General features: G+C 64.9%; 94 protein-coding genes, 1 other RNA gene and 3 pseudogenes (2 of these 98 running past the window's edge). 45 read left to right on the plus strand and 53 right to left on the minus strand.

Annotated elements, in window-relative coordinates; genetic code table 11:
* Positions 1-394, minus strand: partial view of a PA4780 family RIO1-like protein kinase gene (locus BVH03_RS18160; RefSeq protein WP_075962469.1) — the 5' end (the start) only. 494 nt of this gene lie to the left of the window's left edge; only the first 394 of its 888 coding nucleotides appear in the window; the start codon lies at positions 392-394; its stop codon lies beyond the left edge, outside the window.
* 173 nt (positions 395-567) lie between these two features.
* On the opposite strand from BVH03_RS18160, the gene ada reads away from it, so the two are divergent.
* Positions 568-1,608: a bifunctional DNA-binding transcriptional regulator/O6-methylguanine-DNA methyltransferase Ada gene (gene ada, locus BVH03_RS18165; protein ID WP_075962470.1), complete on the plus strand. Its 1,041-nt coding sequence runs from the start codon at positions 568-570 to the stop codon at positions 1,606-1,608.
* Between the two features lie 94 nt (positions 1,609-1,702).
* Here ada and BVH03_RS18170 read toward each other — a convergent pair whose 3' ends face one another.
* Positions 1,703-2,980 carry an acetyl-CoA C-acetyltransferase gene (locus tag BVH03_RS18170; RefSeq protein ID WP_075962471.1) on the minus strand — a complete coding sequence of 426 codons (1,278 nt, stop codon included), beginning with the start codon at positions 2,978-2,980 and terminating at the stop codon, positions 1,703-1,705.
* Positions 2,981-3,272: 292 nt separating this feature from the next.
* On the opposite strand from BVH03_RS18170, the gene BVH03_RS18175 reads away from it, so the two are divergent.
* Positions 3,273-4,625, plus strand: a complete 1,353-nt coding sequence (locus BVH03_RS18175) for a 3-oxoacyl-ACP reductase (protein WP_075962472.1) — start codon at positions 3,273-3,275, stop codon at positions 4,623-4,625.
* Here the strand turns inward: BVH03_RS18175 and BVH03_RS18180 are convergent.
* A pseudogene (locus BVH03_RS18180) lies at positions 4,626-4,955 on the minus strand (helix-turn-helix transcriptional regulator); the annotation flags it as partial.
* 277 nt (positions 4,956-5,232) lie between these two features.
* Here BVH03_RS18180 and BVH03_RS18185 point away from each other — a divergent pair.
* From BVH03_RS18185 to BVH03_RS18205, 5 genes are read left to right on the plus strand one after another with little or no spacing between them, the layout of a single operon-like run.
* Positions 5,233-6,084, plus strand: coding sequence for a MaoC family dehydratase (locus BVH03_RS18185; RefSeq protein WP_075962473.1), 852 nt, complete (start codon positions 5,233-5,235; stop codon positions 6,082-6,084).
* A gap of 41 nt (positions 6,085-6,125) precedes the next feature.
* Positions 6,126-6,428, plus strand: a complete 303-nt coding sequence (locus BVH03_RS18190) for a MazG-like family protein (protein WP_075962474.1) — start codon at positions 6,126-6,128, stop codon at positions 6,426-6,428.
* Positions 6,428-7,177, plus strand: a complete 750-nt coding sequence (locus tag BVH03_RS18195) for a methyltransferase domain-containing protein (protein ID WP_075962475.1) — start codon at positions 6,428-6,430, stop codon at positions 7,175-7,177. Before BVH03_RS18190 ends, BVH03_RS18195 begins: the two co-directional genes overlap by 1 nt.
* Before the next feature lie 25 nt (positions 7,178-7,202).
* Positions 7,203-7,820, plus strand: coding sequence for a DUF4136 domain-containing protein (locus tag BVH03_RS18200; RefSeq protein ID WP_075962476.1), 618 nt, complete (start codon positions 7,203-7,205; stop codon positions 7,818-7,820).
* A 32-nt stretch (positions 7,821-7,852) separates the two neighbouring features.
* Positions 7,853-8,416 (plus strand): DUF4136 domain-containing protein, encoded by a 564-nt coding sequence (locus tag BVH03_RS18205; protein ID WP_075962477.1) that lies wholly within the window; start codon positions 7,853-7,855, stop codon positions 8,414-8,416.
* Positions 8,417-8,677: 261 nt separating this feature from the next.
* Here BVH03_RS18205 and BVH03_RS18210 read toward each other — a convergent pair whose 3' ends face one another.
* Positions 8,678-9,613 (minus strand): SdiA-regulated domain-containing protein, encoded by a 936-nt coding sequence (locus tag BVH03_RS18210; protein ID WP_075962478.1) that lies wholly within the window; start codon positions 9,611-9,613, stop codon positions 8,678-8,680.
* Between the two features lie 261 nt (positions 9,614-9,874).
* On the opposite strand from BVH03_RS18210, the gene BVH03_RS18215 reads away from it, so the two are divergent.
* The 6 genes from BVH03_RS18215 to BVH03_RS18240 all read left to right on the plus strand — a co-directional run bounded on the left by BVH03_RS18215 (position 9,875) and on the right by BVH03_RS18240 (position 19,078).
* Positions 9,875-12,166 carry an ATP-binding protein gene (locus tag BVH03_RS18215; protein WP_075962479.1) on the plus strand — a complete coding sequence of 764 codons (2,292 nt, stop codon included), beginning with the start codon at positions 9,875-9,877 and terminating at the stop codon, positions 12,164-12,166.
* A 16-nt stretch (positions 12,167-12,182) separates the two neighbouring features.
* Positions 12,183-12,665, plus strand: coding sequence for a response regulator (locus BVH03_RS18220; protein WP_075962480.1), 483 nt, complete (start codon positions 12,183-12,185; stop codon positions 12,663-12,665).
* 61 nt (positions 12,666-12,726) lie between these two features.
* A complete protein-coding gene (locus BVH03_RS18225; RefSeq protein WP_075962580.1) occupies positions 12,727-15,123 on the plus strand; it encodes a response regulator in 2,397 nt (798 codons plus the stop codon).
* A 67-nt stretch (positions 15,124-15,190) separates the two neighbouring features.
* A complete protein-coding gene (locus BVH03_RS18230; protein ID WP_168175646.1) occupies positions 15,191-17,320 on the plus strand; it encodes an ATP-binding protein in 2,130 nt (709 codons plus the stop codon).
* 110 nt (positions 17,321-17,430) lie between these two features.
* A complete protein-coding gene (locus tag BVH03_RS18235) occupies positions 17,431-17,724 on the plus strand; it encodes a hypothetical protein (RefSeq protein ID WP_073262661.1) in 294 nt (97 codons plus the stop codon).
* A gap of 112 nt (positions 17,725-17,836) precedes the next feature.
* Entirely contained in the window at positions 17,837-19,078 is a 1,242-nt protein-coding gene (locus tag BVH03_RS18240) for an MFS transporter (protein ID WP_075962481.1), read from the plus strand.
* Between the two features lie 32 nt (positions 19,079-19,110).
* Here BVH03_RS18240 and BVH03_RS18245 read toward each other — a convergent pair whose 3' ends face one another.
* Genes BVH03_RS18245 through BVH03_RS18255 form a run of 3 tightly spaced genes read right to left on the minus strand, consistent with a single transcriptional unit; the run spans position 19,111 to position 24,052 of the window.
* Entirely contained in the window at positions 19,111-20,835 is a 1,725-nt protein-coding gene (locus BVH03_RS18245; protein ID WP_143486000.1) for a J domain-containing protein, read from the minus strand.
* A complete protein-coding gene (locus tag BVH03_RS26455) occupies positions 20,832-22,355 on the minus strand; it encodes a J domain-containing protein (RefSeq protein WP_075962483.1) in 1,524 nt (507 codons plus the stop codon). The genes BVH03_RS18245 and BVH03_RS26455 overlap by 4 nt, the downstream gene beginning before the upstream one ends.
* 5 nt (positions 22,356-22,360) lie before the next feature.
* A complete protein-coding gene (locus tag BVH03_RS18255; protein WP_075962484.1) occupies positions 22,361-24,052 on the minus strand; it encodes a molecular chaperone HscC in 1,692 nt (563 codons plus the stop codon).
* Positions 24,053-24,311: 259 nt separating this feature from the next.
* On the opposite strand from BVH03_RS18255, the gene BVH03_RS18260 reads away from it, so the two are divergent.
* A complete protein-coding gene (locus BVH03_RS18260; protein ID WP_075962485.1) occupies positions 24,312-25,601 on the plus strand; it encodes an NCS2 family permease in 1,290 nt (429 codons plus the stop codon).
* A gap of 277 nt (positions 25,602-25,878) precedes the next feature.
* On the plus strand, positions 25,879-26,973 hold the full coding sequence (gene trmA / locus BVH03_RS18265; RefSeq protein WP_075962486.1) for a tRNA (uridine(54)-C5)-methyltransferase TrmA: 1,095 nt from the start codon (positions 25,879-25,881) through the stop codon (positions 26,971-26,973).
* Between the two features lie 198 nt (positions 26,974-27,171).
* On the opposite strand, the gene BVH03_RS18270 is transcribed toward trmA, so the two are convergent.
* The 5 genes from BVH03_RS18270 to BVH03_RS18290 all read right to left on the minus strand — a co-directional run bounded on the left by BVH03_RS18270 (position 27,172) and on the right by BVH03_RS18290 (position 33,369).
* Positions 27,172-28,407, minus strand: a complete 1,236-nt coding sequence (locus BVH03_RS18270) for a M20/M25/M40 family metallo-hydrolase (RefSeq protein ID WP_075962487.1) — start codon at positions 28,405-28,407, stop codon at positions 27,172-27,174.
* A gap of 186 nt (positions 28,408-28,593) precedes the next feature.
* Positions 28,594-29,892 (minus strand): amino-acid N-acetyltransferase, encoded by a 1,299-nt coding sequence (gene argA, locus BVH03_RS18275; protein WP_075962488.1) that lies wholly within the window; start codon positions 29,890-29,892, stop codon positions 28,594-28,596.
* Positions 29,893-30,010: 118 nt separating this feature from the next.
* The gene (gene argE / locus BVH03_RS18280; protein WP_075962489.1) at positions 30,011-31,159 is read right to left on the minus strand and encodes an acetylornithine deacetylase; all 1,149 of its coding nucleotides are present in this window, start codon (positions 31,157-31,159) and stop codon (positions 30,011-30,013) included.
* Positions 31,160-31,384: 225 nt separating this feature from the next.
* A complete protein-coding gene (locus BVH03_RS18285; RefSeq protein WP_075962490.1) occupies positions 31,385-32,650 on the minus strand; it encodes an inorganic phosphate transporter in 1,266 nt (421 codons plus the stop codon).
* Between the two features lie 38 nt (positions 32,651-32,688).
* Entirely contained in the window at positions 32,689-33,369 is a 681-nt protein-coding gene (locus BVH03_RS18290) for a TIGR00153 family protein (protein WP_075928665.1), read from the minus strand.
* 299 nt (positions 33,370-33,668) lie between these two features.
* Here BVH03_RS18290 and BVH03_RS18295 point away from each other — a divergent pair, with 299 nt between their 5' ends.
* A complete protein-coding gene (locus BVH03_RS18295; RefSeq protein ID WP_075962491.1) occupies positions 33,669-35,039 on the plus strand; it encodes an inorganic triphosphatase in 1,371 nt (456 codons plus the stop codon).
* A gap of 55 nt (positions 35,040-35,094) precedes the next feature.
* Complete coding sequence (locus BVH03_RS18300; RefSeq protein ID WP_075962492.1) at positions 35,095-35,829, plus strand: DUF502 domain-containing protein; 735 nt, start codon at positions 35,095-35,097, stop codon at positions 35,827-35,829.
* Here the strand turns inward: BVH03_RS18300 and BVH03_RS18305 are convergent.
* Positions 35,815-36,282 (minus strand): hypothetical protein, encoded by a 468-nt coding sequence (locus tag BVH03_RS18305; RefSeq protein WP_075962493.1) that lies wholly within the window; start codon positions 36,280-36,282, stop codon positions 35,815-35,817. The two genes, BVH03_RS18300 and BVH03_RS18305, sit on opposite strands and share 15 nt — an antisense overlap.
* Positions 36,283-36,447: 165 nt before the next feature.
* On the opposite strand from BVH03_RS18305, the gene BVH03_RS18310 reads away from it, so the two are divergent.
* Positions 36,448-36,798, plus strand: a complete 351-nt coding sequence (locus tag BVH03_RS18310; RefSeq protein ID WP_075962494.1) for a helix-turn-helix domain-containing protein — start codon at positions 36,448-36,450, stop codon at positions 36,796-36,798.
* 109 nt (positions 36,799-36,907) lie between these two features.
* Positions 36,908-38,692 carry a GspE/PulE family protein gene (locus BVH03_RS18315; RefSeq protein WP_075962495.1) on the plus strand — a complete coding sequence of 595 codons (1,785 nt, stop codon included), beginning with the start codon at positions 36,908-36,910 and terminating at the stop codon, positions 38,690-38,692.
* 58 nt (positions 38,693-38,750) lie between these two features.
* On the opposite strand, the pseudogene BVH03_RS18320 reads toward BVH03_RS18315, so the two are convergent.
* The 3 genes and pseudogenes from BVH03_RS18320 to BVH03_RS18330 all read right to left on the minus strand — a co-directional run bounded on the left by BVH03_RS18320 (position 38,751) and on the right by BVH03_RS18330 (position 43,324).
* A pseudogene (locus BVH03_RS18320) lies at positions 38,751-41,011 on the minus strand (TonB-dependent receptor).
* 138 nt (positions 41,012-41,149) lie between these two features.
* Positions 41,150-42,268, minus strand: coding sequence for an aryl-sulfate sulfotransferase (locus BVH03_RS18325; RefSeq protein WP_075962496.1), 1,119 nt, complete (start codon positions 42,266-42,268; stop codon positions 41,150-41,152).
* 60 nt (positions 42,269-42,328) lie between these two features.
* Entirely contained in the window at positions 42,329-43,324 is a 996-nt protein-coding gene (locus tag BVH03_RS18330) for an ABC transporter substrate-binding protein (protein WP_075962497.1), read from the minus strand.
* A gap of 34 nt (positions 43,325-43,358) precedes the next feature.
* Between BVH03_RS18330 and BVH03_RS18335 the strand changes: the two genes are divergently transcribed.
* Both BVH03_RS18335 and BVH03_RS18340 read left to right on the plus strand, forming a co-directional pair.
* Complete coding sequence (locus tag BVH03_RS18335; RefSeq protein WP_075962498.1) at positions 43,359-44,489, plus strand: GlxA family transcriptional regulator; 1,131 nt, start codon at positions 43,359-43,361, stop codon at positions 44,487-44,489.
* A gap of 149 nt (positions 44,490-44,638) precedes the next feature.
* Positions 44,639-44,941, plus strand: a complete 303-nt coding sequence (locus BVH03_RS18340; RefSeq protein WP_075962499.1) for a DUF2388 domain-containing protein — start codon at positions 44,639-44,641, stop codon at positions 44,939-44,941.
* A 214-nt stretch (positions 44,942-45,155) separates the two neighbouring features.
* Here BVH03_RS18340 and gcvH read toward each other — a convergent pair whose 3' ends face one another.
* The 9 genes from gcvH to BVH03_RS18385 all read right to left on the minus strand — a co-directional run bounded on the left by gcvH (position 45,156) and on the right by BVH03_RS18385 (position 54,568).
* Complete coding sequence (gcvH, locus tag BVH03_RS18345; protein ID WP_075962500.1) at positions 45,156-45,539, minus strand: glycine cleavage system protein GcvH; 384 nt, start codon at positions 45,537-45,539, stop codon at positions 45,156-45,158.
* A gap of 79 nt (positions 45,540-45,618) precedes the next feature.
* Positions 45,619-46,713, minus strand: a complete 1,095-nt coding sequence (gcvT, locus tag BVH03_RS18350; protein WP_075962501.1) for a glycine cleavage system aminomethyltransferase GcvT — start codon at positions 46,711-46,713, stop codon at positions 45,619-45,621.
* 207 nt (positions 46,714-46,920) lie between these two features.
* Positions 46,921-48,474 (minus strand): ABC transporter permease, encoded by a 1,554-nt coding sequence (locus BVH03_RS18355; protein ID WP_371915376.1) that lies wholly within the window; start codon positions 48,472-48,474, stop codon positions 46,921-46,923.
* Positions 48,475-48,643: 169 nt separating this feature from the next.
* Positions 48,644-49,645 (minus strand): extracellular solute-binding protein, encoded by a 1,002-nt coding sequence (locus BVH03_RS18360; RefSeq protein WP_075962503.1) that lies wholly within the window; start codon positions 49,643-49,645, stop codon positions 48,644-48,646.
* Positions 49,646-49,739: 94 nt separating this feature from the next.
* Positions 49,740-50,957 carry a 2-octaprenyl-3-methyl-6-methoxy-1,4-benzoquinol hydroxylase gene (locus BVH03_RS18365; protein ID WP_075962582.1) on the minus strand — a complete coding sequence of 406 codons (1,218 nt, stop codon included), beginning with the start codon at positions 50,955-50,957 and terminating at the stop codon, positions 49,740-49,742.
* Between the two features lie 13 nt (positions 50,958-50,970).
* Entirely contained in the window at positions 50,971-51,453 is a 483-nt protein-coding gene (locus tag BVH03_RS18370) for a DUF4442 domain-containing protein (protein WP_075962504.1), read from the minus strand.
* Positions 51,450-52,640: a 2-octaprenyl-6-methoxyphenyl hydroxylase gene (gene ubiH / locus BVH03_RS18375; protein WP_075962505.1), complete on the minus strand. Its 1,191-nt coding sequence runs from the start codon at positions 52,638-52,640 to the stop codon at positions 51,450-51,452. Before ubiH ends, BVH03_RS18370 begins: the two co-directional genes overlap by 4 nt.
* A gap of 4 nt (positions 52,641-52,644) precedes the next feature.
* On the minus strand, positions 52,645-53,979 hold the full coding sequence (pepP, locus tag BVH03_RS18380; protein WP_075962506.1) for a Xaa-Pro aminopeptidase: 1,335 nt from the start codon (positions 53,977-53,979) through the stop codon (positions 52,645-52,647).
* 34 nt (positions 53,980-54,013) lie between these two features.
* Complete coding sequence (locus BVH03_RS18385) at positions 54,014-54,568, minus strand: YecA family protein (protein ID WP_075962507.1); 555 nt, start codon at positions 54,566-54,568, stop codon at positions 54,014-54,016.
* Between the two features lie 407 nt (positions 54,569-54,975).
* On the opposite strand from BVH03_RS18385, the gene BVH03_RS18390 reads away from it, so the two are divergent.
* The 5 genes from BVH03_RS18390 to BVH03_RS18410 all read left to right on the plus strand — a co-directional run bounded on the left by BVH03_RS18390 (position 54,976) and on the right by BVH03_RS18410 (position 57,066).
* A complete protein-coding gene (locus tag BVH03_RS18390; RefSeq protein ID WP_013789617.1) occupies positions 54,976-55,185 on the plus strand; it encodes a TIGR02449 family protein in 210 nt (69 codons plus the stop codon).
* Positions 55,182-55,493 carry a cell division protein ZapA gene (locus BVH03_RS18395; RefSeq protein ID WP_075928651.1) on the plus strand — a complete coding sequence of 104 codons (312 nt, stop codon included), beginning with the start codon at positions 55,182-55,184 and terminating at the stop codon, positions 55,491-55,493. The genes BVH03_RS18390 and BVH03_RS18395 overlap by 4 nt, the downstream gene beginning before the upstream one ends.
* A 33-nt stretch (positions 55,494-55,526) precedes the next feature.
* Positions 55,527-55,706, plus strand: a non-coding RNA gene (gene ssrS / locus BVH03_RS18400) — 6S RNA.
* Positions 55,707-55,809: 103 nt separating this feature from the next.
* Positions 55,810-56,406 (plus strand): 5-formyltetrahydrofolate cyclo-ligase, encoded by a 597-nt coding sequence (locus tag BVH03_RS18405; protein WP_075962508.1) that lies wholly within the window; start codon positions 55,810-55,812, stop codon positions 56,404-56,406.
* A 210-nt stretch (positions 56,407-56,616) separates the two neighbouring features.
* Positions 56,617-57,066, plus strand: a complete 450-nt coding sequence (locus BVH03_RS18410) for an EVE domain-containing protein (RefSeq protein ID WP_075962509.1) — start codon at positions 56,617-56,619, stop codon at positions 57,064-57,066.
* Here the strand turns inward: BVH03_RS18410 and BVH03_RS18415 are convergent, their stop codons facing one another.
* Complete coding sequence (locus BVH03_RS18415) at positions 57,067-57,480, minus strand: flagellar basal body-associated protein FliL (protein ID WP_075962510.1); 414 nt, start codon at positions 57,478-57,480, stop codon at positions 57,067-57,069.
* A gap of 150 nt (positions 57,481-57,630) precedes the next feature.
* Between BVH03_RS18415 and BVH03_RS18420 the strand changes: the two genes are divergently transcribed.
* The 4 genes from BVH03_RS18420 to fecA all read left to right on the plus strand — a co-directional run bounded on the left by BVH03_RS18420 (position 57,631) and on the right by fecA (position 62,620).
* On the plus strand, positions 57,631-58,611 hold the full coding sequence (locus BVH03_RS18420) for an NADPH:quinone oxidoreductase family protein (protein WP_075962511.1): 981 nt from the start codon (positions 57,631-57,633) through the stop codon (positions 58,609-58,611).
* A gap of 84 nt (positions 58,612-58,695) precedes the next feature.
* Positions 58,696-59,208: a sigma-70 family RNA polymerase sigma factor gene (locus tag BVH03_RS18425; RefSeq protein ID WP_075962512.1), complete on the plus strand. Its 513-nt coding sequence runs from the start codon at positions 58,696-58,698 to the stop codon at positions 59,206-59,208.
* 2 nt (positions 59,209-59,210) lie between these two features.
* Positions 59,211-60,170 (plus strand): FecR domain-containing protein, encoded by a 960-nt coding sequence (locus tag BVH03_RS18430; protein WP_075962513.1) that lies wholly within the window; start codon positions 59,211-59,213, stop codon positions 60,168-60,170.
* A 74-nt stretch (positions 60,171-60,244) separates the two neighbouring features.
* Positions 60,245-62,620, plus strand: coding sequence for a TonB-dependent Fe(3+) dicitrate receptor FecA (fecA, locus tag BVH03_RS18435; RefSeq protein WP_075962514.1), 2,376 nt, complete (start codon positions 60,245-60,247; stop codon positions 62,618-62,620).
* A 181-nt stretch (positions 62,621-62,801) separates the two neighbouring features.
* Here the strand turns inward: fecA and BVH03_RS18440 are convergent, their stop codons facing one another.
* The 4 genes from BVH03_RS18440 to trxA form a co-directional block, all read right to left on the minus strand.
* Complete coding sequence (locus tag BVH03_RS18440) at positions 62,802-63,767, minus strand: CDP-6-deoxy-delta-3,4-glucoseen reductase (RefSeq protein ID WP_075962515.1); 966 nt, start codon at positions 63,765-63,767, stop codon at positions 62,802-62,804.
* A complete protein-coding gene (ubiD, locus tag BVH03_RS18445; RefSeq protein WP_075962516.1) occupies positions 63,767-65,233 on the minus strand; it encodes a 4-hydroxy-3-polyprenylbenzoate decarboxylase in 1,467 nt (488 codons plus the stop codon). Before ubiD ends, BVH03_RS18440 begins: the two co-directional genes overlap by 1 nt.
* Positions 65,234-65,549: 316 nt before the next feature.
* On the minus strand, positions 65,550-66,809 hold the full coding sequence (rho, locus tag BVH03_RS18450; protein WP_075928645.1) for a transcription termination factor Rho: 1,260 nt from the start codon (positions 66,807-66,809) through the stop codon (positions 65,550-65,552).
* Positions 66,810-67,049: 240 nt separating this feature from the next.
* The gene (gene trxA / locus BVH03_RS18455) at positions 67,050-67,376 is read right to left on the minus strand and encodes a thioredoxin TrxA (RefSeq protein ID WP_013789608.1); all 327 of its coding nucleotides are present in this window, start codon (positions 67,374-67,376) and stop codon (positions 67,050-67,052) included.
* A 255-nt stretch (positions 67,377-67,631) separates the two neighbouring features.
* Here trxA and ppx point away from each other — a divergent pair, with 255 nt between their 5' ends.
* On the plus strand, positions 67,632-69,137 hold the full coding sequence (ppx, locus tag BVH03_RS18460; protein WP_075962517.1) for an exopolyphosphatase: 1,506 nt from the start codon (positions 67,632-67,634) through the stop codon (positions 69,135-69,137).
* A 12-nt stretch (positions 69,138-69,149) separates the two neighbouring features.
* On the opposite strand, the gene BVH03_RS18465 is transcribed toward ppx, so the two are convergent.
* Both BVH03_RS18465 and BVH03_RS18470 read right to left on the minus strand, forming a co-directional pair.
* Positions 69,150-69,440: a DUF2218 domain-containing protein gene (locus BVH03_RS18465; protein ID WP_075962518.1), complete on the minus strand. Its 291-nt coding sequence runs from the start codon at positions 69,438-69,440 to the stop codon at positions 69,150-69,152.
* 75 nt (positions 69,441-69,515) lie between these two features.
* Positions 69,516-71,741 carry a TonB-dependent siderophore receptor gene (locus BVH03_RS18470; protein ID WP_075962519.1) on the minus strand — a complete coding sequence of 742 codons (2,226 nt, stop codon included), beginning with the start codon at positions 71,739-71,741 and terminating at the stop codon, positions 69,516-69,518.
* 349 nt (positions 71,742-72,090) lie between these two features.
* On the opposite strand from BVH03_RS18470, the gene BVH03_RS18475 reads away from it, so the two are divergent.
* From BVH03_RS18475 to selO, 4 genes are all read left to right on the plus strand, one after another.
* A complete protein-coding gene (locus tag BVH03_RS18475; RefSeq protein ID WP_075962583.1) occupies positions 72,091-73,062 on the plus strand; it encodes an AraC family transcriptional regulator in 972 nt (323 codons plus the stop codon).
* Between the two features lie 150 nt (positions 73,063-73,212).
* Positions 73,213-74,955 carry a potassium/proton antiporter gene (locus tag BVH03_RS18480; protein ID WP_075962520.1) on the plus strand — a complete coding sequence of 581 codons (1,743 nt, stop codon included), beginning with the start codon at positions 73,213-73,215 and terminating at the stop codon, positions 74,953-74,955.
* 136 nt (positions 74,956-75,091) lie between these two features.
* On the plus strand, positions 75,092-78,439 hold the full coding sequence (mscK, locus tag BVH03_RS18485; protein ID WP_371915373.1) for a mechanosensitive channel MscK: 3,348 nt from the start codon (positions 75,092-75,094) through the stop codon (positions 78,437-78,439).
* Complete coding sequence (gene selO / locus BVH03_RS18490) at positions 78,436-79,899, plus strand: protein adenylyltransferase SelO (protein WP_075962522.1); 1,464 nt, start codon at positions 78,436-78,438, stop codon at positions 79,897-79,899. Before mscK ends, selO begins: the two co-directional genes overlap by 4 nt.
* Positions 79,900-80,383: 484 nt before the next feature.
* On the opposite strand, the gene BVH03_RS18495 is transcribed toward selO, so the two are convergent.
* Together BVH03_RS18495 and BVH03_RS18500 are read right to left on the minus strand one after the other, a co-directional pair.
* Positions 80,384-80,752: an MliC family protein gene (locus BVH03_RS18495; RefSeq protein WP_143486003.1), complete on the minus strand. Its 369-nt coding sequence runs from the start codon at positions 80,750-80,752 to the stop codon at positions 80,384-80,386.
* 171 nt (positions 80,753-80,923) lie between these two features.
* Positions 80,924-81,487, minus strand: a complete 564-nt coding sequence (locus BVH03_RS18500) for a TetR/AcrR family transcriptional regulator (RefSeq protein ID WP_075962524.1) — start codon at positions 81,485-81,487, stop codon at positions 80,924-80,926.
* A gap of 176 nt (positions 81,488-81,663) precedes the next feature.
* On the opposite strand from BVH03_RS18500, the gene BVH03_RS18505 reads away from it, so the two are divergent.
* The 3 genes and pseudogenes from BVH03_RS18505 to BVH03_RS26090 all read left to right on the plus strand — a co-directional run bounded on the left by BVH03_RS18505 (position 81,664) and on the right by BVH03_RS26090 (position 83,854).
* Entirely contained in the window at positions 81,664-82,320 is a 657-nt protein-coding gene (locus BVH03_RS18505) for a glutathione S-transferase (protein WP_143486009.1), read from the plus strand.
* A gap of 198 nt (positions 82,321-82,518) precedes the next feature.
* Positions 82,519-83,307 (plus strand): annotated as a pseudogene (locus tag BVH03_RS18510) (transporter substrate-binding domain-containing protein).
* Positions 83,308-83,452: 145 nt separating this feature from the next.
* Positions 83,453-83,854 (plus strand): hypothetical protein, encoded by a 402-nt coding sequence (locus BVH03_RS26090; protein WP_143486004.1) that lies wholly within the window; start codon positions 83,453-83,455, stop codon positions 83,852-83,854.
* Between the two features lie 281 nt (positions 83,855-84,135).
* Here the strand turns inward: BVH03_RS26090 and BVH03_RS18515 are convergent, their stop codons facing one another.
* The 10 genes from BVH03_RS18515 to BVH03_RS18560 form a co-directional block, all read right to left on the minus strand.
* Positions 84,136-84,279: a DUF2474 domain-containing protein gene (locus tag BVH03_RS18515; protein WP_075962526.1), complete on the minus strand. Its 144-nt coding sequence runs from the start codon at positions 84,277-84,279 to the stop codon at positions 84,136-84,138.
* Entirely contained in the window at positions 84,279-85,286 is a 1,008-nt protein-coding gene (gene cydB, locus BVH03_RS18520; RefSeq protein ID WP_075962527.1) for a cytochrome d ubiquinol oxidase subunit II, read from the minus strand. The genes BVH03_RS18515 and cydB overlap by 1 nt, the downstream gene beginning before the upstream one ends.
* Before the next feature lie 2 nt (positions 85,287-85,288).
* Positions 85,289-86,734, minus strand: coding sequence for a cytochrome ubiquinol oxidase subunit I (locus BVH03_RS18525; protein WP_075962528.1), 1,446 nt, complete (start codon positions 86,732-86,734; stop codon positions 85,289-85,291).
* Between the two features lie 346 nt (positions 86,735-87,080).
* Positions 87,081-89,195 carry a TonB-dependent copper receptor gene (locus tag BVH03_RS18530; RefSeq protein ID WP_075962529.1) on the minus strand — a complete coding sequence of 705 codons (2,115 nt, stop codon included), beginning with the start codon at positions 89,193-89,195 and terminating at the stop codon, positions 87,081-87,083.
* 233 nt (positions 89,196-89,428) lie between these two features.
* Complete coding sequence (locus BVH03_RS18535) at positions 89,429-89,809, minus strand: DUF2946 family protein (protein WP_075962530.1); 381 nt, start codon at positions 89,807-89,809, stop codon at positions 89,429-89,431.
* Between the two features lie 99 nt (positions 89,810-89,908).
* Positions 89,909-91,228, minus strand: a complete 1,320-nt coding sequence (locus tag BVH03_RS18540) for an LLM class flavin-dependent oxidoreductase (RefSeq protein ID WP_218189550.1) — start codon at positions 91,226-91,228, stop codon at positions 89,909-89,911.
* Positions 91,225-92,145: an aliphatic sulfonate ABC transporter substrate-binding protein gene (locus BVH03_RS18545; RefSeq protein WP_075962531.1), complete on the minus strand. Its 921-nt coding sequence runs from the start codon at positions 92,143-92,145 to the stop codon at positions 91,225-91,227. Before BVH03_RS18545 ends, BVH03_RS18540 begins: the two co-directional genes overlap by 4 nt.
* 31 nt (positions 92,146-92,176) lie before the next feature.
* The gene (locus BVH03_RS18550; RefSeq protein ID WP_075962532.1) at positions 92,177-92,968 is read right to left on the minus strand and encodes an ABC transporter ATP-binding protein; all 792 of its coding nucleotides are present in this window, start codon (positions 92,966-92,968) and stop codon (positions 92,177-92,179) included.
* The gene (locus tag BVH03_RS18555; RefSeq protein ID WP_075962533.1) at positions 92,962-93,957 is read right to left on the minus strand and encodes an ABC transporter permease; all 996 of its coding nucleotides are present in this window, start codon (positions 93,955-93,957) and stop codon (positions 92,962-92,964) included. Before BVH03_RS18555 ends, BVH03_RS18550 begins: the two co-directional genes overlap by 7 nt.
* Positions 93,938-95,017: an ABC transporter substrate-binding protein gene (locus BVH03_RS18560; RefSeq protein ID WP_075962534.1), complete on the minus strand. Its 1,080-nt coding sequence runs from the start codon at positions 95,015-95,017 to the stop codon at positions 93,938-93,940. Before BVH03_RS18560 ends, BVH03_RS18555 begins: the two co-directional genes overlap by 20 nt.
* Before the next feature lie 303 nt (positions 95,018-95,320).
* On the opposite strand from BVH03_RS18560, the gene BVH03_RS18565 reads away from it, so the two are divergent.
* From BVH03_RS18565 to BVH03_RS18580, 4 genes are all read left to right on the plus strand, one after another.
* Complete coding sequence (locus BVH03_RS18565) at positions 95,321-97,480, plus strand: TonB-dependent receptor domain-containing protein (protein WP_075962535.1); 2,160 nt, start codon at positions 95,321-95,323, stop codon at positions 97,478-97,480.
* A gap of 114 nt (positions 97,481-97,594) precedes the next feature.
* Positions 97,595-98,149 (plus strand): RNA polymerase sigma factor, encoded by a 555-nt coding sequence (locus BVH03_RS18570; protein WP_218189551.1) that lies wholly within the window; start codon positions 97,595-97,597, stop codon positions 98,147-98,149.
* Entirely contained in the window at positions 98,146-99,075 is a 930-nt protein-coding gene (locus tag BVH03_RS18575; RefSeq protein ID WP_075962536.1) for a FecR domain-containing protein, read from the plus strand. Before BVH03_RS18570 ends, BVH03_RS18575 begins: the two co-directional genes overlap by 4 nt.
* A gap of 87 nt (positions 99,076-99,162) precedes the next feature.
* Entirely contained in the window at positions 99,163-101,559 is a 2,397-nt protein-coding gene (locus BVH03_RS18580) for a TonB-dependent receptor (RefSeq protein ID WP_075962537.1), read from the plus strand.
* 60 nt (positions 101,560-101,619) lie between these two features.
* On the opposite strand, the gene BVH03_RS18585 is transcribed toward BVH03_RS18580, so the two are convergent.
* The 3 genes from BVH03_RS18585 to BVH03_RS18595 all read right to left on the minus strand — a co-directional run bounded on the left by BVH03_RS18585 (position 101,620) and on the right by BVH03_RS18595 (position 105,614).
* Positions 101,620-104,025, minus strand: coding sequence for a TonB-dependent receptor (locus BVH03_RS18585; protein WP_075962538.1), 2,406 nt, complete (start codon positions 104,023-104,025; stop codon positions 101,620-101,622).
* 141 nt (positions 104,026-104,166) lie between these two features.
* Positions 104,167-105,114, minus strand: a complete 948-nt coding sequence (locus BVH03_RS18590; protein ID WP_083640112.1) for a FecR domain-containing protein — start codon at positions 105,112-105,114, stop codon at positions 104,167-104,169.
* Positions 105,111-105,614, minus strand: coding sequence for an RNA polymerase sigma factor (locus tag BVH03_RS18595; RefSeq protein ID WP_075962586.1), 504 nt, complete (start codon positions 105,612-105,614; stop codon positions 105,111-105,113). The genes BVH03_RS18590 and BVH03_RS18595 overlap by 4 nt, the downstream gene beginning before the upstream one ends.
* Before the next feature lie 145 nt (positions 105,615-105,759).
* Here BVH03_RS18595 and BVH03_RS18600 point away from each other — a divergent pair, with 145 nt between their 5' ends.
* On the plus strand, positions 105,760-107,115 hold the full coding sequence (locus BVH03_RS18600; protein WP_075962539.1) for an MATE family efflux transporter: 1,356 nt from the start codon (positions 105,760-105,762) through the stop codon (positions 107,113-107,115).
* 35 nt (positions 107,116-107,150) lie between these two features.
* On the plus strand, positions 107,151-107,351 hold the full coding sequence (locus BVH03_RS18605; protein WP_075962540.1) for a hypothetical protein: 201 nt from the start codon (positions 107,151-107,153) through the stop codon (positions 107,349-107,351).
* A 4-nt stretch (positions 107,352-107,355) separates the two neighbouring features.
* On the opposite strand, the gene BVH03_RS18610 is transcribed toward BVH03_RS18605, so the two are convergent.
* The 4 genes from BVH03_RS18610 to BVH03_RS18625 are packed head-to-tail and all read right to left on the minus strand — an operon-like array spanning position 107,356 to position 112,285.
* A complete protein-coding gene (locus BVH03_RS18610) occupies positions 107,356-108,528 on the minus strand; it encodes a M20 aminoacylase family protein (RefSeq protein WP_075962541.1) in 1,173 nt (390 codons plus the stop codon).
* Positions 108,529-108,548: 20 nt separating this feature from the next.
* On the minus strand, positions 108,549-110,054 hold the full coding sequence (locus tag BVH03_RS18615) for an aldehyde dehydrogenase family protein (RefSeq protein ID WP_075962542.1): 1,506 nt from the start codon (positions 110,052-110,054) through the stop codon (positions 108,549-108,551).
* The gene (locus BVH03_RS18620) at positions 110,051-110,941 is read right to left on the minus strand and encodes an NAD(P)-dependent oxidoreductase (RefSeq protein WP_218189552.1); all 891 of its coding nucleotides are present in this window, start codon (positions 110,939-110,941) and stop codon (positions 110,051-110,053) included. The genes BVH03_RS18615 and BVH03_RS18620 overlap by 4 nt, the downstream gene beginning before the upstream one ends.
* 12 nt (positions 110,942-110,953) lie before the next feature.
* Entirely contained in the window at positions 110,954-112,285 is a 1,332-nt protein-coding gene (locus BVH03_RS18625) for a DUF3100 domain-containing protein (RefSeq protein ID WP_075962543.1), read from the minus strand.
* Positions 112,286-112,583: 298 nt separating this feature from the next.
* Here BVH03_RS18625 and BVH03_RS18630 point away from each other — a divergent pair, with 298 nt between their 5' ends.
* Positions 112,584-113,513, plus strand: coding sequence for a LysR family transcriptional regulator (locus BVH03_RS18630; protein WP_075962544.1), 930 nt, complete (start codon positions 112,584-112,586; stop codon positions 113,511-113,513).
* Positions 113,514-113,534: 21 nt separating this feature from the next.
* On the opposite strand, the gene nadE is transcribed toward BVH03_RS18630, so the two are convergent.
* Complete coding sequence (gene nadE, locus BVH03_RS18635) at positions 113,535-114,362, minus strand: ammonia-dependent NAD(+) synthetase (RefSeq protein WP_075962545.1); 828 nt, start codon at positions 114,360-114,362, stop codon at positions 113,535-113,537.
* Positions 114,359-115,343 carry the 3' portion of a nicotinate phosphoribosyltransferase gene (gene pncB / locus BVH03_RS18640; protein ID WP_075962546.1) on the minus strand. Its footprint extends 236 nt past the window's final position, so only the last 985 of its 1,221 coding nucleotides appear in the window; the start codon falls outside the window, past its right edge; the stop codon is at positions 114,359-114,361. Before pncB ends, nadE begins: the two co-directional genes overlap by 4 nt.

The following is a 115,343-nucleotide window of genomic DNA, read 5'->3' on the forward strand; positions in this document are numbered from 1 at the left end:
CCACGTCGCCCTCACCATCGGTGACCAACTCCATCAGCAGCACGCCGTCGAGGAAGTCGTAGGGTTTGGGCACCCGCACGCCAGCGTTGGCCAGACGAAACAGGGCCGCCACCTCGGCGTTCTGCCAGTTCTCTTCCTGGTTCTTACGCCCGTGCTTGGAGCCCTTGGCCATGGCCCGGGCATCGCGGCTGTTGCGTACCTTGCGGCCCTCCTGATACTCGGCGGCCTGGCGGAAACCGCGCTTGTTGGCCTCCTTGTAGACCTTGGCGCAACGCAACTCGGCACCGCAACGCACCACGTAGACCGCTGCTTCCTTGCCGCTCATCAAAGGGCGAATCACCTCGTCCACCAGGCCGTCCTCGACCAGGGGCTCAATGCGTTTTGGCGTCTTCATCAGCTTTTATTAGGGTCCTCGGTGGGCTATGCGGCCCTTTTATACGGCAATCCTGAGGCAGCGCCCAGCCCATGGGGAAAATGCGCCGGACGATCGGCTTTGAAAGCGCGATTGGCACTGGCGCCCACGCCAGCGGATACCGACAATCCAGATACCGCTTAGAGGAGATCGACATGTCCGAAGAACGCCGCTGGCAGGCCGTGTGCGAGCGCGATGCCGCGCAGGATGGTCAATTCGTCTTCGCCGTAGGCTCGACCGGCATTTACTGCCGGCCCAGCTGTCCGGCGCGTCGACCACGGCGTGACAACGTCAGCTTCCATGACGGCCCGGCACAGGCCGAAGCGGCGGGATACCGCCCCTGCAAGCGCTGCACGCCCCAGGGTGCAAGTCCCGCCGAACAGCTCGACGCGCTGGTGACCGAGGCCTGCCGCCTGCTCGATGAAGCCGACACCCCCCCTACCCTCGGCGCGCTGGCGGCACGCATCGGCTTGTCCGCTTCGCACCTGGCCCGCGCCTTCAAGGCGCGCACCGGCCTGACGCCGAAGGCCTGGGCCAGCGCCCGCCAACGCGAACGCCTGGCCGCCAACCTGCCGGGCGCCAGATCGGTACTCGAAGCGGCGCTGGACACCGGATACAGCAGCACCCGCAGCCTGTATGAGCGAACCGACGGCGTGGCCCTGGCGAGACGACGCCAGGGCTCGAAGGGTGAGACGCTGCGCGTGGCTGTGGTGCCCTGCCCGCTCGGCTACTTGCTGCTGGCCGGCAGCGCCAACGGGCTGTGCGCCCTATTGTTCGGCGATGCGGCGGATACACTGGAGATCGAACTGCGCCAGCGCTTCCCGGCAGCCAGCCTGCAGGCCGATGACGGGCAACTGGAAGGTTGGCTAAACGAGGTACTGCAGCAACTGCGCGAGCCAGAACGTGCCGCCAAGCTGCCACTGGATCTGCGCGGCACGGCCTTTCAACAGCGCGTCTGGCAGGCCCTGCGCGCCATCCCCGTCGGGCAGACGCGCACTTACGGGCAATTGGCTGCCGAACTCGCCAGCCACCCACGCGCCATCGCCCGCGCCTGTGCCAGCAACCCACTGGGCCTGTTGGTGCCCTGCCACCGGGTAACCGCCGCCGATGGCAGCCTGGGCGGCTACCGCTGGGGCGTGGCACGCAAGGCGGCGCTACTGCAGGCCGAAGCCGAAACGCTCAGCCGCGAAGAATGACCGAACACCCGTAGCCTGGCGTTGAGCGCAGCGATACCCAGGACAGCGGCTCCCGGGTGTCGCTACGCTCGACCCCGGCTACGATCGGACTGATTCAGCGCTCCAGAATCGCCGTCACGCCCTGCCCGCCCGCGGCGCAAATGGAAATCAGGCCACGGCCCTCACCCGCCACCGACAGCAACTTGGCCAGGTTGGCGACGATGCGCCCACCGGTTGCGGCGAACGGGTGGCCGGCCGCCAGGGAGCTGCCTTTGACGTTGAGTTTGGCGCGGTCGATGCTGCCCAGCGGCTGCGCCAGGTTGAGACGTTCGCGGCAATAGTCGGCATCTTCCCAGGCCTTGAGCGTGCACAGCACCTGGGCGGCGAAGGCCTCGTGGATTTCGTAGTAGTCGAAGTCCTGCAGGGTCAGTCCGTTGCGCGCCAGCAACCGGGGCACGGCGTACACCGGCGCCATCAGCAGCCCTTCGTGGCCCTTGACGAAATCCACCGCTGCCGCCTCGCCGTCCCGCCAGTAGGCAAGAATCGGCAGGCCGCGGGCCTTGGCCCACTCCTCGCTGGCGAGCAGCACCAGTGAAGCCCCGTCGGTCAGGGGCGTGGAATTGGCGGCGGTCAGGGTACCGCGCTGGCCTTTCTCGAACACCGGCTTGAGGGTCGCCAGTTTGGCCAGGTCGATATCGGGGCGCAGGTTCTGGTCGCGGGTCAGGCCCAGGAACGGCGTCATCAGGTCGTCCTGCCAGCCCTCGGCGTAGACGGCGGCCAGCTTGCGATGGCTTTCCACGGCCAGCTGATCCTGCTCGTCACGGGGGATGGCCCAGTGCTGCGCCATCAGCTCACAGTGCTGGCCCATGGAGAGCCCCGTGCGCGGCTCACCGTTGCGCGGCAGCGACGGCGCGAGATGCCGTGGGCGGATCTGCAACAGGGTCTTGAGCTTGTCGCCAGTGCTCTTGGCACGATTGGCCTGTAACAGGATCTTGCGCAGGCCTTCGTTGACGCCGATCGGCGCATCCGAGGTGGTATCCACGCCCCCGGCGATACCGCACTCGATCTGCCCGAGGGCGATCTTGTTGGCCACCAACAGGGCGGCCTCCAGGCCGGTGCCGCAGGCCTGCTGCAGATCGTAGGCGGGGGTTTCCGGCGCCAGGCGCGAGCCGAGTACGCATTCACGGGTCAGGTTGAAATCCCGCGAGTGCTTGAGCACGGCACCGGCCACCACCTCGCCGAGGTGCTCGCCATGCAGGTGGTAGCGCTCGACCAGGCCTTCCAGGGCGCTGGTGAGCATGGCCTGGTTGCTGGCGGTGGCGTAGGCGCTGTTGGAGCGGGCGAAGGGAATACGGTTGCCACCAACGATGGCGACCCGGCGCGGCAAGCTCATGTGCGGCTCCTTGAAAGTAATATTCTGCGGCACTTTAATTGGTGCCTCTAACAACAACCGGCGTCGTCATCGCGGCATTTAGAGCAGGCTGAAAATGCTCATTCACAGCTCGTGAACTCCGTTTTTCAGCCTGCTCTGGCCTTGCGCTGACTGCCTCGCCAGCTTTTTTCAGAGATACCACTCCGATTTACTCATCGCCGACTGGCCGGATATTGGACTGCTGTCGATGCATGAAACGAGTGATCGCGTACAGTGGTCAACCACTTTGAGTTTCAGCCCTGGAGTCTGTTCCATGTCCGATCGCTACCTCAACTTCGCCAATACGCCGGCCGGCCGTCGCCTGGTCGGTGCGCTCGGGCTGCCGGCGCCACTGCCACTGGAGCGCTGGGTGGCGGGCCGCAATCGGCCCTTGGAAGGTGCGCTGCTGATCGGTGGCGAGGGCGAACTGGGCGCCGCGGTGGCAGGCTTCGCCAAGCGCCTGACCGACGAGCTGTTCGCGCCCCTTGACGGGCAGTCCCTGCCCCGCTGGACCGCCGAACACGGCCCCAAACTCAAGGGGCTGGTGTTCGATGCCAGCAACCTGCAGCGCTTCGAAGATCTCGACGCCCTGCGCCAGTTCTTCCAGCCCGCACTGAAGAATCTCGATCGCTGCCCTCACGTGGTGGTACTCGGTCGCGCGCCAGAGACGCTGGCCGACCCGCAGGCCTCGAGCGTGCAACGCGCACTGGAAGGCTTCACCCGCTCGCTGGCCAAGGAGATCCGCCGCGGCGGTACCGTGCAGTTGCTGCACGTCGACCCCGGCGCGGAAGACCAACTCGAAGGCGCGCTGCGCTTTCTGCTGTCGCCCAAGAGCGCTTACATCTCGGCCCAGGTGCTACGCCTGCAGCCTTGCGCCGGGCAGGTCAGCGACTGGACGCGCCCGCTGGCCGGCAAGACCGCACTGGTCACCGGCGCCAGCCGCGGCATCGGCGCCGCCATCGCCGAAACCCTGGCCCGCGACGGCGCCACGGTACTGCTGCTGGACGTGCCGCCCGCCAAGGACGCCCTCGATGCCCTTGCCGCGCGCCTGGGCAGCCGCAGCCTTGCGCTGGACATCTGCGCCGAAGACGCACCGGCCAGGCTGGTCGAGGCACTGCCCGAGGGCGTCGATATCGTCGTGCACAACGCCGGCATCACCCGCGACAAGACCCTGGCGAAAATGAGCGAGGGGCTGTGGGAATCGGTGATCGACGTCAATCTGCGCGCCCCGCAGCAGCTCACCGCCGCCCTGCTGGAGGCCGGCACCCTGCGCGACGACGGCCGCGTGGTGCTGATCGCCTCGCTCAGCGGCATCGCCGGTAACGTCGGGCAAACCAACTACGCGACCAGCAAGGCCGGGCTGATCGGCCTGGCCCAAAGCTGGGCACCGACCCTGGCGCAGCGCGGTATCAGCATCAATGCGGTGGCGCCGGGCTTTATCGAAACGAGCATGACCGCGGCCATTCCCTTCACCATCCGCGAGGCTGGGCGGCGTATGAACTCGATGAACCAGGGCGGCCTGCCCCAAGATGTCGCCGAAGCGGTGGCCTGGTTCGCGCAACCCGGCTCGGGTGCGGTCAGCGGACAAGTGTTGCGGGTTTGCGGGCAGAGCCTGCTGGGCGCCTGATCACAAGGTTGCCCCACGACCGCGACGTCGGAATTCCACCGGCGTCGCGCCGACCCAGCGTATGAAGGCGCGGCAAAAGGTGCTGGGTTCGAAGAAGCCGGTGCGCTCGGCGATCCGTTCGATGCGCTCCTCGGTATCCACCAGCAGGCGCTTGGCCAGGTTGCAGCGGCAATCGTTGAGCAGTTCATTGAAGCGCACGTCGGCCTGGGCCAGCTGTTCTCGCAGCCGGCGCACCGGCATGCCCAGGCGAGCAGCGACCTGTTCGAGGCTTGCGCCTTCGCTCAGTAACTGGTCGATCAGCCGGCTGACCTCGAAGACCAGCTGGGGCCGCGCCTGACCGGCGCCTGCGGGTAGCGAGGTGCGCAAGCACAGGAAACCTGGCATCAGGGCGGGCGGGAGCGTGACGACCCTGTGCTTGTCCAGGTTGGGCATGCTGCATTTCCTGCGTGGGTAGTGGCTGGGCGAATTCACTCATCAGCGTAGGCAGCTTTCGCCGCTAATGCTCGGGTAACCGGCAATCGTTTGCGCACTTGGCACCAATAGGCGCTGGCTAATGTCCTAAATCTCGACGAGAGTAAGCACAAACCACCTTGCAGCGGAGCGCACGATGGCAACCGAATGGCTCGATTTGCACACCCCGCCGGCATTGCCCGGCATGCTCCTGCGCGCCGCAACCCGGCGTGGGATCACCGGCAAGGTTCTGCCGCACCGCGGGCTGCGCTGCACGGTGAGCGTGGATGCCGGGCACCTGGCCCGTTATCGCCAGCTATGCGGCTTCACCGACGAGGCCCGCCTGCCGGCTACCTATCCGCACGTACTGGCCTTCACCCTGCAGATGAAACTGCTTACCGAGGCGGATTTTCCCTTCCCGCCCCTCGGCCTGGTGCACCTGGAAAACCGCATCCGCGTGGTGCGTCAACTGGCCGGTCTGGGGCCCTTCACCCTGAGCGTGGAGGCCAGCAACTTGGCGCCCCACGGCAAGGGTGCGGTGTTCAGCGTGATCACCCGACTCGAGGATCAACTGGGCCTGCTCTGGGAGGGCGACAGTCGCATCCTCTGCCGCGGCGTCAAGCTCGACGGGCCGACCATAGGCCGCAGCGAACCACCCAGCCTGCCGATGGACGCGCTGGACAGCTGGCAGGCGCCGTCGAACATCGGCCGCCACTATGCGCGGGTCTCGGGGGACTACAACCCCATCCACCTGTCGACCTTGAGCGCCAAGCCATTCGGCTTCCCCCACGCCATCGCCCACGGCCTGTGGAACAAGGCCCGCGCCCTGGCAGCGCTGCATGCCCATCTGCCAGCCTCGGGCTATAGCGTCGAAGTACGCTTCCAGAAGCCGGTTTTACTGCCAAGCACTCTGCGCATGCGTGCCAGCCTGCCAGCCGCTGAGGGCCAGTTCGACCTGCAGGGCAAGGACGATGTGCCGCACTTGGCCGGTTACTGGCAGGTCATCTGAGCCCGTGAAAGAATGTGCGTCCTCTGCCTCCGAGACGCCGCATGAACATTGCCGAACTCACCGCCCGCCTGCACGCCATTCGTGATCGCAACGACTGGCGCCAATTCCATGCCCCGAAGAACCTGGCCATGGCCGCCAGCGTGGAAATGGCCGAGCTGGTGGAAATCTTCCAGTGGCTTAGTGAAGAGCAGTCGCGCACCCTGCCGGCAGACAAACTCGAGCATGCTGGCCAGGAAATCGGTGACGTGGTGCTTTATCTGCTGCTCCTGTGCAGCGAGCTGGGCCTGGACATGGAGCAGGTGGTGCGCGCCAAGCTGGCCGATAGCGAACGGCGGTTCGCCTGATGAGCGACCGGCACTTCGATGAACTGGCGACCCGCTTCGCCGAGAAGATCTACGGCGGTGCCAAAGGTGCGATCCGCCTCGCGGTACTGCAGGCCGACCTCGCCGAAGCCTTGCCCGAACGCCCGCTGCGGGTACTCGACGTCGGTGCCGGCCTGGGCCATATGGCGCTGTGGCTGGCCGAGCGTGGTCATCACGTCACCCTGGCCGAGCCTGCCGCCCCCATGCTCGCCGGGGCCCGCGAGCGCTTCGCCCAAGCCGGCGTAACCGCCACGGTCATCCACGCGCCCTGGCAGGATCTGCCGGGCCGTTTCGAGGCGCCCTTCGACCTGGTCATCTGTCACGCGGTGCTCGAATGGCTGGCCGAACCGGCTGCCATCCTGCCCGCCTTGCACGGCCTGACCGCCGCCGAGGGCTGGCTGTCCCTGGCGTTCTACAACAAGGATGCGCTGATCTACCGCAACCTGCTCAAGGGTCACCTGCGCAAACTGCGCAAGGACGAATTCGCCGGAGAAAAGCAAAGCCTGACGCCGCAGCGCCCCCTCGACCCGCGGGAACTCGAATCGCAACTTGCCACCCATTGGCAGGTCGAACACAGGAGCGGCGTACGGGTGTTCCACGACTACATGCCACGGGATTTCCAGGCCAAGGCGCAAATTGCCGACCTGCTGGAGATGGAACTGGCGCACCGTCGCCATCCGGCCTTTGCCGGACTCGGACGCTACCTGCACTGGATCTGCCGGCCACGCTGAACCCTGCTCTGCCAGGAGATACGCCATGAAACGTTTTGCGCTGCTGCTGTTCACCACCGCCCTGGCCGCCTGCCAGAGCCATAATCCGTACACCACCGACTCAGCGCCCATTCCGCCAGCGCCGCCGGGCGCCGCCAACCATTTCGATCGCAGTGCCTACCCCGCCGCACCGCGCGACTACGCGGCCTACCGCAGCTGGGCCTGGCAGCAGCGCCCGGCCGGCAGCGCCTGGGCCAGCGCCGATCTGGTGCAGGACGCCCTCAACAATGCCTTGGATCAGCGCGGCCTGCGCCCAGCCCAGGGCAGTGCCGCCGCCGACCTCAAGGTACGCACCGACACCCGCCTGGAACGCCGCGTGCGTCAGGTGGCCGACAGCTATGACCCTTACTACGGTGGCGGTTATGGCAGCTTCGGCAACCGTGGCTACTATGGCAACGGCGTCGGCGTGGGGGCCCGCGTGCCGCTGACCCGCACCTATGAAGAGGAGGTCGTGGTGGTGCGCATCGATTTCTTCGACGGCCGCAGCGGCGCGCACGTGTGGAGCGGCCAGGCCGAAATGCGCAGCAGTGGCAGCCAGGCCGAGCGCGCCGACGCCTTGCGCAAGGCCGTCAGTGACGCCCTCGACGAATACCCGCCAGCATGAACCACCCCATCGATGGATTCAGGAGAAAACCGATGCGCCGTCTGCCTCTGCTACTGATTCCCGTGCTGCTGTTGCTCGGCGCCTGCCAGAGTCAGCAGATCAACCGCGACTTCGACGCCAGCCGCGATTTCGCTGCATATCGCAGTTGGAGTTGGCAAGAGCCGGCGGTGCAGTACAAGCCCGACGACCCGCGTATCCGCAGTGACCTCACCGAGCAGCGCCTGCGTAGCGCCGTGGCCGATCAGCTCGACCAGCGCGGCTTGCGCCCGGCAGCAGCTGGCGCCAAGGGCGATCTGCAGGTACAGGTCTGGCTGGTTGTCGATGACCGCCAGCAGCAGGTCAATAGCGGCTTCGGTGGTGGTTTCGGCGGTTACTGGGGCCCTTACTGGGGTGGCCCGGCCTACAATGAAACCCGCACCATCGACTACAAGGTAGCGACCGTGCAGGTCGACTTGTTCGATGGCAAGGACGGCAAGCTGGTGTGGCGCGCCAGCGACGAGCGGATCGTGCGCAATGCCGCCGGCAACCCGACCGAGCGGGAAGCGGAAATCCGCGAAACCGTCGGCCGTGTGCTCAGCCAATATCCGCCGCGCTAAGAGCCTGGCCTTTATGCGCATGCAGCGGCAACCACAAGGCAGAAGCGGAGATCGTTGCTTCACCTGAAGGAACGGGCGGGGGCGTCCAGTCCACGCCCATGACTCTTCGCGGGCATGGCCCGCTCCCATAGATAGTTACCAGTCCATCCTACGGGAACGATCGGCCGCTCCCGCGCCAAGGCTACAATCGCTTCGCGAGGTCGACGCTGCCACGCACAGCGTGGAGACCGAAGCGCCTACCGGCTCTGGTTATCGCGGCATCTAACCGCGGCCAAAGCGGTAGAACAGGTTCGGCTCGCTGACGATGTACAGGTTGCCCTCGTCATCGAAGGTCATGCCCTCGCCTTGGGGAATCGCTTTGCCAAGGCCGGCGAAGTCGCTGTTCAGGGTGCGGAAACCGATCAGCTTGCCGCTGTCACCATCGAGCTCCATGATCCGCTTCGACTCGTCACTGAGCAGCGCCAGGTGTCCGGTACGCTCATCGAAATGCACCGACGACAGGTCGGTGGCGAATACCGAGTCGCGGATCCAGTCCTCGTGGTCGAGGATCTCGAGACCGAAATTCCCCTTGATGCTGCTTTTCAATCCCCGAATCTCATAGAGCTTCATCGGCGAGTATTCTTTGGCGACGAACAGTCGGTCGCGCGCCCGGTCATAGCCGACGCCCTCGAATCCCTGGTTGCCATCGCGCTGAATGCCCAGGGTCAGGGCGCGATAGTCCTCGCGGAACAATGCACCGGAACGCTCGGGCACCGGCACCACCACCAGGCCGTGCTCGCGCTCCTCGGCCAAGAGCAGCAAGCCATCACCCAGGTAAGTCACCCCCTCGACATCACTGAAGCCGCTCAGCGGATAGCGCGCCAGCACCTCGCCGTCCTTGCTCATGGCCAACAGTTCTTCGGGGTTGTTGAGCACTGCCCAAAGCTGGTCACGCTGCTCGTCGTAGCTGAGGCCGGACAGGTTGTCCTCCACACCGCCGACTACCTTGGCATCCACCTGCACTTTGTAGTCTCGGCCCAGCAGGCTGCCCGGCGCCCATTGAGACACCGCCGGCGTGGTCAGCCAGTAATAGAGGCGATCATCCAGGTGCAGCGCGCGCATCTGATAGGCGGCGGCGAACAGCACGGCAAACAGCAACCACATCCATGGGCGCAGAACGGGCAGGCGGGAAAAAGCCCGCTTGGCGACAGATAGCATGAGAAGTCTCGACGTGGGAGGTGCGGGGCAGCGTGCCTGAGCAATGTTGCAATTACGCGGCACGCACGACGGCATTGAGAGAGGCGCCTGCCTGGGAAGTTCCTCACCACCCGGTTATGGCCAGCACTCCACTGCCGCCCGGCAGCTCCTGCCGATGATGGTTTACCCAGCCCGAAAGACCGTGCAGACTGCCGCAAGACAGTGCGCATCGCAGAGGCGATGGCGGCCAGCCCCGGCTGCCCGTGCCCCGCAAGACTATCCATGCCGCGCGGCCTGGAACTGAAGGAGATCATCTTGGCGTCCAGTGAAACCAGCACCTCCTTGAGCATTGCGATCGCCAACTGCGCCAAGGAATCCATCCATACTCCCGGCAGCATTCAGCCACAGGGTTTCCTGATGGTGTTCGACGAGCAGACGCTAAGGGTGCTGCAAGTGAGCGAGAACGTCGCCGACTGGCTGGATCTCGAGCCGGACTGGCTGCTGGGTCGTCATCTGGACGCGCTGCTCGAAGACGGCACCGTGCTGGCCGAGCGCCTGGCGCAATTATCCGACGACGACACCACGCCCTTTCATATCGGTGACGTGCGTTTTCGCGAAGGCAGCCGCCGTGGCGAGATGACGGCGATGGTCGCCCACCGTTTCGACCAGGTGCTGATCGCCGAATTCGAGACCACCAGCAACGTGATCACCGCTTACAACACCCTTTACCCGATGGTGCGCACCTTCATCGGCCACCTGCAGGGCGCCGAGGACATCGACGAGCTGTGCGCGTTGTCGGTGGCCGAGGTCAAGCGCGTGACCGGTTTCGGCCGGGTGAAAATCTACAGCTTCGACCCTGAAGGCAATGGCCTGGTGCTCGCCGAGAAGCTCGACGAGGGTTACCCCAGCTACCTGGGCCTCAGCTTCCCGGCTTCGGACATTCCGACCCAGGCCCGCCAGCTTTACGTGGCCAACCGCATCCGCGTGATCGAAGACGCCAACTACCAGCCCTCGCCGCTGCGCCCGGCCTGCAACCCGCTGACCGGCAAGCCGCTGGATCTCAGCTACGCGACCCTGCGCAGCGTGTCGCCGGTGCACCTGCAGTACATGCGCAACATGCAGACCATCGCCTCGATGTCGATCTCCATCGTGGTCGAGGGCCAGCTGTGGGGGCTGATTTCCTGCCACCACGCCAGCGCCCGCTCGGTCGGTTTCCAGACCCGCACCGCCTGCGAACTGCTGGGGCGCATGCTGTCGTTGCAGATCGAGGCGAAGATCGCCCACGCGCGCACCCAGCACCTCTTGCAACTGCGCCGCCACATCGTGCAGATGCTGTCGGCGATGGCCGACCGCGACAGCGTCAGCGAAGGCTTGCTGGCATTGCCCGATACCTTCCTCGACTTCGCCCAGGCCAGCGGCGCAGCGATCATCTCCTCCTCGCACTGCGACCTGATCGGCCAGACGCCGCCGCGTGACCAGGTCAACGCCCTCGTACAATGGCTGGGCGCCCGCCCGGGCGAGGACCTGTTCCAGACCGACAACGTGGGCCGCGACATCCCGCAATTGCCGGAGCTGGCCAAGCACGTCGGCGGCCTGCTGGCCGTGGCCATCTCGGAAATTCACTCTCACTACCTGATGTGGTTCAAGCCGGAGCAGAAGCGCGTGGTCGAATGGGCTGGCAAGCCCGAGAAGGCGGTCAGCGCCAGCGGCGCCCTCAGCCCGCGCAACAGCTTCGCGCGCTGGCAGGAAGAAATCAGCGGTTTCTCTACGCCCTGGCATCCCCAGGAGCCGGAAAGCGCCCTGGAGCTGCGCAACGCGGTGCTCGGTATCGTGCTGCGCAAGGCCGAGGAAATGGCCCAGCTGGCCAATGACCTGAAGAAAACCAACAAGGAGCTCGAGGCCTTCTCCTACAGCGTTTCCCACGACCTGCGCGCGCCGCTGCGGCATATCGCCGGCTACGCTGAGCTGCTGGGCGATTTCGAAGGCGCCAAGCTGTCCGAGCGAGGGGTGCGTTTTCTCGAGCACATCACCGAATCGGCACGTTTTGCCGGTACCCTGGTGGACAACCTGCTGAGCTTTTCGCAGATGGGCCGCTCGGCGCTGCGCTTCACGGACGTCAATCTGCAGGCGCTGGTCGAATCGATCCGTGAGGAAATGAAACCCGATTACCAGAGTCGAAACCTGGAATGGCACATCCAGCCGCTGCCGCGGGTGGTCGCCGATGCCGCTTTCCTGCACCTGGCCCTGCGCAATCTGCTGGCCAATGCGATCAAGTACAGCCGCGAGCGTGACCCGGCGATCATCGTGGTCGGCGCCCAGGAACACGACGACGAGGTGGTCATCTTTGTGCGCGACAACGGCGTAGGCTTCAATATGGAGTACGTCGACAAGCTGTTCGGCGTGTTCCAGCGTCTGCACCGCATGGAGGAATTCGAAGGGACCGGCATCGGCCTGGCCAGCGTACGACGTATAATCGAGCGTCACGATGGACGAGTCTGGGCCGAGGGCAAGATCGATCAGGGCGCCACTTTCTATTTCGCGTTACCCAAACGCCACCACCCCGTCATGTCATGACGGGTCGAGGACTTTAATGCTCAAACCTATTCTGCTGGTCGAAGACAATCCACACGATCTGGAGTTGACCCTGATCGCTCTGGAGCGCAGCCAGCTGGCCAATGACGTGATCGTCATGCGCGATGGTGCCGAGGCGCTGGACTACCTGTTCCGCCGTGGCGACCATGCCGAGCGTCTGCCCGGCAACCCGGCGATCATGATGCTCGACCTCAAGTTGCCCAAGGTCGACGGCCTGGAAGTACTCAAGGTGGTGCGCGACTCGCCCGAATTGCGCAGTATTCCGATCGTCATGCTGACCTCGTCGCGCGAAGGCCCGGACCTGCAGCGCGCCTACGAATTGAACGTGAACGCCTACGTGGTCAAACCAGTCGAATTCAAGGCTTTCGTCTCGGCCATTTCCGATCTGGGCGTGTTCTGGGCAGTGCTCAACGAGCCGCCTCCCGGCTCCTTGCGCCTGCAGCGACGCACCAAGGATGACGAGCAAACCGATGACAACTGACCGCCCGCACCCCATGCGTAATTCCCTGGCCTAACCACAGACCGTGATCGACGACCTTTCCATGCCGCTTGTGCCTATCAAACTCCTGTTCATCGAAGACAGCCCGCATGACGCGGAACTGGCCCTGCTCGCACTGGAACGCAATGGTCTGGCAGTCGACAGCACCCTGGTCTACGACCACGAGGCCGCCGAACGCGCGCTGAAGAACCAACGCTTCGACCTGATCCTCTCCGACTACCTGTTGCCCGGTTCCTCCGGTGCCCAGGCACTGGAAGTGGCACGCCGCCTGGCTCCGCAGACGCCGTTCATCTTCCTGTCCGGCATGTTCGGCGAAGAGCACGCGGTGGAGATGATGCGCCTGGGCGCCGTCGACTACGTGCTCAAGCAGAACCTGCCGTTTCTGCCCAAAGCCATCGACCGCGCCATGGCCGAGGTCAACGAACGCGAAGAACGGCGCCGCGTGGAGGACACCCTGCAGGCCGTCGAGGCCCGTGCACGACTGGCCATCGGCGCGGCGCGCATGGGCATGTGGGATTACGTGCCGGCCACCGATACGCTGATCTGGGACGAACGCTGCCGCGCGCTGTACGAACTGGACAAGGGCGCCGACGTCAACATGGCCCTGTTCCTCGGCCGCTGCCACCCCGATGACCGTGCGCAGCTGCGCCAGCGGGTCAACGAAGCGCTGGCCACCGACAGCGGCAACGAGTTCCAGGCCGAATTCCGCCTGCCCCTGAGCAACGGCAGCAAACGCTGGATCTCCGCGCGCGGCCAGGCGTTCTTCGACGATGGCCAGTGCACTCGCTTTCTCGGCGTGCTGCACGACATCACCGAACAAAAACAGGCCAACGAAGCCTTGCTGCGCCTCAACGACGTGCTCGGCGAGCGCGTCGAAAAGCGCACACGCGAGCGCGACCGCAACTGGGAGCTGTCCCGCGATCTGCTCGCCGTACTGCGTTTCGACATGCGCCCCAGTGCCCTCAACCCGGCCTGGGAGCAGACCCTTGGCTGGGCGCGCCAGCAGCTCACCCAGGGCCCGCTATGGGAACTGGTGCACAGCGACGATCAGCAGGACACCCGCTCGCACATCGAGCGCGTGACCTCGGACAACGTCTCGGTGCGTTTCGTCAACCGCATGCGCCATGCCAGCGGCGACTATCACTGGCTGTCGTGGATCGTGGTGCGCGACGACGACCTGCTGTACGCCACGGTGCGTGACATCACCCACGAGCGCGCGGTGGTCGAGGAACTGGCCGCCACCAACCAGCAATTGCGCGAGCAGATCGCCGAGCGAGAGCGTGTGGAAGCGACCCTGCAGCAGATGCAACGTCTGGAAGCGGTCGGCCAGCTCACCGCGGGCGTCGCGCACGATTTCAACAACCTGCTGACCGTGGTGCTGACCAGTACCAGCTTCCTGATCCGCGACCTGGAAAAGGGCAACCTGGACAAGGCCCGCGGTCGCCTGCAGAACATCACCGATGCCGGCGAGCGCGGCGCCAAGCTGACCGGCCAGCTGCTGGCCTTCTCACGGCGCCAGCGCCTGGTGCCGGAGGCGGTCAACCTCGGTGAAACCGTGCAGGGTATGCTCGAACTGCTGAAAAGCACCCTGGGCGGTAGCGTGCTGATCGAGACGGCCACCGAGCCGGACCTGTGGCATGCCCGGGTCGACCCGACGCAGATCGAACTGATCATCCTCAACCTGGCGATCAACGCCCGCGACGCCATGGGTGTGGGCGGTACGCTGCACCTGAGCACCAGCAACGAAGTGATCAGCGAAGCCCCGCGCCGCCCCGAAGACCCGGAGCCGGGCGACTACGTGGTGCTGTCGGTGCAGGATTCCGGTAGCGGCATGAGCGAGGCGGTGCTCGCCAAGGCCTTCGAGCCGTTCTTCACCACCAAGGAAATCGGCAAGGGCTCGGGCCTCGGCCTGGCCCAGGTATTCGGATTCGCCAAGCAGTCCGGTGGCGGCGCACGCATTCTCACCAAGATGGGCGTCGGCACCACGGTCATGGTCTATCTGCCAGGCCTGCGTAACGTGGTGCAGGCGCAGGAGCAGGAGCAGGTGTCCAGTCAGCCGCTGCCGATCGCCGAGCCAGGCGACCAACGCACCATCCTTCTGGTCGACGATGACCCGCGGGTACGCGAGGTCACCGCCCTGACGCTGGATGCGCTCGGCTATCAGGTGCGCGAGGCCCACAGCGGCCTCGATGCCCTGGCCAAGCTCGACGACGACATCGACCTGCTGCTTGCCGATTTCGCCATGCCCGGCATGAACGGCGCCGAGCTGGCCCAGGCAGCGCGCCGCCGCTACCCGGAGCTGCCGGTGGTGTTCGTCACCGGCTACGCCGAACTGGGTGGGCTGGACGTCGATGAAACGTTCATCGTGCAGAAGCCCTACCGCAGTGACGAACTGGCGGAAAAACTGCAGCATGCCTTCGCCAGCGGCAAGCTCACCTGACTCCACTTACCCTGCAGCCCCCAGCGGACTGCAGTCGCTGCCAGAGCGCAGGATAGGCGACCGACCGATGTCCGCGAAGCAGAACACGCCACCGCAACCCTGCCTGTTCGCCGGTCAATCCGGCGACACGGTCGAACTCATCCGCCGTTTCGACTGGGCGGCCACCGCCCTCGGCCCCATCGAGGGGTGGCCGGATGTGCTGATCAGCACCACGCGCCTGATCCTGTCCTCGCCGACGCCCATCGTGCTGCTGTGCGGCGACCGTGGCGTGCTGATCTACAACGACGCCTATGCGGCGTTCGCCGGCCAGCGTCACCCGGACATCTTCGGCCTGCCAGCCGAGGACGCCTGGCCGGAGATTGCCGAGTGGAATCGCCACGTGATCAGCATGGGCCTGAGCGGTCGCTCCATGAGCCAGGAGAGCCTCCACCTGCCGTTGCGCCGTCCCGGCCTGCAGGATGATGCGTGGATGAACCTCTACTACAACCCACTGTTCGATAATACCGGTCGTTCCCACGGCATGATGTGCATCGTGGTGGAGATCACCAACCAGATCGTCGCCATCGAACAACGCAGCCAGGCCGAAGCGGAACTGCGCAGCGCCAACGAACGCATCGAGCTGGCGCTCAACGCCGGCGCCGTGCTCGGCACCTGGGTGTGGGACATTCCCAATGACCGAGTGACCGGCGACGAGCGCTTCGCCCGCGCCTTCGCCGCCGACCCGCAGCAGGCCGCCAGCGGCATGGCGCTGGATCGTGTAGCCCTGGCCATCCACCCCGAGGACCGGCCCCGGGTACGCGCGATGATCGAGCAGACCATCACCAGCGGCGGCAGCTACCGTGCCGAATACCGCGTGCTGCAGGCCGATGGCGGCTACCGCTGGATCGAGGCCAACGGCCGCTGCGAGTTCGCCCCCGACGGCTCACCGCTGCGCTTTCCCGGCGTGTTGATGGACATCGACGAGCGCAAGCGCACCGAACTGGCCCTGCGCCAGCTGACCCAGACCCTCGAGGAGCGGGTCAGCGAAGCCGTGCTGCAGCGAGTCCAGGCCGAGGAGCAGCTGCGTCAGGCGCAAAAGATGGAAGCCATCGGCCAACTGACCGGCGGCATCGCCCACGACTTCAACAACCTGCTGGCCGGCATCCTCGGCAGCCTGGAGCTGATCCAGCGCAAGCTGCCGGGCGACGAGCATCCGCAACTGGCGCGCTTCGTCGACGCGGCCATCGCCTCGGCCAACCGCGGCGCCTCGCTGACTCACCGCCTGTTGGCGTTTGCCCGGCGCCAGTCGCTGGACATGCGCCCGGTCCAGGTCAACGCCCTGGTGCGCGCCCTCGAGGAGCTGCTGGTGCGTACCCTGGGCGAGCAGATCAGCCTGGAAACCCGGTTGGCCGATGACCTGTGGCCAACCCGCAGCGACGGTCACCAACTGGAAAACGCCCTGATCAACCTGGCCATCAATGCGCGCGACGCCATGCCCGGCGGCGGCAGGCTGCGCATCGAAACCCGCAACACCCAGCTCGGCGCGCTGGAGGCGCAGAACCATCAGGTACCGGCCGGTGACTATCTGCTGCTGTCGGTCAGCGATAGCGGTTGCGGCATGCCCGAGGAAATCATCCGCCACGCCTTCGAGCCATTCTTCACCACCAAACCCATCGGCCAGGGCACCGGCCTGGGCCTATCCATGGTCTACGGCTTCGTCAAGCAGACCGGCGGCTACCTGCATCTGGAAAGCCAGGTCGGCCGCGGCACCACCCTGAACCTCTACCTGCCGCGCCTGCCCGTGGCGCCTGCCGAGCTATCGCATAGCACGACGCCCAAAGCGCCGCGCGGTACCGGCGAGCGCATCCTGGTGGTGGAAGACGACAAGGTGGTGCGCATGCTGATGGTCGAGGTGCTCGAAGAACTCGGTTACAACCTGATCCAGGCCAGCGACGCACAGAGCGCCCTGGGCCTGCTGGAGCAGCACGCACCGCTCGACCTGCTGCTCACCGATGTCGGCCTGCCCGGCATGAACGGCCGCCAGCTCGCCGACGCGGCCCGGCAGCGCCAGCCGGGCCTCAAGGTGCTGTTCGCCACCGGCTACGCCGAGGGCGCCGAAGTGCGCGACGGCTACCTGGGCAAGGACATGGACATGATCGCCAAGCCGTTTTCCTTCGAGGCGCTGGCCGGCAAGCTCCAGGCCATGCTCGCCGATTGACCGGCCGCAAGCGCCTGCGGCGCAGAAGCCGGGAACTCCGCACCGAGGCCGCGGCTCAATAGTCAGCACCCTGGCGCTTGTCGCCCTTTCCGTTTTTCAGGAACCCCTGCATGCGCGTAGAAGGCTTTTTCGAATCCCTGGGCGAGGCGTTCGGCTCGTTCATCCGCTTTATCGTCGACGCCCTGAGCGGCGTGTTCGGCATGCTCGGCGGCGCAGTCGCCAGCTTTATCGACGGCCTGTCCGGCGCTTTGGGGGTTACTCCATCGCTGCTGAGCATCGCCGTGCTGCTGCTGGGGCTGATCCTGCTCTACAGCGCGGTGCGCTCGTTCATGCGCGGTTCGGTGATCGGCGGGCTGATCTGGCTATTGCTGGGCCTGTGGCTGCTTAGCGGGCTGATCCACTAAACGCTACGGCGCGCGCAGCGTTGCTGATCTGAAGTCGTCAGACATCTTGCATCCAAATGTTACAACGGACGTGCTAGGCTGAGCGGCCGTCGTTAGCCGCCTAAGTACTCCAATGTCCGTTCATGGTCAGTTGCTACTGCGTCATCACACGCCTTTCATCCGCTTCTGGCTGGCACGGGTGTTCACCGCCAGCGGCTTCCAGATGCTCACCGTGGCCATTGGCTGGCAGATGTACAGCCTCACCGGCAACGTGCTCGACCTGGGCCTGGTCGGCTTGGTCGAATTTCTGCCCAAGATCCTCTTCATCCTGCTGACCGGCCACGTCGCCGACCGCTTCGACCGCCGCAAGGTCGCCGCGCTGTGCCAGTGCGGCCAGGCCACCGTCGCCATCACCCTGTTGATCGGCAGCAGCACGAGCAGCCTGACCCGCGAGATGATCTTCGTCATCGCCTTCATGATGGGCACCGCGCGGGCCTTCGAGATGCCCACTACCCAGGCGCTGCTGCCCAACATCGTGCCGCCGGGCCTGTTCCCCGCCGCCGTGGCCGCGTCCAGCTCGGCGATGCAGACCGCGACCATCGTCTCCCCCGCCCTGGGCGGCGTGCTCTACGCCGTGGCGCCGGCCTGGGTGTATGGCCCGGCGCTGGTGCTGTACCTGATCGCCGTGGGCATGATGCTTAGCCTGCCGTCGCAGCAGAAACCGCTGAAGCAGAAAATCTCGGTGGAATCGCTGCTGGCCGGCTTCCGCTTCATCCGCAGCCGCCCGGAAGTGTTTGGCGCCATCTCCATGGACATGTTCGCCGTGTTGCTCGGCGGTGCCACCGCGCTGCTGCCGGTGTTCGCCAAGGACATCCTGCTCACCGGCCCCTGGGGCCTGGGCCTGCTGCGCTCGGCGCCGGCGGTGGGCGCGTTGCTGATGTCGATCTACCTGGCGCGCCACCCCATCGAGCGGCGCGTCGGCCCGGTGATCCTCGGCTCGGTGGCGATCTTCGGTGTGGCGACCATCGGCTTCGGCCTGTCCACCTCGCTGTGGTTCAGCCTGGCGACCCTGGTGCTGCTCGGCGCCGCCGACATGGTCAGCATGGTGATCCGCGGCGCCTTCGTGCAGCTGCAGACGCCCGATGACATGCGCGGCCGGGTCGGCGCGGTGAACAGCCTGTTCATCGGCGCTTCCAACCAGCTCGGCGACTTCCGCGCTGGCGTCAGCGCCGCCTGGTTCGGCACCGTTCCAGCCGTGCTGATGGGCGGCGTCGGCGCCATCGGCATCAGCCTGCTGTGGATCAAGCTGTTCCCGGCACTGTCGAGCAGGGATCGGATTCGTGATCCGTTGGTGGGGGATGAGAAAGCCTCCTAGCCAGATAGCAGGATGCTCTCAGCCTGGAGCGCCTAGGGCGCTTGCGTTTGCGAAGGCGTTTCACCGGGGGTCCGCCGAGCCTCGCTTGCCCTGCCGGGATGCATACACGCTTCGCGACTGGTGTAGCCAAGAACCTTGCAAGCATCCAACAGCGACGAAGGTTGCGTGGCCTTTATATCCCGCTCCTTCTGCGCCAACGCGATGATCATTTGCAACAGAAGTAGGGCCATCGTTAGGATCATTACCCAGATCACTATCTGCTTACCTAGCGCTGCCAACAGGCGATAGGCGAGGATTATCCAGGCAGCCGGAGCTCCACCGCGCGATGCTACATCAAGGAACTGCACGCTAAGGATAAACGTCGTCAGCGCCATCAAAGTGGCTGCTATGGGATCGGCCGCCCAGTGAGCGGTCAGAATCGCAAAGGCCACACTGGGCACGATATGCCTCAGCAACAGCAGGCCGCTGCCGCCGCGCACCCAACGCGGCGGTATCAAGCGCATACTGATGCCCATATCGAAAACTATGCACAACCTGGCCAGCCTGTTCCACAGTTTGATAAGCAAGCGGAACACGAGCAATAACGCCGTGCCGAGGGCTGCAACCGCAGCCACCGTAACGGCAAGGTCCTTGGCGCTTTCAGATGGGCTGCTCAGTACGAATATCACCAGGCAGAGATACAACCACAGCAAAAGGTAGAGCTGCACCCAGCCATTGCCCGGGTGCCAATCCCGCCACCGTGGCAAATAAGTCAAACCCAAATCGTTCAACAGGTCGTCATGATGTTCGACGCGCCAAGCCAGCGCCCCGCAGGCTTGCCAGTCGGCATCATCGAAGCCATCCACCAACTTGCGGCGCTCGCCTTCGCGCATCGGTTTGAGTAACAGCCAGACAGCACGCGACTCCGAGGAGGCCGGTTGCTTTTCGTTCAGCGACTGGCGCAACTCGGCGCGCAGCACCATGGCGCCACGGCGTAAACAAAGCTCGTCCCAACGCTCGTCGTCACAAGGCAGCTGACCCCGAGCTTCGTCCCAGTCGAACAGCCGGCAGATTTCGTCAAAGAAACTCAGTGACCAGCCGACGTTACTTTCGAGCAAGCCCAGCACGCCTTGCTGCAGATAACTGCTGCGATCGAATGGCTGAACCCAGGGCTGCCTGTTCAACTGCCTGACTGACTCGAGAACCGCCTGTTCCTGCCCCGCCTCCAGTTGCGAATGCCATTGCCACAATTCGGCATCAAGCAGGCGCTCGGCCAGGACGTTCATCGTCGGCATCGGCAGATAATCGGCCTGCCATGGCGTTAACCAGTTCAGCTGCGTCATGGCCCAGCGCACGCTGTCATCAACCTGGTTGCCGGGCAGCTGAGAGCGGCGCAGCAATTCCAATTCGAATGCCCTTTCCTGCTCGGCCTCCCGAGCCTGGAGCAGCGCGTCATCAAGCGAAGCGCAGCTATCCAGCAGATTGCCGACCCACGCTTGGTCATCGTGATACCGCTGCTGGATCTCCGTCACTGGCGTGGTCAGTTGCCGTGCATCGCTAAACGGCGCTGGCGTAAGAGACTCGTCGAGCGCAACAGGTACCTCCATGTACTGGGAGCGCTGCGCCCAATCCAACGCCCACTCATAGGCCTCACGCAGCCGCTGGAACGCTTCGGGGTTCTCGTCGGGGCGGGTCTGCTTGAGCAGCTGCGCGTAGCGGCGCTTGATGGTGCGGGTGTCGGCCTCGGCGTCCAGGCCGAGCAGTTCCCAGGGGTTCACCACTCGGCCTTCTTGCTGTAGTCAACCTTGAAGGCGCCGGTGCGCCACATCGACCAGCGCGGCCAGGGTGAGCGACGGCTGCCGACCAGGCCGAGGAACAGCACCTCGAGCGCCAAGGCAATGCCGAATGCGGCCCAGCCGGAAACCAGATTCGGCGCGAACGCAGCGACGATCATCGCGAAGAGCGCAGCCGGCAGGCCGTGGCGCAGCACCAGCATGCCGGCGCCACGGTCACGCCAGGCAGCGGGCAGCAGCAGTCGGCTCAGCGGCACGTCGAGGCGCGTCAGGTAACGGGCCAGGCGACTCCAGCCGCGGGCGAGCATCACCATCCAGGCGACCACCCCGACGCTGATCAGCAGGTCCTTGAGCCCCAGGCCGAGATAGCCGCCCGAACGTTCCAGGTACACCGACATCTGCGCGTCCTGCAGCGAGGTGGTGAACATGGCGGTGAACAGCATGAGCCAGGCGTAGACCGTGGCCGGCACTGTCCATTGGCGCGGCTGCCAACGCCGCCAATCGTCATCGATCTGCAGGCCGAGCAGTTCCATCAACTCGGGATAGCGCTCGGTAAGCAGCTCGTCCAGCCCCTGACAGGCCTGCCAGTCTTCACTGTCGAAGCGGTCGACCAGTTGCCGTGCATCACACTCACTCATGGACTTTAGCAGCAGCCAGGCGGCACGCTCCTCGGTACGCAACGGCCAGTCCAGCTCCAGCTGCTGCAACAGGCGCTGGCCCACGGCGTGGCGCTCGCAGCGCCAGCACAGCCAGTTCCAGCGCTCGACGGAGCACGGCAGCTCGCCGGTGTCCTCGTTCCAGCCGAACAGCCGGCACAGGCGCTCGAACAACCCGCCCGACCAGTGCTCGGTGATTTCGAGCATCCAGACCATGCCATCCTGCAACTGCTGGCGACGGTCGAACGACTGCAGCCAGTCGCTGGCCAGTAGCGCGGTGGCAGCCTCCACGACGGCGCGCTCCTCGCCGGCCTGCAAGCGATGCTGCAGGGTTTCCAGCTCCAGCGCCAACAGTCGTGCGGCCAGTGCGTCCGAGTGGCTGCGCGGCAGGTAATCGGCTTGCCAGGGCGACAGCCACTGCAAGTGCTGCATCCCCCAGCGCAGGATGTTCAGACTCTCTTCGTCCAGGGTGGCGCAACGTGCCAGCAGATAACGCTGCAGATCGGTTTCCAGCGACTGCTCGCGAGCCTGCTGCAGGGCGGCGTCCAGTGACGCGCTGGCCTGCAGCAATTGTTCGATGCGCGCATGCGGTGGCTCTTCGGTGGCGGCCACCACAGCAGGTTCGTCCTGCACTACCGACGCGGGCACCTGCCATTGGTCGGTGCCGTCCTCCGGCGACCGATCCTGGGCGGCGGCACGGGCCAAGGCTTGCTCGTAGGCTTCGCGAAGGCGCTGGAAGGCGTCGGCGTCCTCGTCAGGGCGGTGCTGTTTGAGCAACTGCGCATAGCGGCGCTTGATGCTGCGGGTATCGGCGTCGGCGTCCAGGCCAAGCAGCGTCCAGGGATTCATACTGATCAGTACCCTTGTTCGATGGCATCCAGGCGCGCGGCCACTTCACCCCGGGCCTCGCGGATTTCCCGCTCGTCCTGGCGCTCCAGAATGCTGGCGAAGTGCGCGGCCAGTTGCCCGACGTGCTCACGCAGGTCACCCAGGCACTCCTGATACAGCCGCTCCATACGCGCCATCAGGGCGCTGTTGACCTGCTGGTCACGCGGGTGGACCTTGAGCGCCTGCAGGGCGGCGAAGCGCTCGGCGATTTCCTCGGGGCTCAGCACACCAGGGTTGTTCTCGATCACCAGGCGATGGCTTTCGCCGGTCAGCGGCGTGTCCACCTGGGCTTCGAGCAGGCCGTTGATGTCGTAGGTGAAGCGGATATCCAGCGAGACTTCGCCAGCAGGCCGCGCCGGCACGGCCACGTCCAGCTCGCCGAGAAAGATGTTGTTGGCCACCAGCCGGCTTTCGCCCTGAAAGATGCGCACGCTGACCTGTTTCTGCCCGTCATGCAGGGTATACACGCTCTGCACCCTGCTGACCGGCACCACGCAGTTGCGTTCGATGATCGGCATGTAATGGCCGCTCTGCTGCTGGGTGCCCACCTGTTTGGTGATTTCCACGCCCAGGCTGTAGGGGCAGACGTCGGTGAGCACCACTTCTTCGAGCGTGGCATCGCGGGCCTTGAGCGCGGCCTGGATAGCGGCGCCCTGGGCGATCACTTCGTCGGGGTTCAGGTGCATGGCCGGGAAGCGCCCGAACAGGCTGGCCACCAGCTTGCGCACCAGCGGCATGCGCGTGGTGCCGCCGACCAGCAGCACTTCGTCGAGATCGGCGACCTTGATGCGCGCATCGCGCAGGGCCCGCTCGATGGGCGCGCGCAGGCGTTCGAGGAGCGGTTCGCAGACGCTCAGCAGCTTGTCCTGGCTCAGCGGCAGCGTCCATTCGCGACCCTCTTCGCGCAGTTGGAACGTTGCCTCGAGCTGTTGCCCAAGGGCATGACGCACGCGCTGGGCCTCGCGGCGCAGGCGCTGATGAATCGCCGGCTGCTGGTGATCGGGCAGGCCCTGGTTCCCCATGGCAGTGAGAAAGTGGGCGACCAGAACATCATCGAAGTCCTCGCCACCGAGGAAGTTGTCGCCGGCACTGGCGCGCACTTCCATGATGCCGTCGAACAACTCCAGCACCGACACGTCGAAGGTACCGCCGCCCAGGTCGAAGACCAGAAAGGTCGCCTCACCCTTTTGGTGCAGGCCGTAGGCCAGGGCCGCAGCGGTGGGTTCGTTGATCAGCTTCTCGACTTTCAGCCCGGCCAGCTCGCCAGCGATGCGCGTGGCCTTGCGCTGGGCGTCGCTGAAATACGCCGGCACGCTGATCACCGCTTCGCTGACTGGCTGCCCATAGGCGCGCTCGACGTCCTCCTTGAGGCTGCGCAGCACCAGCGCGGACAGCTCTTCCGGGCGGAACGAGCGCGTGCCCAGGCGGGTGTTCTGAGCGCTGCCCATGTGCCGTTTGAACAGGGCGGCGGTAAGGTGCGGATGGGTCTGCAGGCGCTCGCGGGCGATGTCGCCGACCACCAGCTGATCGTGGTCGTCGAGGCCGACCACACTGGGCGTCAGCAGGCGGCCCAGGGCGTTGGGCACCAGCCGCGCCGCCTCGCCGTCCCAGACCGATACCAGGCTGTTGGTGGTACCGAGGTCGATTCCGATGATCATGTGCGTTGCAGCCTCCCTGTGCGTGCCGGCCAGCGGCGCGTGATGCGCCGGGCGGGGCGATATTAGAGCGCTCTGACACGGCCGGGTAAAGGAGGTTTCCCGCACGTTGCCAACTTGCCGACAGAGACGGCTGCCGAGGCCTGGGGCGGGCTGCTATGATGCCGCGCTTTCGTGGATCGGCAACGCGATATGGCACGTGAAGTGCTTTGCTTGCGCTCTGCATACTTCAAACGCGCGTTCGCTGCCATCGGAGCTCCGCATGCTGGAAAGACTGTTCCAACTCAACGCACACAACACCAATGTGCGCACCGAAATACTCGCCGGGGTCACCACCTTCCTGACCATGGCCTACATCCTCTTCGTCAATCCGAGCATCCTCGGCGAAACGGGCATGGACAAGGGCGCGGTATTCGTCGCCACCTGCCTGGCTGCGGCCTTCGGTTCCGCGGTGATGGGCCTGATCGCCAACTACCCGATCGCCCTGGCGCCGGGCATGGGTCTCAACGCCTTCTTCACCTACACCGTGGTGATGGGCATGGGCCACACCTGGCAGGTCGCGCTGGGTGCGGTGTTCCTGTCGGCGTGCCTGTTCTTTCTGCTGTCGATCTTCAAGATCCGCGAATGGATCATCAACAGCATCCCGCTGGAGCTGCGCTCGGCGATCGCCGCCGGCATCGGCCTGTTCCTGGCGCTGATCGCCCTGCAGAACGCCGGCATCGTCGCCGCCAACCCGGCGACCATGGTCGGCCTCGGCGACCTGGGCTCGCCCGCCGCGTTGCTGGCGATCCTCGGTTTCTTCCTGATCATCGGCCTGGAAGCGCTGCGCATTACCGGCGCGGTGCTGATCAGCATCCTGGTGGTCACCGGCCTGAGCATCCTGCTCGGGGTCAGCCAGTTCGGCGGCGTGGTGTCGATGCCGCCATCGCTGGCACCGACCTTCATGCAGCTGGATATCGCCGGCGCGCTGGACGTGGGCCTGGTCAGCGTGATCTTCGCGTTCCTGTTCGTCGACCTGTTCGACAACTCCGGCACCCTGATCGCCGTGGCCAAAAAGGCCGGCCTGATGCGCAAGGACGGCCACCTGCCGAAGATGGGCCGTGCGCTGATCGCCGACAGCACCGCGGCCCTGGGCGGCTCGCTGCTGGGCACCAGCACCACCACCAGCTACATCGAGTCGGCGGCGGGCGTCAGCGCCGGCGGGCGCACCGGCCTGACCGCCATCGTGGTCGCCGTATTGTTCCTGTTCGCGCTGTTCTTCGCACCGCTGGCCGGCAGCGTTCCAGCCTTCGCCACCGCCCCGGCACTGCTGTTCGTGGCCGTGCTGATGGCCTCGGGCATGGCCGAGATCGAGTGGAGCGACATCACCGTTGCCGCGCCGGTAGTGGTCACTGCCCTGGCCATGCCACTGACCTACTCCATCGCCACCGGTATCGCCTTCGGCTTCATCACCTGGGTCGCCGCCAAGACCTTGGCCGGGCGGTTTCGCGAACTCAACGGCATGCTGGTCGCGCTGGCCGTCTTCTGCGTGATCAAGCTGGCGTTGTTCTGAACGTTCGCTGGTGGGCTGAATCGGATCGCCGTCCGGCCCACCCATACGCGACGGCGTTTTAGACCGGTCATTGTGGGAGCGGGCGGGGACGCCCAGGCCATGCGCGCGATTCGCGGGCATGGCCCGCTCCCACAGGTCCTTTTGATCGTTCCCACGCTCTGCGTGGGAACGCCGCCCCGGACGCTCAGCGTCCCCCTCACCAATAATCGACGACACCGGCACGCTGGCAGCGGAATCGCTACAATGGCGCCCCGTTTTCCTGCCGCACGAGTGACCGATGAGCCGTCCCGCATTCGACCCCGCCGCCTACGACGCCCAACTTGCCGAGAAGAAAGCCCGCCTGGTCGAACTGCTCGCGCCGTTCGCCGCGCCTGAGCCCGAGGTGTTCGAGTCGCCGCGCGAGTATTACCGCCTGCGTACCGAATTCCGCCTATGGCGCGAGGCCGGCAGCGAGCACCGTCACTACGCGATGTTCGAGGCCGGCGACAAGCACAGCCCGATCTTCTTCGAAGACTTCCCCATCGCCAGCCTGCGCATCAACGAACTGATGCCGCGTCTCAAGGCCGCCTGGCAGGCCAGCCCGGCGCTGGGCTTCAAGCTGTTCCAGGTCGAGTTCCTGACTACCCTGACCGGCGATGCGCTGATCACCCTGTGCTACCACCGCCCCCTCGATGACGCCTGGGAAGCCGCCGCCACTCAGCTCGCCGAAGAACTGCAGGTCAGCCTGGTCGGCCGCTCGAAGGGCAAGCGCATCGTGGTCGGTCGCCCATACGTGGAAGAAGAACTGCAGGTCGCCGGTCGCCGCTTCCGCTATCGCCAGCCGGAGGGCGCCTTCACCCAGCCCAATGGCGAGGTGTGCCAGAAGATGCTCGGTTGGGCCTTTGAGGTACTGGGCCAGCGCGATGACGACCTGCTGGAGCTGTATTGCGGTAACGGCAACTTCACCCTGCCGCTGGCCACTCGCGTGCGCAAGGTGCTGGCCACCGAGATCAGCAAGACCTCGGTCAATGCCGCCTTGGCCAACCTGGCCGACAACCAGATCGATAACGTCACCCTGGTGCGCCTGTCCGCCGAGGAGCTGACCGAAGCACTCAATGACGTACGCCCGTTCCGTCGCCTGGCCGATGTCGATCTGAAGAGTTACGACTTCGGCAGCGTCTTCGTCGACCCGCCCCGTGCCGGCATGGACCCGGATACCTGCGAGCTGACCCGCCGCTTCGAGCGCATCCTGTACATTTCCTGCAACCCGGAGACCCTGGCGCAGAACATCGCCCAGCTGCACGACAGCCACCGCATCGAGCGCTGTGCGCTGTTCGACCAGTTCCCCTATACCCATCACATGGAGTCGGGCGTGCTGCTGGTGCGCCGCTAGGCTGTAGGAAAAGTACCTGCGCTCGGTGATGCTTCGTTAAAAATCGCGTCGGCCTGCTCATTTACCGCTCGTAAACTCGAATGCGAGCCCAGTCCGTGCCCCACCGATTTTTGCCTCGCCTGACCTTCGCTCGGCAACTTTTCGTACAGACCCTACCGCTCAAGATACAGCGCAAGACAGGCTTGCGCTGCCGTCACGCTACTGCGCCGAGAGCTGGCGAATCAACGCCACGGTGAGGTAGAGCCGTGGCGCGATGCTCGACAGCTCGATGTACTCGTCGTCGGCATGCAGACCGGCGCCCACCACGCCCATGGTTTCCAGCACCGCCGGTTTGTCGCTGCCCGGTATGTAGGCGTAGCCGGCATCGGTGCCGAAGCGCATGGCGATCGGTTCGATGGTGCGATCGATCTTGGCATACAGCCCCTGGGCCTGCTCGGCCAGTCGCTCGGACGCGGCATTCTTCGCCAGCGGCGGGCGACCCTTCTCGAGACGCACCGTGACCTCGGTATCGTCGATCAGCTTTTTCTGCACCAGGCGCTGCGCGTCGGCCAGCACGCGGTCGCTTTCGCCAAGGTCCGAGTAGCGCATGTCGGCCTCGGCCGAGGCGCTCGAGGGAATGATGTTGCGCTTGTCGCCGGCCTTGACCATCGTCCAGTTGACCGTGGTGCCCTTGGCCGGATCGCCCAGGTCCTTGAGCTGCAGCATCTGGTGTGCCAGTTCCATGGCGGCGTTGCGCCCGGCCTCTGGCGCCGAGCCCGCGTGAGAGGACTTGCCCTCGACCTCGAGCATCACGCCGTTGATACCGTTGGTGGCGACGGTCAGCGCGTCCTTGTCTGGCGGCTCGTACGAGAACACGTAGTCATGCTGGCGGGCCAGTTCGGCGATGATGGTCTTCGAGCCGGCGGAGCCGGTTTCCTCGTCCGGGTTGAACAGCACGGTCAGCGTACCGAAACCGTCGAACTTGTCGTCCTGCAACAGCTTCAGCGAGTGCAGGATCATCGCCACGCCACCCTTGGCATCCGCCACACCGGGGCCATAGGCGCGCTCGCCGTCGACCTTGAACGGCCGCTTGGCGGCAGTGCCCGGCAAGAACACGGTGTCGTAGTGAACCATCAGCAGGAAGGATTTGCTGCCGGTGCCTTTGAACGTACCGACGATATTGTCGCCCGCAGACGGGCTGGCCGGGCTGGTCTTGACCTCGGCGCCGAGCGCCTCGAGTCGCTCGACCAGCAGGGCACTGACGGTCTTCAGGCCCGGTTCCTGGCCGGTGCCGGTATCGACGTTGACCAGTTGCTCGACGGTAGCCAGGTACGGTTTCTGCTCGGCCTGGGCCTTGTTGAGCAGCGCCTCGGGTGCCAGGTCGGCAGCGACTGCGGACAGAGACAGCAATGAGAGCGCGAGGGCGGCGGTGATCGGTGAGCGTCGAATGGGCATGCGCAGTCCTTTATCGAGAGAGTGTCCTTGCAGCCTTGACCAAGATGGGCCGCCGCGCCACCCGATGGCATCGATCAAGGTCGCTGCGCCGCTCAACAGCCGACGGGTAGCCTGGTGTCGAGCGCAGCGACACCCCAGGACGGCTTCGTGCCCCAAGGCATCGTCTGACTCAACCCCGACGGAGGTTCAGAGGCTCTTTTCGAATATCTTCGAATTGCGCTGGAAGTTGTACAGCGAGGCACGGGCGGCGGGCAGGCGGTCGACGCTGCTGGGCTCGAAGCCGCGCTCGCGGAACCAGTGGGCGGTGCGGGTGGTGAGCACGAACAGGGTGTTGATGCCCTTGGCACGGGCGCGCTCCTCGATGCGTTCGAGCAGTTCGTCACCACGGCCGCCATGGCGATATTCCGGGTTGACCGCCAGGCACGCCAGCTCGCCGGAATTCGAGTCGGCAATCGGGTAGAGCGCCGCGCAGGCGATTATCGTGCCGTCGCGCTCGACGATGCTGAACTGGCCGATCTCGCGCTCCAGCACTTCCCGCGAACGGCGCACCAGGATGCCCTGTTCCTCCAAGGGCGTGATCAGGTCGATCAGCCCGCCGACGTCGTTGATATCGGCCTCGCGCAGCGATTCGAACTGCTCGGGGTCGACCATGGTGCCGCCACCGTCGCGGGTGAACAGTTCGGTGAGCAGCGAGCCGTCGCCGGTGTAGCTGACGATATGGCTGCGCTTGACGCCGCCGCGACACGCCTGGGCGGCAGCGTCCAGCAGTTCGCCCTGGTAATCGCTGCCCAGACGCTGCACATGGGCCGGCACCTGCTGCGGGCGCAGCTCGCGGATCAGTTTGCCGTTTTCGTCGAACAGGCCCTGCTGGCTGCTGAACAGGATCAGCTTATCGGCGGCCAGGTCGGTGGCCGCGCGCATGGCCACATCCTCGCAGGCCAGGTTGAAAATCTCGCCGGTGGGCGAATAACCGAGCGGCGAGAGCAGCACGATATTGCGCTCGTCGAGCTGACGGTTGATGCCCTTGCGGTCGATGCGCCGTACCTCGCCGGTGTGGTGATAGTCGACGCCATCGAGCACGCCGATCGGCCGCGCGGTGACGTAATTGCCACTGCTGACCCGCAGCCGCGAGCCCTGCATCGGCGAGGCGGCGATATCCATCGACAGCCGCGCCTCGATGGCGATGCGCAGTTGGCCGACAGCGTCGATCACGCACTCCAGGGTGGCGCTGTCGGTCACCCGCAGGCCGCGGTGGTAGACCGGCGTTTGTCCGCGACTTTCGAGGCGCGCCTCGATCTGCGGACGCGAGCCGTGCACCAGCACCAGGCGCACGCCGAGGCTGTGCAGCAGTACCAGGTCGTGGACGATATTGCCGAAATTCGGATGGGCCAAGCCCTCGCCCGGCAGCATGACCACGAAGGTACAGTCGCGGTGGGCATTGATGTAGGGCGAAGCGTGGCGGAGCCAGTTGACGTAGTCGTACATGTGCAGCGAAACCCTTGGGAGAACGAAAGAAGCAACGATGGGTGCGAGACAGCTGGCCTCGCAGGCAGAGGCGGTGCGTTATCGTCGTCGCAATGGCATCAGCGGAATGCTCCTCATGTCAGCGTGGGCTCAGGCAATAATGCTCAATCAGCTGGCGCAGCAGCTGCACCGTGGGGATCAGGCGGTCGGTATCCAGGTACTCGCCCGGCTGGTGGGCACAGTCGATATCACCTGGGCCGAGCACCAGGGTTTCGCAACCCAGTTGCTGCAAATACGGCGCCTCGGTACCGAAGGCCACCGCCTGGGCGGTATGCCCGGTCAGCCGTTCGGCCAGGCGCACCAGCTCGGCATCGGCGGGCTGCTCGTAGGGCGGCACGGCGGGGAACAGCGGCGCGAAGTCGATACTCACTTCGTGGCGCTCGGCCAAAGGCTGCAGTTTCTGGCGAATCGCTGCACGCAGCGCTTCGGGCTGCATGCCCGGCAACGGGCGCAGGTCGAACTCCAGGGAGCATTGGCCACAGATGCGATTGGGGTTGTCGCCGCCATGGATGCAACCGAAGTTGAGGGTCGGCTGCGGCACGCTGAACTGCGGGTTGCGGTACTCCTGCTGCCACTGGCGGCGCAGTTGCATCAGCTCGCCCATCACCTCGTGCATGGCGTCCAGAGCGCTGCGGCCCAGGGCGGGATTGGAGGAGTGGCCGCTTTGCCCAAGGATGTCGATGCGTTCCATCATCACGCCCTTGTGCAGGCGAATCGGCTTGAGCCCGGTGGGCTCGCCGATCACCGCAGCGCGGCCCAACGGCCGCCCGGCTTCGGCCAGCGCCCGGGCGCCGGACATCGAGCTTTCCTCGTCGCAGGTGGCGAGGATGATCAGTGGTTGCTTGAACGGCTGGTCGAGCAGCGTCTGCAGCGCCTCGATGATCAGCGCGAAGAACCCCTTCATGTCGCATACGCCCAGGCCAACCCAGCGCTCGCCGGTGTCGGTGAGCTTGAGCGGGTCGCTCTGCCACAGGGCTTCGTCGAACGGCACGGTGTCGCTGTGCCCGGCCAGCACCAGGCCGCCGGGGCCGCTGCCGTAGGTGGCGATCAGGTTGAATTTGCCCGGCTCGACCTGCTGTTTTTCACAGGCGAAACCCAGCTCGCTCAGCCAGTTGGCCAGGAGGTCGATGACCGGCTGGTTGGATTGATCCAGAGCAGGCTGGGTACAACTGACCGATGGCACGGCGATCAGCGCCGCGAAGCGATCCTTGAGGGGGAGAAATGACATGGCGGCTCTCTCGGGTCGGTCGCCTCATCATAGAGTGAAGCGTTGCCCGCGAGAACCGCCAATGGAGAATCGCTGTTTTTCAGGGCCGACAATCGGGTAGGAGTGGCTCTAGCCACGAGCTTTTCATCGGGTTACAAAGAGTTCGGGGCTAAAGCGGATCGCCGCCCGCCCCCTCCTACCAAAGGCCTCTGCTCATCGACGGCCGCGCAGCAGACCGTCGAAGGATCACAGGAAGATCAGCATGAAGATTTCGAGGTAGATAATCGCCAGCGCTGCACCAATCGGCAGGGTCACCACCCAGGAGGTGAAGATCCGCCCGACCACAGCCAGGTTGAGCGCGCCGATGCCCCGCGCCATGCCGATGCCCAGTACCGCACCGACCAGCGTATGGGTGGTGGAGATCGGCAGGCCGATGCCCGAAGCGGCGACCACCGTGGCGGCGGTGGCCAGCTCGGCGGCGAAACCGCGGCTCGGAGTCAGCTCGGTGATTTTCTTGCCAATGGTGGCGATCACTTTCCAGCCGTAGGTGGCTAGGCCGATGACGATACCCACGGCGCCCATCAGCAGCACCCAGCCGGGCACCGAGGACTGACCGCCGATGGTCATGTCGCCACCGGCTTCGATCACCCCGACCACCGCGGCCAGCGGGCCGACGGCGTTGGAGACGTCACTGGCGCCGTGGGCGAAGGCCATGGAGCAGGCGGTGAAGATCATCAGTACGGCGAAGACTTTTTCGACGCTGGCGAAGTGGAAGTCCTTGTCGGCTTCCTCATCCAGCTTGATGCGGCGCAGCAGCAGGATGCCCAGGCCGGCGACCAGCAGGCCGACACCGGCCGACAGCATGATGCTCTGGCCGGTGGTGAAGTTCAGGCCGACGTGCTTGAGGCCCTTGGTGAAGGTCATCAGCGCCAGCATGAAGCCGGTCAGGAACATGTACACCGGCACCCAGCGCTTGGCGTTGCGGAATGGGTCCTCGGTGTCGAAGATCAGCCACTGCACGCTCATGAACAGGCCGAAAGCCAGCAGGCCGGAGATGAATGGGGTCACCACCCAGCTGGAGACGATCGGCACCAGGCCGCCCCAGTTCACCGCGTCGACCGATACGCTGACCGAGGCGAAGCCGATGATCGCGCCGACGATCGAGTGGGTGGTGGACACCGGCCAGCCGCGGATCGAGGCGATCAGCAGCCAGGTACCGGCCGACAACAACGAGGCCATCATGCCCAGCACGAACATGTCGGCGGGGATCACCGAGGCATCGACGATGCCGTTCTTGATGGTTTCGGTAACCTGGCCACCGGCCAGATAGGCACCGCAGAACTCGAAGACCATGGCGATCAGGATCGCCTGCCTGATGGTCAGCGCCTTGGCACCGACCGAAGTGCCCATGGCATTGGAAACATCGTTGGCACCAACGCCCCACGCCATGAACAAACCAAAGCAGCAGGCCATCACGAGGAGTACGAAACCGTAGTCCGCGACAAGAGACATAGAGATTTACCTGTAAACCCAGAAAGGATGCTGGCGGCTCAGCGCGCCAGCAATTGTTCCAGTCGGTTGCCCACGCGCTCGGCGCGATCGGCAATGTCTCCGACCCAGTCGATGATCCGATAGAGGAACATCACATCGACTGCGGGAAGATCCTTTTCCAGTTTGAACAAGGTGCGGCGCACCTCGATCTGCTGGCGGTCGGTTTCGCGCTCGATTTCCTCGAGCTCCTCGACCATGCGCTCGACCAGGGTGGCCTCACGACCGGCGAAACCGGCCTCGAGCAGCGAATCCAGCTCCTTCATCGCCTTGAGTGCCTGGGCACTGGCGTCCACGCACCGTTGCACGTAAGCCAGCATCAGCGGCTGCAGATCGGTAGGGATGGTCATGGAACGGCCCAGCATCAACCCGGCGATATCCTTGGCCCGGTTGGCGACCTTGTCCTGGGTGCTCAGCAGTTCCAGCAGATCGGAACGTGGCACCGGCAGGAACAGACTCTTGGGCAGGTGCATGCGCACGTTCTTCTTGAGCTTGTCGGCCTCGTTCTCCAGGCGCACCATGGCCTGTTGCACCTGCTCGACACGCGCCCAGTCTTCGGCCATCACCGCCTCGAAGAACGGCACCAGATTGGCGGCGCATTCGTGAGCCTTGGCGATATGCTGTTGCATCGGCCCGATCGGTGAGCGGCCGAACAGGCTGCTGATGAACGGATTGCTTGGCATGGGGGTGACCCCTGTCTGTCAAAGAGGCGGCAAGTATACGGATGACATCCGGGCCAGGCCAGCACGTGTCATCTGTTGGTCATAAAGTCGTATTTCCTCACTCATTTCCCACGAAAAACAGCTTAAATTCGAGGAAACTAGCGAGATGAATATTTCAAATTCCTTACATGCAAGGGTTCGTGACACTCGCCGACCTGCATCCGCCGCGCTTTTCCTCTACCCTGTACGGCCTAACGTGCGGGGCAACGCCTCGCACCATGCAACCCCCGCCGCCGTCGCCGCTTCACCGAGCCCTCGCAATGAATAAAGAAACCGAAATCAAACTGCGCGTCAGTCGCGAAACCCTGGCCGCCCTGCAAACCCACCCTCTGTTGAAAAAGCGTAGCAAGGCCGGCTGGGAGACGAGCGAGCTGTTCAACCAGTATTTCGACACCGACGCCCGCGACCTCGCCGCCGCCCGCGTTGCCCTGCGCCTGCGCAAGGATGGCGAGCAGATCATCCAGACCCTCAAGAGCCGTGGCCAGAGCGTGGCCGGGCTGTCCGAGCGCAACGAATGGGACTGGTACCTGAGCAAGGCCAAACTGGATCTCAAGAAGCTCGATGACAGCTGCTGGCCGGCTGCCCTGGCCGAACTCGACAAGAAACAGCTCAAGCCGATCTTCACCACCGACTTCGCGCGCCAGCGCGCCGAGATCGCCTGGGGCCGCGGCAAGGCCCGGGTGGTCATCGAGGCGGCGCTGGACCTGGGCAAGGTGATCGCCGGCAAACAGCAGGAAGAAATCTGCGAGCTGGAACTGGAGCTGCGCCAGGGCGAACCCGAAGCGCTGCTGGAACTGGCTGCCGAACTGGCCACCGACCTGCCGCTGATGCCCTGCGACATCAGCAAGGCCGAGCGCGGCTACCGGCTGTTCGACGAAGCCAGCTACAGCCTGCAACTGCCCACGCCACAGCTCGAGGCCGAACAGAGCCTTGACGACGCCGTGGCCGCCATTGGCTGGTTCCTGCACGGCAGCAGCCAGCGCCTGGCCGAACAATACCGCCACAACGGCCACTGGCGCCTGCTGGTCGACTGGCTGGACTGCCTGGTGGAACTGCGCGCCCTGTTCGGCAGCCTCGGCCAGGCCGCACCGCGGGCCAGTACCAGCGAGCTGCGCCAGGTGCTCGACGCGCTGCTCGAAGACTGGCGCCCACGAGTGCAGGCCGGTCAGCAGGATGAAGCCGCACGCCAGGAGGCGCCCGCCCAGTTCGCCGCCGAACTGCAGCAGACCCGCTGGGGCCTGTTCTCGCTGAACACTTCGCGCTGGCTGCTGACCCGCGCCTGGACGGTCGCCCGCAACAAGCGCGGCGACCGCCAGGGTGCGGCCGCGCTGCAAAGCTGGCTGCCGACCTTCTTCAGCGATGAAGGCCGCGACCTGCAGCTCAAACGCTACCAGCAGCAACCCGAGGATCTTGCCGAACAGCTGCCGCGCATCGAGCGCCTGCTGCTCTGGCTGCACCTGGCCCGCGGAACGCTCGACATCGCCGAGACCGACCGCCTGTTCGGCGAGCTCAACAAACTGGCTGAACTGGCCAAGCGCCCGTTGAGTCCAGAAGAACTGGAAGCGCGCATGACCCAGGCGCAGATCATCATGAGCCTCAAGCCCTGGAAAGCGCTGCTCAAGCACGGCTGATGACCATGGCAGGTGGCCCGCCCACCTGCCCCGCTCGACGACAGGATGCCCATCGATGTTCAAACTCAGCCTGAAATCCATCGCCGCCACCTGGCTGACCGGCTTGCTGGCCCTGCTTCCGCTGGCCCTGACCATGGTGGTGCTGGCGTGGCTGGTCAGCCTGCTCAACAACCTGATCGGTCCTTCCACGGCCATCGGCCGGCTGTTCGCCGCGCTCGGTACGCCGTTCGCCAGCAATCCGTACCTGGCCTATGTGCTCGGCACTCTGTTGCTGCTGATCAGCCTCTACCCCCTGGGCCTGGCGGTGAAACTGGGCCTACGCCGCCCGCTCGGCTGGCTGATCGACGTGACCCTGCGACGCACGCCACTGATCGGCAATTTCTACAACCTGGCCGACCGTTTCGTCGGCCTGCTCGACAAGAAGAACACCGACATCACCAGCATGCGCCCGGTATGGTGCTTCTTTGGCGGCGGCGATGGTGTGGCGGTGCTGGCCCTGCAGCCGACCTCGGAAACCGTGGAACTGGAAGGCCGCCCGCACCTCGCCATCCTGGTGCCCACCGCGCCGATTCCGGTCGGCGGCGGCCTGCTCTACGTGCCGGCGGAATGGGTGAAGCCGGCCAATATGGGTGTCGATGCGCTGACCAGCATCTACGTTTCCATGGGCCTGACACCGCCGCCCGCCCTGCCCGTTGCCCTGGAGGGCGAACGTGAGACATGCATTACGCCGGCGCAGCCGCAGCACGCGGCAAACACCTCGCCGACGCCCCCGTCTTCACCGCTCCCCTGAGTCTGGATACGACCCGGCGCAGCCACAGGTTGTGCCGCCAGCGCCTCGATGCAGGGTCAGGCGCAGAACCTGCCCGTCCAGGCAGAGCCAATCGCCGTGCTCCAGTACTTCCTGCCGGTGCACCCGCAAGACCCGCGCGTTCAACGATGCGCTGCCAACGAGCCCCTCGCGCCTCACGTATAGGGTATCGCCGTAAAGCCGCAGCGTGATATGCGCGGCCCCTTGCCTGGGTGCGACGACGTGATAGGGCTCCCCGCTGCCACGGCCCAGTGCAGCGGTATCGCGCAATTGCGCGTGTGTCAGGGACAGGTGGATGTGGCGGCCGTCGGTCGTCTCGCCATCCAGGCTCAGGTTGTCGAACCTGGGCGGCGCCAGTCTTGCCCGTAGCGCCCGCAGTGATCCGAACAACCAGCGAGCGAGCTGGTCAGCCTTATGGCCGCTGATTGCCATCATCCACACCTCGCGTTGAGGAAACTTTTCATTCGCTCGTCAACTCGCAGCTGTTCCACGCAGGGCTGCGAAGAGCAGAAACGCCGGCTGCAGAGTCTCAACAAGGGAAACCCATAATGTCAACCATAGCGATACGACAATCCACCCGCTAACAGCCAGACTGCGCCGATGAACACATTCGGCAGCCGCCTGCGCGCATTAAGAGAGACCCGCAACTGGTCGCAGGAACAGTTGGGCTTCGAGTTGGGCGTGACCAAAGCGACCGTCAGCAAGTGGGAAACGGACAGGGCCCGGCCCGGGCTCGATACCCTTCTGAAGATCCGCACGCTGTTCGCCGAACAGGCGATCACTCTGGATTTTCTGGGTGGCGGCGAAGGACTCCGGACCGCTGAGCAGAGCGCCTACTACGCTGCTGATCCGCGCCTGGCGCGCTCGCCGGACGAGCTGCAACTGCTTCTGCTATTTCGCGACCTGCCCAGGCAACGTCGCCAGGGCTTGCTCAAGCTGCTCGGCGGCTGAACCGGCCGCCGTCGCCCCTTGGCACGCCCGCCGATACGACACCTCGTAATTTCAGTTCCTGCCACGCTTTCGGGCATGCTTGCAGCAGACCGCCCTTCGAGGAATCCCCATGCCCAGCCTCACCCCCGCTGCCGCCGACCGTCAGCTCGACCTCAACGAGCTGCTGCGCGAACTGGTCAGCCAGAGCCGCATCGCCCAGGAAAGCGCCGAGCAATGCCTGGCGATCCGCCGCAGCGGTGCCAACTCCGACCTGCACCCGCTGGAGTTCCTGGCTGCACAGCAGCTGAATGATCTGGCACGTCCCGGGCGCACTCTGGACCTGGAAAGCCTGACCCAATGGCTGGCCCAGCTGGCCGGCCAGCCCTACCTGCGCATCGACCCGCTGAAGATCGACGCCGCGGCAGTCACCCCGCTGATGTCCTACGCCTTCGCCCAGCGCCACAAGATCCTTGCCGTGGCGGTCAGCGCCGAGGCGGTGACCATCGCCAGCGCCCAGCCGTTCATGCACGGCTGGGAAGCCAACCTCACCCACGTGCTCAAGCGGCCGATCAAGCGCGTGGTCGCCAACCCGGCGGACATCCAGCGCTTCACCGTGGAGTTCTACCGCCTGGCCCGCTCGGTCAGCGGCGCCACCAACACCGACGCCAAGATCAGCAACGTCGGCAACTTCGAGCAGTTGCTCAACCTCGGCGCCCAGGATCAGGAACCGGATGCCAACGATGCCCACGTGGTGAACATCGTCGACTGGCTGTTCCAGTACGCCTTCCAGCAACGCGCCAGTGACATCCACATCGAGCCGCGCCGCGAACAGGGCAGCGTGCGCTTTCGCATCGACGGCGTGTTGCACACCGTCTACCAATTTCCCGCCCAGGTCACCATGGCCATCGTCAGCCGCCTGAAGACCCTGGGCCGGATGAACGTCGCCGAAAAGCGCAAACCCCAGGACGGCCGGGTGAAAACCAAGACCCCGGCCGGCAACGAGGTGGAGCTGCGTCTGTCGACCCTGCCCACCGCCTTCGGCGAAAAGATGGTGATGCGTATCTTCGACCCCGACGTGCTGCTGCGCGGCTTCGACCAACTGGGCTTCAGCCCGGACGATCTCAAGCGCTGGGAGAGCATGACCCGCCAGCCCAACGGCATCATCCTGGTCACCGGCCCCACCGGCTCGGGCAAGACCACCACGCTGTACACCACCCTCAAGCAACTGGCGACCGAGGAAGTGAACGTGTGCACCATCGAAGACCCCATCGAGATGATCGAGGGTGCCTTCAACCAGATGCAGGTGCAGCACAACATCGACCTGACCTTCGCCAGCGGTGTACGCGCGCTGATGCGCCAGGACCCGGACATCATCATGGTCGGCGAAATCCGCGACCTGGAAACCGCCGAAATGGCCATCCAGGCGGCGCTGACCGGTCACCTGGTGCTCTCGACCCTGCACACCAACGACGCGCCGAGCGCCATCACCCGCCTGCTCGAGCTGGGCGTGCCGCACTATTTGCTCAAGGCGACCTTGCTGGGCGTCATGGCCCAGCGCCTGGTGCGCACCCTGTGCCCGCACTGCAAGGCACCGGTAGAGTTCGACGAAGCGGACTGGCTGGAACTCACCCGCCCCTGGAACGCCCCGCTGCCGACCGGCGCACACCGCGCCGTGGGCTGTGTCGAGTGCCGGGAAACCGGCTACCGGGGGCGTGCCGGGGTATACGAAATCATGCTGTTGAACGACAGCCTCAAGCCGCTGATCAGCGCCGACACCGACCTCACGCCGCTTCGCCGCCAGGCTTTCAAGGATGGCATGCGCAGCCTGCGTCTTTCCGGTGCGCAAAAAATCGCCGCAGGGCAGACCACCCTCGAGGAAATACTGCGGGTGACGCCGCAGAGCGAGCAGCGCTGAAAGCCGCTGGGTTGCGCAAGACGCACCGACGGGCCGGTGCGCGCAGTTCGTCGACAGCTTAAAAGTCGTAGCGCATCGTCAACCCCAGAGTCCTGGGACTGCCGAGCACGCCGGTGTAGGCGCCGTTCGGGGAGTTCCACAGGGTGGTGTAGTAGGTCTTGTCGAAGGCGTTCTTCAGCCACAGCGAGACGTCCCACTGGCCGTCCCCCAGGTCGCCGCGCACGCCGGTGGCGAGGTTGGCCAGGGCGTAGCTTGGCAACTGGGCGCGGCGCGAGTCGTCGATGGTGCCCACCGCGTGGGAGCGGAAGGCGTAGCTGGCGTTGACTTAGGGGCGCACCGGGTCCAGTTACCATTCGTAGGTGCCGTTGCCGTTGAAGATCCACTTCGCGGCGCCGACCACGTTGTGCCCGCTGAGGTCGCACGAGGCCGGGGCGCAGGGCCACTTCCGCCGGGCAGGGGGCGTCCTCGTAGGAGAGGTAGCGCACGTCGTTGTACGAGCCGTTGGCGTTCAGGGTCAGCCCGCGAATGGGTCGCAGGGTCGCCTCGAACTCCGCGCCACGGCTGCGCACGGTGCCGGCGTTGGTCAGGTAGCTGGTGAGGTTGGCGTCGTCATAAGCATTGGTCTGGTAGCCGTGGACCACCGTCCAGAACAGGTTGGCGTTGAGTTGCAAACGGTTGTCCAGCAGCGTGCTCTTGATGCCCAGTTCGGCGTCGTTGGCGCGCTCGGTGCCGATCAGCAACGAGTCCGCCCCCGCCACCGGGGCACTGGCGACGCTGAGGTTCACCCCACCGGATTTCTCGCCATGGGACAGCGAGGCATAGCCCATCACCCGATCGTCAAAGCGGTAGGCAAGGCTCACCAGCGCCGAGGGGCTGAAGCTGTGCAGGCCGAGGTCGTCCGAGTCATAAGCGCCCACCCGCGCATTGCGCACCGTGGCCGCCGCGCCTGACCGCCGCGCCGCCGACGGGGGCGTCACGCCCTACCCGCGCCTGCTTCTCTTCAGAGGTGCCGCGCAGGCCGACGGTGAGGTAGAGGCGCTCGGTGAGGCGCCAGGTGCCCTGGGCGAACAGCGCGTAGCTGTCGGTGTCGATCCAGCCCTTGCCGATGCTGGTGACGTCGTTGAGCGCGCCGGCCGGGGTGCCGTTCCAGGTATCCGCCAAGGGGCCGTAGTAGGTGAACACCTCGTTGCTCATCTCCTGGCGCAAGTAATAGGCACCGAGCACGTAGTCGAAGGCGCCGCCGGTGGGCGATGCCAGGCGAAATTCCTGGGAGTACTGCTTGTCGCGGGCGGACTGGCCGACGTTGTCCATCACCCGCACGTTGAGCTCGTCGTCGTTGCGCGGGGTGAAGTCCCACCAGCGGTAGGCGCTGATGGAGGTCAGGGTGAAGTCGTTGGGCAGCGTCCAGTTGGCCTCCAGGGAGGTGCCGCCCTGGAAAACTTTCACACTCTGCTCGGCATCCAGGTTCACATGGCGCCCGCGCACCAGGGTCGCGCCCACGGCGGCGGCGCGCTGCTGGTAGCGGTTGACGCCATTGATGGTCGGCCCGGTGCTGAACAGCGAGCGCGTCCCGGCGCTGGCGTCTTCCTCGTTGTAGTCGGCGATCCAGCGCAGATCGAACGCCTCGTTGGGCTCGAACAGCAGTTGTCCACGCAAGCCCTGGCGGGTGCCGCAGCCCAGGGTGTGGCCGTCGTGCTCGTTCTCCACTTAGCCGTTCTCGCGGGTGCGGTAGGCCGACAGGCGCCCGGCCAGGGTCTCGCTCAAGGGGCCGGAGAAGCTGCCCTGGTTCTGCACGTAGCCGTCTTCGCCGATGGAAGTGGAAACCCCGCCCTCAGCGGTGAAGCTCGGCTTGCGGGTGCCGATGTTGAGCACGCCGGCGGTGGTGTTCTTGCCGAACAGCGTGCCCTGTGGGCCGCGCAACAGTTCCAGTTGCTCGATGTCCAGCAGGTCGAACACCGCCATGCCCGGGCGGCCCAGGTAGACGTTGTCCAGGTAGATGCCGGCGCTGCCTTCCAGGCCGTCGCTGGCCGGGTTGTTGCCCAGGCCACGGATGGACAGGCTCGACTGCCGCGCATGCATGAAGGCGACGTTGAGGCTGGGCATGGCCTGTTGCAGGTCCTGCACGCGGTACAGGCGCTGCTCCTCCAGGGTGCGCGCCGAAAGGGACGGTCATGGGCGTGGGCACCGACTGGTGCGGCGGCGGGCGTTGACCGTGACCGCCTGCAGGGCGGTGCCATCGGCCGTGGCGGCGGCCTTGCGTTCGGCCGCCGTGGCCTGGCCCGGCACGCAGGCCAGGGCGATAAGGGTGGGAACCAGCATCCGCAGGGCGGGCGCGCAGGGGGGCCGGTTGAAGGGCGTGGTCATCATGGACTCCGGTCATGAATGAACCCTCGCTGCGCGTGGTCTGCGTAAGCGTGATCGGGTGGTGGTCAGGGGTGGATGGGTGAAGCCGCGCGGTCAGCCGCGCAGCCAGGGGATGTCCCGCGCCTGGTAGCGGTGCGCGCGGAAGATGGCATTGTTCTCGCCCGGCAGGTAGGCCCGCGAGGCGGCGTCCGGGTAGGCGGCGAAATGCGGGTTGATGTACTCCCACACCACCGTGCCGTCACGGGTCACCTCGAACAGCCGGCCGAAGTTGGCTTCGGTGATCAGCGTGTTGCCGTTCTCCAGGCGCTGGGCGCCGCCCATGAAGGGGCTGAAGAAGGCGTAGCCGGGGGTGTCGGCGTACTGCCACTCGATGCGCTGGGCGATGGGGTCGACCTCGATCACCCACGAATGGGGCATGGAGATATGCGGTCGCGAGATGCCGTTGTCGAACACCAGCACACGGCCATTCTCTAGCTCGCTGGGGCAATGCTGCTGGGCGACGATGTCGTGGCCCAGGCGCCAGAGCACGCGGCCGCTGGCCCGCTCGACGGCGATCACCGAGGACACGCTGCGCATGCTGAGGATCACCTTGCCGTCGCGCCCGGGGCTCACCGCGTTGGTCATCGGCCAGTGGTAGCGCTCGAAGCAGTCGTGCAGCGGGTAGTCCTCCGGCGCCAGGTGCTCCCAGCTGCGCCATTCCCAGAGCGTGGTGCCGGCACGGTCGACTTCCCTGACCACGTCGCCATAAATCACCCCGCCCGGCGCCTCGCTGCCGGGGATGCCGCCCAGCACGCGCGCGGCGATGTCCCTGGGCAGCGGCTCGACGGTGGTGTAGAGCAGGTTGCCGTTGGCCAGCCACTGGGCGTCGTGGTGGTGGGCGAGATCGGTGTGCTGCCAGACCACCTCGCCTTCCGGGGTCACCTCGGAGAAGGCGCCGCCATGCCACACCGACCAGCCGGGGAACAACTCGGGCGAATCCGGGTGGTTGCCGTTGTAGCCGAGGTTACCGTTGGCCAGCAGCACGGCGTCGCGGCCGGGGCGCTGCGGCAGGTTCCAGCGGTGCACCTCGTTGCCCTGGATGTCGATGAGAAAGACCTTGCCGCCGGCGGTCTGTGGGGCGAACAGGGTGTAGCCGCCGGCGCTGCGCGCGGTGTCGACGGCGATCAGGCCGGTGGCGTGGCGCCGCAGGGTGGTGGCATCGAGTGGGGGCATGGTGTTTCTCCGGGTGAGCGCCGCCCTACCGGCAGCGCGGCATGGCGGTCGGGCTGGGATTCAGTGGGTGCTGGGCAGCAGGCGGTTGTAGCGGTCGTCGAAGGCTTCCGTGACCTGCAAGGGCCGGGGGATCAACCGCGCCTCGGCGAAGGCGTCGGCCAGGCGCTGCTGCAGGGCGGCGACGCGGCCGTCCAAGGGTACGTACTGCAGGCTCTGTTGCTGCAGCATCTCCTGCACCAGGGGCAACGGCAGGCGGGTAACGCTCGCCAGGTGCTCCGCCCAAGGGCCGGGGTTGGCGGTGGCCCAAGCCTGGGCGCGGGCCAGGCGCTGGACGAAGTCGCCCAGCAGGTCGGCCTTCAGCGGGTCGTTCAGGGCGGCCAGGCTGGCCACGGTGAAGTTGAGCCCGGTCTCCGGCCAGGGGCTGCCATCCACCAGGCGTCGCGCACCCCGGGAAGTGGCCTGGCCGACGAAGGGGTACCACACCGCCCAGGCGTCAAGGCGGCCACTGGCGAAGGCGTTCTGCGCATCCACCGGGCTGGCGTAGAGCACCTGGATATCACTGATCTTCAGTCCCGCGCCGGCCAGCGCGGCCAGCAGCAGGTAATGCCCGCTGGAGCCCTTGGCCACGGCGACGCGCTTGCCCTTGAGTTCGGTAACGCTGTGGAGGGGCGAGTCCGCCGGCACCAGCAGCGCGTTGTTGTTCTGCGCCCCTTCGGCGGCGGCGACGATGCGCACATCGAAGCTGCCCGCCTGGGCGAACACCGGCGGCGCATTGCCTACCACGCCCACATCCACGGCGGCGGCGCTGAGCGCCTCCATCAGGGCCGGGCCGGCGGCGAAGGGGTGCCAGTCGAGCCGGTACGGCAGGTCGCGATCCTCTCCCGCCGCCGCCAGCAGCGCCTGGATCAGGCCACTCTGGTCGCCCACCTCCAGCTCCACGCCGGCCATTTCGGCGGCAGGCCGGGCCGCCAGCGGCGACGGATCGCCATGGGCCAGACCGGCGCACAGCAGGGCGAGCAGGGGCAGGTGCTTGGCAGCGGAAACAAATCGGCGCATCGTCACGGGTCTCCGAATCAAGGTTGGCCCCAGTATGTCGACGCCCCGCGCTCGCCTCCATGTCAAACACCCCACCTTTTCTGCCAGTGCCCAGCCGCGCACGGTGCTGGTCCTGGCCTTCCCCGACGCCCTGCTGCTGAACGCCGCCGGCCCCTTGGAGGTGTTCGCCGCCGCGCCCCGGGTACTCGGCGGCAAGCTCCTGAACAACCCGCCCTACCGCGTGGTGCTGGCCTCCCCCGAGGGCGGTGAGATCGAGACCATCTCCGGCATCCAGGTGGGTACCTGCTCGCTGCAGCAGGTGGCGCGGGAGGTGGAGCGCATCGACACGCTGATCGTCATCGGCGGGCCGGGCGTGTCGCGGTTGGAGGCCGACGCCGAGGTCATCGCCTGGCTGCGCCAGCACGCCCCCGCTGCCCGCCGGCTGTGTTCAGTGGGCACCGGCGCCTTCGCCCTGGCCGCCGCCGGGCTGCTGGACGGGCGCCGCGTGGTGACCCACTGGAAGTTCGCCGATGCGCTGCAACAGAGCTACCCGGCGTTGCGCGTGGTGCACGATGCGCTCTACCTGCACGACGACAACCTGTGGACCTGCGGCGGCGCCTCGGCGGGCATCGACCTCGGCCTCGCCCTGCTGGAACAGGACCTCGGCCCCCATGCCGCTCTGGCGCTGGCGCGCTACTTCACCCTGTTCATCCAGCGCTCGGCCGAGCAGCCGCAGCTCAGCGCCTCACTTAAGGCCCAGAGCGACGCCCTGCGCAGCGACCGCGACCTGCGCCTGGTACGCCTGCACGCCTGGATGGCGGAAAACCTGAACGCCGACCTGCGTGTCGAGCGCCTGGCCGAACATGTCGGCATGAGCCCCCGCCATTTCGCCCGTGCCTATGCAGCCGCCACCGGGTCAACGCCAGCGCAAACCGTCGAGACCCTGCGGCTCGAAGCGGCCTGCCGCCTGCTGGAGACAACCCGGGAACCGATCAAGCGGATTGCCGAAACCACGGGGTTCGGCAGTGAAGAACGCATGCGTCGCAGCTTTCAGCGCCAACTGGGCGATTGTCCACTGGGTTACCGCCGCCAGGCCCGTTCTCGAGGTTCGGCGCCCGGCATCGGGCAAACCGGCTACAGCCATGGCGCACGGCTGTCGATCGCCTTGAACCGACTGGCGCAGTGAAAGCTGCCCGGCCCCATCAGGGTAACACCCGCCCGAGGAGGGTGCGCCTGTCTGGCTGCGCCCTGACCACCGCCGGTATTCATGGCAAAGGAACCCACGGACGCTGGCCGCACTCCTAAGTGTCAGGAAACCCAACAGGAGTTACTGCCATGCGTCGTTCACATTCGTTGCTGCTCGCCGGCCTGTTTCTGGCCGCTGCCACCCAAGCCCATGCCGCCAACCTGCGCGATATCTTGTCGTCCGGGGCGACCACAGCGTCGACCTACCTGACGTTCAAGGACAACAAGATGATCGTCCCCGCCCAGGACGATGCCAGCAGCTACATCGCCAGCAATGGCGAAATCCGCGGCCCGTACCTGGAAGCGGCGCTGCAGAAGATCCGCACCGACAACCCGGATCTGCAAGCCAGCGACATGGAGCTGGCCACCGCGATTCTCACTGCCCAGCAGTGATCGAGCGCTTCACTGCTCCACAGTGACGAAAAAGCCGGCCCTGCAGGCCGTGTGAAAACGTAACGAGCGAAGGTCAGGCAAGGCAAAAACCGACGAGAAAGCGCAGTTTACGAGCTGTAAATGAGCATTTCGAGCCGGTTTTTAACGCCGCATGACCGAGCGCAGTAGTTTTCACACAGTCTGCCTGGCCGGCTTTTTCATGCACCATCACGGCTCAGCCGTCGATGCTCGCCTCGTAGCCGGCGCTGTCCAGCAGCTTCTGCAGCTGCGAGGCATCGCTGGGCTTGAGCTTGAAGAACCAGCTGCCGTATGGGTCGTTGTTGACGCTTTCCGGGCTGTCGGCGAGCGCCTCGTTGATGGCGATCACTTCACCGCCAACTGGCGCGTAGATGTCGGATGCGGCTTTCACCGACTCGACCACACCCGCTTCCTGGCCCGCGTCGAGCACCTTGCCGATTTCCGGCAGTTCGATGAACACCACGTCACCCAGTGCCTCCTGAGCATGATCGGAGATGCCCACGGTCACGCTGCCATCGGCTTCCAGGCGTGCCCATTCATGGCTGGTGGCGTAACGCAGATCGGCGGGGGTAGAGCTCATGTTGTCGTTCCTCATCTGACAGGACGGCGACCGCGCCGTCCGGGGAATTTAGCAGGTGCGTACGGGCCGTGTAAGAGCCTCAGATCAGTACCTTGCCATGGCGTACGAAGCTGGGCTGCACCACGCGCAGCGGGTACCACTTGCCGCGAATCTCCACTTCGGCACGGTCACCGGTTTTCGCCGGCACCCGGGCCAGGGCGATGGACTTGCCCAGGGTCGGCGAGAAGCTGCCGCTGGTGATCTCGCCTTCGCCGATGCCGTCGACGCGCACCACCTGATGGGCGCGCAGCACGCCGCGCTCCTCCAGTACCACGCCGACCAGGCGTGAATGGGTGCCCTCAGCGTGCTGACGCTGCAGCGCTTCACGGCCGATGAAGGCGCGCTCGGCGGGCTCCCATGCCACCGTCCAGGCCAGATTGGAAGCCAGCGGCGAGGATTGCTCGTCCATGTCCTGGCCGTAGAGGTTCAGGCCCGCTTCCAGGCGCAGGGTGTCGCGAGCGCCCAGGCCGATTGGGGAAATGCCGGCACCGACCAGGTCGTTGAAGAGCGCCACGGCTTCGCCGGCCGGCAGCATGATTTCCAGGCCATCCTCGCCGGTGTAGCCGGTACGGGCGATGAACCAGTCGCCATCGGGCAGGCCCTGGAACGGCTTGAGTTCGTGAATCAGACTGGCGCGGGCCTGGCTGACCAGCTCGGCGGTGCGGGCGCGAGCCTTTGGCCCCTGCACGGCGAACATGGCGAACTCGCTGCGCTCGCGCAGTTCGACGGCGAAACCGGTGCTCTGCGTACGCAGCCAGGCCAGGTCCTTGTCGCGGGTGGCCGCATTGACCACCAGGCGGTAGGCCAGTGCCCCAGCCATATCGAGCCGGTAGACGATCAGATCGTCGATCACTGCGCCCTGCTCGTTGAGCATGGCACTGTAGAGAGCCTTGCCCGCGGTTTGCAGGCGACTCACGTCGTTGGCCAACAGGCGTTGCAGGTAACGCTGGGCATCGGCACCCTGTACGTCGACCACGGTCATGTGGGAAACGTCGAAGACCCCACAATCGCGGCGTACCTGGTGATGTTCCTCGACCTGGGAGCCGTAGTGCAGCGGCATGTCCCAGCCGCCGAAGTCGACCATCTTGGCGCCGAGCGCTAGGTGCAGGTCGTAAAGAGGTGTGCGCTGTCCCATGGGATCTCCTTCCGGGCGTTGCTAAGCCGGGGCGCGCGTGAAGTGGGCCATTCCAGATGAATTTGGACATGGCTGCATGGCGGGCCGCAGCGAATGGCGCGCATTGTAGCCGCATGGTCGGGGCGGGTCATCTTGGACATTGGCAGACGGTGTTACAACTGGCCCGGGAATCCCCGATGCGCGGCCTGGCGCCCGCCCGGCAACCGTCTATCCGATTCGCTGTGCAGAACGGCGAATCAGCAGGATTACCGGCAGCAGCCCGACCAGCACCAGAGTCAGCGCCGGCAAGGCGGCACGCGCCCACTCACCTTCGCTGGTCATCTCGAAGATACGCACGGCCAGGGTGTCCCAGCCGAACGGGCGCATCAGCAGGGTGGCCGGCATTTCCTTGAGCACGTCGACGAACACCAGTAGGGCCGCCGACAGCACACCAGGCATCAGCAATGGCAGATACACACGTACGAACAACGGCAGGCCGCCGACACCCAGACTACGCGACGCCTGGGCCAGTGACGGGCGAATGCGCGCCAGGCTGGTTTCCAGCGGCCCGTAGGCCACCGCCAGAAAGCGGATCAGGTAGGCGAGCAGCAACGCGCCCAGGCTGCCCAGCAACAGCGCCTTGCCGGCGCCGCCGAGCCATTTCGACAGGGGAATGACCACGCCGTTGTCCAGGCTACTGAAGGCCAGCATGATCGCCACCGCCAGCATCGATCCCGGCAGCGCGTAACCGAGGTTGGCCAGGCCAACGGTAGCGCCCATCAACCGGGTCGGCACCTGGCGCCGCGCGAAGGCCAGCAGCAAGGCGACCGCTACGGTGATCAGCGCCGCCATGGCGCCCAGGTACAGGGTGTGGAGGATCAGCGCCAGGTAGCGCTCATCGAGATCGAAACGCCCGCGCTGCCAGAACCACACCACCAGCTGCAGCACCGGGATCACGAAGGCGCAGGCGAACACCAGCAGGCACCAGCCGCTGGCCGCCAGCGCGCGCAGACCGGTCAGCCGATACAGTGGGCCGCTGCGCGGTCGCTCGACTGCAGGCCGCACGGCGCCACGGGCGCGGCGCTCGCCGTGAAGCACCAGCATCACCGCGAACAGCAGCAGGCAGGCCAGTTGCGCCGCGCTGCCCAGGCTGTAGAAGCCGTACCAGGTCTTGTAGATGGCCGTGGTGAAGGTATCGAAGTTGAACACCGATACGGCGCCGAAATCGGCCAGGGTTTCCATCAGCGCCAGCGCCAACCCGGCGCCGATGGCCGGCCGCGCCACCGGCAGGGCCACCCGCCAGAACGCCTGCCAGGGCGAGTGACCGAGGGTACGCGCTGCCTCCATCAGGCCCCTGCCCTGAGCCAGGAAGGCATTGCGCGCCAGCAGGTAGACGTAGGGGTAGAACACCAGCACCAGAACGATGATCACGCCGGCCGTCGAGCGTACCCGGGGAAACCGCATGCCGCTGCCGAGCCATTCACGCAGCGCCGTTTGCACCGGCCCGGAGAAATCCAGCAGGCCGACGAACACGAAGGCCAGCACATAGGCAGGAATGGCGAACGGCAGCATCAGCGCCCAGTCCAGCCAGCGTCGGCCGGGAAACTCGCAGAGGCTGGTCAGCCAGGCCAGGCTCACACCCAGCAGCGTCACGCCCAGGCCTACGCCGACTATCAGCGTCAGGGTATTGCCGATCAACCGCGGCAACTGGGTTTGCCACAGGTGCGACCAGATCTGCCGATCCACCTCGTGCCAGCTCGCCAGCAACACCAGCAGCGGCATGAGCACCAGCACGGCGACGGCAAAGGCGATGGGGTACCAGCGACGCTGGGTCGAATAGGCCACGCACACTCCAAAACGCGTAAAGCACGACGCCCCGGACAAGGCCGGGGCGTCGCTTGCAGGCGCCTGGCTGGCCGCTGGCGGCTCGCTCAGGCGCAGCGGTCAGTGATCAGTTCCAGCCAGCGCGATCCATCAGGCGAATGGCTTCGGCCTGGCGCTTGCCGGCCACTTCGACGGCGATGCTGTCCGCCTTGAACTCACCCCAAGAGGCAACCTCGGCCGAAGGCTTCACCTTCGGGTTGGCCGGGAACTCCTTGTTGGCATCGGCGAAGATGTTCTGCGCTTCGGCGCTGGTCATCCACTCGACCAGTTTCTGCGCGGCTTCGGGGTTCGGCGCATGCTTGGTCAAGCCAATGCCGGACAGGTTGACGTGTACGCCGCGATCTTTCTGGTTCGGCCAGAACAGTTTGGCTTTCAGGTCCGGCTTCTGCTCGTGCAGGCGCCCGAAGTAGTAGGTGTTGACGATACCCACGTCGCACTGGCCGGCGGCCACGGCGTTGATGACCGAGTTGTCGTCCGGGAACACGTCGGTCGCCAGGTTGTTGACCCAGCCCTTGACGATCTCTTCGGCTTTGGCTTCGCCGTGGGTCTCGATCAGGGTGGCAGTGAGCGACTGGTTGTAGACCTTCTTGCTGGTACGCAGGCACAGGCGGCCTTCCCAGTTCTTGTCGGCCAGCGCTTCGTAAGTGGTCAGCTCGCCGTCCTTCACCCGCTCCGGCGAGTAGACGATGGTGCGCGCGCGCAGCGACAGGCCAGTCCAGGCACCGCTGGCGGCGCGGTACTGGGCAGGAATGTTGGCGTCGACGACGCTGGACTTCATCGGCTGCAGAATGCCCATCTGCTCGGCTTGCCAGAGGTTGCCGGCGTCGACGGTGATCAGCAGATCAGCCGGAGTGTTCTCGCCCTCGGCCTTGATGCGCTCCATCAGCGGTGCTTCCTTGTCGGTGATGAACTTCACCGCGACGCCGCTCTTGGCGGTGTAGGCGTCGAACACCGGTTTGATCAGCTCGTCGATACGCGAGGAATAGACCACGACTTCATCGGCGGCCTGTACGGCGCTGGCCAGCGTACTGAGGGTGAAAGCGGCGAGAAGCGCACGACGTACCGACATGACAGAGACCTTGTGGAAGATGAAAGAGCGAGGATGATAGTGACTCGCATCTGCACCGCACACCGGAAGCTCGTTGCCAGATATTACAGCGTCATCAGGCCTTCGCCAGGTCCGGCAAGTCGCCGCTCAGGCCCAGGGCCTGGCGCACGAACAGCGCCTTGGCGTCTTCCAGGCCGTCGACCAGCTCCAGGCCGGCGTTGCGCGCCAGGCGCAGCGCCAGGGAATCGCTCTGGAACAGGCGCTGGAAGCCTTCCATCGCCGCCATCATCGCCAGGTTGTGGGGCATGCGCCGGCGCTCGTAACGACTCAGCACGCGCTCATCGGCGAGCCGCTCGCCGCGTGCCGCGGCCTGCGCCAGCACTTCGGCGAGCACCGCGGCGTCGAGAAAGCCGAGGTTGACGCCCTGTCCGGCCAGCGGGTGGATGGTATGGGCGGCGTCACCGATCAGTGCCAGCCCCGGCTCCACGTAGCGCTTGGCGTGCCGCTGGCGCAGCGGGATGCACAGGCGGCGATCCACTTGCAGCACCCGGCCCAGGCGGTGCTCGAAGGCCTCGCCGAGGGCAGTGGAAAACCCTTCGTCGTCCAGCGCCATCAGCTGAACGGCATGCTCCGGCGTGGTCGACCAGACGATCGAGCACCAGTGCTCGCCGTCGCGCTCGCCCAGCGGCAGGAAGGCCAGCGGCCCCTCGTCGGTGAAGCGCTGCCAGGCCGTGGCCTGATGGGCGTCGGTACAGCGCACGCTGGTGACGATGGCGTGGTGCAGATAATCCCACTCACGGGTTTCGCAGCCAGCCAGGCGCCGCACCGCTGAATTGGCTCCGTCCGCCGCGATTATCAGGGGCGTACGCAGCTCGCGGCCATCGGCCAGGGTCAGCAGCCAATCATCACCGGAGTGGCGCAGGCGCTCCAGGCGCGCATCGGCCAGGAGACCCACATCGCTGTCATGCAGGCGCTCGAGCAGGGCATCCTGCACCACGCGGTTCTCGACGATATGGCCCAGGGTCGAGGCGTGCACGCTGCCTGCGCTGAAATGGATATGGCCGGTGCCGCTGCCGTCCCAGACATGCATGTCGCGATAGGGGCAGCTGCGCCGCGCCAGCACGCCGGGCCAGGCGCCGAGGCGTTCGAGGATGCGCTGGCTGGCCATCGACAGGGCGCTGACCCGCGGCTCGTAGCTCGCGCTGGCGTCGAACGGCTCGACCCGCATCGGGCCGCCGTCGAGCACCAGGCATTCCAGGCCATGCCCGCGCAAGGCCAGCGCCAGGGCGCTGCCGACCATGCCGGCACCCACGATGATCAGGTCTGCACGCATCTCGTTCATATCCTCAGGCTGCCTGTCGCGCGCGGGGCTTGAGCCGCACGTAAAGCGTCTTGTTGACCCGCGCCACCAGGGTGCCGCTGCCATCGCGCACCTCGACCGGCAATTCGGGCAGGTACTTGTCACCACCGGCGGTGCGCTCGCGTACCTCGTCGATGAAGGCCTGGTCGATGGCGAACGAGGCGAACACCGGCCCGCGGCCCGGCGCAATGAAATCGATGCTGGCGGCCTTGTCCCAGACCACGTAATCGCGGCCCAGGTTCTCCATCAGCATCAGCATGTAGAAGGGATCGGTCATCGAATACAGGCTGCCGCCGAACTGGGTACCCACGTAATTGCGGTTGTACCAGCGCAGCGTCATCCGTACGTCGACCTGGCGGAAGTCCGGGGCGATGCGCCGAATCCACACCCCGGCGCCCAGATAGGGCGGATAGAGGTTCATGATCCAGCGCAGCACACGGGCCTTGCGCGCCAGCCGGCGGGCACTCATTGCGGGTTACCGCGGGTACCCATGCCCATGGCCTGACGTGCGAACCAGCGCTTGGCCGGCGGCAGCAATTCCAGCCCGAGCAGGCCCAGGTTGCGGCCGGCGGCAAGCAGCGCTTGATCGGTGCTGAACAGCCGGGTGACCTGATCGGAAAAGGCCACGGTGCGCGCTTGATCGCCGGCCTGGGTGGCGGCGTAGCGCTGCAGGGTGGTCAGATCGCCCAGCGGCGCCGTGCTTGCCAGCAGCGTATCGGCCAGCGCCCGCACGTCACGCAGCGACAGGTTGAAACCCTGCCCGGCGATCGGATGCAGGCTGTGGGCCGCATTGCCGAGCACCACCAGGTTGGCGCGCACCTGCTCGGCGGCTTCGATCAGCACCAGCGGGTACGGCACCCGTGCGCCAACCTGACGCAGGGCACCGAGGCGATAACCGAAGGCCTGCTGCAGTTCGGCGAGAAAGGCACGCTCATCGAGCTTGAGCAGCCGCTCGACCTCGCGGCTCGGGTGCGTCCATACCAAGGCACAGCGATTATCGGAAAGCGGCAACAGTGCCAGCGGGCCGGATTCGGTGAAACGCTCGAAGGCCTCGCCGCCATGGGCCTGTGATGGCGTGATGTTGGCGATCAGGGCGGTCTGGTCGTACGGTCGCTGATTGACGGCGATACCTAATTGCTCACGCAACGACGAACGCCCGCCATCGGCGAGGATGGCCAGCGAGCAATCGATCAGGGTTTCGTCGTCCAGGGTCAGGCGATAGCCTTCGGCGGTGGGCTCCATGCGCTCGACCTGGGCCGGGCAGCGCCACTGGATCACTTCGGCGTCCAGTGCCTGCCACAGGCAGTGGCCGAGCCAGGCATTCTCCACCACGTACCCGAGGGCCGGCACGTTTTCATGCTCGGCGCTGAGCCGTGCTGCCGCGAAACGCCCGCGGTCGGAGACATGAATGCGTTCGATGGCGGTGGCCTGTTCGGCGATCGCCGGCCACAGGCCGAGGCCTTCGTAGATCAGCCGCGAGCCATAGGAAAGCGCCGTGGAGCGGGCATCGTAACTGGGCTGGTAGCCGTCGCCTGGGGCGAACGGCTCGATCAGCGCGATGCGCCAGCCGCGCTTGCGCGCCTCGCCCTGCAACGCCAGGGCCAGGCTGGCGCCGACCAGCCCGCCACCGATGATCGCCACGTCGATTCGCAGCATGGCCTCAGGCTACCTGCGCACGGGCGGCGGCCATCAGCGCTTCGACCGCGTCGACGGCCTTGGGCACGTCGTTGGTGAGAATCTCGCAACCGGTCTTGGTCACCACCACGTCATCTTCGATGCGCACGCCAATGCCGCGCCATTTCTTGGCGACGTGCTGGTTGTCCGCGGCGATGTAGATACCCGGCTCGACGGTCATCGCCATGCCGACTTCGAGCACGCGCCATTCACCGCCCACCTTGTATTCGCCGACATCGTGCACGTCCATGCCCAGCCAGTGGCCGGCGCGGTGCATGTAGAACGGTTTGTAGGCCTCGGTCGCGATCAGCTCGTCGACGTCGCCTTGCAGCAAACCGAGGTCGACCAGGCCTTTGGTGATGACCCGTACCGTGGCCTCATGGGCTTCGTTCCAGTGGCGGCCCGGCGCGATGAACTTGAAGGCTTCCATATTGGCCGCCAGGACGATCTCGTAGATGGCCTTCTGCTCAGGCGTGAAGGTGCCACTGACCGGGAAGGTGCGGGTAATGTCGCTGGCATAGCAGTCGATCTCGCAACCGGCGTCGATCAGCACCAGGTCGCCGTCCTTGAGCAGCGCATCGTTCTCGCGGTAATGCAGAATGCAGGCATTCTTGCCTGCGGCGACGATGGAGCCGTAGGCCGGCATCTTCGAGCCGCCCTTGCGGAATTCGTAATCGAGCTCCGCCTCCAGGTGATATTCGTAGAGCCCGGCACGGCTGGCCTGCATGGCCTTGATATGGGCGCGGGCGGAAATCTGCGCCGCTTCGCGCATCACCTTCACCTCGCCGGCCGACTTGTACAGGCGCAGGTCGTGCAGGAAGTGGTTGAGGGCGACGAATTCCTTGGGCGGCGACGCGCCCTGGCGCGCCTTGGAGCGGATCACGTTGACCCACTCCATCAGGTGCCGGTCGAACTCCGGGTTGGTGCCCACCGCGTAATAAACGCGCTCACGGCCCTCGATCAGGCCCGGCAGGATGTCGTCGATATCACCGATGGGAAAGGCATCGTCCGCGCCATAGCGGCTGATCGCCCCTTCCTGACCGGCGCGCAAACCGTCCCACAGCTCGCGGTCGGGGTCGCGCTCACGGCAGAACAGCACGTACTCGCCGTGCTCCCGACCAGGAATCAGGGCGATCACCGCCTCGGGCTCGGGAAAGCCGGACAGGTACTGAAAGTCGCTGTCCTGACGGTAGATGTGCTCGACGTCGCGGTTGCGAATGAACACCGGCGCCGCCGGCAGGATGGCGATGCTGTTCGGTTCCATCTGCGCCATCAGCGCCTTGCGACGGCGGGCGTATTCCGCTTTGGAGATGCTGGTCATGGGCAGGCTCGATTCCGGTCGGTGAAGGGCGCGATCAGTGCAGCGAAGGTTTGGGCGCCGGGGCCGCCGGCTTGGCGCACTCGCTGAACAGCAGCAGCGGTGCGACGCGCAGGTACTCCATGACCTCCATGTAATCGTTCTCGCCGTCCTCGGATTCGTCCAGCGCATTCTGCACCTGGGCGATGGCGGACAAATCCTGCAGCACTTCCATGGCTTCGGCGCTCAACGCGGCGTCGCCGACGGTCAGCCCGAAGCCACCGAGAAAGCCCTGGCACCACTGGCCCAGCGCCGCAGCACGCTCGGCCAGGGGCGCCTCGTCAGCGGGCAGCAGCAGGACCACGGTGACGTCGTCACCGGTCAGCTCGCCGCGCACCATTTCTTGCAGGCCGAACAGCGCCTGGCGGACGTTTTCCGGCGGTTCGACACCGAGCAGTTCGGTGGCGTCGACCAGCCAGGGGCCGGCTTCGAAGCCCGCGCCGGCGCAACTGCGCCCCAGCAGCAGCCCGTGCAATTCGGCAGGTGAAACGGAGGCGCCAGCACTGGCGAGCAGGGCGGCGAATGCAGCGTAGGGAGAACTGGAAGTCGGCATCGATCACTAGGCGCCAAGGGGCGCAATCACTAGAATGGAGGCTTTCTATCGTAGGGCCTGTTAACATTTGCGTGCAAGCCGCGTTGCCGCGCAAAAGCTCGCCAGGCTAGGCGGAGGACGCAGGGAATGGTGATCCCTTGCCAAGTCCTCCAACAACGCATGGCGAGCTTTTTCGCGCAACCCGAAGGGCCGGGCTCGTTTTGCCGCGATGCTGCGTTTCTCGCCGGCTCATTTAGCCCACTAAACTTCGCGGCTCGTGCCTTACCTCGCGGCAAAACGAGCGCCGGCGCGGTCGCACGCAAACGTCAACAGGCCCTTTCAATGGCCCACGCCAAAACCATCGGCCGGTTTGCACCGGCGAGCCGCTGGATCTATACACTGCGCACACCCTGCCAAAGCGAGAGCCAATGGAAGACGCCGATCTACACGCCCTGACGGCAAAGCTGGAACTGCTGATCCAGCGCGTCGAGCGACTCAAGGCACAAAACCGTCTCTTGCTGGAAAGCGAGCAGGCGTGGCGCGAAGAACGCGCTCATCTGATCGAAAAGAACGAAATGGCTCGGCACAAGGTCGAATCGATGATTTCGCGCCTCAAAGCCCTGGAGCAGGACTCATGACCCAATCGAATACCGTCACCGTTCAGATTCTGGACAAAGAATATTGCATCGCCTGCCCCGCCGATGAGCGTAGCAACCTGCAAAGCGCCGCCCGTTATCTCGACGGCAAGATGCGGGAGATTCGTAGCGGCGGCAAAGTCATCGGCGCCGACCGCGTAGCCGTGATGGCGGCCCTGAACATCACCCATGATCTGTTGCACAAGCAGCAGAACCTCGACAAGCAGGCCACCGTCACCCGTGACCACGTGCGCGACCTGCTCGGCCGGGTCGACAACGCACTCGACGAAACCGATGGCCGTGGCGCCTGACCAACGGTCGTCCTTTTGCGTTATACTGGCCACAGCTCCCTGGAGTGTGCGCCAGTTGGTTGATGTCCCTGAGCCGATACGCACAACCCCGGGGGTTGTCAGTTGAGGCCGGTGTGCATGTCCGCTTGACGGAAAGCCTTAAGGTTTCCTGCAACCTCCACCTTGAACTTTCGGGTTCAAGGGCTAAACCGACAGCGGCATGCTGGGGAGTCACAAATTTGCAGCCCGCTGCTGGCCCAGGCCAGCAGCGGGCTTTTTGTTGGTGGCGAGCGCTGCTGGACGCAAGGCGCAGTCGTAACAACAAGGGGATCGGCCCATGATCGAAGCCAGCAACCTGACCCGCGCCCAGCTGCGCCGCACGCTGCGCAAAACGCGGCGCGAGCTGCCCAGGGCTGCGCAACGCAAGGCGGCGGCGGCGCTGTATCGCCAGTTGGCCCAGCATCCGATCTTCCGCCGCGCGCGCAGCGTCGCCCTATACCTGGCCAATGACGGCGAAATCGACCCGCATCTGCTGCTCAGAGCCGCCCATGCGCGCGGTAAGCAGGTATTCCTGCCGGTGTTGAAATCCTGGCCACGCACCAGCATGGTGTTCCAGCGCCTGGAGGCGCACGAAAAGCTCGCCACCAATCGTTTCGGCATCCCCGAACCCCGCCGCAACGGCAAGCGCCAGCGCAGGATCTGGACGCTCGATCTGATCCTGCTGCCCCTGGTGGGCTTCGACCGGCACGGCGGTCGCCTTGGCATGGGCGGCGGCTTCTATGATCGCAGCCTGGCGTATCGCGCATGGCGCGAGAATTGGCACAAACCGACCCTGCTCGGGCTGGCCCACGGCTGCCAGCAGGTGGATCGGCTGAGCATGGCCAACTGGGACGTACCGCTGGATGCTACGGTGACCGATGGCGGCTGGTATTAACACGCCGCGCTTAACGCTCGGCTCGAACCGCCTCAGTAACCGGCTTACCCTGCTGCCACTGGCTTTGCGTGTAGCCCGTGGTCACCATGCCAAGGCCGAATACCAGTACCAGCATCTACAACAGATCAGGCTTGCGCCGCATATCACCACTCCCTACCGGATCCCCCGTCACACAGCCCCTGCGGCGCACCGACTCAGAGAGCAACGTTCATGCCCTATTGGCTGATGAAATCCGAACCCGACGAACTGTCCATCCATGACCTGCAGCGCCTGGGCAAAACGCGCTGGGATGGGGTGCGCAACTACCAGGCGCGCAACTTCATCCGCAGCATGCAGGCGGGCGATCAGTTCCTGTTCTATCACTCCAGCTGCCCGCAGCCGGGGGTAGCCGGCATCGCCCGGATCGACGGGGCGCCCTACCCGGACCCCGCTGCGCTGGATCCGCATAGCCACTACTTCGACGCCAAGGCCAGCACCGAGAAGAATCCGTGGACGGCCATCGACGTGAGTTTCGTGGAGGCGTTCAAACAGGTCATCCCGCTCGCCGAACTGAAGGCGCAGACGGCGCTGGCGGAACTCGCGCTGGTGCAGAAAGGCAGTCGCCTGTCGGTGATGCCCGTCACCGAGGCGCAATGGACGGCGATCCTGCTGCTGAGGTGATCAGCCCTGCAGGATCAGGTTGTTGAACAGCAGATCCTCGACCAGTGGCTGGCCTTCCTCGTCGGTGAGCACCTGCTGGACCTGCTTCAGGGCTTCCTGGCGCAACTTTTCCTTGGCGTCGGGGCTGGCCAGGTTCTCTTCGGTCTGCTGGGAAAACAGCATCACCAGCTGATTGCGAATCAGCGGCTCGTGGTGCGTGACCTTGGCTTCGGCATCGGCGCCGGTGACGCGCAGCGCCACGTCAGCCTTGTAGTACTTGAGCTTGGGCCCGGCACCGAAGTTGCCGACCAGCGCCGGCGTCAGGCTGTGATAGATCACCTGTGGTGCGGCACCCTCGCCTTCCTTGTTTTCTTCGTTGGCGAACGCCGGGATCGACAGTGCGCAGGCAAGCAGAAGCGTGATCAGGGTTTTCACAGGGCGATCTCCATGGTGTTGCCCGCAAGCATAGCAACGCCAGACGCAGACCCCAATGCTTATGGCGGGTTATCAGACGAGGCCATGCTCGTTGACCGCAAGGCCCGCCTACCTAAACTGCAGGGCGACTCCCCCTCGAGGTAAATCATCATGAAAGCACTGCTCTGCAAAGCCTTCGGCCCTGCCGGAACGCTGGTACTGGAGGACGTCGACAGCCCCAGCCCGAAAGGCAACGAGGTGTTGATCGAGGTGCAGGCCGCCGGCGTGAATTTCCCGGACACGCTGATCATCGAGGGCACATACCAGTTCAAACCGCCCTTCCCGTTCTCGCCCGGTGGCGAAGTGGCCGGCGTGGTCAGCGCACTGGGCGACAAGGTCGCGCACCTGAAGGCAGGCGACCGGGTAATGGCGCTGACCGGCTGGGGCGGCTTTGCCGAACAGGTCACCGCGCCTGCCTACAACGTGTTGCCGGTGCCCGCGAGCATGGACCTGACCACGGCGGCCGCCTTCGGCATGACCTACGGCACTTCGATGCACGCACTCAGGCAGCGCGCAGGCCTCAAACCGGGTGAAACCCTGCTGGTGCTGGGTGCCGCCGGCGGTGTCGGCCTGGCAGCGGTGGAAATCGGCAAGGCCATGGGTGCCCGGGTGATCGCCGCAGCCAGTAGCGCCGAGAAGCTGGAAGTGGCGCGCAACGCGGGCGCCGACGAGCTGATCAACTACAGCGAGCAGAGCCTCAAGGACGAAGTGAAAAAGCTCACCAATGGCCAGGGCGTCGACGTGATCTACGATCCCGTCGGTGGGCCGCTGTTCGAGGAAGCGTTTCGCTGCATGGCCTGGAACGGCCGTTTCCTGGTGGTCGGCTTCGCCGCCGGCGGTGGCATCCCGACGCTGCCAGCCAACCTGCCGCTGCTCAAGGGCGCCGCCCTGGTCGGTGTGTTCTGGGGCTCCTTCGCCGGGCGCCAGCCGGCGGACAACGCCGACAATTTCCGGCAACTGTTCGCCTGGCACGCCGAGGGCAAACTCAAGCCGCTGGTGTCGCAGACCTTCCCACTGGAGCGCGGTGGCGAGGCGATCGATGCCCTCGGCCAGCGCAAGGCCGTTGGCAAGCTGGTGATCACAGTGCGCTGATCACGCTGGCGCGAAGCGATCAAGCTATGCAAATGAGAACTATTGCTATATAAAGCGCGCTTTATTTTTCTGGATACTGCGCGCATGTCGACCTTGTCCTGCCTGCACGACCATCCCGTCGCGGCGCATCAGCTGTACAGCGAGCACCACAGCTGGTTGCGCCTGCGCCTGCAACAGCGCCTGGGCTGCACCTTCGATGCGGCAGACCTGGCCCATGACACCTTCCTGCGCATTCTGGCCCGCCGGGATCTTGCCGATATCCGCGAACCGCGGCCCTACCTGGCCACCGTCGCCAAGGGCCTGATGGTCAATCACCTGCGCCGCAAGACGTTGGAGCGGGCATACCTGGAAAGCCTCGCATATCTCCCCGAAGATCTGCTGCCCGGCCCCGAAGCGCGGTATCTGCTGCTGGAAACCCTGCTGGAAATCGATGCCCTGCTCGATGGTCTGCCTGCCAGGGTTCGCCAGGCCTTCCTGTTGTCGCAGCTCGACGGTCTCACTTATCCGCAGATCGCCGAGCACCTGGGCGTGTCACTCAGTTCGGTGAAACAGTACATGTTCAAGGCCATCCGCCACTGCATGTACCCAGGCCTGTGAGCATGAATTCCCGAGCGCCCTATCAACCGTTGTCCGACACAGCCCTCGACCAGGCGGCGCACTGGTTCGTCATCCTGCATGCTGGCGATGCCAGCGAACAGGACCAGCAAGGCTGGCGGCTATGGCTCGAAGCCTCTCCCGAGAACGCTCGGGCGTGGGCCTGTGCCAACGGCGTCAGCGGCCACTTCAAGGGGCTGCCAGTCGATCTGGCCAGGGCCACGCTGGGCGCTGCGGCGGGTATCGGCCGTCGCCGTGCGATCAAGAACCTGGCAGTGCTGATCGGCGTTGCCGGTAGCAGCTGGTTTACCCTGCGTGAGCAGCCCTGGCAGCGTTGGACTGCCGACTATCGGACAGGCCTGGCCGAGCAGGGTGAATGGCGCCTGGCCGACGGCAGCCTGCTGAACCTCAACAGCAGTAGCGCCGTTCGCGTCGAGTTCGGCCAGGCAGAACGCATCCTGCATCTGCTCGATGGCGAGCTGCTTCTGGAAACCGGTCACGATCCTCGCCCGCTGCGGGTGACCACTGCCGAAGGCAGCGTCCGCCCCATCGGCACGCGCTTCTCCGTTAGCCAACAAGCCGGACATTCACGGGTCGCGGTATTCAGTGGCAGCGTAGAACTCACCCCCAGCGCCGCCCCGAGCAGCCCGCGCCGGCTCGACAGCGGACAGGTGTCGCGGCTGTTCCGCGCTAGCAGCGGCACGCCGATGCCTGCCAGCGATGACCTGCTCGCCTGGCTGCACGGCATGCTGATTGCCGATGACATGCCGCTGAGCGAATTCGCCAGTACTTTCGAGCGCCAGCGCCGCGGCAGAGTGACTTGCGCGGCGACGGTGGCCGACCTGCGCATATCCGGCGCATTCCCCCTGAACGACAGTGACCGCGCCCTCGACGCCCTGACCGCCAACCTGCCGGTGCGCATCCGCCGCTTCACCCGCTACTGGGTGCATATCGAGCCGCGCTGAAAAAAACGTCTGCACGGCCTGTACCTTTTCGATTCTCGACTGGCCCTTCAATACACAACCCATTGGAGGGCACCATGGTCTCGCTCACGTTCTTTACCAGCCGTCACCCGCTCACCCTCGCCATCGGCCTGACTTTTGGCACCCTGAGCATACTTCCGATCAACCTGGCCGTGGCCGCTGAAAGCCTCGCGACCAATACGGCAACCCGCAGCTATGACGTGGCCGCCGGCCCGCTGGGTGCAGCCCTGTCGCGCTTCGCCGCGCAAAGTGGCGTGCTGCTGTCCTTCGACCCCGCCCTGACCGCCGACAAGAGTAGCGCAGGCCTGAAGGGCAATTACGGCGTCGATGAAGGCTTTGCCCGGTTGCTGCAGGGCAGCGATCTGAGCACCGAGCGAGACGCTGGCGGCGGTTACCGCCTGCATACCTTGCGCAGCGCTGCACATGGCGAACCACTGCAGTTGCAGGCCTCCAGCGTGGTGGGGGATTGGCTCGGCAGCGCCGAGGCGCTCGATGTGTACAACCACCCTGGCGCTCGCGACGTGATTCGCCGCGAAACCTTCGAGCAGGTGGGGGCCAGCAGTGCCCGGGAAGTGCTCAACCGCATTCCCGGTGTCAACGCGCCGGAAAACAATGGCACCGGCAGCCATGACCTGGCGCTCAACTTCGGTATCCGAGGCCTCAACCCACGCCTGGCCTCGCGCTCCACGGTACTGATGGATGGCATTCCGGTGCCCTTCGCCCCTTATGGCCAGCCACAGCTATCCCTGGCCCCGATCTCCCTGGGCAACATGGATGCCATCGATGTGGTGCGTGGCGGCGGCGCGGTACGTTATGGCCCACAGAACGTCGGCGGCATCGTCAACTTCGTGACCCGCGCCATCCCTGACCAGCCGACCCTCAAGGGCGGCCTGCAGACCGAAGTCAGCCCTTCGAGCAGCCAGGATGGCTTCAAGAAGACCGGCAATCTGCTAGTCGGCGGCACCAACGACAATGGCCTGGGTGGCGCGCTGCTCTACTCGGGTACCCGCGGCAGCGACTGGCGCCAGCATAGCGATACGCAGATCGACGACCTGATCCTCAAGGGCAAGTACAGCGCCGACGATGTGCATACCTTTTCGGCCATGGGTCAGTACTACGAAGGGCAGGCCGACATGCCAGGGGGCCTCAGCACCGCGGCTTTCGGTGCCGACCCGTACCAATCCACCCGTCCCTACGACAGTTTCTGGGGCCGCCGCACCCTGGCCAGCGCCAGCTACGTCTACACACCGGATGCCGATCGCGAACTCAGCGTGACCAGTTTCTTTACCAAGACCCTGCGCAGCGGTTTCCTCGAGCAAGGCAACTTCCTCTCCCTGTCGCCACGCGAATACTGGGTGCGCGGCATCGAGACCCGCTACTCGCAAGCCTTCGACACGGGCACCTTGCACCACGAAGTGGGCGTGGGTTACCGCTATGTCAGCGAAGAAAGCCACGAGCAGCGCTTCCGCAACCCGACCAGCACCGGCGTACTGCCCAGCACCGCCAGCTTGCGAGACCGTAACAGCCGCGGCGAAACCGAAGCCAGTGCGGTGTATATCGATGACCGTATCGATATCGGCAACTGGACCATCACCCCTGGCGTGCGCTACGAGAAGATCGCCTCCCGCCAGGACAACAAGATCAACGGCAGCCGCGCCGCCGGACGCTACAATACCGCCTTGCCAGCGCTGAACGTGCTGTACCGGGTCAATGATCGAGTCAACCTGTACGCCAACACCGAAGGCTCGTTCGGCGCCGTGCAGTACAGCCAGATGGGCAAGGCGCTGGCCAGCGGCGACGTCGAGCCGGAGAAAGCCCGTACCTGGGAACTCGGCACCCGCTATGACGATGGCCTGCTGCAGGCGGAGATCGGCGCTTTCCTGATCAACTTCGACAATCAGTACGAGAGCAACCAGCAGACCAACGACGTCACCGCACGCGGCGAGACCCGTCATCGTGGCGTGGAAAGCAGCCTCAATTACGCGCTCGAGGCGCTGAACCCCGCACTCAGCGGCCTGTCGGTGTACGCCACCTACACCTTCGTCGACGCCGAGATTCGCGAGAATGGCGCCAACAAGGGCAATCAGGTGCCCTTCTCGTCGCGGCACAAGGGCGTGGTAGGGGCTCGCTATGAAACCGGCCCTTGGCAGTGGGGCGTGGATGGCAGCTACCAGAGCAGCCAGTTCGCCGACAACGCCAATACCAAAGCGCAAAACACCGCCGGCAACAACGGCGAGATTCCCGGCTACATGGTCTGGGGGCTACGCGGCGCATATGATTTCGGCCCGCAGCTGTCCGACCTGACGGTCGCGGTGGGGGTCAAGAACGTTTTCGCTCGTGAGTACTACACCCGCTCGTTCGACGACAACAACAGCGGCAAGTACCTCGGCCAACCACGTACCCTGTACGTGCAGACGTCGCTGGCGTTCTGATCGGTTGCGCGGTGGCGAGCCACCTCGCGGGTTCGCTGCGCCCTGCCCGGTCTACTGAGCAGCCCGTCACCGAGCGCAGCGATGGGCGGGGAGCGTTCTTCAAGCCTGTTGCCATGCCGCGATGAAACTTGCTCCCGGGGCTTCGCTGCGCTCTGCCCCCGGCTACCCGGCAAGCGCGAGATCAGCGTGGGGCGTAGGCGAATACGTCTGCGCGCATCTGGTGGGCGTGCATGCCGGACTCGACCAGGGCATCCAGGGTCGCGTAGACCATGCTCGGCGAGCCGCTGGCGTAAACGTGCAGCGCACGCAGATCCGCGAAGTCCTCGCGAACCGCCTCGTGTAGCAGACCACAGCGGCCCTGCCAGCCGCACTGGTCGCTGACCACCTGGTGCAGGAACAGATTGGGCAGTGCCTGCCACTCGTCCCAATGGGGCAGTTGATAAAAGTCTTCGGGACGTCGCGCGCCCCAGTACAGATGCACCGGATGCTCGAAACCACGCGAGCGGCACTCCTCGACGAGGCTGTGCATCTGCGCCATTCCGGTGCCTGCGGCGATCAGTACCAGCGGCCCGTCCGGCAACTCGGCCAGGTGGGCGTCGCCGAATGGCAACTGCACCCGCGCCGTGCTCTGCTCGCGCAACTGCTGCAACAGATTCGAGGCACTCGCTTCGCGCCCCAGAATGTGCAGCTCCAGGTCACGGCCCTGCTGCGGCGCCGAGGCCAGGGAAAAAGCCGACTTCTCGCCATCCTGGCGCTCGATCAGCAGGTACTGGCCGGCGTGGTAGCGCGGCGGCTTGCCGGCCGGTGCCCGCAGCAGCACGCGCCACACATCGCCGCCAGCGTCGATGCAGCCCACCACCTGGCAACCCAGGCTGCGCACCGGCAGTTCGCCGGGCAGCAACACGCCGTCCCAGTGCAGCACGCAGTCTTCCAGCGGCTCGGCGATGCAGGCGTACAGCTCACCATGGTCCAGCTCGGCGCCGTTCTGGCGCACGCGGCCTTCGATCAGCAGCGCGGCGCACACGTGACAATTGCCGTTGCGGCAGCTTTGCGGGCAGGTGTAGCCCAGGCGCCGGGCGGCATCGAGGATGGCTTCGCCGGCTTCGACGTCGAGCACCGCGCCGGACGGTTGCAGGGTGACCTTCATCAATCGATTCCCAACTGGCTCCAGATTTCATCGACCCGCCTGGTGACCGCCTCGTCCTTGACGATGGCGCGGCCCCATTCGCGATTGGTCTCGCCCGGCCACTTGTGAGTGGCATCGAGGCCCATCTTCGAACCCAGGCCGGAAATCGGCGAGGCGAAATCCAGGTAGTCGATCGGCGTGTTCTCGATCATCACCGTGTCGCGCTTGGGGTCCATGCGCGTGGTGATGGCCCAGATCACGTCGTTCCAGTCGCGGGCATTGATGTCGTCGTCGGTGACGATCACGAACTTGGTGTACATGAACTGGCGCAGGAACGACCACACGCCGAGCATCACGCGCTTGGCGTGCCCTGGGTACTGCTTCTTCATGGTCACCACCGCCATGCGGTAGGAACAGCCTTCCGGCGGCAGGTAGAAGTCGGTGATCTCCGGAAACTGCTTCTGCAGGATCGGCACGAACACCTCGTTCAGCGCTACGCCGAGAATCGCCGGTTCATCTGGCGGCCGGCCGGTGTAGGTGCTGTGATAGATCGGGTCGCGACGGCGGGTGATGCGCTCGACGGTGAATACCGGGAAGGTATCCACCTCGTTGTAGTAACCGGTATGGTCACCATATGGCCCTTCCGGCGCGGTCTCGCTCGGATGGATCACGCCTTCGAGAACGATCTCGGCGCTGGCCGGCACCTGCAAGTCATTGCCGATGGCCTTGACCAGTTCGGTACGATGGCCGCGCAGCAAGCCGGCGAAGGCGTATTCGGAGAGCGTGTCGGGCACTGGCGTTACCGCGCCGAGAATGGTCGCCGGGTCCGCCCCCAGGGCCACGCACACCGGATAGGATTTGCCCGGATGCTTCTGGCACCACTCGCGGTAATCCAGCGCGCCGCCGCGGTGGCTGAGCCAGCGCATGATCACCTTGTTGCGGCCGATCACCTGCTGGCGGTAGATACCCAGGTTCTGACGCTCCTTGTTCGGCCCCTTGGTGATGGTCAGCCCCCAGGTGATCAGCGGCGCCACATCGCCCGGCCAGCAGTGCTGGATCGGCAGCTTGCTCAGGTCGACGTCGTCGCCCTCCTCGATCACTTCATGGCACGGCGCATCCTTGAGCACCTTGGGCGCCATGCTGATGACCTTCTTGAAGATCGGCAGCTTGCTCCAGGCATCCTTGAGCCCCTTCGGCGGCTCGGGCTCCTTGAGAAAGGCCAGCAGCTTGCCGATTTCGCGCAGCTCGGAAACGTCTTCGGCGCCCATGCCCAACGCCACGCGCTTGGGCGTGCCGAACAGGTTGCCGAGTACCGGAACGCTATGGCCGGTGGGGTTCTCGAACAGCAGCGCCGGGCCGCCCTTGCGCAGGGTGCGGTCGCACACTTCGGTCATTTCCAGGATCGGCGATACCGGCGCCTGGATGCGCTTGAGCTCGCCGCGCGCTTCCAGGCCGCGGATAAAGTCGCGCAGATCGCGATACTGCATGCTGGAACCTCATTCGAATCGGGGCGCAAAGTTTAGCGCCGAAGTCGGACTTGCAGAACAGTCGATACTACAGACAGACAAAAGCCGGGTTTCCCCGGCTTTTTTTGTGCCACCACTAAATTCTGGATCGTAGCGAGCGGAGGTCAGGCGAGGGCTAGGCGCCCCCACGAAAACCGGCGAAAAAGCGGAGTGTACTTTTGTACATGAGCATGACTCGCTCCGCTCGCCCCTTCGGGGCCGCACTAAAGTGCGTTAGCCGCAAGCGGCTTTCTGAGCCGGTTTTCAACGAAGCATGGCATTCGCGCAGTAGATCCGCTTACTTGCGCTTCATGGACATGAAGAACTCGTCGTTGGTCTTGGTCGCTTTCAATTTGTCGATCAAGAACTCGATGGCGGCGATCTCGTCCATCGGGTGCAGCAGCTTGCGCAGGATCCACATGCGCTGCAGTTCGTCTTCGGCGGTCAGCAACTCTTCGCGGCGGGTACCGGCGCGGTTGATGTTGATGGCCGGGAATACGCGCTTCTCGGCGATACGACGATCCAGGGGCAGCTCCATGTTGCCGGTACCCTTGAATTCTTCGTAGATCACTTCGTCCATCTTCGAGCCGGTTTCCACCAGCGCAGTGGCGATGATGGTCAGCGAGCCGCCTTCTTCGATGTTACGCGCGGCGCCGAAGAAGCGCTTCGGCTTCTCCAGGGCGTGGGCGTCGACACCACCGGTGAGCACCTTGCCGGAGCTCGGGATCACGGTGTTGTAGGCGCGGGCCAGACGGGTGATGGAGTCGAGCAGGATGACCACATCCTTCTTGTGCTCGACCAGGCGCTTGGCCTTCTCGATGACCATCTCGGCCACCTGCACGTGGCGGGTCGGCGGCTCGTCGAAGGTGGAGGCGACCACTTCGCCGCGCACGGTGCGCTGCATCTCGGTCACTTCTTCCGGGCGCTCGTCGATCAGCAGAACGATCAGGTGGCACTCGGGGTTGTTACGGGTGATGTTCGAGGCGATGTTCTGCAGCATGATGGTCTTGCCCGCTTTCGGCGGGGCGACGATCAGGCCACGCTGGCCCTTGCCGATCGGCGCACAGAGGTCGATCACGCGGCCGGTGATGTCCTCGGTGGAGCCGTTGCCGGCTTCCATGGTCAGGCGCTTGTTGGGGAACAGCGGCGTCAGGTTCTCGAACAGAATCTTGTTCTTGGCGTTTTCCGGACGGTCGAAGTTGATGCTGTCGACCTTGAGCAGGGCGAAGTAACGCTCGCCTTCTTTCGGCGGGCGGATCTTGCCGACGATGGTGTCACCGGTACGCAGGTTGAAGCGGCGGATCTGGCTCGGCGAGACGTAGATGTCATCGGGGCCGGCGAGATAGGAGGCGTCTGCGCTGCGCAAAAAGCCGAAACCGTCCTGGAGAATCTCCAGCACGCCGTCACCGGAAATTTCTTCACCGCCTTTGGCATGTTTCTTCAACAACGAGAAGATCACGTCCTGCTTGCGCGAGCGGGCCATGTTCTCGATGCCCATCTGCTCGGCCATTTCCAGCAGTTCGGTAATCGGCTTTTGCTTGAGTTCAGTCAGATTCATATAGGAATGACGTATTTATAAGAGGAGGGAATGGTAAGCATTGAGCTTGAGAGGCCGCACCGCGAGGAGGCGACAGGCGCCCGCTTTATTGTCGAATGTTCGATTAGGAATGCGTCGGCAGCGGCGTGCAGGGGGTCGCTTAGGAAAAGCGACGGCCCCGAATGTAACATCGGCTTTGCGAAGGCGTCTAGCCTCCAGGCAGAAAAAAGCCCCGTTGTATACGGGGCCTTTCGGCGACGCTTACAGGTTGGCGTCGATGAAGGCAGCCAGTTGCGACTTGGACAGGGCGCCGACCTTGGTGGCTTCGACGCTACCGTTCTTGAACAGCATCAGGGTCGGGATGCCACGCACGCCGTACTTTGGCGGAGTGTCCTGGTTCTCGTCGATGTTCAGTTTGCAGACCTTCAGCTTGCCCTGGTATTCCTTGGAGATTTCGTCCAGCACCGGGGCGATCATCTTGCATGGGCCGCACCACTCGGCCCAGTAGTCGACCAGTACCGGCCCGTCTGCCTGGATGACGTCCTGGTCGAAGCTGGCATCGCTTACATTGGTGATGAATTCACTCATGGGAAGTCTCCGTGTTGGCACGCAATAACGATAAAAGTGGCGGCCATGATAGCCCGGCTAGCGTGACACAGGAAGGCGCCCGCCATTGAGCGTAGCCATAGAGGCTATCGACGCGTCCAATGGGCGAGGCCGCCCGTGACGCGCGAGGGAGACGGCCCAGGGACAGCTGGCGCAATGCCTGTACCGTGCGTATCCGTTGGCGTGCGCGGCCTATCGTGGCACGATGGCGGGGTTCTGCATCGAGATTGACTGATCATGCCGCAAGCCCATTCCGAGTCCTTCCCCCTGGTCGCCGCCATCGACCTGGGTTCCAACAGCTTTCACATGGTGCTGGCCAAAGCTGACCATGGCGAGATCCGTATTCTTGAACGGCTCGGTGACAAGGTACAGCTGGCGGCGGGCATCGACGAACAGCGCCAGCTCAGCGAAGAGGCCATGCAACGCGGCCTCGATTGCCTGAGCCGTTTCGCCCAGCTGACCAACAGCCTGCCCCAGGGCGCGGTGCGTATCGTCGGCACCAACGCCCTGCGCGAAGCGCGCAACCGCGCCGAGTTCATCCGCCGGGCCGAAGCGCTGCTGGGCCATCAGGTGGAAGTGATCTCCGGTCGCGAGGAAGCGCGCCTCATCTACCTGGGCGTTTCCCATTCGATCGCCGACACGCCGGGCAGGCGCCTGGTCGCCGATATCGGCGGTGGCAGTACCGAATTTATCATCGGCCAGCGCTTCGAGCCGCTGCTGCGTGAAAGCCTGCAGATGGGCTGCGTCAGCTACACCCAGCGCTATTTCAAGGATGGCAAGATAACCCCCGCCCGTTATGCCCAGGCCTACACCGCCGCGCGCCTGGAGATCATGGGTATCGAGCACGGCCTGAACCGCCTCGGCTGGCAGGATGCGGTCGGCGCCTCGGGCACCATCAAGGCCATCGGCCTGGCGATCCAGTCCGCGGGGCTCAGCAACAACGGTGAAGTCACCGCCGAAGGCCTGGCCTGGCTCAAACGCAAGGTGTTCAAGTTCGGCGATGTCGAGCGCCTCGACCTCGACGGTTTGAAGCCTGATCGCCGGCCGATCTTCCCGGCCGGCCTGGCGATTCTCGAAGCCATCTTCGACGCCTGCGAGCTGAACCGCATGAGCCATTCCGAAGGCGCGCTGCGCGAAGGCGTGCTCTACGACCTGCTCGGCCGTCATCAACATGAAGACGTGCGCGAGCGCACCCTGTCGGCGTTCATGGAGCGTTATCACGTCGATCAGGAGCAGGCCGCCCGGGTTGAAGCCAAGGCGTTGTCAGCGTTGGACAAAGTCGCCAAGGACTGGGAGCTGACCGACGACTGGCACCGTGAACTGCTCAGCTGGGCCGCCAAGGTCCATGAAGTCGGCCTGGACATCGCCCACTATCAGTACCACAAGCACGGCGCCTACCTGATCGAGCACTCCGACCTGGCTGGCTTCTCGCGCCAGGACCAGCAGATGCTCGCCCTACTGGTACGCGGCCACCGCCGCAACATACCCAGGGAAAAGCTCACCGAGTTCGGCGACGAGGGCGTGAAGCTGGTGCGTTTGTGCGTGTTGCTGCGCTTCGCCATTCTGTTCCACCACATTCGTGGCAGCCAGAACATGCCCACGGTGCGCCTGAAGGTCGGCCCGTCCAGCCTGGCCATCGAATTCCCCCAGGGCTGGCTGGCCGCCAACCCGCTGACCCAGGCGGATTTCGAAAGCGAAGCCGAGTGGCTCAAGCGCATCGACATGACCCTGACCGTCAGCTGACGGCAACCTCGCTCACGCGCGTGCGGGTTGCCACGCGATGACCAGGCCTTCCTGACGGGCGAACCGCGGCAGGTGATCGTCGAGCACCGCGCGGATACGTGCCGCGGCATCTTCATCCGGCGCTTCGCAGGCGAAGCGCAGGCCCTGGGCATCGGCATACATCCGGCACGACCCGAACGGAAAATCCGCCCAGGCCTGGTGCTCATCGAACTCGACAGCGATCTTGTGGCGAAAGTGCTTGCACAGCTTGGTCATGTACAGCGTGGCCGAGGCGGTGACCACGGCGCCTTGAAAACGGATCATGCAGGGCTCTCACGGTTCATTTCTTATGGGTGTCGCGATAACGGCGCGGGCAACGCATGGCCCGCGCCGCGCGGCTCAAAAGTCGTAGCTCAGGCTGGTGTAGAAAGTGCGCCCCGGCTCGTTGTAGGTGTAGGCACCGGCCTGCACGGCATTGCCTTCGCGGTACAGGCGCTTGTCGAACAGGTTGTTGATGCCCGCACCGACACTCCAGCCGTCGCCCAGCCGGTAGGTGCCGCTCAAGCCGGCCAGGGCATAGGGTGATATCTCGCGGCGCGCATTCCCGCTCAGCAGGTTGCCCTGGTAGTCGTACTTGCCGGGTGTCTGCCGGCCGTACCAGGTTACCGTCGCCTGCACGGCCAGAGGCTCGCTGAGCTGCCAATCGAGCGTCGAGTTGACGGTGAACTCGGGAATGATCGACAGCGGCTCGCCGGTCTGCTTGTTGGTCGACTGCAGCATGTAGGTGAAGTTGGTGCTCCAGTCCAGCGCCGGGCTGAGCGGCACGTTGAGGGTGCCTTCCAGGCCTTCGACGACCGCCCTGGGCACGTTCTCCCAGCGGAAGATGTCGGCGTTGGCATAGCCGGCATTGCTGCCACCGGTGGCGCTGCCGACCGCGGTTCTGCCGGCTTCGATCTTGTTGCGGTAGTCGTTGCGGAACCAGGTGATGCCGGCCACCCAGCCATCACGCTTGAACTCGATGCCCAGCTCCTTGTTGATGCTGGTTTCGGCGTCCAGGCCATCGTTGCCCTGCAGGTAGCAGCTGCCACCAGCGCCCCAGCAGCCCTGCCCGCGGCTGTAGAGCAGGTAATTGGGGTTGAGCTGGAACAGGTTGGGCGCCTTGTAGGCACGGGCGATGCCGGCCTTGAGCACCAGCTCGCTGGTGAGTTCGTGGGACAGGTTGAGCGATGGGCTCCAGTTGCCGCCCACCACGCTGTGACGGTCGAAGCGCAGGCCCGGCGTCAGGGTGGTGCCGGGGCGCAGTTCGATGTTGTCCTCGACGAACACCGAGGCGATGCGCGCCGACGCGTCGGTGGGCCGCGAACTGCCGCCGATGCCGGGCACCGAGCCCGCCTCGGTGGTGGTCTGGGTATTGGAGAACGGATCGTCCATGCGCTGCTCGCTCCACTCGGCGCCGAGCGTCAGCACCTGTTCCAGCGCCCCGGAAAGCGGCAGGTTGATCTCGCTGTGGGCCGTGGTGCTCTGCAGTTCGATGGTGCCGAACAGGCTGCCGTTGATATTGCCTTCCGGCCCGCCCGCCAGGCCCTCCTGCAAGCGGCGATTGCGGGTCTTTTCGTACTGCAGGTAGTTCAGGGTGGTGCCGAATTCCCAGTCGCCGTGGTGGGTGACGGCGTAATTCTCGCGGTAGACCACATTGGTTTCGCGGCCCAGCCAGGGCGAACGAAAACCGGCCAGCGCTGCCGAGGCACTGTTGTTCATGCTGTCGCCGGCGTAGATGTTGCCCTGGCGGCTGAAGCCGGCCTCGAAGTCGAGGCTCTGCTCGTCGTTCAGGCGCCAGGACAAGAGGCCGTTGACGTCCTTGTTGCGCACGCCTTCGCGCCCCGCGGTGGCGCGCGCGGTGGGGTCGATGGTATGGCCGCTGTTGATGTCCTCGTCGTCGGCGTCGGTCTTGTTCAGGTTGCCATAGAGGCGGTACGACAGGTTCTCGGCCAGCGGCCCACTGAGGCCGAAGTTGAAGCGCCGCGTGGCGCCCTCCTCGCTGTGCTGGGGCGCGTTGGCGTACAGGCTGAGGTTGCCGTGCTGCTCGAGGCCGGCCTTTCTGGTGATGATGTTGATCACCCCGCCTGCGGCGCCGCTGCCATAACGCGCGGCCGCCGGGCCGCGTAGCACCTCGATGCGCTCGACCTGCTCGGCCGGCACCCAATTGGTGTCGCCACGGGTGTCACGGTCACCGCGCCAGCCATAACGCACGGCGTTACGCGAGCTGATCGGCTTGCCGTCCACCAGGATCAGGGTGTTCTCCGGCCCCATGCCGCGGATGTCGATCTGCCGGTTGTTACCGCGTGCCCCGGAGCCGCTGTTACCGGTCAGATTGACGCCGGGCTGCTTGCGAATGATGTCGGCCAGGTCATTGGCCGGCGGCGCCTTGCGGATGTCCTCGGCACTGATCACTGAGACCCCGGGCGCCTGCTTGAGCTCTTCCTGGGCCGTGGCCATGACCCGCGTTTCTTCGAGTTCGACGGCCTGATCGAGCTGCTCGGCCTGAACGCCCGCAACCGCGCCGCCCGCCAGCAGCACGGCAAGCGCCAGCCGATTGAGTGCCCAAACCCCGTGACTTGCATTCATGAACCGCCCCCTCCCAAAAAATAAAATCGCAATCGATTCGTATTTGCATAGGCGGATTTTTTCATGCCAATGGCGCCGAAAGGTTTGCGCAAACAATGAAGATGTTTGCGCCAGGTCAAACCGCCGGGCACTTACGCTTAGGAATCATTTGCATTTGCATGATGGCCGGCGTTAGGCTCTCCAGGCGTTTCCGATCGGGGTGCAGTCGAATCCATCCATGGTTCGTGATCGGCACCTGGCCCGCCACAAGCGGGTACTCGGACTCGCGCCAGCCCTTCCCCGTGCGGCGACTACCGCTCGCCGAATCAGCGCCTACCTCAGCCGTCACGCCAGCCGCGAGGCCTCGATCATGAACACCGTCCTTCATCCTCAGGAACTGATCCGGCAGATCGGCCCTGATCTGGGCCCGCAGTTGCGCCTGATCGACAGCGAATCCTCGAAAGCCAACCTGTTTCGCGGCAAGCTGCGCTGGCTGCACTTGCGCTCGGGCCTGTCGCTGCATTGCAGCGACTGCCTTGAGCTGAGCACCTTCAGTACGCAATTGCAGATCCAGCCGCGCCTCAACTTCGTGCTGTTTCTCGACGGCCATAGCGACGTGCGCTATGACGACCGCGCGGTGCGCTTCGGTGGCGAGCACAAGGGCGGTGAAGGCATCGCGGTGTCGCTGGCCGAACCGGTGGTGTTCTCGCGCCAGGCACGGCGCGGCAGCCACATCCGCAAGCTGGTGATCAGCCTGTCGCCGCAGTGGCTGGAAGCCGGCGGCCTGGACGGCCAGAACGAATGCGCGGCGATCGATCGCTTCAGCCGCCAGCACCTGGCCATGCTGCGCTGGCAACCCTCGGCGCGACTGCGCACCCTGGCCGAGCAGATACTCAACCCGCCGGGCTACAACCCGTTGCTGGAGAATCTCTATCTGGAAAGCCGCAGCCTGGAAATCGCCAGCGAAGCCCTGGCGATGATCAGCCAGCAGGGCATGCAGCCGTTGCAGGGCCTGCGCCCCCATGAACACCAGCGCATCCGCCGCGTGCTGGAACTGCTCGACAGCGGCCAGGCCGATGACTGGAACACCGATGCCATCGCCCGCGAGGCCGGCATCAACATCAACAGCTTGCAACGCCAGTTCCAGGCCAGCCAGGGCATGACGCTGTTCGAGTACCAGCGCGTGCGCAAGCTCAAACAGGCCCGCGAGGCCCTCGAACGCGACGGTATCAGCGTGACCGAGGCCGCCTGGCGAGCAGGCTATGGCAGTGCGGCCAATTTCGCCACGGCGTTCAAGCGCCAGTTCGGCCTGACGCCCAGGCAGGTGCGCAGCAAACTCTGAAACCCCGCTTCGGTACCTCGAACGAGGCTACTGGACACTCGCCAAGCCTCTCATCCCGCGGCCCGGACTGGCTTTGTAACTATTTTTGACAGCGGCGCAGACGTGCAGGCTAGAATCGGGCTCGCCTTTTGCCTGTGGAGTCTTGCCGCCTTGGATGCCAGCACCATCAACAGCCTCCTGCTCGTCGGCGCCCTCATGGTCGGCGCGAGCATCATGGTCAGCTCGCTGTCCTCGCGCCTCGGCATCCCGATTCTGGTCATCATCCTCGCCGTCGGCATGGTTGCGGGCGTCGATGGCGGCGGCATCATCTTCAACAACTACCCGACCGCCTATCTGGTGGGCAACCTGGCACTGGCGGTGATCCTGCTCGACGGCGGTGTGCGCACCCGGGTCGGCAGTTTCCGGGTGGCATTGTGGCCGGCCCTGTCGCTGGCCACGGTCGGCGTGTTGATCACGACCGTGTTGACCGGTATGGCCGCCGCCTGGCTGTTCGGCCTGAGCCTGATGCAGGGGCTGTTGATCGGCGCCATCGTCGGCTCCACCGATGCGGCCGCCGTGTTCTCGCTGCTCGGCGGCAAGGGCCTCAACGAGCGGGTCAGCGCCACCCTGGAGATCGAATCCGGTAGCAACGACCCGATGGCGGTATTCCTCACCGTCACGTTGATCGACATGCTCGCCAAGGGCCAGGGCGAATTCCACCTGAGCTTCCTCGGCCACCTGGTGCAGGAATTCGGCATCGGGTCGGTGCTGGGCCTGGGCGGCGGCTGGCTGCTGCTGAAGATCATCAACCGCCTGCACCTGGCCCACGGTCTGTACCCGCTGCTGGTGGTCAGTGGCGGTCTGCTGGTGTTCGCCCTGACCAACGCCCTGCACGGTAGCGGTTTCCTCGCCGTGTACCTGTGCGGCCTGGTGCTGGGCAACCGGCCGATCCGCTCGCGCCACGGCATCCTGCACATGCTCGACGGCATGGCCTGGCTGGCGCAGATCGGCATGTTTCTGGTGCTCGGCCTGCTGGTCACACCTCACGACCTGCTGCCCATCGCCCTGCCGGCATTGGGCCTGGCGCTGTGGATGATCCTCTTCGCGCGGCCGCTGTCGGTGCTGGTCGGGCTGATCCCGTTTCGCGCCTTCCACACCAAGGAAAAAGTGTTCATCGCCTGGGTCGGCCTGCGTGGCGCGGTGCCGATCATTCTTGCCGTGTTTCCGATGATGGCCGGGCTGCCCCACGCCCAGCTGTATTTCAACCTGGCGTTCTTCATCGTGCTGGTATCGCTGCTGCTGCAGGGCGCCAGCCTGCCGTGGGTCGCCAAGGCGCTCAAGGTGACGGTGCCGCCCGACCCGGTGCCGATCTCCCGCGCCGGCCTGGAAGTGCACCCGACCAGCCAGTGGGAGCTGTTCGTCTATCGCCTGGGTGCGGAAAAATGGTGTATCGGCGCGCCGCTGCGCGACCTGAAGATGCCGGATTCCACCCGTGTCGCCGCGCTGTTTCGCCATCACCAGTTGCTGCACCCCTCCGGCAGTACGGTGCTGGAGGCCGGCGACATGCTCTGCGTGATCGGCCACGAGCACGACCTGCCGGCCCTCGGCAAACTGTTCAGCCAGGCGCCGCAACGTGGCATGGACTTGCGCTTCTTCGGTGACTTCGTGCTCGAAGGCGATGCCCAGCTGGGCGCCATCGCCGCGCTCTACGGCCTGGCCACCGACGACGCGGACCCTGCGCTGCCCCTAGGCCGCTTCATCAACCAGCAGATCGGTGGCGGGCCGGTGGTCGGCGACCAGGTCGAATGGCAGGGCCTGACCTGGACGGTCGCCGAGATGGACGGGAACAAGATCCGCAAGGTCGGCGTCAGATTCCCCGAAGGCGTCCGCCCGGGCCCTGGCTTGTCGTTCTGACAGCCGCCCAATAGCGCGCCTTGCAGCGCCCTGCCGAGCCGGTGGGGCTGATGCGCGGCAGCTCGTGACAGATCGCCGCGCGGGACTTCTCACCAGTCTGTAGACTCAGCAGGACTCCACCCCCGCGATCATGACCATGCACTCTTTCCCTCGTTTGCTTGCCGTTTTCCTGCTGGGCCTGTGCCTGGCCAATTCGCCCGCCTGGGCCGACGCCAATCCGACCGCCGCCGATGTACAGCGCAGCCTGGACACCCTGGCCGACCGCAAGCTGGTCGAGCCCGAGCAGACCCAGGTACGCCAGACGCTGGAAAGGACCCTGGGGGCGCTCAAAGCCCAGGCCGATAGCCAGCAGAAGCTGACTGCGCTCGAGAAACAGCTGGCCCAGGCTCCGCGGCAGACCCAGGACGCCCACAGCGAGCTGGAGAAACTCAAGGCCGCCAAGGTGGTTCCCGTGGCACAGCGCTACGCCACCACCAGCGTCGCCCAGCTGGAGCAGATGCTCAGCGAGCGTAGCGCCCAGCTCAGCGACTGGCAGAAGCAGCTCAACGATGCCAACACCCTGATCATCACTGCTCAGACGCGCCCCGAGCGTGCCCAGGCCGAGATCAGCGGCAACCAAACGCGCGCCCAGCAGATCAACACGCTGCTCAAGAACGGCCGCGAAGACGGCAAGGCGCTGAGCGCCGAGCGCGTCAACCAGCTCAAGGCCGAACTGGCCCAACTGGGCGCCCTGACCCAGCTGCGCCGTCAGGAAATGGCCGGCAACAGCGTGTTGCAGGATCTGGGCAGCGCCCAGCGCGACCTCCTCGACGAACGTATCCAGCGCCTGGACGTCGAGCTGCAGGACTTGCAGAACCTGATCAATGAAAAGCGCCGCGATCAGTCCGAACGCACCGTCGCCGAACAGTCCATGGAGGCCCAGAAGGTCGGCAGCTCCGACACCCTGCTGTCGCGCGAGAGCGCGCTGAACCTCAAGCTGTCCGACTACCTGCTGCGCGGTACCGATCGTCTCAACGAGCTGACCCAGCTGAACCTGCGCACCCAGCAGCAGCTCGACACCCTGAACCAGACCGACCAGGCGCTCGATGAGCAGATCAGCGTACTGAAGGGCAGCCTGCTGCTGTCCAAGATTCTCTACAAGCAGAAGCAGTCGCTGCCCAAGCTCAAGCTCGACAAGGGGCTGGCCGACGAGATCGCCGACATCCGCCTCTACCAGTTCGAGCTCAACCAGCAGCGCGAGCAGATTTCCAACCCCGGCGCCTACGTCGACAAACAGCTGGCCGCCCAGCCGCCGGAGAGCGTGACGCCGGAGCTGCGCGAATCGTTGCTGGACCTGATCGACACTCGCCGTGCCCTGCACGACCGGCTGAACCGCGAACTCAACGCACTGCTCAACGAATCGATCACCCTGCAGCTCAACCAGAAGCAACTGCAGGACACCGCCACCGCCTTGCGCGCGACCCTTGACGAGCAGATGTTCTGGATCCCCAGCAACAATCCGCTCAACCTCGACTGGTTCAAGAGCGCGCCAGCCCAACTGCAGCGGCAAATCTCCGACCTGCCCTGGCTCGACAACATCAGCCAGCTCGGCGCCGGCCTGATCGAGCGGCCGCTGCTGTTCCTGCCGTTGCTGCTGGTGATGGGCCTGCTGCTCTACAAGCGCCGCTACCTGAGCCAGAAGCTTACCGACCTGCACAAGGACATCGGCCACTTCAAGCGCGACAGCCAGTTGCACACGCCGGTGGCGATTCTGCTCAACGTGCTGCTCGCCCTGCCCGGCACGCTGTTGCTGGCCCTGTGCGGCTTCGCCCTGCAGATGGACGCCCGCGGCCTGAACGTCAACCTCGGCTCGGCCTTCCTCGGCATGGCCCAGGCCTGGCTGGTGTTCTACACCGTGTACCGCATCTTCACCCCGGGCGGCGTGGCCGAGCTGCACTTCCACTGGGCGCGTGCCCACGTCGCCTACCTGCACCGGCAGATCCGCTGGCTGGGCGTGGTGGTGATGGCGCTGGTGGCGGTGGTCACCGTCGCCGAGCACCAGCCATCGAGCCTGTCCGACGACGTCATCGGCATCGCCGTGGTGCTGACCTGCTACGGCCTGATGATCTGGCTGCTGCAGAAGCTGCTGCTGCGCGGCCCGGCCCGGGAGAATGCCTCGACTTTCCGCATGTTCATCGGCGTGCTGTTCAGCATGCTGCCGCTGGGCCTGTTCCTGGCGGTGTGCTTCGGCTACTACTACACGGCTCTGAAGCTCAGCGACCGGCTGATCGATACGCTCTACCTGCTACTGATCTGGCTGGTGGTCGAGGCGGTGTTCGTACGCGGCCTGGCGGTCGCCGCACGGCGCCTGGCCTACCAGCGCGCCACCGCCAAGCGCGAAGCGCAGACCACCGAGGACAGCGAGGGTACCGAAATCCAGCTGGAAACCCCGCGCCTCGACATCGAGCAGGTCAACCAGCAGTCCCTGCGCCTGATCCGCCTGACCCTGCTGGGCAGCTTCATCGCCGCCCTGTACTGGGTGTGGGCCGACCTGATCTCGGTGTTCGCCTACCTCGACAACATCACCCTGTACGAATACAACAGCAGCACCGTGGCGGGCAGCGCCGCGTCGCTGATCCCGATCAGCCTGCTCGACGCCCTGTACGCGCTGATCATCGCCGCCATCACCATGGCCCTCGGCCGCAACTTGCCGGGCCTGCTGGAGGTGCTGGTACTGTCGCGCCTGCGTCTGGCCCAGGGCAGCGCCTATGCCACCACCACGCTGCTGTCGTACGTGATCTTCGGCACCGGCATCGTGGTTACCCTGTCGACCCTGGGGGTCAGCTGGAACAAGCTGCAGTGGCTGGTCGCCGCCCTGTCGGTGGGTATCGGCTTCGGCATGCAGGAGATCTTCGCCAACTTCATCTCCGGCCTGATCATCCTGTTCGAGCGCCCGGTACGCATCGGCGACCTGGTGACCATCGGCGGCGTGACCGGCACGGTGAAACGCATCCACATCCGCGCCACGCACATCATCGACAGTGACCGCAAGGAAGTGATCGTGCCGAACAAGACGTTCGTCACCAGCCAGTTGATCAACTGGACCCTGACCGATACCGTGACCCGCATCGTGCTGACCTTCAAGGTCAACCGCGGCGCCGACCTGGAGAAGGTGCGCACCTTGCTGCTGCAGGCCGCCCAGGAGAACTCGCGGGTCATGCGCGACCCGGCACCGACCGCCCAGCTCAGCCTGTACGCACCGGACGGCCTGACCCATGAGCTGAAGTTCTACGTCAAGGAACTGGGTGACCGCGGTACGGCGACCGACGAGCTCAACCGCCGCGTCGACCAGCTGTTCGCCGACAATGGCATCAACCTGTCCGGTACGCCGAAAATGGATATCGTGCTCAGCCGCGCCGCCGCGCCCCACGACACGCTCAAGCTCGACGACGAGCAACTGGCGAGCGCCGAGCACGCCGAGAAAAAAGACGAGGCCAAACCGTGAAAACCCTCGACACCCTGACCTTCGACAATCGCTTCGCCGGCCTGGGTGACGGGTTTTCAGCGCACATACTGCCCGAGCCCATCGCCGAGCCGCGCCTGGTGGTAGCCAGCGACAGCGCCCTGGCCCTGCTCAACCTCGACCCGCGCGAGGCGCAGCGCGAGGTGTTCGCCGAGCTGTTCTCCGGCAATCAGCTGTGGAGCGATGCCGAGCCGCGCGCCATGGTCTATTCCGGTCACCAGTTCGGCGGCTACTCGCCACGCCTCGGCGATGGCCGCGGCCTGCTGCTCGGCGAAGTACTCAACGATGCCGGCGAACACTGGGACCTGCATCTCAAGGGCGCCGGCATGACGCCCTACTCGCGCATGGGCGATGGCCGCGCCGTGCTACGCTCGTCGATTCGCGAGTTTCTCGCCAGCGAAGCGCTGCATGCCCTCGGCATTCCCAGCTCGCGAGCGCTGTGCGTGACCGGTTCGAGCACGCCGGTGTGGCGCGAGAAGCAGGAAACCGCCGCCATGCTGGTGCGCCTGGCGCCCAGCCACGTGCGCTTCGGTCACTTCGAATACTTCTATTACACGCGCCAGCACGAGCAACTCAAGCAGCTCGCCGACTACGTGATCGAACACCATTACCCGGCCTGCCGCGAGCAGCCGCAGCCCTACGCAGCGCTACTCAAGGCCGTGCTGGAACGCACCGCGGAAATGGTCGCCTGGTGGCAAGCCTATGGTTTTTGCCACGGGGTGATGAACACCGACAACATGTCGATCCTCGGCATCACCTTCGACTTCGGCCCCTACGCCTTTCTCGACGACTTCGACGCCAAGCACATCTGCAACCACTCCGACGACACCGGCCGCTACAGCTTCAGCAACCAGGTGCCCATCGCCCACTGGAACCTCTCGGCCCTCGCTCAGGCGCTGACGCCCCTGGTGGAGGTCGACACCCTGCGCGAAACCCTCGAGCTGTTCCTGCCGATCTACCAGGCCCACTACCACGACCTGATGCGCAAACGCCTGGGCTTCACCACCGCCGAAGACGGCGACGAACAGCTGATCCAGCGCCTGCTGACCCTGATGCAGGCCGGCAAGGCCACCGACTACTCGCTGTTCTTCCGCCACCTGGGTGACCAGGCGCCAGCCGACGCGCTGAAGGTGCTGCGCAACGACTTCGTCGACCTCAACGGCTTCGACGCCTGGGCCGCCGACTACCAGGCTCGCGTCGAACGCGAAGGTTTCGAACCAGCCGAACGCCGGGCCCGCATGCACGCCGTCAACCCGCTCTACGTGCTACGCAACTACCTGGCCCAGGAAGCCATCGCCGCCGCCGAAGCAGGCGACTACGGCCCGGTGCGCGAACTGCACCACGTACTGACGAGCCCCTTCGACGAGCAGCCGGGCAAGGAGCATTACGCGCAGCGTCCGCCGGATTGGGGCAAGCATCTGGAAATCAGTTGTTCGTCTTAGCGCTTGTTCAAAGTCTTGCACGCGCATAAAGCGGCAATTACAAGGCAGGAGCGGCCATTGGTGCAGTACCTGTGGGAACGGGCGGGGACGCCTGGTCCATGCCCGCGATTTTTCGCGCGCATGGCGCGCTCCCACAGTAGGTGAGGGGACAGCCGTTTCTGCCACTTAGCCAGCGAAATTGTCGAATCTGAGCTTAAAGATTATGAACAACTTCTTAGAATCTGTTCGAAAGCCCATGCATTGGCCCACAGGCGCTACCTGAATAACGGCCTCAGCGGGTCAACACAGGCGAACCACCAGCGTAGCGAGGTAACGCTACCGGGCTGGCCTCAAGGCTGAGCGCAGTCATGGATTAGAAATGAGCTTGGCTCGCTGCACCATTGCCTTCCAGACGGGTTGGCCGCAAGCGCCCAGTTGAGTCTTTTTCTGACCCCGCTGGGCCGATGCGCAGCAGGTTTTACTATGGCTCGAAGTGGTGCCACCTCTACTTTGTCTCGACGCACTGCAACGAAATCTCCTCATCCGCATATTTCGTGTAGCTCGCGCTGTCTCCCTTGGTCCACCATTCGTAGCGATCACCTACATATTTGGCGCCTGAGGCAGCGATTACCCTTACCAAAAGCACCTCTTTCTCATCGGGCGGCGTGAGAAGCGTCACGCTTGTATCGCCCCTGTTGGCATAGGTGACCGCTACGGTGGTTCCCCCCTCGCATTGATACGTAGATTTTTCAATTTCGGTCGGCCCTGCACCCGGCAGCTCGAAGCGCTCCTCGGGAGCGGAACCGCAACCTACTTGGATCATGCAGGCCGCGACTAGGGCGGCTGCAGGCATTCGTTTGGTCAAGCTCTTCAATTCATCACCTCCACACGCTCCCGAAAGCCGGCGACCATGCCGGCATAAAAATCGTTATAACATATCAAACACTCGAGCAACGATTGCTCAGGTTGGCTGTCCGGCCGTTCGGCACGGATGCCGCTCGCGGCAATCAGCCTAGCCCGTCTAGCTAGCTGCGATGCCAGCAACTCAGGCTGGCATAAGCCCGGCTTTTCGGTAGCCATTCAAAAGCGAGTCGAACAACGCGATATCGGCACGGCTGCGGGCCATGAGCTGAGCACCCGCAACAGCAGCAAAAATCGCCATCGCCCGCTCCTCGCATGCAATCGGATCACCAAGCCCGGCCGCCAGCAAAACCTTGGAAAGCCAGGCGACGTTCACGGTGGCGAACGCCTGTACCTCGCTCTTCACTTCATCAGGAAGGTCTTCGTACTCTGCGGCCATGAAGCTGCAAAGGCACAACCTGTTTTCGCTCTCGAGCGAGCGTCGAAAAATCGAAGGATATCGCTGCAGGCATTCAAACGGGCTGTCAGCATCGTCCAGCATCGCCTGCAGGTAGGCCGCCGTGTCTTCCCAATAGCGTCTGGCTACCGCAGAACCGAGATCGGCCTTGCTGGGGAAGTGGTAGTAGATACTCGCGCTCTTGATGCCGACTGCAGCTGCCAAGTCGCGGAAATTCAGTCCGCCGTATCCATGGGACTGCGCGGCTTGCTTGGCAGCCGCCAGGATGGCCTCTTTTGCGTTTGCACTCACGCCATCACCTCACCGGTTAGAAGATGACCGGAATGCTAACCGCAAGCCACCAACCTGCCAACTGATAGATAGGTGTTGACAGCAAGAAAAATGAGCCTATAAATATACCTACCAACTGATAGATAGGTATTCATGTGAGCACTCCACATCGCCACACCGACGCCCGCCATTCACCGCTGAAAATCTATGACTGGTACAACGGCCCCTACCCGGCAAGGGTTCGCATAGCGCTTGCAGAAAAAGGCCTTCTGCCAGCGGTCGATTTCGTGTCGATCAACCTCTGGAAAGGTGAGCACAAGACGCCCGAGTTTCTCGAAATAAACTACTCGGGCACGCTCCCGGTTCTGAAACTGGAAGACGGCACCCGTATCGCGGAATGCACAGCTATCACCCAGTACCTGGACCACCTGGACAGCAAGCCCACGCTTACCGGCACAACCGCCGTTGAAAAAGGGCTCATCCACATGATGACCAAGCGTGCCGAGATCGAGTTTCTCGATGCCGTAAGCGTGTACTTCCACCATGCCACCCCGGGCCTCGGCCCGTACGTCGAGTTCTATCAGAATGAGGAATGGGGCCTGCGCATGCGCGACAAGGCCGTACGAGGCATGCGCTATTTCAATGAGGTATTGATGAGCCGGCCATTCGTCGCAGGGGAATCATTCTCCATGGCGGATATCGCCGTGATTGGCGGCATGATCTTCTCGGCGCTCGTGGAGCTATCGGTCCCCGAGGAGTGCGAAGCGCTTCGGAAATGGTACGCCCGGATGCAAAAGCGCCCCAGCCTTGTGGCGTGGGCCGCCATGGTTGAAAAAGGCGAGCCGCTGGGTTGATCGTTGCGGCCAGCCCGAGGTACTGGGCAAGAGACGATGGCGGACAACCCATGCTTGTCCGCCTCGCCTCAACATCCCCGATGCCAAACGAGCCAACCTGGCGTCCGCCGACTCTCGGGGCCTTGCCCCAGCCACGCTATTGTCCTTACCTTGTCCGTTCGCCTTTACCCTGCCTTCAACCGCGAGCGTCCAGCCACAATGAAAAATCTAAGAATCAGCGCTATCACTACCTTGCTTATCGGGCTGTCAGGTTTTGCCCAGGCTCAGGAAACGCCATCGCATCTCGACAAGGTGCTGGAGTAGGGGCAATTGGCGGTGTGCACCACCGGCGATTACAAGCCCTATACCTTCCTGCGTCAGGACGGCGGGTACGAAGGCATCGATATCGAAATGGCCCAGTCGCTCGCGCAGAGCCTCGGGGTCAAGGTGCAGTGGGTGCCGACCACCTGGAAAACCCTGATGCCGGATATGGTAGCGGGCAAGTGCGATATCGGCATGGGCGGCATTTCGGTGACGCTGGAACGCCAGAAGAAGGCGTTCTTCAGCAGCACCCTGGATGTGGACGGCAAGATTCCGCTGGTGCGTTGTGAAGACGTGTCGCGCTACCAGACCGTCGAGCAGATCAACAGGCCGCAAGTGCGGCTGATCGAGCCGGCCGGCGGCACCAACGAGGCTTTCGCGCGGGCTTATCTGCCAAAGGCTCAGCTGAACTTCCACGACAACAAGACCATCTTCCAGGAGCTGCTGGACAAACGCGCCGACGTGATGATCACCGACTCATCCGAAGCCCTGTACCAACAGAAACGTATGCCCGGCCTATGCGCTGTCAACCCGACCGCCTACATGCAATACGGTGAGAAGGCCTATCTGCTGCCGCGCGACGACATGGCCTGGAAGAGCTATGTGGATCAGTGGCTGCACCTGAGCAAGACCACCGGTGCTTATCAGAAGACCCTCGGCCACTGGCTGGCCGTGCCAGGGCAATAGCGTCGAACGACTGGTGGATGGATGAAGCGTCATCCACCCTAAGGTGATCGTGACAAGATCCGGCAACGTTACGGCGGATTCCTAACCGAATCCGCCGTTACGCAACCCAGCCGGCTATTAGCACCATTTAAGGTCCGTACATTTTATGAGTTGCCTCTTGAGAATATCCGGCGAGTCCCTGGATATCGAAACGGCGCTTTCTACCTGCACCGTGCAGCCTTACCTGATCTGGAAAAAAGGCGAACCACGGCCCCTCGAAGGGAAAACTCATCGGGATAGCGGGGCAAATTTCGCCGCAAGCGAAGCAGATTTCGATGAACTTCCACTGCAGCTAGCCGAAGCAACGATCTTTCTCGAAACACATGCATCCGCGCTCGCGCGATTGGTTGCAACCCCTGGAGTACAAAGCGCCACTCTGGATTTGGGGCTCGCTTTTCAGGAAGGAAACATCGCCCAATCCTTACACTTCCCATCCACGTTTATAAATCTCGCCGCTCGCATCGGTATCGCTTTGAATATGTCTCAATATGCTTGCACGGGGGATTGAGGTTATTTCCGTGCGGAGGTGGGAGCGATCAAAGCCTGAGACATAGGCCTGCGGTACCGGCGAACTAAGCACCTGTTCACGATCTTCATGCGCCTGAAGCGGTAACTACAAGGCAGAAACGGTCATCGGCGCAGTATCTGTGGGAGCGGGTGGGGACGCCTAGTCCATGCCCGCGATCTTTCGCGCGCATGGCGCGCTCCCGCAGTGAATCGGGGAACGGCTGCTACCGCCACTTAGCAGCCAAAATCGTCGAACCTCAACCGAAAGATTACGAAAAGGCGTTAAGGCGTACTCAACCCCGCCGCATTCATGAACAGCCGCAACAGATACGACAGCAGCCCCAAACTCAGCACGCTGACCGTCCAGATGCCGGCCAGCCAGGCGATGCGTTGCCAGAGGGGTTTCTTTTCAGTGGTTTTGTTCATCAGTGGTACCCCTGATCCGGCGTGACCTTGCCGCGGAACACGTAGTAGCTCCAGGCGGTGTAGACGAGGATGATCGGGATGATCAGTAGCGCGCCGACCAGCGCGAAGCCCTGGCTTTGCGGCGGTGCGGCGGCCTGCCAGATGGTCAGCGAGCCGGGCACGATGTTCGGCCACAGGCTGATGCCCAGGCCGCTGTAGCCGAGGAAGATCAGCACCAGGGTGAGCACGAACGGCTTGCTGTCGTCGTGGTTGGCCACCGAGCGCAGCAGGTAGAAGAAGCTCGCCAGCACCAGCAGCGGCACCGGGGCGAACCACAACAGGTTGGGAAAGGTGAACCAGCGCTCGGCGATGCTCGCCTGAGACAGCGGCGTCCACAGGCTGACGATGCCGATCACCGCCAGCAGCGCGAGAGCCAGTGGCCGGGCCAGGTCGTGCATCTGCTTTTGCAGGCGGCCTTCGGTTTTCATGATCAGCCAGGTGCAACCGAGCAGTGCATAAGCCGCGATCAGCCCCAGGCCGCTGAACAGCGGAAACGGCGCCAGCCAGTCCAGCGAACCCCCGGCGAAGGCGCGACCCTCGACCGGAATGCCTTCGATGAACGCCCCCAGCGCCACGCCCTGGAAGAAGGTCGCCGCCACCGAGCCGCCGATAAAGGCCTTGTCCCAGATATGCCGCTTGTGGTCCTTGGCCTTGAAGCGGAACTCGAAGGCCACGCCGCGAAACACCAGGCCCAGCAGCATGAACATCAGCGGCAGATAAAGCGCGCTGAGCACCACCGAGTAGGCCAGCGGAAAGGCCGCGAACAGCCCGGCGCCACCGAGCACCAGCCAGGTTTCGTTGCCGTCCCACACGGGCGCCACGGTATTCATCATCACGTCGCGCTCGCCTTTGTCGGGCACCAGCGGGAAGAGGATGCCGATGCCCAGGTCGAAGCCGTCCATGATCACGTACATCATCACGCCAAACACGATGATCACCGCCCAGATGACCGACAGATCGATACCCATGTTCATGCCCTCCCGCTCGCTGCAGCGTCGCCATGATCACCATCGTGCAGGCCCTCCTTGGGCGCCGACAGTGGCCGTGCCGGGGTGTGCCGGGTGCCCGGCCCGCCGTCGTCCGTATGATCGCCCTCGCCGGTGACCGGCCCCTTGCGCACCAGGCGCATCACGTAGCCGAAGCCGGCGCCGAACACCGCGAAGTACACCACCACGAACAGCACCAGGGTCAGGCCCAGTTGCGCGGCGCTGTGGGCCGACACGCCATCGGCGGTGCGCATGATGCCGTAGACCACCCACGGCTGGCGGCCGATTTCGGTGGTGAACCAGCCGGCGAGGATGGCGATCAGCCCGGACGGGCCCATCCACAGGCAGAAGTACAGGAATGGGCGCGACTGGTAGAGGCTGCCGCGCCAGCGCAGCCACAGGCTCCACACGCCGGCGAGGATCATCAGCAACCCCATGGCAACCATCACCCGGAACGACCAGAACACGATGGTCGAGTTGGGCCGGTCTTCCTTGGCGAATTCCTTGAGCGCCGGCACCTGCTTGTCCAGGCTGTGGGTGAGGATCAGGCTGCCCAGGTACGGCACCTCGATCTTGAAGCGGGTCTCCTCGCGCTGCATGTCCGGCCAGCCGAACAGGATCAGCGGCGTCGGCTCACCGGAACTGTTGTCCCAGTGGCCTTCGATGGCGGCGATCTTCGCCGGCTGATGCTCCAGGGTATTGAGGCCGTGGAAGTCGCCGATCACCGCCTGGATCGGCGCGACCAACAGGGCCATCCACAGCGCCATGGAGAACATCTTGCGCATCGCCGGGGTGTCGCGGCCGCGCAGCAGGTGCCAGGCCGCCGAGGCGCCAACGAAGAATGCGGTGGCCAGGAACGCGGCGGTGGCCATGTGTGCCAGGCGATACGGGAACGACGGGTTGAACACCACCGCGAACCAGTCCACCGGGATCACCCGGCCATCGACGATTTCGAAGCCCTGGGGCGTCTGCATCCAGCTGTTGGAGGCGAGAATCCAGAAGGTCGAGATCAGCGTGCCGACCGCCACCATCACCGTCGAGAAGAAGTGCAGGCCCGGGCCCACGCGGTTCCAGCCGAACAGCATCACGCCGAGAAAGCCGGCTTCGAGGAAGAATGCGGTGAGCACCTCGTAAGCCAGCAACGGTCCGGTGACCGAGCCGGCGAAATCCGAGAAGGCGCTCCAGTTGGTACCGAACTGGTAGGCCATCACCAGGCCGGAAACCACGCCCATGCCGAAGTTGACCGCGAAGATCTTCACCCAGAAGTGGTAGAGGTCTCGATAGACCGTTCGCCCGGTCTTCAGCCACAGGCCTTCGAGCACCGCCAGGTAACTGGCCAGGCCGATGGTGATGGCGGGAAAGATGATGTGAAAGGAAATGGTGAAGGCGAACTGGATGCGCGCAAGATCCAAAGCCTCTAAGCCGAACATGGACGTGCCCCCTCGATCAGGTTTAGTTATCGACTTCTTGTTGTGCGTGTAGCGCAGACAGCCAAAGCGAAAGGCGCCTTGATCTGGATCAATGGATCGCCTCCAGACTACGCCTCGCCGTGCCACTTACCAGCGTGGCTGGATGCCGCGCGACAGGCTGTCGCTGCGGCGATCTGCCAGGCTTGCACAGGTGCGGGGCGTGCTTGCCACCGAATGGACGCGGCTTCAATACGGCGTCGACCGCAAGGCAGCCGGTGGCGTGGAGGTATTTGTCCAAAGCAGCCTGCCGGCACTTTTGCATCGACGCAGGGCGACGACGCCAGAGCATCGCCGCCTGGCTGCGGAGTCAGAAACTGAAGTCCACCTTTGTCCACAAGGTGCGCCCTGGCTCGTTGATGCGCTGTGGGTTATCGGCCAGGTAGCCAAAGCCGGCGTCGCCGGCCAGGTTCAGGTGCTCGCTGTAGGTTTTGTCGAACAGGTTGTCGATCCCCGTGCTGAGCTTCAGCGAGTCACTCACCCTGTAGGCGGCGTTAAGCGAGAAAACGGCAAAGCCGCTGCTGTCGCCGAAGTCCTTGCCGACCACGTTGCCCTGGCCTTCGCTGCCCCGGCCCTGTGCCGCGACCACCCGCCACAGCGCGCCGGCGCTCCAGCGGTCCTGCTCGTAGGTCAGGCCCAGGCGCGCCTCGAGCGGCGGCATCTGCGGCAGCGGCGAGCCATCGGAGCTGTTCTTGCCCCAGGCGTAGGCCAGGGTGGCGGCGCTCTTCCAGCTGTCGGTCCACTGATAACTGGCGCCCAACTCGCCGCCCATGATCCGCGCATCGACGTTTTGCGCCCGCGAGCTGCTGCCCATCATGCCCGGTGTGTAGGTGTAGAGAATGTAGTCACGCACCTGCCCCGCATACCCCGAAGCCCAGGCCTGCAGACGTTCGCCCTGGTATTGCACGCCAAAGTCCAGCTGGGTGGTCTTTTCCGGCTGGATGCCGTCGAAGGCGTTCAGCGAGCCACTCGGGCCGCCGTCCGGCGAGAACAGCTCCCAGTAATCGGGCATGCGCTGCACATGGCCAAGGCCGGCGTACAGGGTGGTCGGCGAGTCGGCCAGGTCGTACTCGTAGCGGGCAAAACCGCTGGGCAGGGTTTCTGCGCGGGTGGCGCCTGCGGTGGGGTTGGCGCGGCTGCCCATCATACTGTTGATGCTCTGCCGGTAATCCTTGGCAGAAGCGCGGTCTACCCGGGCACCGGCGATCAATCGGCTGCGCTCGGCCACCTGCCAGGTGGCTTCGGCGAAGGCGCCGTAGTTGTGGAAATCGGCATCCTTGTCCCAGTCGAATGAGCGGGCGCTGACCAGGGTATCGGTCATCATGTCGTAGCTTGATGAGCGGGCGCGGTGTTCACTGCGCTGGGCATCGACGCCAGCCACCAACTCCACATCCTGCCAGGTGAAGGTCGCCGCAAAGCGCCCGCCCAGGGTGCGGCGGTCGACGTTGGCGGCCATTGGCATGGGCATCATGCTCGTGGCGTCCGGGGTGCGCAGCGTGTAGTTGTCCATCACGTGGTCGGCGTAGTTGTAGTAGACATTACCCTCGACCTTGTTCAGCACGTCGCCAAGGTTTTCCCGGTGGAAACGCAGGCCGAGGCTTTCTCGCTCCAGCTTGCTGGCATCCATGCCGCGTCCGGCGTAGCGCGATTCGCCATCACCGCGGCCAGCGCTGAGCTCGATCAGGGTGTCGGCATCCGGGGTCCAGCCGAGGGCGACGTCGCCGCTCCATTTTTCCCAGCGCGATGGCAGGGTGTCGCCGTTGCCGTCCCTGTAGTCATCCGCACGGGCCTGGCTGCCGATCACCCGCAGGTAACCCTGCTCGCTGCCAATGGCGCCGTCGACCAGTTTGTCGAGACGACCACGGGAACCGACCAGCAGGCTGGTATCCAGGCGGCTACCAAGTTCGGCGAAGCGCTCCGGCTCACGCTCGAAACGCACTGTACCGGCCGACGCTCCGGGGCCCCAGAGCACGGTTTGCGGGCCTTTGATCACGGTCAGTCGGTCATAGGTGGACGGCACGATATACGAACTCGGCGCGTCCATACGCGCTGGACAGGCGCCAATCATCTGGCCGCCGTTGGTGAGAATGCTCAGGCGCGAGCCGAACATGCCGCGCAGCACCGGATCACCGTTGCTGCCACCACTGCGGATCGCGGAAAAGCCAGGGATGGTTTTCAGGTAATCGGTGGCATCGGTGGCTGGCACCGGCTGGCGCGGAGCCTTGGGGTCGGTGACCACGGTCAGCGGCGAGCTTTGCTGCACGGCGGTGATCACCGTGGATTGCAGCTCGTGGTGCTGATGCGGCTCGGCAGCCAGGGCGGCACCGGCAAAGCCGAGCAAGGTGCAAAGGCTCAGTGCCTGGCGCAGACGCAGGTTGGCGGGGTCAAGGCAGAAAGTACTGGAGCGGGAGATAACAGCGTTCATGGTCAGGTGTTCCTGATGCAGACGGATACGGTGGCGCGGCGCCGACGGGGCGTTGCGCGGGTATGGGGTCAGGAATCTGTCTGCGACCTGATGGCGGATGCTCGAGCGAACATCACGGGCTGGCTGGACGCCCGCGGTTGATCCGTAGCAGCGTCGCCAGGCGCGCGATTGATTCGCGGGCATGCACTAGGGCTCCTACAGGTAGGCTGCGCACCGGCCTGTCGTAAACAGATTCAGGCAGTCAGCAACTGGGGAGAGGCGCGGGGGTTGGCCGATGGCCAGAGATAGCGAGGAGGCAGTTTGCCCAACGGCTCACGCCAGAGGCGCAGCACGCGCTTGGCGCGGGGCAGCCAGGCAAGGGCGAACAGCAGGGCCAGGCCCATGACCATCGCCGAACAGAGCGGGCACTGGAAGGTGTTCATCATTGCGTCGGCGGGCACCACGCCGTCGGCACTGGAGGCATCGCCATGCAGCGAGCAGAAACCGCCATCCAGCCCGCTCAACTGCAGGCCGGCGCCCTGGCCGTGGTGAATGGCACAGGCGAGCAACGCGAAGAGGATGCTGGCGTAGAGCATCCAGGCAATCAGCGAGCGATCCCGGCGGGCGATTTTCATGGCAGCGACTTTACGCCAAGCGCGGCCATAAGTGGCGCGGTCGAATGCCGCACCACGACCAACACAGTAAAGCGTTAGCGCCAAGAGCGCCGCATCGCATTACGCGAAGCGGCTCACCGGCCGAGCCAGCCCCAGCGTGTCGCGCAGAGTCTGGCCAGGATATTCGGTACGGAATAACCCCGAGGCCTGCAGGGCTGGCACCACGCCTTCGAGGAACAGATCGCCCTGGGCTTCCAGATACGGCGGCAGAATTACGAAGCCGTCGCAGGCACCCGCGCGGTACCACTCGGCGAGCTGTTCGGCGACGCCTTCGGGCGAGCCGACCGGCGAGAAAAAACTGAGGCTCTCGGCGTAGCGCTTGCCCGTCTGCCCGACCGTCAGGCCCAGCTCGATGGCCTGTTCGATCACGTACTGAAAACGCCCCTTGCTCCCGGTGATGGCCTCACGGATGTCCGGGAACGGCCCCTCCTGCGGGTACTGCGCCAGGTCGTGGTTCATGCTGGCGGACATGAAGCTCAACCCTGCCTCGGGGCGAATCAGCTCCTTGAGCAGACGATCCTTGGCCAGCGCCGCTGCATGGGTCTCGCCCACCACCGGCACGATGCCGGGCAGGATCTTCAGCGTGTCCGGGTCGCGGCCATGGCTGCGCGCCTTGTCCTTGAGCAGACGGTAGAACGCCTTGGCGCGCTCCAGTTGCGGATGCACCACGAACACCACTTCGGCGCTTTTCGCCGCCAGGTCGAGAAACGCCTCGGACACCCCGGCCTGAATCAGCACCGGCTGGCCCTGGGGCGGGCGCGGAATGTTGATCGGCCCCCTGATATCGAAGAACTCGCCACGATGATGCAGGTAATGGAAGGCATCCGGGTCGGCGAACACGCCCCGCTGTGCGTCGAGCAGCAGTGCCTCGTCGCCCCAGCTGTCCCAGAGTTTCTGCACCACTTCGATGAACTCGCCGGCACGGGCATACCGCTCGGCATGGCCGTAGTGCTGCTGGCGGCCGAAGTTGCGCGCCTCGCCATCGCTGACCGAGGTCACCAGATTCCAGGCCGCACGGCCGCCGCTGATGTGATCGATATTGGCCAGCATGCGCGCCGCGCTGTACGGCAGCGCATAGGACGACGACACCGTGCCGCCCACGCCGATGCGATCGGTCACCGCCGCCAGGGCCGACAGCAGGGTCAGCGGTTCGGGCCGTACCACCGGGCGATAGCGCACGGTTTCGGCGAAGTGGCCGCCGTAGTTGTCGTCGATCGACAGCTTGTCGGCCACGAACAGCATGTCCAGGCAGGCCGCTTCGGCGCGTCGGGCAATGGTCTTGTACAACGGCCAGTCGACCGAGCCGGTGGAGGCGGAATGCGGATGGCGCCAGCCACCCTGGTGAGTACCGGCCTCCAGGTACAACGCCAGGTGCATCATGGCGTTTGCTCCGCGAAGAAGCTCGCCTCGATCACGCTGTCCGCCGGGAAGCTTTTGGGGATCAAGCCTTCACGCTGATACAGGTCGATGGTCGCCTGCTGCAACGTGCGCACGGCGACGAGGTCGGTCTCCGGCGTGTTGACCTCACGCTGCACCTTGCCCAGCGCCACCGCCTGGGGCAGCTTGAGCAGGCTGGCAATGGCCTTGGCATAGGGCTCGGGATGGGCCTCGCCCCAGACCCGCGCCTGGGCCAGCCGTGCGGAGAAATCCTCGAGCTCGGCACGTTTGCTGTGCAACGCCGTATTGGCGGCCACCAGGTAATTCAGGCTCGGGTAGTCCTTGCCGTCGGCGAGAATCTTCGCGCCACTCTGCTGCACGGCGAAGGAAACGTAGGGCTCCCAGGTGGCGACGGCATCGACGCTGCCGTTGCTCAGGGCCAGGGTCGCCTCCGAGGGCGTGGTGTTGACGAAGGTCACGTTGCCTGGATTCAGCCCGGCACGCGCCAGGGCATTGAGCGCCAGCGCCTGGCCGGACGAACCTTTGACCGCGGCGATCTTCTTGCCCTTGAGGTCGGCGACCGAGGCGATGCCGGCATTGCCGCCGATGATCAGCGCGTTGCCCAGGTAGCTCGCCGCCTGAATCGCCTTGGCCTCCAGCCCGGCCGCTGCGGCGAAGGTCAGCGGCGCCTCGCCGACCAGGCCACCATCGAGGTGACCGGCGCGCAAGGCTTCGAGCAGCGGGGCGGCGTTGGGAAACTCGCGCCACTGGATCTGATAGTCCAGGCCATCGAGTACGCCGGCCGCCTCCATGACGGCGCGCGCATTGCCTCGCTGGTCGCCGATGGTCAGCTCAGCGGCGGAGACTGCCAGCGACAGGGTGGACAGCAACAGGGCCGACAGGCCGGTGCGGATCTTCATTGAACGGCTCCAACAGAACATAAGGGGAGACTCACCAGTCGCTGCCCTGCCCCAGCAATTGCAAGGCGTGGTGCCGTAGTTCGAGCAGACGCGGGTCGTCGCGGCGACGCGGATAGGGGCGCTCGACCTCGAGCTCGGCCAGCACCCGCGCCGGGCGCGCCGAGAACACCAGCACGCGGTCGCAGAGCAGCAGCGCCTCCTCGACATCGTGGGTCACCAGCAGCGAGCTGTAGGCCTGCTGCTGCCAGAGGCGAATCAGTTCGCTCTGCATGGCGATGCGGGTCAGCGAGTCGAGCTTGCCCAGTGGCTCGTCGAGCAACAGCAGGCGCGGCTCGTTGATCAGTGCGCGGGCCAGCGCCACACGTTGTGCCATGCCGCCGGAGAGTTGCCGCGGGTAAGCCTCGCGAAATTCCAGCAAGCCGACCTTGCGCAGCGTTTCGTCGACCCGGTGCTTCTGCTCCCTGAGCTGGCCGCGCGCCTGCAAGCCAAGGGCGACGTTGCTCCACACAGTGCGCCAGGGATAGAGCGTCGGGTCTTGAAACACCAGCACTCGCGAGTGATGCGGCCCGGCAAGCGCGGCGCCGTCGGCCATCAGGCTGCCGCTCTGCAAGCACTCCAGGCCGGCGACCAGACGCAGCAGGGTCGACTTGCCACAGCCGGACGGCCCGAGCAGACCGACGCTTTCGCCGGGTGCCAGTTGCAGGTCGACCTTGTCGAGCACCGGCAGGCGGCTGTCGCCCAGGTCGAAGGCATGGCTGAGGCCGCGGATATCCAGGCTCATGCCCGCAGCCTGATGCGGATGAGCGGTTGCAACGTTCACCATTTCACCGCCCCCTTCTGCCAGGACAACACCCGGTCACGGACGATGAACAACAGCGTGATCAGCCCTGAACAAAGCAGCGCCATCACCAGCAGCGCCGCATACATGTTGGCGTAGGCGGCCCAGCCCTGGGCCCATTGCAGGTACCAGCCGAGGCCGGCCTTGACGCCCATCATCTCGGCCACCACCAGTACCGAGAACGAGGCGCCGAGGCCCATGAACAGGCCGACGAACACGTGGGGCAAGGCGGCCGGGATCGCCACCCGCCAGACCAGAAAGCGCGAATTGGCACCCAGGGTGCGGGCCACCTCGTAGTACGCCTTGTCGACGCTGGCCACGCCGGACCAGGTCAATACCGTAACCGGGAACCAGGTCGCCAGGGCGATCAGGAACACGCTGGCGCTCCAGCTGGTAGGGAAAAAGAAGAAGCAGATCGGCAACAGCGCGGTGGACGGAATCGGCCCGAGGATGCGCAGCACCGGATGAACCCAATAGCCGATGCGATGCGACCAGCCAATCGCCACACCCGCGATGAAACCGGCGATGCCGCCCACCACCACGCCGTTGACCAGCAGCCACAACGAATGCAGCAGGCTTTCGCCAAGGCGGAACCAGTCATCGACGAACACCTCGATCAGCGCCTGGGGCGGCGCGAAGAACGGCACCGGCAGCAGCACCACCTTGGCGGTGACCAGCAACCACACGCCGAGCAGCACGGGCAGCGCCGCCAACCAGGCGCCTGCCGGGCGCAGGCGCTCCACCAGCCGGCCCAACGGTCCCGGCAGGATACCGAGCAGCGCCAGTAGCCCGCCCACGCCAGCGCCGACGTACGCCAGCTCCCGGGTGAAGGGCCAGGGTTTGCCACCATCGGGGTAGCACGCGGTGAACAGGGCGAAGGCTATCCACGCCAGCGCTGCCAGCAGGCCGCCGCGCCAGCGTGGCGGGACAACGCGCGGCTGCGCCTGGCGTTGTTCAAGCGAATACGTCGGCATGGATGCTCTCCGCGAATTCCAGGGGGTCGGTACGCGGGCGCAGCACCTCGACGTTCTTCAGGTCGCGGGCGTACACGGCGATCTCCTTCACGAAGGTATTTCCCACCGAGTAGTAGCCGTGGGTGTGCTCGGTGAGGATGGCGTGCACCTCTTCCTTGGAGGTGTTGATGGCGAACTTGAGAAACTCCTCGGCCACCGCATCGGGGTTGTGCGACGCCCAGGCATGGGCCTGCAGGATCGAATGGGTGATGGCCGCCGCCACCGGCGTGTCGTTGCGCGCCAGCTCTCCACTGACCCCGACCACGCAGCAGCTCATGTTGGCGTACTCCTCGATCATATTGGTCGCCAACTCGGCGAAGCCCGGCTGCTGCTTGACCCGGTACATCAGTGGGTCGGAGCCGCTGGCGGCCTGGATCTCGCCCTTCTCCAGGGCGACGCTGAGCAGGTCGATGGGGTACACCCGCCAGGTCACGTCGCGCACCGGGTCGACGCCATGGCGCTTGAGCATCAGCGAGAAGAAGTTCTTGTCCGCCGCGGCCATGTCGGTGACGCCGATGGTGGTGCCCTTCAGCGCCTCGAAACTTTTCGGGCCGTCGTCCAGGGTCAGCAAGCGCAGGCAACCGCCGTGGGTGCCGGCGGTCAGCTTGACGTCGAAGCCCTGCTCCAGCGCCTTGAGCCAACGCAGCGCCATGCCGGTGGCGGCATCGGCCTTGCCGGTGGCCATGGATTCGAGCAGCACCTCGGTGGAGTTGCCGAAGTTGACGAACTCGACCTCCAGGTTATGGCGCTTGAAGATGCCCTGGCTGTCGGCAACCGCCACGGGTGCCAGGCACACGGCATTGAGGTTGGTGGCCAGCTTGATCTTGCGCGGCTCGGGCAAGACCCAGCGATCGCTGTCCAGATCCAGGCCGCTGCCAACCGGTTGCGTGCCGTGGCCGGCATGGGCGCCATGGCCTGCATGGCTGGCGTCGGCCCAGGCGAAGCGGCTGGCGAACGCCGCCGCGGTGGCGGTACCCGCCAGGGCAAGCAACTGACGACGGTTGAGCACGGAGATGGGCATGGCGCCTCCATAAGAGAGTCGTGCATGCGCCGCGTGGTCGGGTAGCGTGCGGATAAGGTGCTTCAGCGGGCTTTTGCAGCCAGCGTCACGGGGTAGGCCTTAGACGGTAAACCACTTGACGATCAACAGGGAAATTCAATTTATTCATAACCTAATATGCCAAACGAGAAAGTTAATCCATCCTCTATCCCGAAAACCCCGGCACCATTAGCGGATTGCCAACTGCCAGACGTGGCTTATCGCGACGAGCCACCGTCCTACCCCGCGCTTGCCCCAAATGCCGCTCCATGGAGAACCTGCCGAATGCCTTGCCTGCCCCCGTTCGCCCTGCGCCCACGTCATCTGCTGGCTGCCAGCCTGCTGGGTTGCGCGGCGCTGCCTGCCGCCCATGCCGAGACCGCGACGGGCAGCCTGCAGCTCGAAGGCGTACAGATCACCGAGCAGGCGCTGACCGAGCAGCAGGCGGCCGCGGAGCAACTCGAGCGGGTACCCGGCGGCACCAACCTGGTGGACATGCAGCGGGTCGAGCAGGGCCGCGTGGCCGGTAATGCCGATGTGCTGGCCTATCAGCCGGGCGTGTATGCGCAGTCGCCGGGTAACGAGGGCATCAAGATCGCCATCCGTGGCTCGGGCATCAACCGTGGCCCCGGCTCCCACGCCTCCGGCAACCACATCATGCTCGACGGCCTGCCGCTGACCGGTTCCGGCGGCACGCCCTACGAGCTGCTCGAGCCCCTGTGGATAAGCCGCGCCGAAGTGCTGCGCGGTGCCAATGGTTTCGACAAGGGCTCCCTGGCCCTGGGTGGCGCCATCGACTACATCACCCGCACCGGCCGCGATGCCGACAAGCTGCAACTGCGCTATGAAGCCGGCAGTCACGGCTACCAGAAGCGCAGCATCAGTTCCGGCCAGGCGCTGGGCGATTTCGATTACTACATCAACCTGACCGACAGCGAATACGACGGTTATCAGGATCACTCGTCAGGTAAGGGCAAAGGGGTCGCGGCGAACGTTGGCTATCGCCTCAACGAGAATCTGCAGACACGCTTCTACCTACGCTATAGGGAGACCGAGCATGAAGTACCGGGGCGCCTGAGCAAAGCCGACATCGAACATAACCCGCGCAAGGCCGCTGCCAACAACCTGCGTATCGATGCGCACCGTGACCAGCCCGGCAGCACCTGGCTGGCCAACAAGACCACCTGGCAGATCGACGACGACTCCACTCTGGTGGCCGGCCTGGCCTACCACCATTACCCGATGGATATCGTCGAGAACAGCTCGCCCAACGGCAACACCTATCGGGTGCGCGTGGACTACAGCGACGTGAGCGGCACCCTGAACTACACCCGTCGCCACAGCCTGTTCGGGCTCGACAGCAGCACCACCATCGGTTTCCGTAGCACCACCAACTTGCCGAGCAGCAAGTCCAGGGAGAATGCCGCGCTGCCGATCAACGTTGGCGGCACCGCCTACCCGGCCGGCACGCTGATGCGCGCCTACGAGCACCTGGGTTCGGACAACGTGCTGCATATCGGCAACGAAACCGAACTGGCCCCCGACCTGTGGCTGACGGGCGGCCTGGCGTTGATCTATACCCGCCGTGAAGTAGAAGTGACCTGGCCAGCCACCGACGACACGCTCAGCGAGCACACTTGGGATTACGCGCCGCGTATCGGCCTGCGCTACCAGCTCAACCCGGACGTGCAGCTCTACGGCAATGTCAGCCGCTCGGTGGAACCGCCCCATGCCTGGTCGATGCTCTGGAGTTCGCCACTGCGTTTCCCCAACAGCAACCAGCCGTACAGCGCCCGCCAGCGCGCGCCGATCTCGCTGCATAACCAGACCGCCACGACCTTTGAAATCGGCGGCCGTGGCAACTCCGTGCTGGGCCAGTGGGATGCGGCCTATTACTACTCGCTGGTACGCCATGAACTGCTGACCGTACCGGTCGAAACCAACGTGTTCTCCGAGGCCAACGCCAGCCCCACGATCCACCAGGGCATCGAGCTGGGCCTCGACAGCCCGCTGTGGAACGGTGGCGCGGCAGGCGCCCTGGCCCTGCGCCAGGCCTACACCTTCAGCGACTTCCATTACCGCGACGACGACGCCTTTGGCGGCAACCGCCTGCCCGGCCTACCCCGCCACTACTACCAGGCCGAGCTGCGCTACGACCACCCGAGCGGCTTCTACGCCGGGCTCAACACCCAGTACGTATCCAGGGTGGCGGTGGATTACGCCAACTCCTACTACGCCGACGCCTACGCGATTTTCGGCGCGACCGTGGGCTACGCCTCGCCGAAAGACGACTGGCAAACCTGGCTGGACCTGCGCAACCTGACCGACAAGCGCTACGCCGCCACCGTCACGCCGAACTACGACGACAACGGCGCCGACGCCACGCGCTCGACGCCGGGCGAAGGTTTCGGGGCGTTCGTCGGGGTTTCCTACAGTTTCAACTGACCGATTGCTCGACGGCACGGCGAACGGCTCGCACTCAAATAGCAACAATTGTTATTTACGAATCATTGACAAATGCCTATCCTCTGGCCGCTTCCGCCAGCCAGAGGATTCACCGTGTCGACTGCCGCGCTCCAGGTCAACATTGCCGCTGTTCGCGAGCCTGCCCAGGTCAACTGGCAAGGTATCGACCTGGGCTGGGCCTACAGCGACCTGCTGATTAGCCTAAGCCGCCGCACCCGCTGCGTGCAGCGCGCCTACGATGTGCTGCACGACGCCCTGCTGCGCTTCGCCCTGGCCCAGCACCGCCGGCCCGTCGAGCAGCCCAACGCCTACCTGCGCCGAGTTGCGCATTCGGTGCTGATCGATTGTTACCGCAGCGAATCGCGCCTGGGATCGCTCGAAGATCACAACCCCGAAGACGTGGCGCCAGGCCAGGTGGCGCCCTCGTGCGAGCACCTGCTCGACATCCAGCAACGCCTGCAGGCCCTGCAGCGTATTCTCGATTGCCTGCCGGAGCGTTGCGCCCAGGTGTTCTGGATGGCGCGTATCGAAGGCTACTCCCAGCCCGACATCGCCACGCGCCTGGGCATCAGCCTGAACATGGTCGAACGCCACATGATGCGCGCGCTGATCGATCTGCGCCGCGCCCGCGACCTGCTGCAGCCATGAGTGACGCCACCACCCAGGCGGCCGCCTGGTTCCTGCGCATCCGCGGTGACGCCAGCCTGGCGCAGCAACCGGCCTTTCGCAGCTGGCTGGCGGCGAACCCCGAACACGCCGAGGAGTACAGCGCCTTCGAAGCGCTGTGGAACGACTTCGGCAGCACCAGCCGCACCGAAGCCCTCGCTCAGGCCATGGAGCACCAGCAGCGCCAGCGGCCAGGCTACCTGCGCCGCGGCGCCTGTGCGCTGTTGCTGATGCTGGCCGCCGCTGCCGGCTGGCTTGGTTACCGGCTGAGCCCCCAGGAAATGGCACTGCGGACACCGATCGGCGAGCGCCAGCAGATCACCCTGCGCGACGGCAGCGAGCTGCAGCTCAATGCCGCCACCGAAATCGACGTGCGCTACAGCTGGCGCCAGCGCCAGGTTGACCTGCGCCAGGGCGAGGCGCTATTCGACGTGACGCGTAACCCGTACCGGCCGTTCGTGATCGACAGCGGCCTGGCGCAGATCACCGTGCGTGGCACCCGCTTCGTGGTCAACCGCCTGCCGGGCCGCCTGCGGGTCAGCGTCGACCATGGCCTGGTGGAAGTGGCCAGCAGCCGCCAGCCCGATGAAGTCTGGCAGGTCGGCGCCGGCCAGGTGATCGAGGTCGATGGCGCCGGCCATCTGCATAGGGCCGACCTGGCTGCCAGCAATGCCCTGGCCTTCACCCGCGGCAACCTGGTGTTCGAGAACGCCGACCTTGGCGAAATCGCCGCCAGCCTGTCGCGCTACCGCCAACGCCCGGTGCAGGCCCAGGCGAATCTTCCACAGCCGCGCATCAGCGCGGTGCTGCAACTGAGCGATGTCGAGGACTTCATCCGCGCCCTGCCGAACATCGCCCCCGTGCGGGTCCGCGAGGGCGCGCAGCACACCGAACTGCGCCCGCGCTGACGACCGTTCGTCGCCCAGGTATCAGGGGAAATCCAACGCACGCCGTCAGTCAGGCATCCCACTCCCGACTCTGAAAAGGATGTCCTGATGCCCCACTCATCCCTGCGCAACCTGCTGGCCGTCGTCAGCGTCGCGCTGGTGGCGCCTGCCTTGGCCGCGCCGGTCGAGCTCAACCTGCCGGCCCAGCCCCTGAGCGTGTCCCTGCGCCAACTGGGCGAAGCCGCTGGCCTGAGCATCGCGGCAGACAGCAGCCTGACCGGCCACCTGCAGGCGCCCGCCGTGAATGGCATGCTGGAGCCAACGGTGGCGCTGCAACGGCTGCTGGCCGGCAGCGGCCTGAGTTACCAGCACGCTGGCAACACCCTGATCATCACCCGTGACGACCTCGGCAGCTCGCTGCAACTGGATGCCACCAGCATCACCGGCACGGGCCTGGGCGACACCACCGAGGGCACCGGTTCCTACGCCACCGGCTCGACCAGCACGGCGACCAAGCTGCCGCTGACCCTGCGCGAAACGCCGCAGTCAGTGAGCGTGATCAGCCGCCAGCGCATGGATGACCAGAACCTCACGCAGCTCACCGACGCGGTGCGCCAGGCGCCTGGCTTGAGCATGACCCAAAGTGGCAATACCGGCTCGGATAGCAGCCCGATCTATTCACGAGGTTTCCAGGTTGAGAATTACCAGATCGACGGGGAGCCCATGTTGGGTGCCGGCTACATGTCGATCTTCCAGAGCAACGACCTGACACTCTACGACCGTATCGAAGTGATCCGCGGCGCCACCGGTTTGACCAATGGCGTCGGCACGCCCGGCGCGACCATCAACCTGGTGCGCAAACGTCCTACCAGCGAGTGGAAAAGCAGCGTCGGCCTGAAGACCGGCTCCTGGGACAACAATTCGATCGAACTGGACAGCGGCGGCCCGCTCAACGAAAGCGGCACCGTACGAGCGCGCATGGTCGCGGCCTATCGCGACGCCGGCTCGCATATCGATCGCCTCAACGAGCGTCACAAGGTGCTCTACGGCATCGTCGAGGCGGACCTGACGCCGGGCACGCTGCTTAGCGTCGGAGCTGACGTGCAGCACCACGACGCCAACAACCACGCGCGCCTCGGCCTGCCGCTCTACTACAGTGACGGCTCGAAAACCGACTGGTCGCGAGCGGATTCGGCCGCCACTGCCTGGGGCTACTCCGAGCGCCACTACGCCTCAGGTTTTGCCTCTGTGGATCAACAGTTGACCGACGACTGGAAAGCCAGAATCACCCTCAGCCGTGGGCGTTATGAATACGATGAGGTGCTTGGCCACACCTCGTCGACCGCGTATCCAGACCGGCTGACCGGTACTGGCGGCACTGTCTGGGGTGGCCGCTGGGGGGCAAAGCCCGTGCAGGACAGCCTCGACATGCACGTTCGCGGAAGCTTCGAGCTGTTCGGCCAGCAGCATGATCTGGTGGTTGGTCACTCGCGTCAGGAGACCCGCTACAAGGCCGATAACTACGACCTGTGGACCTACGCTGGCTGGAGCAACGTGATCCCGACCTACAACGGCTGGGATGGCAAGACGCCCGCAAAACCGGATATCCCGGTCAACGGCCGCACCGATTACAACGAAAATCAGCAGGCCACCTACGGCAGCCTGCGCCTGCGCACTACCGACCAGCTTTCGGTGTTCCTCGGCGCACGTGTCAGCGATTGGGAAAATGTGCGCAAGGTCGACAACTACGCCAGCGCCGATACCAACACCCGACGCACGGAAACAGGCGTGATCACCCCCTTCGCCGGCTTGGTCTACGACTTCGACGACACCTGGTCGGCCTATGCGAGCTACACCACCATCTTCAAGCCGCAAAACAATCGCCTGCTCGATGGCAGTTATATCGACCCATTGGAGGGCGAAGGTTACGAGGTGGGGATCAAGGCCGGCTTCTTCGAAGACCGCTTGAACTTTTCCACGGCGATCTACCAGATCGAACAGGACAACCTGGCCGTTGCCATCCCTGACACTTACGTTACAGGCACGACCGATCGCGCCTACACGGCGGAGTCCGGCACCAAGACCCGCGGATTCGAAGTGGAGTTGACGGGCGAGCTACAACCGAACTGGCAGCTGAGCAGCAGTTTCTCGCGCAATATCGTGCAGGACAGCAACGGCCGCGCCCTGAACACTAATATCCCGCAGAACACCGCCAAGCTGTTTACCAGCTACCTGATCGAAAACCTCGGTAACGGCCTGACCCTGGGCGGCGGGGTGAACTGGCAGAACGCGATCTACACCGATGGCCGCGGGCCAAACAGCGTGCGCTTTACCCAGGAGAGCTATGCCGTGGTGGACCTGATGGCCCGTTACCCCATCACCGAACAGCTCAGCGCGACGCTGAACGTCAACAACCTGCTGGACAAGGCGTACTACACCAGTACTTCGTCGGCCTTCTACGGCACCCCGCGCAACGCGACGCTGGGGCTGCGCCTGGCATTCTAGTTGCCACGAGCCCGGAGACAACGGTCTTCGGGCTTGCCAATCCGTGGCGATGGGCTGGAGTTAGAAATCCAGAGTGGCCGATACCTTGAGCGTGCGCGGCTCGCCCTGGGTCAGGTAGCCGCCGTTGGTAGAGGCCCAGTAGTCCTTGCCTGCCACGTTTTCCACCCCGGCACGCAGCGTCACACCACGCTGCTCGACCTTGAAGGCGTAGCGGGCACCAAGATCGACGCGCGTCCAGGCTGGGATGCTGTAATTGTTCGCCGAGTCGTAGAACTGCCCGCCGGTGCGCAGCAGCAGACCATTGAGGGCCAGACCAGGAACCCCCGGAACATCCCAATCCGCGCTCAGGTTGAACTGGAACTCGGGCACACCGACGGCACGGTTACCCTCGGTGCCACTGACACCACCGCTCAACTCAGAGTCGATCCAGGTGCCTCCGGCCAGTAAACGCAGGCCAGGCAAGGGCTCACCAAACACGCTCAATTCGACGCCCTGGTTACGCTGTTGTGCGTCCACCCGGTAGGTGCCATCGCCACCCAATACGCCCTGAGGCAGCTCGATACGATAGACACCGAGGCTCCCACCGTAGAGGCCCCAGTCCAACTTCATGCCCGCCTCGGTCTGCTTGGCTCGATAGGGTGCGAACACCTCGTTGCGGTTATTGGCAGTAGCCGGAGCCGTCTGTCCTTGCTGCAGCGACTCGATGCGGTTGGCGTAGAGCGACAGGTATTCGGTGGGTTTGACCACCAGCCCATAGGCCGGCGTGGTGATGCTTTCCTGGTAGTTGGCGGTACGGGAGCGGTTTGCCGCACTCCAGGCGTCCGAGCCAATCGATTGTCGGCGAGCACCCAGCGTCAACAACACACGGTCATCGATGAAGCCCAGCGTTTCGGAGACTGCCAGGCTACGGTTCTGCACCTTGGCGGTGGTCTTCGGATCATGGATGTCACCTGCACGGGTGGTGGCGACCGGCTCGGCTACATCGACTGGATCATAGAGGTTGCCGAAGCGTCGGCTGCCTGCAGCCGTTGACTCGAAGGCATTCCTCTTTTCCGTCCACAGACCGTTCACTGCCAGATTGAGTTGGTGGCTCACGGAGCCTGTGGTGAAGCTGCCTCGCACCCCGGCCAGCGCGCTGAGGTTCTCCTGATCGAGCGGCGAATACAGCCGCCCGACACGCGCTGCCCCATCAAGCGCATTCACGTAGGTCGATCCATAAATGCCATTCTCGCGGGTGTACTTGCCGCCAGCGGCCATGTACGCCGTCCAGTGATCGCTCAGGTCGTACTCGGCATTGAGCATTGCATAGGTATCTTCCAGCTGTGACCAGCTCCAGGGCTGTGCATAGTTACCCTTGGAGTCCGGAGCCTTGGGCGTTTTACCACCAAGCCTGGTGGTCAGCGCGTTGGTGTCCAGATATACCGGAGGACGCCCTTCGTTGACCCGCTGTTTCTGGTAGCCGAAATCGGTCGAGACCCGCAGCTTGTCACCACGGTAGTCGAGGCCGACTGCCGCCAGAGTGAAGTGCTTGCTTTCGTCGTCGATGGCGCTCTCACCCTCACGCTTGGCCAGGTTGACGCGAACGCCAAAACGGTTGTCCTCGCCAAAACGCTGGCCAAGGTCGACGTGCGTACCGACCCGACTGTCGCTGCCGTAGTCCACGGTCAAGCTTCGGGTCGGTGTGTCCTCGGCATGTTTGGACACGACGTTGATCGCCCCACCGATGCCGCTACCGCCAGGCGCAAATCCATTGAGGAAGGCATTGGCGCCCTTGAACACTTCGACCCGCTCGACGGACTCGGCTGAAATGATCTGCCTTGGCAGGATGCCGTACAGGCCATTGAAGGCGATATCGTCGCTGTACAGTTGGAAGCCGCGAATCACGAACACTTGCGAAAAGTTGCCGAAGCCGTAGGACTGGCGCACCGCCGAATCGCTGTTGAGGGCGTCACCCAGGCTCTGCGCCTGGCGATTCCTGATCAGCTCGGAGGTGTAGCTGCTGAAGCTGAACGGCACATCCTGCATATCCTGATTGCCCAGCATGCCGATCCGCGCGCCGCGGGCGACCTGGCCACCAGCGTACTCGACCGGCAGATCCTGGCGCCCATCGGCCTGGCCACTCACGGTGGTGGCGTCGAGCTGCAGCGAGCCGGCGTCACTGCTCAGCGGCAACAGGCTGACCGTGCCGTCGGCACCGATCAGATAGCTCAGGCCACTGCCCTGCAACAGCCGCTGCAGGCCCTCGCCCACCGAATAATCGCCCTTGAGGGCCGGTGCCTGACGCTCGCTGGGGGTCAGGCTGGCATCGTAGAGCAGGCGCACGTTGGCCTGCTCGGCGAAGTCGGTCAGCGCCGCGTCGAGCGGCTGAGCCGGGAGGTCGAACTCCAGGGCCAAGGCGCTGGTGGCGGCGAGCAGCAGGTGGGCGGTGGCGATGGCTCGCCAGAGAGGGGTACGCGTCAGGCGCATGCTGAATTTCCTGTGTTCTGCATAAGTTCATGCGAAGAAGTCGCATTTGCAGAGAGGAAGACGAACCACCCGCACGTTTCTGAACCGCATCCGTGATTATTTTCCAGCGCGCGCCAATGTCGCGAATCGTACGGAGGCGGATCAGGCCCGGCTAACCAGCAATAAACCGGGCAGGCGCACCAGGCGTACCGGCAGGGCACTTTCGATGGCGCGCAGCACGGCCCTTGGGTCGTCATGGGCGAACACGCCGGTAACCTTGAGCTCGCGCACGCTGTCATCGAGAAAGATCACCCGCTGGCGATGGCTGCGCTCCAGCGCGGCAAATACCTCGCTCAGCGGCTGGGCGCGAAACACCAGCTTGCCCCGTTGCCAGGCCAGCTGCTGACGAGCATCCAGTGGCTGCACCGCCTGCAGATGATCACCGCTCCAGAGCACCTGCTGGTTGGCGCCCACCGGCAGTGGCAGGCCTGTTGCATCGCTGGCCTGCACCTGCCCTTCGGTCACGGCCAGCACCACGTCGCGACCATCGTAGTCGACATCGAAACGCGTGCCGGTGACCCGGATACGCGCCGGCCCCGCTTCGACGACGAACGGCCGGCTGGCATCCTTGGCGACCTGCAAATCAACCTCGCCGCGGTACAGGCGTACTTCCCGGCGTCCTTCGCCGAGCGTCCAGTCCAGTGCCGTGGCACCATTGAGGGTGAGGATCGAACCGTCCTCCAGTTCGAGGGTGCGTACTTCGCCGGGCGCCGTCGCCACATCGGCGTACCAGCCCAGCCAGGCGCCCTGGGGCAGCCACAGGGCCAGCAGCAGTAGCGCGGCGCTTGCCAGCGGTACGCTCCAGCGCAGCGCGCGGCGTCGGCGCGCCGGCCGCCGGGCTGGCGCGGCAACGGGCGGCACGGTCGCTGGCTGCCGTACCTGCCCCAGCAATGCCCAAAGCCGATCCACCTCGCAGGCAGCCTGCTGGTGAGCCGGCGAGCGTTCGCGCCAGGCTTTGGCAGCCAGGTGATCGGCCGCCGTGGCGCGCCCGGAATGCAGCAGCACCTGCCATTCCCTGGCCTGAGCGAGAAGCGAAGCGTCGGTGGTCACGGCATCCAATCCATTTTCTGCTGGCAGTGTTCGAGGGCCTTGAGGATATAGCGCCCGGCCATGCTTTCGGAAACCCCGAGGCGCTGGCCGATCTCCTTTTGCGTCAGGCCGTCGAGGCGATTCCACAGTAGCGCCTGGCGCAGGTGGGCCGGCAAGTCCTCAAGGATACCCTGCAGCCGGCCGAGCTGCTGCCCGTCACCCACGATCTGCTCGGGCCCAGGCTGTTCGCAGACGAGCTCCAGCGAGACGTCTTCCTGCACCGGCCGCGACTGCTGCTGGCGCAAGTGATCGATGATCAGGTTACGGGCGATGCGATACAGAAAAGCCCGCAGATTGCCCACCTCGGCGCTGCCACGGCGCTGGAAGCGCAGCCAGGTTTCCTGGCGCAGGTCGGCTGCCAGGTCGCTGCACTTGAGCTGCCGGGTGAAGAAACGCAGCAGCTCGCCGGCATGGCGCTGAAACTGGCCGTCTTGGGCATCGCTGTCGCGGGGCGGGCGCACTCGGGGGATCTCGTGCCGGGAAAGGGTTGCGAACATATATCCGCTGCGAACAATTTTCAATGCGATGCGACGGGTAGCCATCTGCCGCAGTCTGCGCTTGGAATCGGTAACGCCCTTATACTGCGCAGCCTGCAGGGAGTTACCCATGTTCCGTGATGCCTGGCGCCACGCGCCAACCCACCGCAAGGTCTGGGCGCTGGCCGCGCCGATGATTCTTTCCAACCTGTCCGTGCCCTTGGTAGCGCTGGTCGACACCGCAGTGGTCGGCCACCTGCCCCATGCCCATCAATTGGGCGCCGTGGCGGTGGGTAGCAGCCTGTATATCCTGATCGTCGGGGTGCTGAGTTTTCTGCGCATGGGCACCACCGGCTTCGCTGCCCAGGCCTGCGGTCGAGGCGATGGCGGTGCGCTGCGTCAGGTGCTGGTGCAGGGCCTGCTGCTCGCCGCCCTGCTGGCACTCTTGCTCGGCGCACTGGCGATTCCCTTCAGTGGCCTGGCGCTGGGCCTGATGAACCCGTCAGCCGAACTCGACGGCCTGACTCGGGACTTTCTGCACACGCGACTGCTCGGTTTGCCCGCAGCGCTGGCCAACTACGCGTTGATCGGCTGGCTGCTCGGCGCCCAGAACGCCCGCGCGCCGCTGGTGATGCTGCTGGTCACCAACCTGCTGAACATCGTGCTGTCGCTGTGGTTCGTGCTCGGGCTGCACTGGGAAGTGGTCGGCGCCGCCCGCGCCGCGGTATTGGCCGAATGGGGCGGGTTGCTGGTCGGCCTGACGCTGGCGCGGCGCGCCCTGCGTCGCCATCCGGGCAATACCCGCTGGGCGGCGATGGCCCAGTGGCAGAGCTGGAGGGCGCTGCTGGCGGTGAACCGCGATATCTTCCTGCGCTCGCTGGCGCTGCAGGCGGTGTTCCTGCTGATCACCATCCAGGGCGCACGGCTGGGCGACGCCACGGTGGCGGCCAACGCCCTGCTGCTCAACGGTCTGTTGATCACCGCCTATGCACTGGATGGCTTGGCCCATGCGGTCGAGGCGCTATGCGGCCATGCCATCGGCGCGCGGGATCGCCTGGCCCTCAAGCGCAGCCTGATCGTCGCCGGTACCTGGTCGCTGCTGGCCAGCCTGGTGTTCGCCGCGGCATTCGCCGTCGGCGGCCACCTGTTCGTCAACCTGCAAACGGATATCGCCGTGGTACGCGAGACCGCCGGTCACTACTTGCCCTATCTCGCCCTGCTGCCACTGTTCGCAGTGTGGAGCTACCTGCTCGACGGCCTGTTCATCGGCGCCACCCGTGCCCGCGAAATGCGCAACGCCATGCTGGTCGCCCTGGTCATCGGCCTGCCGATCGCTCTGGCGCTGCAGAGTTTCGGCAACCATGGTTTGTGGATCGCCTTTCTGGCCTTCATGGCCTTGCGCGGCCTGACCCTCGGTGCGCTGGCCTGGCGGCTGGCCCAGCGTGATCAGTGGCTGGCGGCGCCAGGTAATCGCCAGGCAGATTGATCTGCGTCTGGCGCGCGCACCAGAAAAACACCAGGATGGGCGTCGCGCACCCGGCCTGCCGCTGGCCCCTTGTTTCGCTAAGGAGCCTGCCATGGCCGAAACCATCGCCGCCTGCCTGCACTGTCTGTCAATTCGGCAAGGGCTCGGCCTACGACCTGCACGACACCCAGTTCCACGCCAAGCTCTCGTTGTTCGTGCTGGCATTGATGGTGCGCGGCCACGGCACCCTTGGCTGATGGCTCAGCCTGGCACCCCATCGGCCCCCAGCAGCGAGCGCACCAGCGCCGCCCAGTACTGCACGCCCAATGGCAACAGGGCATCGTTGAAGTCGTAGCGCGGGTTATGCAACGACGCGCTGTCCTGCCCGTTACCCAGCCAAATGTACGCACCGGGGCATGCCTGGGACATGAACGAGAAATCTTCCGAGGCCATGCTCGGTGGCAGTTCACGGTGCACCCGGCCGCGGCCCAATACACCTTCGAGCACAGCCGCGCATCGCCCCGCATGGGCCGGATGATTGACGGTCGCGGGGTAGCTGACACGGTAGTCCAGTTCGGCGCTCAGGCCATGCAAGGTGGCCACCGATGCAATTACGTCGCGCAGCCGCTGCTCGATCATGGCGCGCTGAGCCATGTCGAAACAGCGCAGCGTACCGCGCAGTTGCACCTGCTCGGGCATCACGTTGTAGGTATCACCGGCGTGGAAGCTGGTGACGCTGAGCACCGCGGGCTGATGGGCCTGGTTCTCCCGGGCGATCAGTGCCGGCAGTTGCGTCACCAACTGGCAGGCGGCCAGCAGGGTATCCGTGCCCAGGTGGGGCATGGCGGCATGGCAACCCTGGCCACGCAAGGTCAGGGTGAAGATGTCGAAGGCCGCCATCACTGGCCCTGCATGCACCGCTGCCTCGCCGACCGGCAAGCCTGGCCAGTTGTGCAGGGCGTATACGGCCTGTAGCGGGTAGCGCTGGAACAGGCCGGCCTCGATCATCGCCCGCGCGCCACCCTCGTTTTCCTCGGCCGGCTGAAAGATGAAGTGAACGCGCCCGGCGAAATCCGCCTGCGCGGCCAATGCCTGGGCCGCGCCCAGCAGCATGGTGGTGTGCCCGTCGTGGCCACAGGCGTGCATGCGGCCGGGGTGGCTGGAAGCATGGGCGAAAGCGTTGAGTTCTTCCACATGGAGGGCGTCCATGTCGGCGCGCAGGCCGATGGCCGGGCCATCGCCACGCATGCCCTGCAGCGTGGCCACCACGCCGGTACCGGCAATGCCGGTCTCTACGCTCAGCCCCCACTGGCGCAACAGTTCGGCGACCCGGGAACTGGTGCGATGTTCCTCGAAGGCGGTTTCCGGGTGGCGGTGGAAGTCGTGTCGCCAGCTTTGCAGCTGCCCGGTATCCAGCGTATCGCTAGTGCTCATGATCGTCCTCTCTCCTGGCATCACAGGTAACCGAAGGCCGTCGCCGGCGCCTTGTCGGTTTCCACCCACACGCTCTTGATCTGCGTGTACTCGCGCAGCGCATCGACGCCACTGGAGCGACCGTAGCCGCTGTGCTTGTAACCACCGAACGGCGATGCCACGTTGATCGTCTTGTAGCCGTTGATCCAGAAGGTCCCGGCGCGCACGGCGCTGGCCAGGCGGTGGGCGCGGCCAACGTCCCGCGTCCACACGGCGCCCGCCAGGCCGAACGGAGTGTCGTTGGCGATGGCGATGGCTTGTTCCTCGTCGTCGAAGGGGATCACCGCGACCACCGGCCCGAACACTTCGGTGCGTGCGATGCTCATGTCGTTGCGCACATCAGCCAGCACGGTGGGATGCACGAAGTAGCCCTCTCCGGCCTGGGGTGGCGTGCCCACCAGCCGCGCGCCCTCGCGTTGCGCCTGTTCGATCAGCTCGCGCACCTGTTGATACTGGGCCTGGTTGCAGATAGGGCCGATCTCGGTGCCGTCGTTCTCGGGATCACCGACGCGGATGCGCGCGGCGCCAGCGGCGAAGCGCTCGACGAAGGCGTCATGGATGCTGCGCTCCACCAGCAGGCGCGAGCCAGCCACGCAACTCTGCCCGGCCCCGGCGAAGATCGCCGCCTGAGCACCGAGCACGGCACGGTCGAGATCGGCATCCGCGAAGACGATATTGGCCGACTTGCCACCCAGCTCCAGTACGCACGGCACCAGATGACGTGCCGCCGCCTCGGCGACCTTGGCGCCGGTCGGCACCGAGCCGACGAAGACCAGTTTGTCGATCTGCCCGGTAGCCAGGGCAGCCGGCACCATACTGTGACCGTAACCGGCCAGCACGTTGATGACGCCCGCCGGGATGCCGGCCTCTTCGGCGAGCCGCGCCAGTGCCAGCGAGGTGAACGGCGTCAGCTCGGAGGGTTTGAGCACCACCGCGTTACCCATGGCGATGGCCGGGGCAATCTGCCAGCCGGCGGTGAACAACGGCGCATTCCAGGGGGTGACCTGCAGCACCACGCCTATGGGCTCACGCCGCGTGTAATTGAGGTGCGAGGTCGGTACCGGGATGACCTCGCCATGCAGCTTGTCGGTCCAGCCGGCGTAGTACTCGAACATTTCCGCCACTTTCAGGGCCTCGCCGCGGCAGTCACGGATCGGTTTGCCCGAGCTGACCGACTCCAGGCGCGCCAGCTGTTCGGCGCTGGCGCGAACACGCTGGCCGACCGCGAACATCAGGCGCCCGCGCTGGGCATGAGTCATCGCCCACCAGCGTGCCTGCCCGTCGCGGGCAGCGGCCACGGCGGCTTCGGCCGCCTCGGCGCCACCGTCGGCATAGGTCAGGCTGTCCTGACCACTGGCGGCTTGCTTGAGGGCGATGGGCTGCGCACTGCCGGCGTGCAGGTGCCCGGCGATGTAGGATCCCACCGACTGCCCTTCGGTGAAGAACACCCCAAAGGCCTCGGTGATTTTCTGCTCGGCGCTGTTCATCGCTGTTCCTCGTAGTTGACGATGCAGTTGAAGTCGTCGGCATCGGCGATCGCCGGCAACGATGTTTGCCAGAGGCGCAACGCCTCCTCGGCCAGCGGCACGCCGGCGCCGGATCGGGCGATCAGGTCGGCCGCCAGGCGCAGGTCCTTGCGCATCAGCTTCATGGTGAAACCCGAATCAAAGGCGTCGTTGAGTATCCAGGTGGGGTAGTTCACCTCTGTCACGCCGCTGCGGCCCGAACCGGCGTTGATGCCCTTGAGAATTTCCTCGGGCTCCAGACCGGCTCCACGGGCGATGCGCATGGCCTCGCCAGCGGCAAGCAGGTGCATGCCGCACAGCAGGTTATTGAGCAGTTTGGCCGAATGCCCGGCGCCCACCTCACCGACCCGCACGCGTTTGCCGGTCAGCGCATCGAGCACCGGTGAGAGCTGTGCCAGCACCGCTTCGTCGCCGCCCAACAGCATGGTCATGGTGCCGCCATGGGCCGCCTTGGGCCCACCACTGACGGGGCCGTCGACCAGCGTCAGCTCGCTGTTCGCCAGCGCCTCGGCAATGCGCCGCGTGCTGGTCGGGTCGGCGGTGGAGGTGTCGAGCAGGATGGTCGGCTGGCTGACGTGGGCGACGATTCCCTCTTCACCCAGCACCACGCGTTCGATGATGTCGGATGTCGGCAGCGACAACACGATCACCTGCGCCTGCGCCACCAACTCGGCCAGCGAATCGAACAGCGTGACGCCCTTGCCGGCCAGCCTCTCGCGGGCGGCCTGTGACGGGTCGAAGCCGCTGACGGAGAAACCGGCACGCTGCAGGCTCAGCGCCATGCCGGCGCCCATGTTGCCCAGGCCGATGACGGCCACGCGCTGAATGTCTGGAAATGCTTGGTTCATGATTTCTCCTGGTTAAAGCGTATGCACGAAGAACTGCGCGATGAACGCGGCGCCGAGGAACACGCCGGCATTGGCGAGCAGCGACACGACCACGATGCGCCAGCCCAGACGGCGGAATGCAGGCAGGTCCTTGGCCAGCGACAGGCCGGCGAAGGTCAGCATCGGTGTGATCAATGCCAGGAAGTTCACCTTGCTGGTCAGTTCGCTGACCACACCGGCCAACGGGAAACCAGGAAAGGTCATGCCCATGGCCACCAGCGATACCCAGCACACGGCTGGAATCTTGCGGCCCAGGCCGCGGTAGACGAGATCACCGATGATCACTGCGCCGATCATCAGCGCCACACCCGGAAGGGCCTCCAGAATCGGTACACCGAAACCGACCCGATTGCCCAACAGCACCATGGCCCCGACTACGGCCCAGGCGAGCAGACGCTCCAGCCACCTGAGATCGGGCACACTCATGCCGGCGGCGGCACGCTCCATCTCGCTCGGCGCCGTGGCGACTTCACCGCTATGCCGGCGCCCCAGCACTGGTTCCAGCACGCGGTAGGCCCAGACAGCGAACGGCAGGGAGACGAACAACGTCAGGTAGGTGCCCAGCGTCGTGGCAATCAGATTGCTGGCAGCGGCGAAAGCCGCCACGTCCTTGGCCATCTCGGGCGTCTGTTGCGCGGCGATGGCGCCCACTGCGGCGGCCGTCATGCTGCCCGACCCAACCCCGGCGCCCATGGCCAGGGCCAGGGGATGGAACACATTGAGGCTGGTGACGAAGCCGGCGAAGATCGAGATGAAGATGGCACCGATCAGCGTGCCGGTTACGTACTCGGCGAGTACGCCACGGCCCTCGGCCGAATCCATGCCGAATTTCTCGCCAATGATCGCCAGGCCCGGTTCACGGCCGATGGAAAAAGTCGCACCGACGGCTTCGCGCTTGATACCCAGCAGCAATGCCACCGGCATGCCCAGCAGCACGCAACCGAACAGATTGCCGAACTCCTGGAGCAGCAGGCCCCAGCCCGCTTCGGCCAATTTGGGTAAGGCCCCGCCAACCAGCAGCCCCAGTTTGGCGATGAAGATCAGCAGCGCCGGCTGCAAAATGGCGGACGCCTGGAACTGCATGGGCAGATCGACACGGGTGACGCCCGGCAAGCGGCTATGCCAGATCCCCAATGCCAGGCCCATGAGCAACGCCCATATCATCGGCAAAAGAACCACCTTGCCGATACCGAGCGGGATAGACAGCGGCCCGAGCGCTTCCGCGATCAGAACAATGACGATAGCCAGCACATACAGCCGCAACGGACTGACGTGTTGCTGCGAACAAGCAGAAATAGGAGGCATGGGCGTTCCCCTTGACGCGCCAGCGCATGGGCACTGGCCAAGTGATCGAAATGGCAGGAATTGAGTCGTTCAATCGCATTTATTGTTGTCATGCGGAGCAAACCTTTCGGCTGCGTCTGCATGCGGCGTCGCGGTATCCCGGCAACGCTTGAGCGGAATCTAGCAACGATGAAATATCGCATTTGATGTATTTTGTTCTTTTTTTTAGAACACAGAACGAAGTTTGTGCCACGCTGCCCGCGGCTTGACCAGAGTTCTCCAGCGGCCGCTCGCCCGGTAACAGTTGAAGGAATACCCCATGCAGTCCTTTCACGAACAGCGGCTGATCTACCTCTACGAGGCGGTGAAATGCGGCACCATTCGCGCCGCAGCCGAGAAGATGGCCATTGCACCTTCGGCAGTCAGCCGGCAGATTGCGTTACTTGAGGAGGAATTGAGCGTTGCGCTGCTCGAGCGAAATCGAAGGGGAATCGTGCCCACGCCTGCGGGGCTTCTGCTGATCGACTACGCACGGCAACAACAGGCCCACCGCGCCGATATGCTGTCGAAGATCGACCTCATGCGCGGCCTGCGTAGTGGGTCGGTATCGGTGGTCACCGGAGAAGGTTTCGTACAGGACCTGGTGCGCGGACCACTGAGGCGATTCCGTCAGCAGTATCCGGAAATCACGGTGTCGGTGGATATTACCGGCACCACCGAAATCCTGCGGCGCATCAGCGAAGACGATGCCGAATTGGGGCTCGTCTACAACGCCCCCGCGGACTCACGCATTGTCACCCGCGGCGCCTGCGTACAACCGATGTGTGCCGTCGTCGGCAACAGCCACGCGCTGCGCAACGCTCCCCATTTGCAATTCAAGGAGCTGACCCGCTGGCCAGTTGCACTGATGAATGGAAGCTACGGCATTCGTCAGCTACTGGGCCATGTGGAATATTCACGGAAAGTTCGCCTCGATGCAGTCCTGACCACCAATCAGATTTCCGTGCTCAAGGCCTTCGTCGCCACAGGCCAAGGCATCACCCTGCTGCCCCCCTTCTCGATATCCCACGAGCTTTCACTGGGGGAGCTGCATGCCATACCCATTCTCGACGACACCCTGAAAAGCGCCGAAGCTCACCTGATCACCCGGGCGGGTCGTCAGCTGTCTCCGGCTGCAAATCAGTTCGTTGCGTTCTGCTTGCGCGATATGACGGCGTTTCGCCCACCTGCAGCAGACGCGCCCCGGTGAAAGAGGCGCACGGGTATGCGCTCACGGCACAAAGGGTAATTCGCGCTTGTGCTGGGTCTTGTCGTAGGTCTGCACGATGGCCTGGTAGGCGGTGTCGCTGACCGGCTTGCCCTGCAGAAAGGCATCGATGTCGTCGTAGCTGACGCCGTGCACCTGCTCGTCCGGGATGCCGGGGCGCTCGTCTTCCAAATCGGCGGTCGGCACTTTCGAGAACACCGACGCCGGCGCGCCAAGGCGTTCGGCGATACGCCGTACCTGGCCCTTGACCAAACCGCTGAGCGGGGCGAGGTCGCAGGCGCCGTCACCGAACTTGGTGAAGAAGCCCATCACCGCTTCGGCGGCGTGGTCGGTGCCGATCACCAGGCCGTTGCGGGCGTTGGCCACGGTGTACTGGGCCAGCATGCGCACGCGCGCCTTGGTGTTGCCAAGCACGAAGTCGCGGCGCGCCGAGGTCAGTTCACCCAGCTCGCCGATCTGCTTGGCCAGGCCGGAGACTGCCGGGGCGATGTCGATGGTCAGCACTTCGTCGGCGGCGATGAAGGCCAGCGCGGCCTGGGCGTCGGACTCGTCGTGCTGCACGTTGTGCGGTAGACGGATGGCGACGAAGCGGTAGCTCTGATCGCCCGTCTCGCTGCGCAGTTGCTCGACGGTCAACTGCGCCAGGCGGCCGGCCGCCGAGGAGTCCACGCCACCGCTGATACCGAGTACCAGCACCTTGGTGTGCGAGGCGCTCAGAGTTGCTTTGATGAAGGCGGTGCGCCTAGCGATCTCGGCGTCCACGTCGGCGTCCGAGGTGAACGGGGCGATGACGCCCAGGGCGTTGGCGATTTCAGCTTGTCGATTGCTCATGAGGAAGCTCCCTGATTCGCGTCGATACGAAAAACGTGTTTGAGGTAGGTGACGAAGTTCGGGTCGCGGCACTGGGTCTTGCCCGGCGTGTCGGAGATCTTCGCCACCGGCTGGCCATTGCAGTCGATCATCTTGATGACGATATTCATCGGCTCCACACCAGGCACGTCGCAGGTCAGGTTGGTGCCGATGCCAAAGCTCACATGAATGCGATCATGCAGCGCGCGGTACAGTTCGAGCGCCTTGGGCAGGGTCAGGCCATCGGAGAAGATCAGCGTCTTGGTCATCGGGTCGATGCCCAGCTTCTCGTAGTGGGCGATGGCCTTTTCAGCCCACAGCAGTGGGTCGCCGGAGTCGTGGCGCAGGCCGTCGAACAGCTTGGCGAAGTACAGATCGAAGTCGCCGAGGAAGCTGTCCATGCCGATGGTGTCGGTCAGGGCAACGCCGAGCAGGCCACGGTACTCCTTGACCCAGCACTCCAGCGCCACCTTCTGGCTGTCAATCAGCCGCGGGCCGAGCTGCTGGTGGGCCATGAACCACTCGTGGGCCATGGTGCCCAGCGGCCGTAGCTCCAGCTCGCGGGCCAGGTGCACGTTGCTGGTGCCGACGAAGCGCCCCGGAAAATCGTGCTTGAGGATGTTCACCACTTCCTCCTGCACACGGTAGGAGAAGCGCCGGCGGGTGCCGAAATCGGCCACCTGGAAGCCTGCCAGTTCATCGGCAGTGGCTTCGCCCTTGAGCCAGTCGAGCTTGCGATACAGCTGCTCGCGTACCTGCTCGATCACCACTTCACGGTAGCGGTAGCGGTTGCGCACCTCGGAGATGATCGCCAGCAGCGGAATCTCGTAGAGGATCACGTGCAGCCATGGGCCACGCACGCGAATCGCCAGTTGGCCGGCGTCGTCGGTGCCGACATGCACGTAGCGCATGTTGAAGCGGAACAGGCTGAGAAAGCGGATGAAGTCGGCCTTGATGAACGGG

Origin of the sequence: Pseudomonas sp. PA15(2017) (genome assembly GCF_001945395.1) — a bacterium.
GTDB lineage: Bacteria > Pseudomonadota > Gammaproteobacteria > Pseudomonadales > Pseudomonadaceae > Aquipseudomonas.

Excerpts from the sequence above, each read along its gene's own strand:
- BVH03_RS18185 (WP_075962473.1), top strand. The coding sequence starts at position 5,233 with ATGGCAACCGAATGGCTCGATTTGCACACCCCGCCGGCATTGCCCGGC.
- BVH03_RS18410 (WP_075962509.1), top strand. The coding sequence starts at position 56,617 with ATGCCCTATTGGCTGATGAAATCCGAACCCGACGAACTGTCCATCCAT.
- BVH03_RS18620 (WP_218189552.1), bottom strand. The coding sequence starts at position 110,941 with ATGAACCAAGCATTTCCAGACATTCAGCGCGTGGCCGTCATCGGCCTG.
- BVH03_RS18215 (WP_075962479.1), top strand. The coding sequence starts at position 9,875 with ATGCCGCGCGGCCTGGAACTGAAGGAGATCATCTTGGCGTCCAGTGAA.
- BVH03_RS18195 (WP_075962475.1), top strand. The coding sequence starts at position 6,428 with ATGAGCGACCGGCACTTCGATGAACTGGCGACCCGCTTCGCCGAGAAG.
- argE (WP_075962489.1), bottom strand. The coding sequence starts at position 31,159 with ATGTCATTTCTCCCCCTCAAGGATCGCTTCGCGGCGCTGATCGCCGTG.
- BVH03_RS18605 (WP_075962540.1), top strand. The coding sequence starts at position 107,151 with ATGGGCGTCGCGCACCCGGCCTGCCGCTGGCCCCTTGTTTCGCTAAGG.
- BVH03_RS18615 (WP_075962542.1), bottom strand. The coding sequence starts at position 110,054 with ATGAACAGCGCCGAGCAGAAAATCACCGAGGCCTTTGGGGTGTTCTTC.
- BVH03_RS18390 (WP_013789617.1), top strand. The coding sequence starts at position 54,976 with ATGGAAGACGCCGATCTACACGCCCTGACGGCAAAGCTGGAACTGCTG.
- BVH03_RS18405 (WP_075962508.1), top strand. The coding sequence starts at position 55,810 with ATGATCGAAGCCAGCAACCTGACCCGCGCCCAGCTGCGCCGCACGCTG.
- BVH03_RS18425 (WP_075962512.1), top strand. The coding sequence starts at position 58,696 with ATGTCGACCTTGTCCTGCCTGCACGACCATCCCGTCGCGGCGCATCAG.
- BVH03_RS18545 (WP_075962531.1), bottom strand. The coding sequence starts at position 92,145 with ATGAAGATCCGCACCGGCCTGTCGGCCCTGTTGCTGTCCACCCTGTCG.
- BVH03_RS18365 (WP_075962582.1), bottom strand. The coding sequence starts at position 50,957 with ATGCGTGCAGACCTGATCATCGTGGGTGCCGGCATGGTCGGCAGCGCC.
- BVH03_RS18290 (WP_075928665.1), bottom strand. The coding sequence starts at position 33,369 with ATGCCAAGCAATCCGTTCATCAGCAGCCTGTTCGGCCGCTCACCGATC.
- BVH03_RS18255 (WP_075962484.1), bottom strand. The coding sequence starts at position 24,052 with ATGATCATCGGAATCGACCTCGGTACCACCAACAGCCTGGTATCGGTC.
- BVH03_RS18340 (WP_075962499.1), top strand. The coding sequence starts at position 44,639 with ATGCGTCGTTCACATTCGTTGCTGCTCGCCGGCCTGTTTCTGGCCGCT.
- BVH03_RS18270 (WP_075962487.1), bottom strand. The coding sequence starts at position 28,407 with ATGCCCATTCGACGCTCACCGATCACCGCCGCCCTCGCGCTCTCATTG.
- BVH03_RS18200 (WP_075962476.1), top strand. The coding sequence starts at position 7,203 with ATGAAACGTTTTGCGCTGCTGCTGTTCACCACCGCCCTGGCCGCCTGC.
- BVH03_RS18525 (WP_075962528.1), bottom strand. The coding sequence starts at position 86,734 with ATGTTCGGCTTAGAGGCTTTGGATCTTGCGCGCATCCAGTTCGCCTTC.
- BVH03_RS18220 (WP_075962480.1), top strand. The coding sequence starts at position 12,183 with ATGCTCAAACCTATTCTGCTGGTCGAAGACAATCCACACGATCTGGAG.
- ubiH (WP_075962505.1), bottom strand. The coding sequence starts at position 52,640 with ATGCTGCGAATCGACGTGGCGATCATCGGTGGCGGGCTGGTCGGCGCC.
- BVH03_RS18420 (WP_075962511.1), top strand. The coding sequence starts at position 57,631 with ATGAAAGCACTGCTCTGCAAAGCCTTCGGCCCTGCCGGAACGCTGGTA.
- BVH03_RS18530 (WP_075962529.1), bottom strand. The coding sequence starts at position 89,195 with ATGAACGCTGTTATCTCCCGCTCCAGTACTTTCTGCCTTGACCCCGCC.
- trmA (WP_075962486.1), top strand. The coding sequence starts at position 25,879 with ATGAGCCGTCCCGCATTCGACCCCGCCGCCTACGACGCCCAACTTGCC.
- BVH03_RS18475 (WP_075962583.1), top strand. The coding sequence starts at position 72,091 with ATGAACACCGTCCTTCATCCTCAGGAACTGATCCGGCAGATCGGCCCT.
- BVH03_RS26090 (WP_143486004.1), top strand. The coding sequence starts at position 83,453 with ATGAGTTGCCTCTTGAGAATATCCGGCGAGTCCCTGGATATCGAAACG.
- BVH03_RS18325 (WP_075962496.1), bottom strand. The coding sequence starts at position 42,268 with ATGCCCCCACTCGATGCCACCACCCTGCGGCGCCACGCCACCGGCCTG.
- ada (WP_075962470.1), top strand. The coding sequence starts at position 568 with ATGTCCGAAGAACGCCGCTGGCAGGCCGTGTGCGAGCGCGATGCCGCG.
- fecA (WP_075962514.1), top strand. The coding sequence starts at position 60,245 with ATGGTCTCGCTCACGTTCTTTACCAGCCGTCACCCGCTCACCCTCGCC.
- BVH03_RS18580 (WP_075962537.1), top strand. The coding sequence starts at position 99,163 with ATGCCCCACTCATCCCTGCGCAACCTGCTGGCCGTCGTCAGCGTCGCG.
- BVH03_RS18370 (WP_075962504.1), bottom strand. The coding sequence starts at position 51,453 with ATGAGTGCCCGCCGGCTGGCGCGCAAGGCCCGTGTGCTGCGCTGGATC.
- BVH03_RS18465 (WP_075962518.1), bottom strand. The coding sequence starts at position 69,440 with ATGATCCGTTTTCAAGGCGCCGTGGTCACCGCCTCGGCCACGCTGTAC.
- BVH03_RS18285 (WP_075962490.1), bottom strand. The coding sequence starts at position 32,650 with ATGTCTCTTGTCGCGGACTACGGTTTCGTACTCCTCGTGATGGCCTGC.
- BVH03_RS18205 (WP_075962477.1), top strand. The coding sequence starts at position 7,853 with ATGCGCCGTCTGCCTCTGCTACTGATTCCCGTGCTGCTGTTGCTCGGC.
- BVH03_RS18310 (WP_075962494.1), top strand. The coding sequence starts at position 36,448 with ATGAACACATTCGGCAGCCGCCTGCGCGCATTAAGAGAGACCCGCAAC.
- BVH03_RS18395 (WP_075928651.1), top strand. The coding sequence starts at position 55,182 with ATGACCCAATCGAATACCGTCACCGTTCAGATTCTGGACAAAGAATAT.
- pepP (WP_075962506.1), bottom strand. The coding sequence starts at position 53,979 with ATGACCAGCATCTCCAAAGCGGAATACGCCCGCCGTCGCAAGGCGCTG.
- BVH03_RS18260 (WP_075962485.1), top strand. The coding sequence starts at position 24,312 with ATGCTGGAAAGACTGTTCCAACTCAACGCACACAACACCAATGTGCGC.
- BVH03_RS18440 (WP_075962515.1), bottom strand. The coding sequence starts at position 63,767 with ATGAAGGTCACCCTGCAACCGTCCGGCGCGGTGCTCGACGTCGAAGCC.
- BVH03_RS18225 (WP_075962580.1), top strand. The coding sequence starts at position 12,727 with ATGCCGCTTGTGCCTATCAAACTCCTGTTCATCGAAGACAGCCCGCAT.
- BVH03_RS18240 (WP_075962481.1), top strand. The coding sequence starts at position 17,837 with ATGTCCGTTCATGGTCAGTTGCTACTGCGTCATCACACGCCTTTCATC.
- BVH03_RS18305 (WP_075962493.1), bottom strand. The coding sequence starts at position 36,282 with ATGATGGCAATCAGCGGCCATAAGGCTGACCAGCTCGCTCGCTGGTTG.
- BVH03_RS18335 (WP_075962498.1), top strand. The coding sequence starts at position 43,359 with ATGTCGACGCCCCGCGCTCGCCTCCATGTCAAACACCCCACCTTTTCT.
- BVH03_RS18430 (WP_075962513.1), top strand. The coding sequence starts at position 59,211 with ATGAATTCCCGAGCGCCCTATCAACCGTTGTCCGACACAGCCCTCGAC.
- gcvT (WP_075962501.1), bottom strand. The coding sequence starts at position 46,713 with ATGGGACAGCGCACACCTCTTTACGACCTGCACCTAGCGCTCGGCGCC.
- BVH03_RS18470 (WP_075962519.1), bottom strand. The coding sequence starts at position 71,741 with ATGAATGCAAGTCACGGGGTTTGGGCACTCAATCGGCTGGCGCTTGCC.
- BVH03_RS18585 (WP_075962538.1), bottom strand. The coding sequence starts at position 104,025 with ATGCGCCTGACGCGTACCCCTCTCTGGCGAGCCATCGCCACCGCCCAC.
- BVH03_RS18230 (WP_168175646.1), top strand. The coding sequence starts at position 15,191 with ATGTCCGCGAAGCAGAACACGCCACCGCAACCCTGCCTGTTCGCCGGT.
- BVH03_RS18210 (WP_075962478.1), bottom strand. The coding sequence starts at position 9,613 with ATGCTATCTGTCGCCAAGCGGGCTTTTTCCCGCCTGCCCGTTCTGCGC.
- trxA (WP_013789608.1), bottom strand. The coding sequence starts at position 67,376 with ATGAGTGAATTCATCACCAATGTAAGCGATGCCAGCTTCGACCAGGAC.
- BVH03_RS18560 (WP_075962534.1), bottom strand. The coding sequence starts at position 95,017 with ATGCCCATCTCCGTGCTCAACCGTCGTCAGTTGCTTGCCCTGGCGGGT.
- BVH03_RS18630 (WP_075962544.1), top strand. The coding sequence starts at position 112,584 with ATGCAGTCCTTTCACGAACAGCGGCTGATCTACCTCTACGAGGCGGTG.
- BVH03_RS18610 (WP_075962541.1), bottom strand. The coding sequence starts at position 108,528 with ATGAGCACTAGCGATACGCTGGATACCGGGCAGCTGCAAAGCTGGCGA.
- nadE (WP_075962545.1), bottom strand. The coding sequence starts at position 114,362 with ATGAGCAATCGACAAGCTGAAATCGCCAACGCCCTGGGCGTCATCGCC.
- BVH03_RS18600 (WP_075962539.1), top strand. The coding sequence starts at position 105,760 with ATGTTCCGTGATGCCTGGCGCCACGCGCCAACCCACCGCAAGGTCTGG.
- BVH03_RS18315 (WP_075962495.1), top strand. The coding sequence starts at position 36,908 with ATGCCCAGCCTCACCCCCGCTGCCGCCGACCGTCAGCTCGACCTCAAC.
- BVH03_RS18540 (WP_218189550.1), bottom strand. The coding sequence starts at position 91,228 with ATGATGCACCTGGCGTTGTACCTGGAGGCCGGTACTCACCAGGGTGGC.
- BVH03_RS18385 (WP_075962507.1), bottom strand. The coding sequence starts at position 54,568 with ATGCCGACTTCCAGTTCTCCCTACGCTGCATTCGCCGCCCTGCTCGCC.
- BVH03_RS18175 (WP_075962472.1), top strand. The coding sequence starts at position 3,273 with ATGTCCGATCGCTACCTCAACTTCGCCAATACGCCGGCCGGCCGTCGC.
- BVH03_RS18555 (WP_075962533.1), bottom strand. The coding sequence starts at position 93,957 with ATGCCGACGTATTCGCTTGAACAACGCCAGGCGCAGCCGCGCGTTGTC.
- argA (WP_075962488.1), bottom strand. The coding sequence starts at position 29,892 with ATGTACGACTACGTCAACTGGCTCCGCCACGCTTCGCCCTACATCAAT.
- BVH03_RS18575 (WP_075962536.1), top strand. The coding sequence starts at position 98,146 with ATGAGTGACGCCACCACCCAGGCGGCCGCCTGGTTCCTGCGCATCCGC.
- ubiD (WP_075962516.1), bottom strand. The coding sequence starts at position 65,233 with ATGCAGTATCGCGATCTGCGCGACTTTATCCGCGGCCTGGAAGCGCGC.
- BVH03_RS18515 (WP_075962526.1), bottom strand. The coding sequence starts at position 84,279 with ATGAACAAAACCACTGAAAAGAAACCCCTCTGGCAACGCATCGCCTGG.
- ppx (WP_075962517.1), top strand. The coding sequence starts at position 67,632 with ATGCCGCAAGCCCATTCCGAGTCCTTCCCCCTGGTCGCCGCCATCGAC.
- BVH03_RS18330 (WP_075962497.1), bottom strand. The coding sequence starts at position 43,324 with ATGCGCCGATTTGTTTCCGCTGCCAAGCACCTGCCCCTGCTCGCCCTG.
- BVH03_RS26455 (WP_075962483.1), bottom strand. The coding sequence starts at position 22,355 with ATGAATCCCTGGACGCTGCTTGGCCTGGACGCCGACGCCGATACCCGC.
- BVH03_RS18360 (WP_075962503.1), bottom strand. The coding sequence starts at position 49,645 with ATGTCGGTACGTCGTGCGCTTCTCGCCGCTTTCACCCTCAGTACGCTG.
- BVH03_RS18300 (WP_075962492.1), top strand. The coding sequence starts at position 35,095 with ATGTTCAAACTCAGCCTGAAATCCATCGCCGCCACCTGGCTGACCGGC.
- gcvH (WP_075962500.1), bottom strand. The coding sequence starts at position 45,539 with ATGAGCTCTACCCCCGCCGATCTGCGTTACGCCACCAGCCATGAATGG.
- cydB (WP_075962527.1), bottom strand. The coding sequence starts at position 85,286 with ATGGGTATCGATCTGTCGGTCATCTGGGCGGTGATCATCGTGTTTGGC.
- BVH03_RS18235 (WP_073262661.1), top strand. The coding sequence starts at position 17,431 with ATGCGCGTAGAAGGCTTTTTCGAATCCCTGGGCGAGGCGTTCGGCTCG.
- BVH03_RS18550 (WP_075962532.1), bottom strand. The coding sequence starts at position 92,968 with ATGGTGAACGTTGCAACCGCTCATCCGCATCAGGCTGCGGGCATGAGC.
- BVH03_RS18535 (WP_075962530.1), bottom strand. The coding sequence starts at position 89,809 with ATGAAAATCGCCCGCCGGGATCGCTCGCTGATTGCCTGGATGCTCTAC.
- BVH03_RS18355 (WP_371915376.1), bottom strand. The coding sequence starts at position 48,474 with ATGCCGCTGCTGGTGTTGCTGGCGAGCTGGCACGAGGTGGATCGGCAG.
- mscK (WP_371915373.1), top strand. The coding sequence starts at position 75,092 with ATGCACTCTTTCCCTCGTTTGCTTGCCGTTTTCCTGCTGGGCCTGTGC.
- BVH03_RS18190 (WP_075962474.1), top strand. The coding sequence starts at position 6,126 with ATGAACATTGCCGAACTCACCGCCCGCCTGCACGCCATTCGTGATCGC.
- BVH03_RS18170 (WP_075962471.1), bottom strand. The coding sequence starts at position 2,980 with ATGAGCTTGCCGCGCCGGGTCGCCATCGTTGGTGGCAACCGTATTCCC.
- BVH03_RS18625 (WP_075962543.1), bottom strand. The coding sequence starts at position 112,285 with ATGCCTCCTATTTCTGCTTGTTCGCAGCAACACGTCAGTCCGTTGCGG.
- BVH03_RS18565 (WP_075962535.1), top strand. The coding sequence starts at position 95,321 with ATGCCTTGCCTGCCCCCGTTCGCCCTGCGCCCACGTCATCTGCTGGCT.
- BVH03_RS18295 (WP_075962491.1), top strand. The coding sequence starts at position 33,669 with ATGAATAAAGAAACCGAAATCAAACTGCGCGTCAGTCGCGAAACCCTG.
- rho (WP_075928645.1), bottom strand. The coding sequence starts at position 66,809 with ATGAATCTGACTGAACTCAAGCAAAAGCCGATTACCGAACTGCTGGAA.